108 protein-coding genes, 3 tRNA genes, 1 pseudogene and 1 riboswitch (2 of these 113 running past the window's edge) are annotated in these 112,590 nt (G+C 60.8%); of the genes and pseudogenes, 61 read left to right on the top strand and 51 right to left on the bottom strand.

What is annotated here, in order from left to right; all coding sequences use genetic code 11:
* Window positions 1–505, bottom strand: partial view of a lytic murein transglycosylase gene (locus tag IHQ71_RS21260; protein WP_258158422.1) — the 5' end (the start) only. The gene continues 716 nt to the left of window position 1, outside the view; only the first 505 of its 1,221 coding nucleotides appear in the window; the start codon lies at window positions 503–505; its stop codon lies off the left edge, out of view.
* A gap of 163 nt (window positions 506–668) precedes the next feature.
* Here IHQ71_RS21260 and galU point away from each other — a divergent pair, with 163 nt between their 5' ends.
* The gene (galU, locus tag IHQ71_RS21255) at window positions 669–1,556 is read left to right on the top strand and encodes a UTP--glucose-1-phosphate uridylyltransferase GalU (RefSeq protein WP_374990046.1); all 888 of its coding nucleotides are present in this window, start codon (window positions 669–671) and stop codon (window positions 1,554–1,556) included.
* Here the strand turns inward: galU and IHQ71_RS21250 are convergent, their stop codons facing one another.
* Window positions 1,557–3,062 carry an outer membrane beta-barrel protein gene (locus IHQ71_RS21250; protein ID WP_258158420.1) on the bottom strand — a complete coding sequence of 502 codons (1,506 nt, stop codon included), beginning with the start codon at window positions 3,060–3,062 and terminating at the stop codon, window positions 1,557–1,559. It abuts the gene before it with no gap.
* 160 nt (window positions 3,063–3,222) lie between these two features.
* On the opposite strand from IHQ71_RS21250, the gene IHQ71_RS21245 reads away from it, so the two are divergent.
* Both IHQ71_RS21245 and IHQ71_RS21240 read left to right on the top strand, forming a co-directional pair.
* The gene (locus IHQ71_RS21245) at window positions 3,223–3,957 is read left to right on the top strand and encodes a DUF2459 domain-containing protein (RefSeq protein WP_258158419.1); all 735 of its coding nucleotides are present in this window, start codon (window positions 3,223–3,225) and stop codon (window positions 3,955–3,957) included.
* 91 nt (window positions 3,958–4,048) lie between these two features.
* A complete protein-coding gene (locus IHQ71_RS21240) occupies window positions 4,049–5,044 on the top strand; it encodes an SIS domain-containing protein (RefSeq protein WP_258158418.1) in 996 nt (331 codons plus the stop codon).
* A 3-nt stretch (window positions 5,045–5,047) separates the two neighbouring features.
* On the opposite strand, the gene IHQ71_RS21235 is transcribed toward IHQ71_RS21240, so the two are convergent.
* The 12 genes from IHQ71_RS21235 to IHQ71_RS21180 all read right to left on the bottom strand — a co-directional run bounded on the left by IHQ71_RS21235 (window position 5,048) and on the right by IHQ71_RS21180 (window position 18,238).
* Entirely contained in the window at window positions 5,048–5,764 is a 717-nt protein-coding gene (locus IHQ71_RS21235) for a carboxypeptidase-like regulatory domain-containing protein (RefSeq protein ID WP_258158417.1), read from the bottom strand.
* 32 nt (window positions 5,765–5,796) lie between these two features.
* A complete protein-coding gene (locus IHQ71_RS21230) occupies window positions 5,797–6,255 on the bottom strand; it encodes an NfeD family protein (RefSeq protein ID WP_258158416.1) in 459 nt (152 codons plus the stop codon).
* On the bottom strand, window positions 6,252–7,292 hold the full coding sequence (locus tag IHQ71_RS21225) for an SPFH domain-containing protein (RefSeq protein ID WP_258158415.1): 1,041 nt from the start codon (window positions 7,290–7,292) through the stop codon (window positions 6,252–6,254). Before IHQ71_RS21225 ends, IHQ71_RS21230 begins: the two co-directional genes overlap by 4 nt.
* 1,186 nt (window positions 7,293–8,478) lie before the next feature.
* Window positions 8,479–9,504, bottom strand: a complete 1,026-nt coding sequence (gene hemH, locus IHQ71_RS21220; RefSeq protein ID WP_258158414.1) for a ferrochelatase — start codon at window positions 9,502–9,504, stop codon at window positions 8,479–8,481.
* A gap of 326 nt (window positions 9,505–9,830) precedes the next feature.
* Complete coding sequence (locus IHQ71_RS21215) at window positions 9,831–11,792, bottom strand: 5'-nucleotidase C-terminal domain-containing protein (protein WP_258158413.1); 1,962 nt, start codon at window positions 11,790–11,792, stop codon at window positions 9,831–9,833.
* Between the two features lie 135 nt (window positions 11,793–11,927).
* Window positions 11,928–12,308 carry a hypothetical protein gene (locus IHQ71_RS21210; protein WP_258158412.1) on the bottom strand — a complete coding sequence of 127 codons (381 nt, stop codon included), beginning with the start codon at window positions 12,306–12,308 and terminating at the stop codon, window positions 11,928–11,930.
* A gap of 190 nt (window positions 12,309–12,498) precedes the next feature.
* Window positions 12,499–13,944 (bottom strand): homospermidine synthase, encoded by a 1,446-nt coding sequence (locus IHQ71_RS21205; protein WP_258158411.1) that lies wholly within the window; start codon window positions 13,942–13,944, stop codon window positions 12,499–12,501.
* A 145-nt stretch (window positions 13,945–14,089) separates the two neighbouring features.
* A complete protein-coding gene (locus IHQ71_RS21200; RefSeq protein WP_258158410.1) occupies window positions 14,090–14,374 on the bottom strand; it encodes a YciI family protein in 285 nt (94 codons plus the stop codon).
* Between the two features lies 1 nt (window position 14,375).
* The gene (locus IHQ71_RS21195) at window positions 14,376–14,576 is read right to left on the bottom strand and encodes a type II toxin-antitoxin system HicB family antitoxin (RefSeq protein ID WP_258158409.1); all 201 of its coding nucleotides are present in this window, start codon (window positions 14,574–14,576) and stop codon (window positions 14,376–14,378) included.
* A gap of 1 nt (window position 14,577) precedes the next feature.
* On the bottom strand, window positions 14,578–15,207 hold the full coding sequence (locus tag IHQ71_RS21190; protein WP_258158408.1) for an aminotransferase class IV family protein: 630 nt from the start codon (window positions 15,205–15,207) through the stop codon (window positions 14,578–14,580).
* The gene (locus IHQ71_RS21185; RefSeq protein WP_258158407.1) at window positions 15,204–16,361 is read right to left on the bottom strand and encodes an aminodeoxychorismate synthase component I; all 1,158 of its coding nucleotides are present in this window, start codon (window positions 16,359–16,361) and stop codon (window positions 15,204–15,206) included. Before IHQ71_RS21185 ends, IHQ71_RS21190 begins: the two co-directional genes overlap by 4 nt.
* Window positions 16,362–16,390: 29 nt before the next feature.
* On the bottom strand, window positions 16,391–18,238 hold the full coding sequence (locus IHQ71_RS21180; protein ID WP_258158406.1) for a M3 family oligoendopeptidase: 1,848 nt from the start codon (window positions 18,236–18,238) through the stop codon (window positions 16,391–16,393).
* A gap of 202 nt (window positions 18,239–18,440) precedes the next feature.
* On the opposite strand from IHQ71_RS21180, the gene IHQ71_RS21175 reads away from it, so the two are divergent.
* The 5 genes from IHQ71_RS21175 to IHQ71_RS21155 all read left to right on the top strand — a co-directional run bounded on the left by IHQ71_RS21175 (window position 18,441) and on the right by IHQ71_RS21155 (window position 24,510).
* Window positions 18,441–20,012 (top strand): sigma-54 dependent transcriptional regulator, encoded by a 1,572-nt coding sequence (locus IHQ71_RS21175; RefSeq protein WP_258158405.1) that lies wholly within the window; start codon window positions 18,441–18,443, stop codon window positions 20,010–20,012.
* Between the two features lie 483 nt (window positions 20,013–20,495).
* A complete protein-coding gene (locus IHQ71_RS21170) occupies window positions 20,496–22,322 on the top strand; it encodes a DUF882 domain-containing protein (RefSeq protein WP_258158404.1) in 1,827 nt (608 codons plus the stop codon).
* A gap of 92 nt (window positions 22,323–22,414) precedes the next feature.
* Complete coding sequence (locus IHQ71_RS21165) at window positions 22,415–23,461, top strand: dipeptidase (protein ID WP_258158403.1); 1,047 nt, start codon at window positions 22,415–22,417, stop codon at window positions 23,459–23,461.
* A 129-nt stretch (window positions 23,462–23,590) separates the two neighbouring features.
* Entirely contained in the window at window positions 23,591–24,049 is a 459-nt protein-coding gene (locus tag IHQ71_RS21160; protein ID WP_258158402.1) for a MarR family winged helix-turn-helix transcriptional regulator, read from the top strand.
* Window positions 24,046–24,510 (top strand): hypothetical protein, encoded by a 465-nt coding sequence (locus tag IHQ71_RS21155; protein ID WP_258158401.1) that lies wholly within the window; start codon window positions 24,046–24,048, stop codon window positions 24,508–24,510. The genes IHQ71_RS21160 and IHQ71_RS21155 overlap by 4 nt, the downstream gene beginning before the upstream one ends.
* 80 nt (window positions 24,511–24,590) lie before the next feature.
* Here IHQ71_RS21155 and IHQ71_RS21150 read toward each other — a convergent pair whose 3' ends face one another.
* From IHQ71_RS21150 to IHQ71_RS21140, 3 genes are all read right to left on the bottom strand, one after another.
* Entirely contained in the window at window positions 24,591–24,857 is a 267-nt protein-coding gene (locus tag IHQ71_RS21150) for a DUF2312 domain-containing protein (protein WP_258158400.1), read from the bottom strand.
* 95 nt (window positions 24,858–24,952) lie between these two features.
* Window positions 24,953–25,258 (bottom strand): DUF1244 domain-containing protein, encoded by a 306-nt coding sequence (locus IHQ71_RS21145; RefSeq protein ID WP_258158399.1) that lies wholly within the window; start codon window positions 25,256–25,258, stop codon window positions 24,953–24,955.
* A gap of 4 nt (window positions 25,259–25,262) precedes the next feature.
* Window positions 25,263–26,057, bottom strand: a complete 795-nt coding sequence (locus IHQ71_RS21140) for an N-formylglutamate amidohydrolase (protein WP_258158398.1) — start codon at window positions 26,055–26,057, stop codon at window positions 25,263–25,265.
* 403 nt (window positions 26,058–26,460) lie between these two features.
* Between IHQ71_RS21140 and IHQ71_RS21135 the strand changes: the two genes are divergently transcribed.
* Window positions 26,461–26,868, top strand: a complete 408-nt coding sequence (locus IHQ71_RS21135) for a DUF1036 domain-containing protein (protein WP_258162902.1) — start codon at window positions 26,461–26,463, stop codon at window positions 26,866–26,868.
* On the top strand, window positions 26,868–28,307 hold the full coding sequence (gene pyk, locus IHQ71_RS21130; protein ID WP_258158397.1) for a pyruvate kinase: 1,440 nt from the start codon (window positions 26,868–26,870) through the stop codon (window positions 28,305–28,307). Before IHQ71_RS21135 ends, pyk begins: the two co-directional genes overlap by 1 nt.
* Before the next feature lie 134 nt (window positions 28,308–28,441).
* Here pyk and IHQ71_RS21125 read toward each other — a convergent pair whose 3' ends face one another.
* From IHQ71_RS21125 to IHQ71_RS21110, 4 genes are all read right to left on the bottom strand, one after another.
* Window positions 28,442–29,458: an alpha/beta fold hydrolase gene (locus tag IHQ71_RS21125; RefSeq protein WP_374989894.1), complete on the bottom strand. Its 1,017-nt coding sequence runs from the start codon at window positions 29,456–29,458 to the stop codon at window positions 28,442–28,444.
* 57 nt (window positions 29,459–29,515) lie between these two features.
* On the bottom strand, window positions 29,516–30,139 hold the full coding sequence (locus IHQ71_RS21120; protein ID WP_258158396.1) for a hypothetical protein: 624 nt from the start codon (window positions 30,137–30,139) through the stop codon (window positions 29,516–29,518).
* Window positions 30,140–30,196: 57 nt separating this feature from the next.
* Window positions 30,197–30,322: a type B 50S ribosomal protein L36 gene (ykgO, locus tag IHQ71_RS21115; RefSeq protein WP_258158395.1), complete on the bottom strand. Its 126-nt coding sequence runs from the start codon at window positions 30,320–30,322 to the stop codon at window positions 30,197–30,199.
* Window positions 30,323–30,538: 216 nt separating this feature from the next.
* A complete protein-coding gene (locus tag IHQ71_RS21110; protein WP_258158394.1) occupies window positions 30,539–31,057 on the bottom strand; it encodes a DUF1465 family protein in 519 nt (172 codons plus the stop codon).
* Between the two features lie 533 nt (window positions 31,058–31,590).
* Between IHQ71_RS21110 and IHQ71_RS21105 the strand changes: the two genes are divergently transcribed.
* Both IHQ71_RS21105 and IHQ71_RS21100 read left to right on the top strand, forming a co-directional pair.
* Window positions 31,591–32,622, top strand: a complete 1,032-nt coding sequence (locus IHQ71_RS21105; protein ID WP_258158393.1) for a flagellar motor protein MotA — start codon at window positions 31,591–31,593, stop codon at window positions 32,620–32,622.
* A 1-nt stretch (window position 32,623) separates the two neighbouring features.
* On the top strand, window positions 32,624–33,655 hold the full coding sequence (locus tag IHQ71_RS21100) for a peptidoglycan -binding protein (protein WP_258158392.1): 1,032 nt from the start codon (window positions 32,624–32,626) through the stop codon (window positions 33,653–33,655).
* A 3-nt stretch (window positions 33,656–33,658) separates the two neighbouring features.
* Here the strand turns inward: IHQ71_RS21100 and IHQ71_RS21095 are convergent, their stop codons facing one another.
* Complete coding sequence (locus IHQ71_RS21095; RefSeq protein ID WP_258158391.1) at window positions 33,659–33,814, bottom strand: hypothetical protein; 156 nt, start codon at window positions 33,812–33,814, stop codon at window positions 33,659–33,661.
* A gap of 203 nt (window positions 33,815–34,017) precedes the next feature.
* On the opposite strand from IHQ71_RS21095, the gene IHQ71_RS21090 reads away from it, so the two are divergent.
* The 7 genes from IHQ71_RS21090 to IHQ71_RS21060 all read left to right on the top strand — a co-directional run bounded on the left by IHQ71_RS21090 (window position 34,018) and on the right by IHQ71_RS21060 (window position 39,506).
* On the top strand, window positions 34,018–35,313 hold the full coding sequence (locus tag IHQ71_RS21090) for an MFS transporter (RefSeq protein ID WP_258158390.1): 1,296 nt from the start codon (window positions 34,018–34,020) through the stop codon (window positions 35,311–35,313).
* Window positions 35,310–35,501, top strand: coding sequence for a DUF1192 domain-containing protein (locus IHQ71_RS21085; RefSeq protein ID WP_258158389.1), 192 nt, complete (start codon window positions 35,310–35,312; stop codon window positions 35,499–35,501). Before IHQ71_RS21090 ends, IHQ71_RS21085 begins: the two co-directional genes overlap by 4 nt.
* A 10-nt stretch (window positions 35,502–35,511) precedes the next feature.
* Window positions 35,512–36,204, top strand: coding sequence for a DUF1345 domain-containing protein (locus IHQ71_RS21080; protein ID WP_258158388.1), 693 nt, complete (start codon window positions 35,512–35,514; stop codon window positions 36,202–36,204).
* Window positions 36,205–36,292: 88 nt separating this feature from the next.
* Window positions 36,293–36,880, top strand: coding sequence for a 5-formyltetrahydrofolate cyclo-ligase (locus IHQ71_RS21075; RefSeq protein WP_258158387.1), 588 nt, complete (start codon window positions 36,293–36,295; stop codon window positions 36,878–36,880).
* The gene (locus tag IHQ71_RS21070) at window positions 36,877–37,701 is read left to right on the top strand and encodes a TIGR00282 family metallophosphoesterase (RefSeq protein WP_258158386.1); all 825 of its coding nucleotides are present in this window, start codon (window positions 36,877–36,879) and stop codon (window positions 37,699–37,701) included. The genes IHQ71_RS21075 and IHQ71_RS21070 overlap by 4 nt, the downstream gene beginning before the upstream one ends.
* Window positions 37,702–37,822: 121 nt before the next feature.
* On the top strand, window positions 37,823–38,659 hold the full coding sequence (locus IHQ71_RS21065) for an MBL fold metallo-hydrolase (RefSeq protein WP_258158385.1): 837 nt from the start codon (window positions 37,823–37,825) through the stop codon (window positions 38,657–38,659).
* 100 nt (window positions 38,660–38,759) lie between these two features.
* Window positions 38,760–39,506: a YebC/PmpR family DNA-binding transcriptional regulator gene (locus IHQ71_RS21060; protein WP_258158384.1), complete on the top strand. Its 747-nt coding sequence runs from the start codon at window positions 38,760–38,762 to the stop codon at window positions 39,504–39,506.
* Window positions 39,507–39,560: 54 nt separating this feature from the next.
* Here IHQ71_RS21060 and IHQ71_RS21055 read toward each other — a convergent pair whose 3' ends face one another.
* From IHQ71_RS21055 to IHQ71_RS21045, 3 genes are all read right to left on the bottom strand, one after another.
* The gene (locus IHQ71_RS21055; protein ID WP_258158383.1) at window positions 39,561–40,562 is read right to left on the bottom strand and encodes an LLM class flavin-dependent oxidoreductase; all 1,002 of its coding nucleotides are present in this window, start codon (window positions 40,560–40,562) and stop codon (window positions 39,561–39,563) included.
* Between the two features lie 77 nt (window positions 40,563–40,639).
* Entirely contained in the window at window positions 40,640–41,098 is a 459-nt protein-coding gene (locus tag IHQ71_RS21050) for a hypothetical protein (protein WP_258158382.1), read from the bottom strand.
* A 156-nt stretch (window positions 41,099–41,254) separates the two neighbouring features.
* Window positions 41,255–43,552 carry a methyl-accepting chemotaxis protein gene (locus IHQ71_RS21045; RefSeq protein ID WP_258158381.1) on the bottom strand — a complete coding sequence of 766 codons (2,298 nt, stop codon included), beginning with the start codon at window positions 43,550–43,552 and terminating at the stop codon, window positions 41,255–41,257.
* A 256-nt stretch (window positions 43,553–43,808) separates the two neighbouring features.
* Between IHQ71_RS21045 and ruvC the strand changes: the two genes are divergently transcribed.
* The 8 genes from ruvC to IHQ71_RS21005 all read left to right on the top strand — a co-directional run bounded on the left by ruvC (window position 43,809) and on the right by IHQ71_RS21005 (window position 48,344).
* Window positions 43,809–44,321 (top strand): crossover junction endodeoxyribonuclease RuvC, encoded by a 513-nt coding sequence (gene ruvC, locus IHQ71_RS21040; RefSeq protein ID WP_258158380.1) that lies wholly within the window; start codon window positions 43,809–43,811, stop codon window positions 44,319–44,321.
* A gap of 55 nt (window positions 44,322–44,376) precedes the next feature.
* Window positions 44,377–44,643, top strand: a complete 267-nt coding sequence (locus IHQ71_RS21035) for an AbrB/MazE/SpoVT family DNA-binding domain-containing protein (protein ID WP_258158379.1) — start codon at window positions 44,377–44,379, stop codon at window positions 44,641–44,643.
* A complete protein-coding gene (locus tag IHQ71_RS21030) occupies window positions 44,624–45,040 on the top strand; it encodes a type II toxin-antitoxin system VapC family toxin (RefSeq protein WP_258158378.1) in 417 nt (138 codons plus the stop codon). Before IHQ71_RS21035 ends, IHQ71_RS21030 begins: the two co-directional genes overlap by 20 nt.
* A gap of 10 nt (window positions 45,041–45,050) precedes the next feature.
* Window positions 45,051–45,665: a Holliday junction branch migration protein RuvA gene (gene ruvA, locus IHQ71_RS21025; RefSeq protein WP_258158377.1), complete on the top strand. Its 615-nt coding sequence runs from the start codon at window positions 45,051–45,053 to the stop codon at window positions 45,663–45,665.
* A 62-nt stretch (window positions 45,666–45,727) separates the two neighbouring features.
* Window positions 45,728–46,012 carry an AbrB/MazE/SpoVT family DNA-binding domain-containing protein gene (locus IHQ71_RS21020; protein ID WP_258158376.1) on the top strand — a complete coding sequence of 95 codons (285 nt, stop codon included), beginning with the start codon at window positions 45,728–45,730 and terminating at the stop codon, window positions 46,010–46,012.
* On the top strand, window positions 46,009–46,407 hold the full coding sequence (locus IHQ71_RS21015; RefSeq protein ID WP_258158375.1) for a PIN domain-containing protein: 399 nt from the start codon (window positions 46,009–46,011) through the stop codon (window positions 46,405–46,407). Before IHQ71_RS21020 ends, IHQ71_RS21015 begins: the two co-directional genes overlap by 4 nt.
* Complete coding sequence (gene ruvB / locus IHQ71_RS21010; RefSeq protein WP_258158374.1) at window positions 46,404–47,444, top strand: Holliday junction branch migration DNA helicase RuvB; 1,041 nt, start codon at window positions 46,404–46,406, stop codon at window positions 47,442–47,444. The genes IHQ71_RS21015 and ruvB overlap by 4 nt, the downstream gene beginning before the upstream one ends.
* Window positions 47,445–48,344, top strand: coding sequence for a metallophosphoesterase (locus IHQ71_RS21005; RefSeq protein WP_258158373.1), 900 nt, complete (start codon window positions 47,445–47,447; stop codon window positions 48,342–48,344).
* Here IHQ71_RS21005 and IHQ71_RS21000 read toward each other — a convergent pair.
* Window positions 48,341–48,844: a hypothetical protein gene (locus IHQ71_RS21000; protein WP_258158372.1), complete on the bottom strand. Its 504-nt coding sequence runs from the start codon at window positions 48,842–48,844 to the stop codon at window positions 48,341–48,343. The two genes, IHQ71_RS21005 and IHQ71_RS21000, sit on opposite strands and share 4 nt — an antisense overlap.
* An 82-nt stretch (window positions 48,845–48,926) precedes the next feature.
* Between IHQ71_RS21000 and ybgC the strand changes: the two genes are divergently transcribed.
* Together ybgC and IHQ71_RS20990 are read left to right on the top strand one after the other, a co-directional pair.
* Window positions 48,927–49,361, top strand: a complete 435-nt coding sequence (gene ybgC / locus IHQ71_RS20995) for a tol-pal system-associated acyl-CoA thioesterase (protein ID WP_308737865.1) — start codon at window positions 48,927–48,929, stop codon at window positions 49,359–49,361.
* A gap of 157 nt (window positions 49,362–49,518) precedes the next feature.
* Window positions 49,519–49,731: a hypothetical protein gene (locus IHQ71_RS20990; RefSeq protein WP_258158371.1), complete on the top strand. Its 213-nt coding sequence runs from the start codon at window positions 49,519–49,521 to the stop codon at window positions 49,729–49,731.
* Window positions 49,732–49,833: 102 nt separating this feature from the next.
* On the opposite strand, the gene IHQ71_RS20985 is transcribed toward IHQ71_RS20990, so the two are convergent.
* Complete coding sequence (locus IHQ71_RS20985; protein ID WP_258158370.1) at window positions 49,834–50,589, bottom strand: hypothetical protein; 756 nt, start codon at window positions 50,587–50,589, stop codon at window positions 49,834–49,836.
* Between the two features lie 153 nt (window positions 50,590–50,742).
* On the opposite strand from IHQ71_RS20985, the gene IHQ71_RS20980 reads away from it, so the two are divergent.
* A complete protein-coding gene (locus IHQ71_RS20980) occupies window positions 50,743–51,231 on the top strand; it encodes a DUF2938 domain-containing protein (RefSeq protein ID WP_258158369.1) in 489 nt (162 codons plus the stop codon).
* Window positions 51,232–51,467: 236 nt separating this feature from the next.
* On the opposite strand, the gene IHQ71_RS20975 is transcribed toward IHQ71_RS20980, so the two are convergent.
* The gene (locus tag IHQ71_RS20975; protein WP_258158368.1) at window positions 51,468–51,839 is read right to left on the bottom strand and encodes a cell division protein ZapA; all 372 of its coding nucleotides are present in this window, start codon (window positions 51,837–51,839) and stop codon (window positions 51,468–51,470) included.
* 18 nt (window positions 51,840–51,857) lie between these two features.
* Window positions 51,858–52,130: a DUF4164 domain-containing protein gene (locus IHQ71_RS20970; protein WP_258158367.1), complete on the bottom strand. Its 273-nt coding sequence runs from the start codon at window positions 52,128–52,130 to the stop codon at window positions 51,858–51,860.
* Between the two features lie 325 nt (window positions 52,131–52,455).
* Here IHQ71_RS20970 and tkt point away from each other — a divergent pair, with 325 nt between their 5' ends.
* The 7 genes from tkt (at window position 52,456) to IHQ71_RS20935 (ending at window position 60,164) form a co-directional block, all read left to right on the top strand.
* Window positions 52,456–54,432 carry a transketolase gene (gene tkt / locus IHQ71_RS20965; protein ID WP_258158366.1) on the top strand — a complete coding sequence of 659 codons (1,977 nt, stop codon included), beginning with the start codon at window positions 52,456–52,458 and terminating at the stop codon, window positions 54,430–54,432.
* 69 nt (window positions 54,433–54,501) lie between these two features.
* Window positions 54,502–55,509 carry a type I glyceraldehyde-3-phosphate dehydrogenase gene (gene gap / locus IHQ71_RS20960; protein ID WP_258158365.1) on the top strand — a complete coding sequence of 336 codons (1,008 nt, stop codon included), beginning with the start codon at window positions 54,502–54,504 and terminating at the stop codon, window positions 55,507–55,509.
* Between the two features lie 255 nt (window positions 55,510–55,764).
* On the top strand, window positions 55,765–57,561 hold the full coding sequence (locus IHQ71_RS20955) for a potassium/proton antiporter (RefSeq protein WP_258158364.1): 1,797 nt from the start codon (window positions 55,765–55,767) through the stop codon (window positions 57,559–57,561).
* Window positions 57,562–57,637: 76 nt separating this feature from the next.
* Complete coding sequence (locus IHQ71_RS20950; protein ID WP_258158363.1) at window positions 57,638–58,840, top strand: phosphoglycerate kinase; 1,203 nt, start codon at window positions 57,638–57,640, stop codon at window positions 58,838–58,840.
* Window positions 58,841–58,896: 56 nt separating this feature from the next.
* A complete protein-coding gene (locus IHQ71_RS20945; RefSeq protein ID WP_258158362.1) occupies window positions 58,897–59,334 on the top strand; it encodes a hypothetical protein in 438 nt (145 codons plus the stop codon).
* Window positions 59,335–59,374: 40 nt separating this feature from the next.
* A complete protein-coding gene (locus IHQ71_RS20940; protein ID WP_258158361.1) occupies window positions 59,375–59,665 on the top strand; it encodes a DUF1778 domain-containing protein in 291 nt (96 codons plus the stop codon).
* A complete protein-coding gene (locus tag IHQ71_RS20935) occupies window positions 59,658–60,164 on the top strand; it encodes a GNAT family N-acetyltransferase (protein ID WP_258158360.1) in 507 nt (168 codons plus the stop codon). Before IHQ71_RS20940 ends, IHQ71_RS20935 begins: the two co-directional genes overlap by 8 nt.
* Here the strand turns inward: IHQ71_RS20935 and IHQ71_RS20930 are convergent.
* Window positions 60,161–60,598, bottom strand: a complete 438-nt coding sequence (locus IHQ71_RS20930) for an Lrp/AsnC family transcriptional regulator (RefSeq protein WP_258162899.1) — start codon at window positions 60,596–60,598, stop codon at window positions 60,161–60,163. The genes IHQ71_RS20935 and IHQ71_RS20930 overlap by 4 nt on opposite strands.
* A gap of 118 nt (window positions 60,599–60,716) precedes the next feature.
* On the opposite strand from IHQ71_RS20930, the gene rocF reads away from it, so the two are divergent.
* The 5 genes from rocF to IHQ71_RS20905 all read left to right on the top strand — a co-directional run bounded on the left by rocF (window position 60,717) and on the right by IHQ71_RS20905 (window position 68,509).
* Complete coding sequence (gene rocF / locus IHQ71_RS20925) at window positions 60,717–61,640, top strand: arginase (RefSeq protein WP_258158359.1); 924 nt, start codon at window positions 60,717–60,719, stop codon at window positions 61,638–61,640.
* Window positions 61,637–62,695, top strand: coding sequence for an ornithine cyclodeaminase (locus IHQ71_RS20920; protein WP_258158358.1), 1,059 nt, complete (start codon window positions 61,637–61,639; stop codon window positions 62,693–62,695). The genes rocF and IHQ71_RS20920 overlap by 4 nt, the downstream gene beginning before the upstream one ends.
* A gap of 393 nt (window positions 62,696–63,088) precedes the next feature.
* Window positions 63,089–64,300: an efflux RND transporter periplasmic adaptor subunit gene (locus IHQ71_RS20915; RefSeq protein ID WP_258158357.1), complete on the top strand. Its 1,212-nt coding sequence runs from the start codon at window positions 63,089–63,091 to the stop codon at window positions 64,298–64,300.
* 13 nt (window positions 64,301–64,313) lie between these two features.
* Window positions 64,314–67,667: an efflux RND transporter permease subunit gene (locus tag IHQ71_RS20910; RefSeq protein ID WP_258158356.1), complete on the top strand. Its 3,354-nt coding sequence runs from the start codon at window positions 64,314–64,316 to the stop codon at window positions 67,665–67,667.
* 248 nt (window positions 67,668–67,915) lie between these two features.
* A complete protein-coding gene (locus IHQ71_RS20905) occupies window positions 67,916–68,509 on the top strand; it encodes a Crp/Fnr family transcriptional regulator (RefSeq protein WP_258158355.1) in 594 nt (197 codons plus the stop codon).
* Window positions 68,510–68,521: 12 nt separating this feature from the next.
* On the opposite strand, the gene IHQ71_RS20900 is transcribed toward IHQ71_RS20905, so the two are convergent.
* A tRNA-Gly gene (locus IHQ71_RS20900) sits at window positions 68,522–68,595 on the bottom strand.
* Between the two features lie 109 nt (window positions 68,596–68,704).
* On the opposite strand from IHQ71_RS20900, the gene IHQ71_RS20895 reads away from it, so the two are divergent.
* Window positions 68,705–70,057, top strand: coding sequence for an HD-GYP domain-containing protein (locus IHQ71_RS20895; protein ID WP_258158354.1), 1,353 nt, complete (start codon window positions 68,705–68,707; stop codon window positions 70,055–70,057).
* A 79-nt stretch (window positions 70,058–70,136) separates the two neighbouring features.
* A complete protein-coding gene (locus tag IHQ71_RS20890; RefSeq protein ID WP_258158353.1) occupies window positions 70,137–70,925 on the top strand; it encodes an ion transporter in 789 nt (262 codons plus the stop codon).
* A gap of 3 nt (window positions 70,926–70,928) precedes the next feature.
* On the opposite strand, the gene IHQ71_RS20885 is transcribed toward IHQ71_RS20890, so the two are convergent.
* Entirely contained in the window at window positions 70,929–72,023 is a 1,095-nt protein-coding gene (locus IHQ71_RS20885; protein ID WP_258158352.1) for a 2'-deoxycytidine 5'-triphosphate deaminase, read from the bottom strand.
* Between the two features lie 75 nt (window positions 72,024–72,098).
* A riboswitch (SAM riboswitch) is annotated at window positions 72,099–72,177 on the top strand.
* Window positions 72,178–72,224: 47 nt separating this feature from the next.
* Here IHQ71_RS20885 and IHQ71_RS20880 point away from each other — a divergent pair.
* Both IHQ71_RS20880 and IHQ71_RS20875 read left to right on the top strand, forming a co-directional pair.
* A complete protein-coding gene (locus IHQ71_RS20880) occupies window positions 72,225–73,409 on the top strand; it encodes an O-succinylhomoserine sulfhydrylase (RefSeq protein WP_258158351.1) in 1,185 nt (394 codons plus the stop codon).
* Window positions 73,410–73,605: 196 nt separating this feature from the next.
* Window positions 73,606–75,387: an IlvD/Edd family dehydratase gene (locus IHQ71_RS20875; protein ID WP_258158350.1), complete on the top strand. Its 1,782-nt coding sequence runs from the start codon at window positions 73,606–73,608 to the stop codon at window positions 75,385–75,387.
* Between the two features lie 155 nt (window positions 75,388–75,542).
* Here the strand turns inward: IHQ71_RS20875 and IHQ71_RS20870 are convergent, their stop codons facing one another.
* The 4 genes from IHQ71_RS20870 to IHQ71_RS20855 form a co-directional block, all read right to left on the bottom strand.
* On the bottom strand, window positions 75,543–75,794 hold the full coding sequence (locus IHQ71_RS20870) for a helix-turn-helix domain-containing protein (protein WP_258158349.1): 252 nt from the start codon (window positions 75,792–75,794) through the stop codon (window positions 75,543–75,545).
* A 219-nt stretch (window positions 75,795–76,013) separates the two neighbouring features.
* Window positions 76,014–76,310 carry an antibiotic biosynthesis monooxygenase gene (locus IHQ71_RS20865; protein WP_258158348.1) on the bottom strand — a complete coding sequence of 99 codons (297 nt, stop codon included), beginning with the start codon at window positions 76,308–76,310 and terminating at the stop codon, window positions 76,014–76,016.
* Window positions 76,311–76,533: 223 nt separating this feature from the next.
* Window positions 76,534–76,610 (bottom strand) — tRNA-His (locus IHQ71_RS20860).
* Between the two features lie 203 nt (window positions 76,611–76,813).
* Window positions 76,814–77,275 (bottom strand): phasin family protein, encoded by a 462-nt coding sequence (locus tag IHQ71_RS20855; RefSeq protein WP_258158347.1) that lies wholly within the window; start codon window positions 77,273–77,275, stop codon window positions 76,814–76,816.
* Between the two features lie 223 nt (window positions 77,276–77,498).
* Here IHQ71_RS20855 and IHQ71_RS20850 point away from each other — a divergent pair, with 223 nt between their 5' ends.
* Both IHQ71_RS20850 and IHQ71_RS20845 read left to right on the top strand, forming a co-directional pair.
* Window positions 77,499–81,251, top strand: coding sequence for a PAS domain S-box protein (locus tag IHQ71_RS20850; protein ID WP_258158346.1), 3,753 nt, complete (start codon window positions 77,499–77,501; stop codon window positions 81,249–81,251).
* A 50-nt stretch (window positions 81,252–81,301) separates the two neighbouring features.
* On the top strand, window positions 81,302–82,975 hold the full coding sequence (locus IHQ71_RS20845; protein WP_374989893.1) for an ABC transporter permease: 1,674 nt from the start codon (window positions 81,302–81,304) through the stop codon (window positions 82,973–82,975).
* Between the two features lie 4 nt (window positions 82,976–82,979).
* Here IHQ71_RS20845 and IHQ71_RS20840 read toward each other — a convergent pair whose 3' ends face one another.
* Window positions 82,980–83,648, bottom strand: coding sequence for a TetR/AcrR family transcriptional regulator (locus tag IHQ71_RS20840; RefSeq protein WP_258158345.1), 669 nt, complete (start codon window positions 83,646–83,648; stop codon window positions 82,980–82,982).
* Window positions 83,649–83,809: 161 nt separating this feature from the next.
* Here IHQ71_RS20840 and IHQ71_RS20835 point away from each other — a divergent pair, with 161 nt between their 5' ends.
* Window positions 83,810–84,241 carry a hypothetical protein gene (locus IHQ71_RS20835; protein WP_258158344.1) on the top strand — a complete coding sequence of 144 codons (432 nt, stop codon included), beginning with the start codon at window positions 83,810–83,812 and terminating at the stop codon, window positions 84,239–84,241.
* Between the two features lie 385 nt (window positions 84,242–84,626).
* On the opposite strand, the gene IHQ71_RS20830 is transcribed toward IHQ71_RS20835, so the two are convergent.
* Window positions 84,627–84,700 (bottom strand) — tRNA-Gln (locus IHQ71_RS20830).
* 252 nt (window positions 84,701–84,952) lie between these two features.
* On the opposite strand from IHQ71_RS20830, the gene IHQ71_RS20825 reads away from it, so the two are divergent.
* Genes IHQ71_RS20825 through IHQ71_RS20815 form a run of 3 tightly spaced genes read left to right on the top strand, consistent with a single transcriptional unit; the run spans window position 84,953 to window position 87,659 of the window.
* Window positions 84,953–86,521, top strand: a complete 1,569-nt coding sequence (locus tag IHQ71_RS20825) for an exopolyphosphatase (protein ID WP_258158343.1) — start codon at window positions 84,953–84,955, stop codon at window positions 86,519–86,521.
* Window positions 86,521–87,240 (top strand): RlmE family RNA methyltransferase, encoded by a 720-nt coding sequence (locus IHQ71_RS20820; RefSeq protein WP_258158342.1) that lies wholly within the window; start codon window positions 86,521–86,523, stop codon window positions 87,238–87,240. Before IHQ71_RS20825 ends, IHQ71_RS20820 begins: the two co-directional genes overlap by 1 nt.
* 2 nt (window positions 87,241–87,242) lie before the next feature.
* Complete coding sequence (locus IHQ71_RS20815) at window positions 87,243–87,659, top strand: VOC family protein (protein WP_258158341.1); 417 nt, start codon at window positions 87,243–87,245, stop codon at window positions 87,657–87,659.
* Here the strand turns inward: IHQ71_RS20815 and IHQ71_RS20810 are convergent.
* The 4 genes from IHQ71_RS20810 to IHQ71_RS20795 form a co-directional block, all read right to left on the bottom strand.
* Entirely contained in the window at window positions 87,652–88,032 is a 381-nt protein-coding gene (locus IHQ71_RS20810; protein ID WP_258158340.1) for a response regulator, read from the bottom strand. The two genes, IHQ71_RS20815 and IHQ71_RS20810, sit on opposite strands and share 8 nt — an antisense overlap.
* Window positions 88,029–89,834, bottom strand: a complete 1,806-nt coding sequence (locus IHQ71_RS20805; protein WP_258158339.1) for a PAS domain S-box protein — start codon at window positions 89,832–89,834, stop codon at window positions 88,029–88,031. The genes IHQ71_RS20810 and IHQ71_RS20805 overlap by 4 nt, the downstream gene beginning before the upstream one ends.
* A 236-nt stretch (window positions 89,835–90,070) precedes the next feature.
* Window positions 90,071–90,334 carry a TfoX/Sxy family protein gene (locus tag IHQ71_RS20800; RefSeq protein ID WP_258158338.1) on the bottom strand — a complete coding sequence of 88 codons (264 nt, stop codon included), beginning with the start codon at window positions 90,332–90,334 and terminating at the stop codon, window positions 90,071–90,073.
* A 4-nt stretch (window positions 90,335–90,338) separates the two neighbouring features.
* A complete protein-coding gene (locus IHQ71_RS20795; RefSeq protein ID WP_258158337.1) occupies window positions 90,339–90,755 on the bottom strand; it encodes a tellurite resistance TerB family protein in 417 nt (138 codons plus the stop codon).
* Between the two features lie 222 nt (window positions 90,756–90,977).
* On the opposite strand from IHQ71_RS20795, the gene IHQ71_RS20790 reads away from it, so the two are divergent.
* Window positions 90,978–91,886, top strand: a complete 909-nt coding sequence (locus tag IHQ71_RS20790; RefSeq protein ID WP_258158336.1) for a DMT family transporter — start codon at window positions 90,978–90,980, stop codon at window positions 91,884–91,886.
* A 15-nt stretch (window positions 91,887–91,901) separates the two neighbouring features.
* Here IHQ71_RS20790 and IHQ71_RS20785 read toward each other — a convergent pair whose 3' ends face one another.
* From IHQ71_RS20785 to IHQ71_RS20775, 3 genes are all read right to left on the bottom strand, one after another.
* Window positions 91,902–92,561: a helix-turn-helix transcriptional regulator gene (locus IHQ71_RS20785; RefSeq protein WP_258158335.1), complete on the bottom strand. Its 660-nt coding sequence runs from the start codon at window positions 92,559–92,561 to the stop codon at window positions 91,902–91,904.
* A gap of 122 nt (window positions 92,562–92,683) precedes the next feature.
* Window positions 92,684–93,337: a response regulator transcription factor gene (locus IHQ71_RS20780; protein ID WP_258158334.1), complete on the bottom strand. Its 654-nt coding sequence runs from the start codon at window positions 93,335–93,337 to the stop codon at window positions 92,684–92,686.
* 114 nt (window positions 93,338–93,451) lie between these two features.
* A complete protein-coding gene (locus tag IHQ71_RS20775; RefSeq protein ID WP_258158333.1) occupies window positions 93,452–93,847 on the bottom strand; it encodes a hypothetical protein in 396 nt (131 codons plus the stop codon).
* Window positions 93,848–93,931: 84 nt separating this feature from the next.
* Between IHQ71_RS20775 and IHQ71_RS20770 the strand changes: the two genes are divergently transcribed.
* Together IHQ71_RS20770 and IHQ71_RS20765 are read left to right on the top strand one after the other, a co-directional pair.
* Entirely contained in the window at window positions 93,932–94,279 is a 348-nt protein-coding gene (locus IHQ71_RS20770; RefSeq protein ID WP_258158332.1) for a DUF952 domain-containing protein, read from the top strand.
* Window positions 94,276–95,370, top strand: a complete 1,095-nt coding sequence (locus tag IHQ71_RS20765) for a quinone-dependent dihydroorotate dehydrogenase (protein WP_258158331.1) — start codon at window positions 94,276–94,278, stop codon at window positions 95,368–95,370. Before IHQ71_RS20770 ends, IHQ71_RS20765 begins: the two co-directional genes overlap by 4 nt.
* Before the next feature lie 15 nt (window positions 95,371–95,385).
* Here the strand turns inward: IHQ71_RS20765 and IHQ71_RS20760 are convergent, their stop codons facing one another.
* Window positions 95,386–96,315, bottom strand: coding sequence for a LysR family transcriptional regulator (locus tag IHQ71_RS20760; protein ID WP_258158330.1), 930 nt, complete (start codon window positions 96,313–96,315; stop codon window positions 95,386–95,388).
* 85 nt (window positions 96,316–96,400) lie between these two features.
* Between IHQ71_RS20760 and IHQ71_RS20755 the strand changes: the two genes are divergently transcribed.
* Window positions 96,401–97,306: a DMT family transporter gene (locus IHQ71_RS20755; protein ID WP_258158329.1), complete on the top strand. Its 906-nt coding sequence runs from the start codon at window positions 96,401–96,403 to the stop codon at window positions 97,304–97,306.
* A 78-nt stretch (window positions 97,307–97,384) separates the two neighbouring features.
* Here the strand turns inward: IHQ71_RS20755 and IHQ71_RS20750 are convergent, their stop codons facing one another.
* The 3 genes from IHQ71_RS20750 to IHQ71_RS20740 form a co-directional block, all read right to left on the bottom strand.
* Window positions 97,385–100,540, bottom strand: coding sequence for an efflux RND transporter permease subunit (locus IHQ71_RS20750; protein ID WP_258158328.1), 3,156 nt, complete (start codon window positions 100,538–100,540; stop codon window positions 97,385–97,387).
* An 8-nt stretch (window positions 100,541–100,548) separates the two neighbouring features.
* Window positions 100,549–101,724 carry an efflux RND transporter periplasmic adaptor subunit gene (locus tag IHQ71_RS20745; RefSeq protein WP_258158327.1) on the bottom strand — a complete coding sequence of 392 codons (1,176 nt, stop codon included), beginning with the start codon at window positions 101,722–101,724 and terminating at the stop codon, window positions 100,549–100,551.
* 71 nt (window positions 101,725–101,795) lie between these two features.
* Window positions 101,796–102,359: a TetR/AcrR family transcriptional regulator gene (locus IHQ71_RS20740; RefSeq protein ID WP_258158326.1), complete on the bottom strand. Its 564-nt coding sequence runs from the start codon at window positions 102,357–102,359 to the stop codon at window positions 101,796–101,798.
* A gap of 317 nt (window positions 102,360–102,676) precedes the next feature.
* Here IHQ71_RS20740 and IHQ71_RS20735 point away from each other — a divergent pair, with 317 nt between their 5' ends.
* From IHQ71_RS20735 to IHQ71_RS20720, 4 genes are all read left to right on the top strand, one after another.
* Window positions 102,677–105,157 (top strand): DNA translocase FtsK, encoded by a 2,481-nt coding sequence (locus IHQ71_RS20735; RefSeq protein ID WP_258158325.1) that lies wholly within the window; start codon window positions 102,677–102,679, stop codon window positions 105,155–105,157.
* 209 nt (window positions 105,158–105,366) lie between these two features.
* Window positions 105,367–106,314 carry a substrate-binding domain-containing protein gene (locus IHQ71_RS20730; RefSeq protein ID WP_258158324.1) on the top strand — a complete coding sequence of 316 codons (948 nt, stop codon included), beginning with the start codon at window positions 105,367–105,369 and terminating at the stop codon, window positions 106,312–106,314.
* A gap of 248 nt (window positions 106,315–106,562) precedes the next feature.
* Window positions 106,563–108,152: a sugar ABC transporter ATP-binding protein gene (locus tag IHQ71_RS20725; protein WP_258158323.1), complete on the top strand. Its 1,590-nt coding sequence runs from the start codon at window positions 106,563–106,565 to the stop codon at window positions 108,150–108,152.
* Window positions 108,152–109,168 (top strand): ABC transporter permease, encoded by a 1,017-nt coding sequence (locus IHQ71_RS20720; RefSeq protein WP_258158322.1) that lies wholly within the window; start codon window positions 108,152–108,154, stop codon window positions 109,166–109,168. The genes IHQ71_RS20725 and IHQ71_RS20720 overlap by 1 nt, the downstream gene beginning before the upstream one ends.
* A 12-nt stretch (window positions 109,169–109,180) precedes the next feature.
* Here IHQ71_RS20720 and IHQ71_RS20715 read toward each other — a convergent pair whose 3' ends face one another.
* Window positions 109,181–110,566 (bottom strand): DUF1254 domain-containing protein, encoded by a 1,386-nt coding sequence (locus IHQ71_RS20715; protein ID WP_258158321.1) that lies wholly within the window; start codon window positions 110,564–110,566, stop codon window positions 109,181–109,183.
* A 198-nt stretch (window positions 110,567–110,764) separates the two neighbouring features.
* Between IHQ71_RS20715 and IHQ71_RS20710 the strand changes: the two genes are divergently transcribed.
* Entirely contained in the window at window positions 110,765–112,117 is a 1,353-nt protein-coding gene (locus tag IHQ71_RS20710; RefSeq protein WP_258158320.1) for a DUF1254 domain-containing protein, read from the top strand.
* Window positions 112,118–112,128: 11 nt separating this feature from the next.
* Here IHQ71_RS20710 and IHQ71_RS20705 read toward each other — a convergent pair.
* Window positions 112,129–112,590, bottom strand: a pseudogene (locus tag IHQ71_RS20705) (MATE family efflux transporter) (it continues 872 nt past the right edge of the window).

The following is a 112,590-nucleotide window of genomic DNA, read 5'->3' as shown; positions in this document are numbered from 1 at the left end:
GCTGCGTGCGGGCGAATTTGCCTCGCTTCGGGTCGGCATAGGCAAGCGTCGCAAGGGCACGGGGAACATTGTGCAGCCGGTCGGGTTTGTCGAACACCGCGCCGTAATTGCTCTCCATTGACCAGATCGCCAGAAGAACATGCTTGTCGACACCGAAATGCCGTTCGATAGCCGCCAGCGTCTTGCCATGCTCGCGCAGCATGTCCCGACCGACGCCGGCCGTGTAAGGGTTCACGCGGCCGTCGAGATAATCCCAGATCTTGTGCTTGAATTCGGGCTGATAATCGGCCTTGCGGAGCACTTCCGGGTCCGGTTCCGTCACATCCTTGAAGGCTGCGACATAAGTCGATTTGCTGATGCCCGCCTTGGCGGCCGTCGCGTAGAAACTGTTGATCCACTTCACAAAACCCTTGTCGGCATGCGCCGGAGAGGCGATGAAAAGGCTCGCTGCCGCGAAAATCGACAGAAGGCTTGTTTTCAGGATCGTCTTGCGGTTTTTCAGCATTGGCTTCATTCCGGTTGTGGATGGTCGAAGACAGAATTTACCCAAACGAAGTCAACAAATTCTTTACCATGGCGAACCACTTGCGTCACCTTTTTAAAAAGTAATAGGAATTCGTGTATTACTGCGCGAATCCACGACAATGTCGGTTCCGATCCGGGAGAATATAATGACGGCTGGTAAGGTAAAAAAGGCGGTGTTTCCTGTCGCGGGCCTGGGAACCCGGTTTCTTCCAGCCACCAAGGCGGTGCCGAAGGAAATGATGACGGTCGTCGACAAGCCCGTCATCCAATATGTGGTCGAAGAGGCGATCGAGGCCGGAATCGAGCATTTCGTCTTCGTGACGGGCCGCAACAAGGCCGTCATCGAGGATTATTTCGACATCCAGTATGAGCTCGAATCGACGCTGAAGGCTCGCAACAAGAATGCGGAACTCGACCTTCTCTCCTCGATCCTGCCCAAGGCGGGCTCGACGAGCTTCACCCGCCAGCAGGAGCCGCTCGGGCTGGGGCACGCCGTGTGGTGCGCGCGCGACATCGTCGGCCATGAACCGTTCGCGGTCCTGCTGCCCGATATGATCATGAAATCCGAAATCGCCTGCCTCAGGGGCATGGTGGATCTGCATGCCGTGAGCGGCGGCAATGTGATCGCAGTTGAAGAATGCGCGCCGGAACTCGCCCATCGCTACGGCATCGTGGCAAGGGGCGACACGGTCGGCGACGGCTTCCGGATCACCGGCATGGTCGAGAAGCCGGCGAAAGGCACGCAGCCTTCGAACTTCTTCATCAACGGCCGCTATATCCTGCAGCCGGAAATTTTCGATATCCTCGAGACGCAGGAACGCGGTGCCGGAAACGAGATCCAGATCACCGACGCCATGCTGAAACTGCTCAAGCAACAGGATTTCACGGCCTATCATTACAAGGGCGTGACCTATGACACTGGCGCCAAGGACGGCTTCATCATGGCCAATATCGCCTATGCGCTGGATCGCCCGGATATCCGGGGACTGGTGGAAGCGGACCTCAAGGCGCTGGTCGCGGCGCTGAAATAATCAGCGTTTCAACGTGAGGCCGATGCCGGCGCGGAAGACATCCATGTCCGCCACGTTATCCTGCCTTGTGCTCTCCCACGAGACGTCGGTCACGAGGTCGAGCGAGCGGGAGATACCCCAGGTCAGACCGGTACCGAGCGTGACGACGCTTTGCCTGGCGGTGTCCTGATCCTCATAGTCACGGAGCGTGAGGCCGCTCGATATCTGGCCCGTCAGGTTCTGCAGGATGATCTGGCTGAGGATTGCGGTTCCCGAATAGGCGACATCGCCCGAAGCGCCCGGTGTGGACGAGGGCTCGATTTCAGTTTTCAGGTTGAGCGCGAGATCGGTGCCGCGATGGGGCGACCATATAGCGGTGCCGTCGATCGTCGCGGCGGAAATGGACTTGAGCGCCGAATCGTTGAAGTCGGCGACCGTATAGCCGCCCGCAAGCTCGCCCTTGAACTTCTCGCCGAGATCAAGCTCCACACCGGTTTTCAGCGCATAGACCGACGCATCGCGTACGAAGCCGAGCGAATCCTTGTGCTGGTCATAGATCGTCTGGCCGTAGGCGGCTTCGACGAACGGAATAAGCGCCGGCGAAAGCTCGTAACCGAGGCGGCCACGGAGAATGCCGGTATTCCGGTCCCGATCAGCCTGGGAAAGCAGGTCGCCGTTGTTGAGCACTGCCGGACCATAGACATAGCGGGTGAACTCCAGCCCCGCCGTGGTGCGCAAGACGCCGAGGTCGCGTGTTATCGCGGCACTTGCGGTATAAGTCTCGACATCGGACTGCGTGGTGGCGTTGGCAATGGCGTTGGGATCGCTGATATCCTCGCGCTCCAGCGAATAGCCTGCCTTCAGGGTGCCCGTCATCTCATCGGTGAGGTCGAGCCGTAGTTCCGCTTCGATTTTTCCTTCCGGATCGTCGTCCGGCGGGCCGGAGAAGGTCTTGTCCCACGTGCCTTCCGCATCGATCTTCAACTGATGCAGCGACCAGTTCGAGGTCGCCGATGCCTGGAGTCCCGAGCGCAGGTAATAGCGGGTCGTGCTGTCCTTGCCTGTTATCGTGCGTTCGGCGCCGAGCGACTCGGTGAGCGACGGGCGAAGCACGAAGGAGCCGACCTTGATGCCCTGTGCGTCGTTGCGCGTCGCGTCGGCCGTTGCTTTCAAGCCGTCCACCGCATTCTCCCGCAGGTTCTGGCGGCGAAGCTCCTGCAAGGCCTCCTGGTCGAGAAGTTCGGTGGGATCGGTAATCGGCGAGTCGATGCCCGACGTGTCGATCCGATCCTTAACCGGTGCATCAGCAAGTTCCGCCTCATCCGAAGTATCGGCCGCATTCGGGTCGTAGGATGTCGTCGAAGGCTCGTTGGCCGGTTGGGTGCGGAACTGGTCCTCGACCACTTTCTGCTCGTCGGCGGATTGCGCGAAAGCAACGCCCGCCAGGCCGAGCGCCAGATGCGCCGCGACCAGCCCTGCGGCGAGCGGGCGGCGGATACGGACTGGCGAGGGGTGTTGACGCGTCATAGGGTACCGGCCGATGCGGCAATTTTCGGATATCGTTACCCATTGGTAAAGGAGCAAGGTTAATCAATGGTTTCCCGAGGCATTGCGCCACGAACATAAATCCGTCGTGATTTCGCGGGATTGCGAGATCAAGGGATTCGATTTTAGCCGTCGGGGGCGAATGCGGCGCTTTCTCAAATGGCTGGTGATGATCGTGGTCGCGCTGCCCCTGGCGGTGGTGCTGATCTATGCCTTCACGATGCGCTTCGGCGACGCGGCGCTCTATCCACCAGCCAAGGGCGTCGAGACCTTTCCGGTCGTGATCGCCGACCATGGCTATCATGCCGGGCTGATCATCCGGCGCGCCGATCTCGACCGCTATTCGCTCGCCTTGAACGATCCGGTGCTCTCCGCGCTCTTCGTGCGCTACCAGGCATATGAATGGCTGGAGATCGGCTGGGGCGACGAGCAATTCTATCGGTTCGCGCCGGCGATCTCGGATGTGACCGTGAAGATGGCCTTCAATGCGCTGTCGGGGATGAACGACGCCACGGTGCTGCATGTGGTCGGCCTGAGCAAGGCGCCTGAAGAGGTGTTCAAGCATTCCGACCTGCAACGCATCCATCTCTCCCAAGCCGGAATGCGGGAGGTGATGACAGGCGTGTCGCAGGCCTTCGCCAGGGACGAGTTGTTGCAGCCGGTTGAGCTTGGCAAGGGCATATATGGCCCGAGCCTGTTCTACAGGGCCAACGGCCACTACAGCGTGATCAACACCTGCAACATGTGGATCGGAGGGTTGCTGGCTAACGCCGGGCTGAAGGTTTCGCCCGTTCCATCGGTGGCCAGTGTCGGGCTGCTGGCAGAAGTCAGATGGCGCAACGACGTGGACGATGCGGTCACAGCCAACGCATTCTAGGGGTCGGGCCGCGATCACTTCGCGGTTCAAAACGATGTGGGGCGGAGAAATCCGCTCTGGACAGGCTGAAAAGAAAGAGTAAATCACTGCTATGGCAGAAAATGTACTGAAACTTCCCGAAAGCGACGCCGCCCGTTCGGCGCTGCGTACGATCAAAGCTGAAAAATCGGGTCTCGCCGATCTCGAGCGCGCGCTCGGCAATGGGCTTTCGGCACCATTCACCGAGGCGGTCAGGAAGATCCATTCCACGCCCGGCCGCGTTGTGGTGACGGGCATCGGCAAGAGCGGCCATGTCGGCGCCAAGATCGCCGCGACGCTCGCCTCGACCGGCACACCCTCGTTCTTCGTCCATCCCGTGGAAGCCAATCATGGCGATCTCGGCATGATCACAGCCCGCGACGCGATCGTGGCACTCTCCTGGAGTGGCGAGACTTCGGAACTGCAGGGCATCGTCGCCTATTCGAGGCGTTTCTCGATTCCGCTGATCGCGATCACATCCGGTGAGAATTCGACGCTGGCACGCGAGGCCGATATCGTGCTCTGCCTGCCGAAATCGCAGGAAGCCTGTCCGCACGGATTGGCGCCGACCACGTCCGCGCTGATGCAGCTTGCCATCGGTGATGCGCTCGCCGTGGCGCTGCTTGAAACGCGAGGCTTCTCGGCGATCGACTTCAAGACCTTTCATCCAGGCGGCAAATTGGGTGCGACGCTCAGCCATGTCGGCGATGTCATGCACCGGGATGACGAGATCCCGCTCGTGCCGATGGGCACATCGATGCGCGATGCGGTGATGATGCTGTCGATCAAGCGCTTCGGCTGCGTCGGCATCATCGGCGACGACGGCTGCCTCGTCGGCATCATCACGGATGGCGATATTGCGCGGCATCTCGACAAGAACCTCGTCGAGATGAAGGTCGACGAGATCATGACCCGTAACCCCAAGACCGTGCGGCCGACAACGCTCGCCACCAGCGCCATGGGCCTGCTCAACCTCCACAATATCTCGGCTTTGATCGTCACCGACGACGACAAGCGACCGCTCGGGATCGTTCATTTCCACGACCTGCTGAAAATCGGCGTCGCTTGATGCTCACGGCTTGACGGCAACCACGAACTGGTTGCCGAGCCAGCCCATGGTGAAGTCATGGGTAACGCTCTCAGAGAACTCGTCCGGCGCATCCGGTCCCCAGAGCTTGAGTTGCAGCGGCCGCCCGTTGAGTTTCACCAAGGCGTAGTACTCGCCGAACGGGATGCCGGTAACGACCAGGCCTTCGCCCGTCGGACGCACGGTCCGGACATAGCTTATGCCGGTCGCGGAATTGATCAGCGTGACCTCGGCGCCAGCGAGATCCGTGAAGTCGCCGACGGCGTTGTTGACGACGAAGACGCCGCCATTGCCGTAGGGATTCTCCTCGGAGCTTTCGTAATAGCCACCCGTGAAATTCCTGATCGTGTCGGCATTTCCGGCGAAGGTGCCGGTATCCTCCGCCCGGAAGTCGATGTTGATCTCGCGGCCACCATTGTTGACGACCTGATAGGCGTTGGCGGAATATTCGCCCGGCGGAAGATTGTCGGTCGAGATGGTATAGCGGCCGTCGCCGTTGGTCAGCGCAGATACCTTGATGCTCGCGCCGGCGTTGCCGAGATCGTCCGAATTGTAAGTCTGATACACGACCTCGACAGTGACACCGAACACCGGCGTGCCGCTGGTGTCCGTCACCCGGCCGCTGACCGTGCCGGCATTTACAGGGGCTGCGAAAACGCACAGCAATGCCATCCCGACTGCGAGACTTGCGATAAATTTCATTTTCGTCTCCGAAAAATAGTCCTTGTCGCGGTTCAGATGGCCTCGACCTTCAAGTCGCTGCCGTCACTGCCGATCACCTTGACCTTGGCTCCGGCGGGCAGGTCCGGTCCGGCGACGATCCATACCGTGTCGCCGATCTTGGCGCGGCCCCGGCCATTGTGGATCGGGTCGATCAGATCGGCGGTGCGGCCGATCAGGCTGGCGCCGCGCATGTTGAGCGTCGGCTCCTCGGAATGGCCGCCACTGCGGCGCAGCCAGGTGCGGCCGATGAACAGGCTCGCCACGGACAGCACGGCGAAGACCAGCCACTGCACTTCCCATACCCACCAGCTCGTGTCCCAGAAGATGTTGGACAGCAGGCCGGTAAGGAGGCCGGCAACGCCGACCCAGATCAGCACATTGCCCGGCAGAACAAGCTCGGCGATCAGCAAGGCGATGCCGAAGATCCACCACGCCCACGGGCCGGCGTCCTTGATCAGCGTCAGGATCATGTCTGGCTACCTTCCGGACGGATCACGAAGGGATTGGACTGGGCGGTGGTCGTATTCACGCTCGGCGTCGAGCGGGCCGGGGTCGGACGCGGTGTCGTGGGCGAACCGCCATTGTCGCCGAACACTTCCTTGGCGATGGCGCCGATGCCGCCGAGCGAACCGATCAGCGATGAGGCTTCAAGCGGCATCAGCACGATCTTGGAATTATTCGCGGTGCCGATCGAAATCAGCGCCTCGGTATATTTCTGCGCCACGAAGTAGTTGAGCGCCTGGACGTTGCCGGCGCCGATTGCTTCCGACACCATGGTCGTCGCCTTGGCTTCGGCTTCGGCCAGACGTTCGCGTGCCTCGGCCTCGCGATAGGCCGCTTCGCGCTTGCCTTCCGCCTGGAGAATGGCGGACTGCTTGAGGCCCTCCGCCTTGAGAATCTGGGCGGCACGCGTGCCTTCGGCTTCCAGCACCAGCGCACGCTTCTCGCGTTCCGCCTTCATCTGGCGGGCCATGGAATCGAGGAGATTCTGCGGTGGCGAAATATCCTTGATCTCGACGCGGGTGATCTTGATGCCCCAGGGATTGGCGGCCTCATCGACCGTGCGCAGCAGTTTTTCGTTGATGAGATCACGGTTGGAGAGCAGCTCATCAAGATCCATAGAACCCATGACCGAGCGGATATTGGTCATCGTCAGGTTGAGCAGTGCCTGGTTGAGGTTAGAGATCTGGTAGGCGGCCTGGGCGGCGTTGAGGATCTGGTAGAAGGCGACCGCATCGGCTTTGACGCTGGCATTGTCCCTGGTGATGACCTCCTGGGTCGGAACGTCGAGGACCTGCTCCATCACGTTGAGCTTGGCGCCGATTGTGTCGATATAGGGGACGATGAGGTTCAGGCCGGGATGCAGTGTCCTAGTATATTTCTTGAACCGCTCGACTGTGTAGTTGTAACCTTGAGGCACGGTCTTGATGCCCGCAATCAGCGTCCATATCACCACGATGACGATGGCGATGACGGCGTAATCCATGCCTGAAAGATTGAGATCCATTTGTCCCTCCGGTTAAGCGGCGTTCTCTCGCGCCTTGCGCACACTAGCATTAGCATAAACGTCGGTATGCGGACTTTTATTTGCAAGCTGTCATGGCTGACTGTGGTGAAATGATTTGTAATTCTCCAACCCACAACTGTCCCTTCACGCGAGCCGTTCCGCCCCGTGGCTTGACCATGCACGTCCCCGATCTTTCCGCGCTTCGCACGGATGATCGGCCGGGGCACGTTTGCGTGCCACAGTTAGATGACCGGTCCTCGGAACCGGTCGTTAAGACACGTATCCGTGCCCCGTATTCGGTGGTTTTTCCCGTGCAACTCCGGTTCCTCTGCGTCACCGAACGGCCTGGGTTTGGCCGGAGATTGTCAGTCTCCGATCGCCTCCGATGTATATCCCGCCATCCATCGCTGGCATGGCGTTTGCGGGACCATCACCCCCGCACTCCGTTCGGGCCTCCAATGCCTCACAGGCACGCCCGGGCCTTTTTCAGCCCGGAGGAGAACCATTCTCTGCGCAGGCCCCGGCATGGAGCTTTGCGTCGCCTCTCCATACCAAGCACCGGCTCCACCCCGCCCGCATCGCCATGCGGGGTGGCCGAAGGTGGAACGGCAGGGATTGTGCCATGGAGTTGGGGAAATGGGAAGAGATATGAGGATTATTTTCCTATAATGAGACGTAAGAGATTGATTTCGCTTGGAAGAAAATAGACAGCGTCGGTGCTTGGTTCAAGAAAGACCCCGCCCCGAACCCCTCCCCACAAGGGGGAGGGGCCAACTCGTCGCTTCCGTTCGCCTCCAAATGACAACCGAATCTGTTGCAAGGCAGAGAGTTGCTGGACCTTTGAATGGGGCAGGTCGGCAAAGCGGGGTTGGGCCCCTCCCCCTTGTGGGGAGGGGTTTGGGGCGGGGTCTTGCTAGACCCTCTTGCATTGAATTTGACCCGGTTCTGTTGGCTGAGGCGGAGTCGGATATTCGTTCGGCCGGCGCGCGTCGTAGCCCAGCTCTACGGCCAAGCCGGCCGAACGAATAGGTGGCCCGCTTCAGCCAACCCGGTGGGCCGGGCATCTTTCCGCCTTGATCAGAGGCGATCGGCTCGGACGTATATCTGGATATGCCCTTCGCCAATCGCCTCTGCCCAGACGAAAACCTGCTCCGGCAGAACCGGGTCAAATTCAATGCAAGAGGGTCTAAACCCAGCCCTGTAGCTCACGCCGAACCTGGGCCTCCAGCACATCCATGCCGTCATCGCTATCGTTGAGGCAGGGAATGTGGGTGAATTTCTCGCCGCCGTTGCGATGGAATATCTCGCCGGCCGCGACCGCGATTTCCTCGAGCGTTTCGAGGCAATCCGAGACGAAGCCGGGATTGATGACGGCGATGCGCTTGACACCGTCCTTTGCCATTTGCTCCACCGTCTTGTCGGTGTAGGGCTTGAGCCATTCCTCGGGGCCGAAGCGCGACTGGAAGGTCAGGACCAGCCTGTCCTCGGGCCAGCCGAGTTTTTCCAGCAGGAGCCGGCGGGTCTTGTGACACTGGCAGTAATAGGGATCGCCCTTGTCGAAATAGCTCTGCGGGATGCCGTGGAAAGAGGCCAGCACCTTTTCCGGCTCCCAGTCGAGTGTTGCCAGGTGCGTATTGATCGAATTGGCGAGCGCGCCGATATAGGCGTCATCGCCGGGATAGGGCGGCACGGTGCGCAGCGCAGGCTGCCAGCGCATGGCTTTCAGTGCATCGAAGGCCTTGTCGTTTACCGTCGCGGTCGTCGCAGCCGCATATTGCGGATAGAGGGGGAAGAGGAGGATTTTCTCGCAGCCCTGGGCCTGCAACGACCCGAGCTTTTCGGCGATCGACGGCTTGCCGTAGCGCATGCCCCAATCGACGATCACATCCGGGTATTCCGAGAGCCGCGCGGACATCTTCTCCGCCTGCGAGCGTGTAAAGGTGCGCAGATAGCTCTCGTCGAGATCCTTGTTCCAGATCGTCTCGTAAGCCTTGCCGACCTTCTGCGGCCGGCGATTGAGCACTATGCCGTAGAGGATGGGATACCAGTAGAGCCGCGACCACTCGATCACCCGCTTGTCGCTCAGGAACTCCGCGAGATAGCGCCGCATGGATTTGTAATCGGTGCCATCGGGTGTGCCGAGATTGACGAGCAGCACGCCAACCTTTCCGGATTTGACGGGCGGGTGATTGGCGGGACGGGCTGCTGTCATTGTCGGTCCTTTGTTCTTGCTTACGTCTACGCATCCGGACGGAATGCGGATTAGCGCGAATTGTCGCGGCCATAAAGCAAAAACGGCCCGGTTGCCCGGACCGTCTGTCGCATGGGGGATGCAGGGCTCCTAAGGCTGCCGCCGCTTCTCCCCTTGGGGAGAAGGTGGCGCGAAGCGCCGGATGAGGGGTTCCCAGAACCGCCGAATATGCCGCTGAGAACCCCTCATCTGCCCTTCGGGCATCTTCTCCCCAAGGGGAGAAGCGGGAGCGAACCGCTTGCCCCGCAGCAACTCATGCATTTGCTCTCCATATCACGGAAAGACAATTACTTCGCGGGAACGGTGATTTCCTGGCCGACCGGCAGATAACGCGGGCGCAGGCCGGGATTGGCCTCGGAAATCTTCTTCCAGACCGCGCCATCGCCGTAGTATTTCTCGGCGAGATCCCAGAAATTGTCGCCCCTGGTGAGCGTGTATTTCTGCTCGGTCGTCGCCTGAGTGCTGGCGCTTTCGGCGCCTTCCGAGGTGGTCGTCTGCTTCGACGTCGCCGCGTCCTGGGTGACGACCGGCGGCTGATTGGCGATGTCGGTCGATGCAGCGGGCAGGTCCGGCGTCTTCACGTCGCCGCCAGTCTGGGACTGCGCGTCGGCGGCGGCCTGCGTGTCCGCTGCCGGGACAGCGGAATCGACGATCGTGATGCGGCCATCGGTGAATGGCTTGTAGGGCGAATTCTTGGTGAGATAAGCCGCGGTCGTATCCTCGAGGCTTGGTCCGAAATCGTAGGCGTTCTTGGCCTTTTCGGCAAAGATCTTGTAGCCGTCGCCGCCGCCACGAACATAGTTGTTGGTCACCACGCTATAGGTCTTGGCCGGGTCGAGCGCGACCATCTTGCCGCCCTCCATGACCTCGACCGAGATCACGCGGCTGCCGACCGGCTTCTTCGGATCGAAGGAGTATTTCATCCCGGCGACCTGCGCGAAACGGCCGGCGCCCTCTTCCAATTGCGACAGGCCATTTTCAAGAGCGGTCGTGAGATCGGCGCCCGTGATCTGGAAGGTCGCGACCGAATTCTGGAACGGAAGCACGGTCAGCACTTCGCCCATGGTGACCGGACCGGCATCGATCGAAGCGCGCACGCCGCCGCCGTTCTGGATGGCGATCGTCACGCCCTGGTCCTTGACGCGGTCGAGCATGGCTTCGGCCACGAGGTTGCCCATCGCGCATTCCTTGGCACGGCAATTCTTGCGGTCGCCGTCGATCGCCTCGGCGCTTTCGCCGATGACCTTGCCTTTCAGTTCCTCGATCGGCTTGGCAAGCTCGGCGATGCGGGTCACGGTCGCCGCGTCGGGCTTGAACTTGGCGTCGATCAGGATCGGGTCGCCCTTGGCCGATTTCGGCACGCCGGCGTCATCAAAGACCACGTTGAGGTCACCAAGATACTTGCTGTACTGGCCGGCCTGCACGACCGGTACCTTGTAGCCACCGGGGTTGTCGACCATCGTCGGGTAGGGGCCCGCCGCATCCTTGTCGGTGTTCGACAGCAGCGTGTGGGTATGGCCACCGACGACGACATCGACATCCGGAATCTTGGCGATCACGGCGAGATCGCGGGGATAGCCCACATGGGTCAGCGCGATGATCTTGTTGACGCCTGCCGCCTTGAGCTTGGCCACTTCGTCCTTGATCGCCTGCTCGTCCACACCGATCATGATGTTCGGGCCGGGCGTCGCAATATCCGGCGTATCGTTGGTGACGGCGCCGACGATGCCGATCTTCTGGCCGCCGACATCAAGCACGATCGACGGCTTGATCTTGTCCTTGATCTTGGAGCTGAAGCCCGCCACCACATTGGCGGTGACGACCGGGAACTGGACCTTGTCGAGGAAGGGTGCCAACGCATCCTCGCTGTCGTCGAATTCATGGTTGCCGACGGTCATCGCGTCGAACTTCATAGCGTTCAGCATCTCGGCTTCGACCGTGCCCTTGTACATGGTGTAGAACAGCGAGCCCTGGAAATTGTCGCCGGCATTGAGAAGCAGGACATTCTTGCCGGCGAGAGCGGCGCGCGTTTCGTTGATCGCGGTCAGCAGGCGCGCGGCGCCGCCGAAGCATTCGCTCTTGCCCTCGTCCTCGGCCGAGCACGTGGAATCGAACTTGTTGATCGATTCGATGCGGGAATGGAAATCGTTGATGTGGAGAATGTTGAGTTCATAGTCGGCGAATGCGGCACCTGCCGAAACGGCCAGCGCGGATGCGCTCAGCATGGCAAGCCTGATAAAGCGGTTCATGGTCTCTCTCCTTCTCGATCCGAAGCGTCGTCGTGTCCGGTTGACCCGGATTGTGGACATCTATTCGTCTTGTGATCCATGACCGCAGGCGAAGAAGAGAGCGGCCAGGAATTCTGTTGGCCGGAAGAGCCCGGCCTATTGTACCGATGCGACAGTGGTCGATTTGCGGGCAAGCGTGAACTGGGCGCCGGAATCGGCCGTGCAATTCAACTGGTTGGGATTGACCAGTGCGCAATTGACCTTGGACTGCTTGTTCTGCACCAGCGAGGTGAGGCTGATCTCGTAGAGATTACCCGAGGAATTGATGTAATTGCCCGTCGCGAGAAGCTGGTTTGTATCCGTCGTCCGGGTGCTGAAATTGCCTGTCTGGAATGTCGAGATCAGTCCGTTGGGATCGGACCAGGTTCCCTCGATCGTGGTCGGTGCCGGGGCGACGGGCAGTGGACGCTGCCGTTCGGTCGTGCACGAAGCGAGTGCGGCGGTGACGACGAGCGCCGGGATGGCGAATTTTTTCATGCATGTCTCCCTGCGGGGGCTCGGCGGATGCCTTTGGCTGCCGCTCTCTACCCTTCGCATGGCAGTTTGCCGCCTTTCGAAAACGAAAGCAAGCGTTTGCCGTGCTGCAGGTTCCGCTTTCACAGGTGCTGACACGGAAAACCCCGCGAGATGAATTCGCGGGGTTTTACAATGGCTTCGATAGACCCGCTTAACGAACGAGAATGTTGCGGAACTGCCACGGATCGGAGTGATCGAGGTCTTCCGGGAACAGGCCCGGGCGGCCATCGAGAGGTGTCCAATTGGTGTAATGACCCTCGACAGGTCCGAGATAGGGCATCTGCACTTCCAGGCAGCGCTTGTAATCCATCTCGTCGGCCTCGACGATGCCTGATCTGGGATTTTCAAACGCCCAGACCATGCCGGCGAGCACTGCGGAAGTCACCTGCAGGCCCGTGGCGTTCTGGTATGGTGCCAGTTTGCGTGTCTCTTCGAGCGAGAGCCGCGAGCCATACCAGTAGGCGTTCTTCTCGTGGCCATAGAGCAGCACGCCGAGTTCATCGACGCCATCCTCCAGCTCGTCCTCGTTGAGAACGTGCAGAACAGGCTGGGCATTGCCGCCATTGCCGAACATTTCGTGCAGCGAGATCACGGCATCGTTCGACGGGTGGTAGGCATAGTGGCAGGTCGGGCGATAGTTCACGTCGCCGTCCTTGTCATGGACGGTGAAATATTCGGCGATCGAGATTGCTTCGTTGTGCGTCACCAGGAAGCCGTATTGCGGGCCGGGCGTCGGGCACCAGCTGCGGACGCGGGTGTTGGCGCCGGCCTGTTCGAGATAGATGGCCGACTTGTGGCCCTTCTTGAACTTCTTGGCGGTCTTCGGCATCCACTTTTCATTGGTGCCCCAGCCGAGTTCAGCCGGTTGCAGGCCCTCGGAAATGAAGCCTTCCACCGACCAGGTATTCCAGAAGACGTTGAGCGGCTTCGGATGCTTGGTGCGCTGGGTATCGCGCTCGGCAATGTGGACGCCCTTGACGCCGAGCTTCTTCATGAGCTTGGCCCAGCCCTCGCGATCGTCCTGCGACGGCTCGTCGTATTTCACGCCGATCTCGTTGGCGAGGTTGATGAGCGCCTGCTTGACGAACCACGAAACCATGCCGGGATTGGCGCCGCAGGTGGAAACCGCCGTCGCCCCACCGGGGCTCTTGAACTTCTCCTTGCGCATGGTTTCGCGCAGCGCGTAGTTGGTGCGCGCGGCGTTGTCCTTGTCCTTGTCGAAATAGAAGCCGTGCCATGGCTCGACGACCGTATCGATATAGAGCACGTCATGCTTGCGGCAGAGCTTCATCAGGTCGACGGAAGATATATCAACGGAAAGGTTGACGCAGAAGCCCTGGCCTTCGCCTTCGGTCAGCAGCGGCTTGAGCAATTCCTTGTAATTGTCCTTGGTGACGTGGGCCTGAATGTGCCGCACGCCATGGCGCGCAAGCAGCTCGGCCTCGTCGTTTCGCGGTTCGATGACCACCATCCGGCTCTTGTCGAATTTGAAGTGACGCTCGATGAGGGGTAAAGTACCACGTCCGATCGAGCCAAAGCCGATCATCACGATCGGGCCTGTAATTTCGCCATAGATTGGATAGTTTTGTTCAGCCATTTCCCGCTTTACTCCTTCTGTTGACAGCGATGGCTGGCTACAAATCATAGATTCCCGTCATAAAAAAGCGAATTCGGTTGAAGTTTCGGCGCCTGGAAAGACGGGACGTGCATTTTGCGCCGGGAATTGGCGTCGGCATCAAGGATCACGTCTTCAGAATCTCGATGCCATGCGCGACGGTGGTAAACGCGACCTCGATGATCTCGTATTCGGCGATCTTGTGGATGACGAAGGGATCGGCCGCGCACATGTCCTCGATCATCTCCCTCTGTCCGCGCGCCAGAATCACGCCGCCGGTGCGCGGGATCTTGCGGCCCGAGGCGAGGAAGAAATTGCCGTCATAGCCCTCGCGAACCCAGGCCATATGCGCATCCATATGCTTGTCGGCATCTTCGAGCGGCGCGATGTAGGTGAGGGAGAGGATGAACATCTTAGGATCCTGGATTGAGTTCCTTCAGAGTGCGCCTGTACGATAGCAGCGCATCCCGGCCTTCGATTTTTGCCTCCTCCGGAGTTTCACCATCTGCCATGCAACCCGGAAAGTCTGGAAATTCGATCAGATAGCCTTCCCCCTCGCTTTCCAGCAGAGGCCGAATTACGTGGCCCGGCAGATCCTCTTCATCCGTTTGCATGTCACTCACTCAGCTCGGCGCGGACAAGGCCGCGCAAGGAATTGCCGACATAAAACGGATTGCGCCGTAGATCGTCAATCGTCAACCGCCCGTTTCTCGCCTTCTTCTGGCAGATCAGCGAGGTGCGCAGGATGCCGGCGAGGCAGCCGGAGGAGAGGGGTGGCGTGAGCAGGGTGCCCGAACCTTCGTCAACGAAGACGTTGGTGATCGTGCCTTCGCAGATCTCGCCCTTCTCGTTGAGCAGGATGGCTTCGTCGGCATCGTCCCTGCTGTATTCCGCGCGGGCGGCTTCATAGACGGCGCGCTTTGACGTCTTGTGGCGGAGGATGGGATCGGTCGAGCTAAGCCTCGCCTCGTGGGCGACGCGAATGCGCCATATGGTATCGTCCGCCAGTGGCAAGTAGGGAGCCGAGGTGATCTCGTATCTTCCGTCGTGAAAAAGCTCCAGACGTAGGCGCAATACTTCGATTTTCTCTCTTATATATATGAGCAATGCTTGAGATGCACTTTCAGCGCCCGCGAACCCCAGAACCTTGGCGGAATTTCGTAAGCGCGCCATGTGGAGATTGAATCTCGGGATGCCGGTTTCGGGCTCGAAGCGCATGGTTTCGATGAGCGAGAAACCGCTCATGCGGCGATCACTTCACTGCCCACGGCAAAGCGGGCCTTGAGGAGACATTCGGCATATTCGTCCTCGGCGCGGGAATCGAAGACGATGCCGCCGCCGGCGTTGAATACGGCCTCGCCGCTGTCGAACAGCGAGATAGTGCGGATCGCCACATTGAAGCGCATGCGGCCGTCCGGCGCAATAAAACCGATCGAGCCGCAATAGGCGTCGCGTGGGCCTACCTCCAGTTCGTGCAGGATTCTCATGGCCCACATTTTCGGCGCGCCGGTCACCGAGCCGCAGGGGAAGAGGGCGGCGAAGACGTCGCGGATCGTCAGGCCGGGCAGAAGCTTTGCCCGGACGTGACTGACCATCTGGTGGACGGTCGGATAAGTCTCGATGTCGAAGAGTTTCGGCACATCGAGCGTGCCAACCTCGGTGATGCGCGAGATGTCGTTGCGCAGCAGGTCGACGATCATCCGGTTTTCGGCCTGGGTCTTCTCGTCGGCCTTCATCGCCTCGATGATCTCCAGGTCCTCTTCGGGGGAGAACCCGCGCGCGGCCGTGCCTTTCATCGGATGGGTCTCGATCCAGCCTTCATTATCGACATTGAAGAAGAGTTCCGGCGAGCGCGACAGCAGGACGGGACCGCCGAGATTGACCAGCGCGCCGTAATGCACCGGCTGCCGTTCGATCAGCGACCAGAAGGCCGCGACCGGATCGCCCGACCAGCGGCCACGGATCGGCATGGTGAGATTGGCCTGATAGCAATCCCCTTGACGAAGGTGCCAATGCAGCCGGTCGAAGCGCTCCTTGTAGGCCGGGAAATTCCATTCGGCGCGCGGGCTGGACAGGAACGGCTCGTTTTCGGTTCTCTGCTTCGGTGTCGCCAGAGGATGATCCGTCTGCGGCGCATCGAAGATGCCGAAGGCCATCAGCGGCGTTTCGCGGCCGGGTGTCACGAGCGGTGTGAGCTTTTCCTCGAAAAGATAACCGGCCTCATAGGCCATGAAGCCAGCGATCCATTTGCCGGCCGCGCGCGCCGCTTCGAGCGTTTCCAGCCCGGCAAAGAACGTCGCCTTGTCGCGCGCCAGCACGAGACGCTCCGGTTCGGCGAAAACCAGGGTCTCGTCCGCGAGGTCGTCGCGCAGCAGCACAAAGGGGTTTTGCGGTTTCATTCTCTTGCTCAGGCCAGGGTCAAAACCTATCAGCCTTTATCAAGCGCTTCCAACTCGTCGATCAGCCCTTCGATCATCGACAGGCCCTTGTCCCAGAACGACGGATCGGTGGCATCGAGGCCGAATGGTTTGAGCAGTTCGGCATAGTGCTTGGTGCCGCCGGCCTTGAGCAGCGCGAAATACTTCTCCTGGAAGCCTTCCGCGGCATTCTGGTACACGGCGTAGAGGGAATTCACCAGGCAATCGCCGAAGGCATAGGCGTAGACGTAGAAGGGCGAGTGGATGAAGTGGGGGATATAGGACCACCATCCTTCATAGCCCTCGGAAATCTTGATGGCAGGCCCAAGGCTCTCGGCTTGAACGGAAAGCCAGAGTTCGCCGATCTGCTCGGAGGTCAATTCGCCATCCTTGCGCGCGGTGTGCAGCTTGCGCTCGAATTCGTAGAAGGCGATCTGGCGCACGACCGTGTTGATCATGTCCTCGACCTTCTGGGCGAGCATCGCCTTGCGCTCGGCCTTGTCCTTGGTCTTGGCGAGCAATGCGCGGAAGGTCAGCATCTCGCCGAACACGGACGCGGTCTCGGCCAATGTCAGTGGCGTCGAGCACATCAGCGCGCCTTGTGCGCCGGCCAAAACCTGGTGGACGCCGTGGCCGAGTTCGTGGGCGAGCGTCATCACATCGCGCGGTTTGCCGAGATAGTTCACCAGCACGTAAGGGTGCGCTGACGGTACCGTCGGATGGGCGAATGCGCCCGGCGCCTTGCCCGGCTTGGCGGGCGCGTCGATCCAGTTCTTGTCGAAGAAATCGCGGGTGATGTCGGCCATTTCGGGTGCGAATTCATTGTAGGCCGACAGCACGGTCTCCTTCGCCTGGTCCCACGGCACGAGTTGGGAAGGCGTTTCGGGCAGGGGTGCGTTGCGGTCCCAGTAGTTGAGCTGGTCCATGCCGAGCCATTTCGCCTTCATCGCATAATAGCGGTGTGACAGGCGGGGATAGGCTGCCTTGACCGCGGCGGCCAACGCATCGACCACTTCGCCTTCGACGCGGTTGGATAGATGGCGGCTGTCGGCGATATCCTTGAAGCCACGCCAACGATCGGAAATGTCCTTGTCCTTGGCCAGCGTGTTGGTGATCAGCGTGAAGATCCGGATATTCTCCTTGAAGACCTTGCTGATCGCTTCGGCTGCCTTGGCGCGGGTGGCCGGATCGGGCTCCTGAAGCTTGTTGAGGGCCGACTCGAGCGCCAGCGACTCGCCATCGATCTCGAAACGGAGTGCGGCAAGCGTCTCGTTGAACAGGCGGTTCCACGCCGCGGCGCCGGTCTGGGACTTTTCGAGGAACAGTTGCTCGCTCTTGTCATCAAGCTGGTAGGGCTTTTCCTTGCGCAGATCCTCGATCCACGGGCGATAATGGTTGGCGACCGCATCGTTCGAGAGTGCTTGCTCGAGGGTTGCGTCATCCACACGGTTCAGTTCGAGGCTGAAGAACAGCAGGCTGCCGGCCATATCTGTGATTGCGGCGCTGGTGTCGGCGAAGAATTTGCCGCTAGCGGGGTCCATCATGTCGGAATAATAGACGAGGCCGGCATAGGAGCCGATGCGACCAATCAGGTCTTCAAGTGCTTCGAACTCGCGGATCGCCTGACCGAGGCCTTCGGCTCCGAATTTGCCGCAGGCGGCATCGAGCCTGCCTTTCCACTTTTCCTGGAAGGCTGCTGAAACGGTCTTGGCCTTTTCGAGGTCACCAAGAAACGCCGAACCGTCGCGCGAGGGATAGAGATCGCCGAGATTCCATTCAGGCAGATTGCCGAGCGCTGCATCTGCATGTGCGGCCTCGGTGGCTGCATGGTGCGGGTGACGGGAGACGAATGGGTGCATGGATCTGCCTCTGGAAAAAAGTCCCGCCCTCTTTAGAACATCACTTTCGCAAAGTGAACATTCCAGCCACGCCGTTTTGGCCTTGGTACAGCGGCGTCACGAAATCATGCATATCGCTAAAATGCGAGCATTTCTCAAAACGGGATGTCAAAGCATCCGGATCATTGTGCGGTCATAACGAAAAAACTCAGGGGGAGATCCTATGAGCACGCACATCCTGTTGATTGACGACGATCCGGTCCAGCGGCGGCTTCTGCGGCACGCCGTGGAACGCATCGGCCATACCGCGCATATGGCCGAAAACGGCAAGCAGGGGCTGGAGGCGCTCGCGCGCCTCGGCGACAAGGTTTCCGTCATCATCCTCGACCTGATGATGCCCGAAATGAACGGCATCGCCTTCCTTAACGCCATGCATGACCAGGGGGTGGACATTCCGGTGATTGTGCAGACTGGCCAGGGCGGTATCGAGACCGTGGTCATGGCCATGCGCGCCGGTGCCTTCGACTTTGTGGTCAAGCCGGTTTCACCTGAACGCATCGGCACTGCCATCAACAATGCACTCAAGGTTGATCGTACCGCCGCGACCCGCGCGCCGTCCCGGTCAAGAAGCGGTGCGATCCGCTTCGACGACATCGTCGCCGTCAGCCCGGCCATGTCGCGGGTGATGGAACTCGCCCGCCGCGCCGCCCAATCCGACATCCCGGTGGTGCTGGAAGGCGAATCCGGCGTCGGCAAGGAAATGGTGGCCCGCGCCATCCAGGCCGGCAGCGACCGCGCCCACAAGCCGTTCGTGACGGTCAATTGCGGCGCCATCCCGAATAACCTCGTCGAGAGCATCCTGTTCGGTCACGAGAAAGGTGCCTTCACCGGCGCGACCGAAAAGCATGCCGGCAAATTCGCCGAGGCCGATGGCGGTACGCTGTTCCTAGACGAGATCGGCGACCTTCCGCTCGAAGTCCAGGTCAAGCTGCTCCGCGCCATCCAGCACGGCGAGATCGAGACGGTCGGCGCCCGCCGCACGCAGAAGGTCGATGTGCGGCTGATCTCCGCCACCAACAAGGACCTGATCGCGGCGGTCAAGAACGGCGAGTTCCGCGAGGACCTCTATTATCGCCTCAACGTCTTCCCGATCACCATTCCCGCACTTCGCCGCCGCAAGGAAGATATTCCGGTGCTTGCCCGCACCTTCGCCGAGCGTTTCGCCGGCGGCCAGAAGCTCGAGCGTGTGCCCGATATCACGCCTGCCGCCATGGCATTGCTGACGGCTTTCGACTGGCCGGGCAATATCCGCCAGCTGGAGAACTCCATCTTCCGCGCCGTCGTGCTCGCCGAGGAGCCGCATCTCGACATCGGCGACTTCCCGCAGATCGCGGCCCAGATCCCCGGCTACATTACCGAGGACGGAGAGAGCATCTTCACGGGCAACCGGGATGTGCTGCAGGTGCCGAGCATGGCGGTGAACCACATGCCGCCGGTCTATCCGGATTTCGCCGGCACCGGCATCGGGGAAGAGCGCCAGCATTTCCGCCAGTCGCCAACCGCCAATACGCAGAGCGAGGGCACGATTTCCGGACTCGGCCATGACGGCGAGGTACGAACCATCGCCGGCGTCGAGGAAGAACTCATCCGATTCGCGCTGCGCTTCTATCGCGGCCAGATGAGCGAAGTGGCGCGGCGGCTCGGCATTGGACGGTCGACGCTCTATCGCAAGCTCAAGGACTACGGCATCGATCCGGACGATCCGTTGAAGACGCGGGAACTCGAACGGGTTTGATTCTCTCCGAATCGCATGCACATCGATCGGCGGCCAGGGCTTGTCTCTGGCCGCTTTATTTATGGATTCCTAAAATTGAATCCGCTTTTTGGCTTACGGCGATACGATTTTTCTGTGGCTTACGTGCATCACGTGAATTTTTTTTGAGTCGCAGTAAACCCCACAGAATCAGGCACGGACAAGGCACACCGTATAAAAATCGGCAACCTGATTTGACCGAATCTTAAAAAACCGCTGGAAAACCGCGAGAAAATCGGCTTAAAGCGAGACCTTGGTTAAAATCCTGGTTGGCGTTTATCCCTTGTTAGTGCTTCATTGACTATAAATCGGGATCTGACGTGACTATACGCATTTGCCATCGTCTTACCGTATTTGGCTTTCAATAGGGCAACGGGCGGTGACCAGTGGACGGGGATCGAGTTGATTTATAACGAAGAGTCCAAGAACCGGGTTTCAAAAGAGGCGGGCGGTATTTCTGCTTTTATGCGGAAGACGGCGGCTACCCTGAAGACCCTCGTTCCGGCTGTACTGCTCGTCATCGGGCTGCTGGCGGCCAACTCCGAGGCCTCGGCGCAGACACGCGCCTTGAAGCTGTATAACGTCCATACAAATGAGAAGCAGACGATCGTCTTCAAACGCGGTGGCCGCTACGATTCCTCGGGTCTCAAGAAGATCAATCACATTCTCCGCGACTGGCGCAAGAATCAGCCGACCAAGATGGACCCCCGTCTGCTTGACCTGATCTGGGAAGTCTACCAGAAGTCGGGTTCGCGCGATTACATCCACGTCATCTGCGGTTACCGTTCGCCCGGCACCAATGCCATGCTGAAGGGCCGCTCGCGCCGCTCGGGCGTAGCCGAGAAGAGCCAGCATATGCTTGGCAAGGCCCTGGATTTCTACATTCCCGACGTCCGACTGAGCAAGCTGCGCGAAATCGGCGTGAAGTTCCAGGTCGGCGGCGTCGGCTTCTATCCGAAGTCGGGTTCGCCCTTCGTGCACATGGATATCGGCGGCGTTCGCGCCTGGCCGCGCATGCCGCGCCGCGAACTTTCCCGCCTCTTCCCCGACGGCAAGACGATCCACCGGCCTGCCGAAGGCGGACAGATGCCTGGTTACAGTGCCGCCCTGAAGGATTACAAGCGCCGTGTTGGTTCGAACTCCATCATGATTGCGGGCGATCCGTCCAAGAATTCCGATTCGGAGACGAAGCAGGGCAAGAGCCTGCTCGCAGCGCTCTTCTCGCGTGCCGATGAGGACGAGGGTGATATGAACGATGCGCCGGAGACGGCTGTCGAGAAGCCTTCGAAGAAGGTCAAGGAAGAGCCGAAGGAAGAAATCCTGACGGCCTCGGCCGAGGACGAAAAGATCGCCGCACCGGTTCCGCGTGTCCGCCCGGCCTTTGCCGAGGAAGAGACCGAAACGCTGCAGACGGCGCTTCTCTCGACCAAGAAGAATGCTGCCGAAGATGCGATGAAGGCGGCGCTGACACCGCAGATCGAAGCGCTGGAAACCGCAAGCAAGGAAGGCGAGAGCGAGGAAGACGAGACGTCCGAATTCTCCAATCTCGCCGAATACAAGATTCCGGTTCCCGAGCTTCTTGGCGAGCGCAAGCGTCCGGGCGACGGTGAAGAGGTGCTGACCGCATCGGCCGAGACTCTCGACGGCGCGACCATGGCTGCACTCGGTGGCGTTCCAGTCCCGGCTTTCCGTCCGGAAGATGGACAGAAGCTGGTCACCGCGGCTGCCGACGACCTCAACGCTCCGGCGCCTGACCTGAAGGCCGAGGAAGTTGCAGCACTCGCTCGTGAAACCGGCGAGAAGCTCAACGCCGATGCTCGGACCGACGAGGACGAAGTCGCAGGCATGATCGATAGCCTGGATGGCGCCGACAAGACCAATGCGGATGCCAACCTCGCCGAGATGGCGTCGCTCGACATGCCGAAGACCACTGTAACGCGTGGTTTCGCGATCCCGGCAAGCCTTCCCGAAGACGAGGTTGCCGTGACTCCGAAGGCTGCGACCAAGGGTCACCGCCTGACCCGCGAAGAAGCGAAGGCGGATGCCAATGACAGCACCCGCATCGAGCCGAAGCTGACGCAGAACCTGATCGCCCAGTGGGCGCTGACCAAGGGCCGCGCGGAAGTGCTTGCAAAGCCGGTCAAGGCACCGCGCTTCGTGAGCCGCACGATGCGCAAGCAGCCGACCGCGGTCTATGCCGACGGCTTCAGTCTCAGCTCGGCGGACGTTAATCCGGACCGGTTCTCCGGCACCGCGGTCAACTTCATGCCGGTCAAGAAGTTCGAAAACTAAGACAGACGATTTCGTCTCGATAATCAAACCGCCGGGTCATCGATCCGGCGGTTTTGCTTTGTGATTGTGCCCCGCCAAAGAGGATAGTTAAAATGACTTTGCCGACCACGCCGTGGGTATTCGACGGGCACAACGATCTTCTGCTGCGGCTGCTGCTCGGCCATACGACCGTGGAACAGGTTCGCAATGGCGGAGGAAAGCACCACATAGATCTTCCTCGTGCCATCGAAGGCGGCTTCGGTGGCGGAATGTTCGCCATCTTCAATCCTGATCCACCGGGCGCTTCCAGCAGCCTCGACAATATGACGGACGACATGGCGCTATCAGGCTTGCTGGACCCCGATCTGGCGCTACGCTCGACGGTGGGGCAGGCAGCACTTCTTCAAGAGCTTGAGCAGGATGGCTCAGTCATCATTTGCCGCTCGGCGGACGAGATCGAAGCCGCGCTCGAAAAGCCGCCGATGGCCGCGGTCCTGCATCTGGAAGGGGCGGACTGCATCGATGCGGAATTCAGGGCGCTCAATGTGCTCTACGCGCTTGGCCTCAGAAGCCTGGGGCCGGTCTGGAGCCGCAAGACGCGCTGGGCGGAGGGTGTACCGTTCCGTTTTCCCTCGACGGGTGCCACGGGGCCGGGGCTGACCGAGGACGGCAAGCGGCTGATCCGGGAATGCAACAGGCTCGGCATCGCAATCGACCTGTCACATCTCAATGAGAAGGGCATGGATGACATTGCTGATATCACCGATGTGCCGTTGATCGCGTCCCATAGCAATGCCCATGCGATCTGTGCGCATGCGCGCAATCTCACTGATCGCCAACTCGACATGATTGCCGAATCCAAGGGCATGGTCGGCGTCAATTTTGCTGCCGCCTTCCTGCGCCCGGACGGACGGATGAAAAGCGACTTCGGGCTGGATGTGATGCTGCGCCATTTCGATTACCTCATCGGCAAGCTCGGCGAGAATGGCGTCGGCTTCGGCTCCGATTTCGACGGGGCGATGGTCTCGCGTGAGATCAAGGATGTGGCAGGCCTGCCCAAACTGCGCCAGGCGATGCTGGATGCCGGCTATGGCGCGGAGCTGATGACCAAGCTCTGCCATGGCAACTGGATCGACGTGCTGCGCCGGACCTGGAATTAACCGACAAAACCGCCGTTCATCGACCCGGTGGCTTTCGTTTGCACCGAGATCAGTGCGGGATCATCCCAATATTGACAATCAGTTGTCGTAATGGTAACTGGTTGTCGTATATTGATATGCGAGATGCACATGGACACAAGCGAAGCAATCACCGGCGTTCTGCTCGCCATCTTCCGGCTCAATGGCCTGATCCTGAACCGTGGCGACCAATTGACCGAAGAATTCGGGCTCACGAGCGCACGCTGGCAAGTGCTCGGCGCGATCGCGCTCAGCGGTGGGCCGCAGGGCGTTCCCGATATCGCCGACCGCATGGGCGTGACGCGGCAGGGCGCGCAGAAGCAGGTCAACATGCTTGAACAGGACGGAATGCTGGCCAAGCGCCCCAATCCCCGTCATCAGCGCTCGCCTCTCTACGCCCTCACGGCGAGAGGCAGGGATGCCTATAACGAGATTATGGTCAAATACGCTGAGTGGACCGACGAACTCGCCGACGGCGCCACGCCCGGCATCTATGAGCAAACGCTCGAGGGCCTGCGCTATCTCGAAACGCGCCTGGCGGTGAATTCGCACGAAGGAGATGTGACATGAAGAAGGTTGCTCACGCCGTGGCGGGTTCGGTCGCATTGCTGCTTGTCCTGTCGTTCCTGACGATCACCATCCTCTCCGAATTGAGCATGGATGCGGAAAATGTGATCCTCGCCAAGCGAATGGTCCTCTATGGCATCGCTCTGCTCATTCCCATGATGGCGGTGACGGGAGGCAGCGGGTTCTCGCTTGCGGCCGGCAGAGTTGGGCCGTTGGTTGAACTCAAGAAGAAGCGTATGCGCCTGATCGCGGCGAACGGCATGCTCGTCATGCTGCCTTCGGCGATATGGCTTTACTACAGCGCGGCAAAGGGCGAGTTCGGAACGGCTTTCATGGTCGTGCAGGCTATCGAACTTGTGGGCGGGTTCACGCAGCTTTATCTGCTGGGTAGGAATTTCCGCGATGGATTGCGTCTCTCGGGCAGGCTTCGTCGCCGGCCGGCGATTTCCAGAGCCGGTTCTTGAGCACGCATTTCGGAGCCCCGTGAGAATCAAAAGGCCGCCGGATGGAAATCCGGCGGCCTTTATCACATTCGAATTATTTCTTACGCTTCGTCCGGTGGGCCTTCGATCATGCCGAGCGCTGCGAGATAGGTCTCGAGGATGGCTTCCTGTTCCATCCGCTCGTCCTTATCCTGCTTGCGGATGGCGATCACCTTCTTGAGGATCTTCGAGTCGAAGCCGGTCGACTTGGCCTCGCCATAGACGTCCTTGATGTCGTCGGCGATGGTTTTCTTTTCTTCTTCCAGCCGCTCGATCCGTTCGATGAAAGACCGCAACTGATCGCGTGCGACGCCATGTGCATCTGCCATTGATGCCCGCTCCTTTGATGATTCCGTGACAATATTTCGAGCGCTCACGTGCCGCGAAAGGCGGCCAAGGTCAAGCGGATTCGGCCGGGTTGGCCCTACTCTTTGGGACGATTGATCTCGAATGCGGCCTTCTGTGCATCGCTTGCCACATCCTGATGCCTGGCTTTCCATTCGTCATAGGGCATGCCGTAGACGATCTCGCGCGATTGGTCCTTGGTGAGGCCGGTGCCAGCCTCGGTCGCCGCGTCGAGATACCAGTTCGACAGGCAGTTGCGGCAAAAGCCCGCGAGGTTCATCAACTCGATGTTCTGCACATCGTCCCGCTCGCGGAGATGCGCGACCAGTCGGCGGAACGCGGCGGCCTCGAATTCGATCTGTTGTTCTCTTGTGAGCTCGGTCATCGTTTCAATCTTCGTATGGGCCGGTTCGGGACGGATACACCTCATATCTATGCAGCGCCGGGTCGGCATTCAACCGCTCGAAGATCGGCGCCAGGTGCTCGGCCCATTCGGCGACGCCCGGCTCGTCCGCGATGAGATCCTGGCGCACTTCGAGCAACGCATGCGGAATGCCCTTTTTCATGCAGTGGCGATACATCGTGTCGCCGCGCAGCGCGCCGTCATAGGGTTCGTTGTCGCCGGTCACGATGCCGGGCAGGGCGGCGAGCGCATGGATCAGCGCCTGTGCGGCACGTGGATCATTGTCCCACAGCACGCCGGCATGCCAGGGCCTGACATAGGTCTTCCAGAATGGCGTGAAGGAATGCAGCGACATGATCAACGGCGCGCGGCCGGTGGCGTTCTCGACTGCAGCGATCATGCCCGTGACCGCGCCATGGTAGGGCCGGTGATAGTGGTGCAGCCGCGCGTCCCATTCCTCTGGCGAAATCGGATAATTGCCGGGGACGATCGCGCCGTCGGAAATCTTCATGATCAGGGTCGGATCATCCTCGCCCCGGTTGGGATCGATGAGAAGCCGCGAGAAGCAACTCATGACGGCCGGGGCGCCAAGCCGGGCCGCGAGCGCGCGGGTCAGCGGTTCGATGCCGATATCGTAAGCGATGTGGCGGGTGAAAGCCTCGGGCGCGAGGCCCAGCGTTCCATACTTTGCGGGAAGATGGTTGGTCGCATGGTCACCCAGCAGGATGAAGCCGAGATCGAGATTGCCTTCGATCACTTCGAAGGCCCGGGAATCTTGCATGGATGGCCTTCTGGGCACACTTTTTGACATTTTTTTAAAGTCTTTGCATGCGAAGCGACGTCTTTCAAGGCGGGCGTTATTGAGACTTGGCAAAAGGCGCAATATGAATGGATTCGACGTGCTGCCGGACACTTGGAAACGCGGCACGACATTGAATTGCGATTGTTGGCCAAACCCGTGTCGAATAACGGAAAAAGCTGAATATAATCGATTAAATTTGCGTTGACTTTCGGTTTTTGGCAGCGCAAATAGCACTCACGTCATGGGAGCCTCCTGGACCATCATGCCCACAGTTGCAGCATCGCGGATCGCGGCACGCAGGATCTGGGGACAAGCCCTTGCCGGTGTCCTCGGGAAAATAGACAGCATCTTTTCGATCAGGAGGATATTGCTCGCTTTGGCAATGGCATCCGGAGGCATGGCGCTGAGCGCCGGCACGGCATCGGCCGAATTCCGGGTGTGCAATGCCACGCAGAACGCCGTGGGTGTGGCGATCGGTTATCGCGCCAAGGAGGGCTGGATCTCCGAGGGCTGGTGGCAGATACCGGCGACGACCTGCTACACGCTGATCGAGGGGCAGCTGCAGTCCCGGTATTACTACCTTTATGCCGAAGACGCGGCGCGCGGCGGACGCTGGACCGGCAACGTTAATATGTGTGTCGCAGAAAACGAGTTTAAGATAACCGGAGTGCAAGATTGCTATGCCCGCGGGTACCAGCAATTCGGCTTCAAGGAATATGATACGGGGCGCCAGGGAAGCTGGATGGTTCAGCTGACGGATACGCCGACTACAAACGAAAGCCAGAATTGATGAAGCGGAACAGAAAAGTCAAAATCCTCGCCACGCTCGGCCCGGCCTCGAATACCGAGGAGATGATCGAGAAGCTGCACAATGCGGGCGCGGATCTTTTCCGGATCAACATGAGCCATTCGAGCCACGACATGATGCGCGAGCTGATCGGCAAGATCCGCGCGGTCGAGGCACGTTCCGGCCGGCCGATCGGCATTCTGGCCGACCTCCAGGGCCCGAAGCTTCGCGTCGGCAAGTTCGCCAACACATCCGTCGAACTGAAAGCGGGCCAGACCTTCACGCTCGACAACCGCAACGAGCCCGGTGACGAGAACCGCGTCTTCCTTCCGCATCCCGAGATTCTCGAAGCCGTCAAGCCGGGCGATCGCCTGTTGATCGATGACGGCAAGCTGCATCTCAAGGCCGTTGAATGCAACGGCACCAGCATCGTCACGACAGTCGTTGCCGGCAACAAGATCTCCGACAAGAAGGGTGTGTCGCTGCCCGATACGATCCTCGCCATCGGCGCACTGACGGAGAAGGACCGCGTCGATCTCGACGCCGTGCTGGCGACCGGCAGTGTCGATTGGGTCGCGCTGTCGTTCGTGCAGCGTCCCGAGGATCTGGCTGAGGTGCGCAAGATTTCGCGCGGCCGGGTCGGGATCATGTCGAAGATCGAAAAGCCGCAGGCGCTGGAGCGGATCGACGAGATCATCGAAATGTCGGATGCGCTGATGGTGGCGCGCGGCGACCTCGGGGTCGAGATGCCGCTCGAAGCGGTGCCCGGCATCCAGAAGCAGTTGACGCGTGCCTGCCGCCGCGTCGGCAAGCCGGTGGTTGTCGCCACGCAGATGCTGGAATCGATGATCTCCGCCGCCGTGCCGACCCGCGCCGAAGTCTCCGACGTGGCGACCGCCGTCTTCGAAGGCGCCGATGCGATCATGCTGTCGGCCGAATCGGCGTCCGGCCAGTATCCGGTCGAGGCGGTGACCACGATGGCTTCGATCGCCAGCACGGTCGAGCAGGATCCCTATTATTCCAATATCATTCACGCCCAGCGCCCGAAACCCGAACCGACTGGCGCCGACGCCATTTCGCTCGCCTCGCGCGAGATTGCCGAGACGCTGAAGCTCGCGGCGATCGTCTGTTATACCGGCTCGGGCAATACCGGCCTGCGTGCCGCGCGCGAGCGGCCGGAAGTCCCGGTTCTGGCGCTGTCGCCGATCATCGAGACCGCGCGCCGGCTTTCGGTCGTATGGGGCCTGCATTGCGTCGTGACGGAAGACGCAAGCGACCTGGACGACATGGTCAATCGCGCCTGCCGTATCGTGCACCACGAAGGTTTTGGTACGCCGGGTGATCGCGTCATCATCACGGCAGGTGTGCCGCTCGGCACGCCCGGTGCCACCAACATGCTGCGCATCGCGTACATCGCCTCGGACGGCCAGAGCGGCGTCTAATCTATTCAGTCGCTGCCGGTCTGCAAATGGCGGCTTTCCGCGCTTCCGGTGCTCACGTACTTTAGTACGCTCCGCTCCGGTTCTCGAAAGCCACCATTTTCGACTCAGCATCAACTGAATATCGACCGTCGCGTTTACTTTAGCGTGATGCGCCGTTCGACGTCGCGGGCAATCTTCTGGAGGTCGCGGGGTAATCCTGCGACCTTTTCAATTGCGGCGATCACCAGATCGGTGGCGACGTAGTCCGGCTTATGGCCGAGGCCTTTGACCCAGACCAGTTCGGAACCTGATATGTCCCGGTTCAGTCCCAATGAATGCAGTTCCTCATAGACGATCTCGTCGCTGTCGCCTGATATGATCACCGTGGGCGCGGTGATCTCCTTGTAGCGGGGCTGCGTCTGGCGAACATAAACCAGCAGGTTGGCGACGTCGCGCGCATTGCTGCAGAAATTCTGGGGCCGCAGCACGAGGGGAATCGCCGCGCGCTCGGAATAGCCCTCGGGCACCGGATTGGGCTGGAAGACGTGCTCCACGCCGGTATCAAGCTGCATCAGGCCGGCGGGCAGGCTCAGCGTGTTGCAGAAGATCGGGCCGAGATAGGGAATGTTCGCGAGGTCATAATACCAATCGATGCCGCCCGGCCAGGGATGCGTTGCGGGTGACAGGAAGACGAGGCCCTGGACCATGTTCTTGTGGCGGAGCGCGAGGCTCGCCGTGGTCGCGCCGCCGAAGGAATGGCCGATAATGATCGCCCGGCTTATGCCGCGCTTTTCGATCAGTCTGGCGATCGCGTCGGCCTGCCCGTCGGGCGTCAGGTTCTGGTCGCCACCGCGTTCGGAATAGCCGTGTCCGGGCCGGTCGACGAACAGCATCTCGGCGCGCCCCTTGAGCGGTTCGAGGAATGCCATCATCGGATCGCGCAGGTTGCCGCTGGCGCCGTGGATGAAGACGAGCGGCGGCAGGTCCGCGCCTTCGGGTCGCGGTACGTGAACGCTGTTGAGCCTGAGCCCGCCGACATCGATCAGTTCGCCTGTGTTGGGATAGCGCTGGCTGATCTGCCGCGCCTGCCACTGGGTGAACAGGAACGCCAGGAAGAGCATGCCGAGGAGAATGGCAAAAAGGATGAAGACAAGCTTGAATGCAAAATACATGAATAGGAGCAGGCCGGTTGAGAATCAGAACTGATACGAAGCCGGTCGCATTCCGGTTCAGGTTTTCTGGCCGGCCAGCTTATTCGTCAGTTCGATAAGCTGCTGCTGCGCCTCGCGATCGGCGGGATAATAGGCGAGGTAGGCCTCCCATGCCTCGAGCGCCTGCCGGTCATGGCCGGTTTCCTGCAGGATGCCCGCAATGCCGGCAAGGGCGCCGATGTGGCGAGGCTCCAGTGCCAGAACACGGGCGCTGTCCGACATCGCCTTGGGATAATTGCCGAGCAGATAGTGGATGGTGGCGCGCCTATTCCAGCCCTCGGCGTAATCCGGGGCGAGCAGGGTGACCTGATCGAGGAAATCGAGTGCGGCGCCATAGCGCTTCTCGTTAACCGCGCGCGACGCGTTCTGCATCAGGAGATCGACCGTGGCGCTGCCCGAAAATGTGAAGACTTCACGGATCTCGTTGGCGATACCGAGCGCCAGTTCGGTGCTGCGTTCTTTCTTCAGCCGGTCGAAAAGGCTGTCGAGGCGCTCAGCTTCCGTGGCGAGCGGGCCGGGAAGCTGTTGCTTGACGGTATCGGGCTTGGTGCCCTTGGCACTGTCCTGAGCGTGTGCAGGTCCGAGTGCGGCCGCGAGGAGGAGAATCGAAATCGTGGACGTAATAAAGCGCATGGCGGGCATGCTAGCCCGCCATCGTGAATATTCAAAGGCAAAATGTCGTGAGCAGCCGGCGGCCGTTCAGCCCTGGCGGGCCTTGTAGCGCGGGTTCAGCTTGTTGATGATGTAAACCCGGCCCTTGCGGCGGACCAACTGGTTTTCACGATGACGTGCCTTGAGCGCTTTCAGCGAGTTCTTGATCTTCATTGTTCTGATCCGCGAGGTTAACAGGTTGATCCTGCTTCATTGACAATCAAAGGCGCGCCACTTCTTTAAGGTGCGCGCCCGAATTTGGTGAGGCATGTACCGTTTGAAGGAGGCGATGTCAACCTTCAAAGCCTCGAATTTGTAGGCCATCCGGCCTGATTTACACACGAAAAAGCCGGCAGGCGCCGGCTCGTCGTTTGCGTCGATCCGAATTGCTCAGTGGCCGCCGAAGGCAGTCTTTAGAAGTGAAAGCTGAGCCTGAACCGAATTCTGGTTGTTGGCAGCCGGCACGACCTGTTCGCCGGGGCGATAGATTTCCCGATCGAGGACCGCGACGCGGTTCTGAAGGCGTATGGACTTTTCGACGAGGTCGCGGAAGTCGCCCGGCAGGTCGTTCCAGCCCGGAGCTGTACGATCGACGTTGAACGTATCGAGGCGAACCTTCTTCTTCTCGTTGACGACCTGGTCGCGGGTCATCTCGCCATTGTTGATGGCGCGCTGCAGCAGCAGCCAGGACGCAACCTGCATCAGGCGGGTCGTCAGACGCATGGATTCCGCGGCGTAGAGTACCGATGCCATGCGCGGCAGGGCCTTGGAAGCAAGCCGGCCGGGTCCGTCGAGATAGCTGGCGGTCTCTTCGACCAGCGTCATCCCTTCGGAATAGAGTGCCTTGAACTGTGCGGACGACGCCGCGTGTCCGGCAAAACTGATGGTGTTGGCCCCGGTCTCAGACATTCATTTCATTCCCAAATACGCATCACAGTGGAAAGCGGCGAGACGCCCCGATAGAACGAGGCCGAGAATGCTACCACTTTGACGTTTGCGCAAGCCGATTCTTAAGGAACGGTTAATCTCCACAACTAAAGTCAAATGCCATGAAATTGTTCCACTTTCCCGCCACCAAAAAAAGAGCCGCGGAAAGCGGCTCTCAAGGTAAAACAGGGAGAAAAATCAGACGCTACCCGATGAAGGAAATTGTCTGAGACCAGAAGCTCTGGATGTGATCAGTAATAACATGGAAAGGTTAACGAATGGTTAACGGCTGGCTTGCGCCCGAAGAATAAGTCGTGGCCACAGCCTTTGAAAGGCTGGATATCCTTCGTTTCCTCGGCATCGTTCTTACGTCAGCGTGTCACTGTCATGTGGTTTACATTGAGTGCGCCGTTCGGATTGTCGCGCAGGACGGTCTCCGTCAGTCGCGACACCTCTTCAATTCGGCGCAATCTTCCTCTAGTCTCCCGTCATGATTTGGCGGATGGAAAGAGCGTATGGCAGGGGCAGGGTTTTTCGATCGGGATGAAGAGGGCAGCGAACCGACGTCCTATGGACGAAGACTTTCGAGCCCGATGTCCTACTTCTGGACCATGGTTATCTTCCTCATACTTGTCGGTTTCGCCGCCGCTATCCTGTTCAGGCAGGGCCGCGAGGCCTTCGTCGCCAATCCCGGCCTCAATGGTCTGATTCTGGGCGTGTTGGTCATAGGCATCCTGCTTGCCTTCAATCATGTGTTGGCGCTTCGGCCCGAAGTGCGCTGGTTCAATTCGTTTCGTGCGGCGGGCAGCGCCGAGAAGGCAGGCCGCGAACCTGTCATGCTCGGGCCGATGCGGGCGCTGATGTCGACGAGCCAGACGGGCGCGCTGTCGCCGGCGGCGCTGCGGTCGATCCTCGATTCGATCGCCAGCCGGCTGGATGAAACCCGCGACACGACGCGCTACCTCACAGGGCTTCTGATCTTCCTCGGTCTGCTTGGCACTTTCTGGGGCCTGCTCGGCACGATCGGGTCGATCAATACCGTCATCCAGGGACTCGATCCCGGCTCCGGCCAGACGGCCGATATTCTCAATACGCTCAAGGAAAGCCTGTCGGCGCCGCTGACCGGCATGGGCACGGCGTTCTCCTCGTCGCTCTTCGGTCTTTCGGGCTCCCTGGTGCTGGGCTTCCTCGACCTTCAGGCAGGACGCGCGCAAAATCGCTTCTATAACGAACTGGAAAACTGGCTGTCATCGGTGACCGATGTCAGCCACGATTTCGCGCCGGTGCTGGTCGAAGGCGCGGGCACCGGTTCGACCGAAGAACTCAAGTCGCTCTCCGAACAGCTGGTGAAGATCAGCCAGGAAGGCGGCAGCACGCAGCGTTCGACCGCTGCCATGGCCTCGCTCGCCGAAGGCATCCAGGGACTGGTGCGCAACATGCGTACCGAGCAGCAGATGCTGCGCGACTGGATAGAGGCGCAGCAGGAGGAATCCAAGGCGCTGAGGCGCACGCTCGACCAACTGACCGACAAGATCGGGGGCAAGTAGCATGGCCTTGCGTCGCAAGGGCGGCCGTGAGCGCACCGTCGACTACTGGCCGGGTTTCGTCGATGCGCTATCGACGATTCTGCTCGCCATCATGTTCCTGTTGACCGTGTTCGTGCTTGGGCAATTCATCCTGAGCCGGGAAATCTCCGGCCGCGACGAGGTGCTGGAGCGGCTCAACAACCAGATCAACGAACTGACCGAACTCCTGGCACTGGAGAAGGGCGGCAAGCAGGATCTCGAGGATTCCTTCTCAAATCTTCAGTCCCAGCTCATGTCGGCGGAGACCGAGCGTTCGCGTCTCCAGAAGATACTCGAGCAGGGAAGCGGCGATTCGAATGCCGCCAATGCCCGCATCGGCACGCTGAACGAGGAACTGTCCCAGCAGAGGGACGTCAGCCAGCAGGCCTTGAGCCAGGTCGAACTGCTCAACCAGCAGATCGCGGCGCTCAGGGCGCAGATCGCCGCCGTCGAACAGGCGCTACAGGCGTCCGAGTCCAGGGACAAATCGTCCCAGACCAAGATCGCCGATCTCGGCCGGCGGCTCAATGTGGCGCTCGCCCAGCGCGTCCAGGAGCTCAACCGCTACAGGTCCGACTTCTTCGGGCGGTTGCGCGAGATCCTGTCCGATCGCGAGAACATCCGCATCGTCGGCGACCGCTTCGTCTTCCAGTCCGAGGTGCTGTTCCCGTCGGGCGGCAACGAGCTCAATGATCCCGGCAAGGCGGAGATGTCCAAGCTCGCCCAGGCGCTGCTCGATCTTGCCAAGGAAATCCCGGCCGAGATCAATTGGGTGCTGCGCGTCGATGGCCATACCGACAGTGTGCCGCTGTCCGGCACCGGGAAATATGCCGACAACTGGGAGCTCTCATCGGCGCGTGCGACCTCGGTGGTGAAATTCCTGATTTCGCAGGGCGTGCCGGCTGACCGGCTGGTGGCGGCGGGTTTCGGCCAATATCAGCCAATCGCGGAAGGCGACAGCGACGAGGCGCGCAACCAGAACCGCCGCATCGAGCTGAAACTGACCGAGAAGTAACTTCTACTCGCGCAGCAATGCGGTGAAGACGATCGCGACGCCCATGACGACGGCGATTTTCCAGAAGTCTCGACGTTTGCGCAGGCCCGGTACATTAAAGGGCCAGACAAGGTGGAGAAGCATCAGGAAAATACCGAGGAGCGGAACGATTTTTGTCAATTTTCTCCGTTCCTTAGTCGGTACGTGCCATATTATCGGCGCCTTTGGTGGCGAAGCCGTCGGTCCTTCCCTCTATTTGGAGGAGGCGGCCATGTCACGTAGATTTAGATCGCACGAATCGGGTCGCTCCGCCAATGCCTAATACTTGACGGCCCCATCCGGGATCAGTTCAAGACAACCAGAAACATGAAGAGCTTTGCCGCATGAGACAGAATCTGTTTTCCGTTTTGGCGCTCCTGATCGGAACCCTATTCCTGTTTCTCGGCAACGGCCTGCACAGCCTGCTGATGCCGATGCGTGGGGCCAATGAGGGCTATTCGGAAACCGTACTCGGGTTCTTCGGCACATCCTGGGCGGCGGGCTTCGTGCTCGGCTGCATCTTTGCGCGGCGGCTGGTCAAGCGGGTCGGTCATGTCCGTGCGTTCTCGGGCTTCATCTCGATCATCGCGATCACGGCGCTGGCCACCGGCATCGTGGTCGATGAAAACGTCTGGATATTTTCGCGTGCCGTAACCGGCTTTTCCTCGGCGGCGACCGTGATGATCATCGAGAGCTGGCTCAACGAACGGGCGACGAACGAGAGCCGGGGCATGATCTTCTCGTTTTATATCTCGATCACGCTGATCGGCGTCGTGGGTGGCCAGATGGCCGTTGCGGGCGCGGATATCAATGGCCAGACGCTGTTTCTGCTGGCGGGCATATTCTATTGTTTCGCGATGCTGCCGACGCTCGTTTCCAACGCGCAGACGCCGAAGCCGCTCAACGAACTGAAGCTCGATCTGGTCGCGCTTTACCGGAACTCGCCGGTGTCGTTTGTCGGTATCCTGCTCGTCGGTATTGCCAATGGCGCCTGGGGTACGCTCGGTGCGGTGTTCGGGGCAAAGGCCGGTCTCTCCCCCGGCGACATCGCTATCATGATGACCATCACGATCTTCGCTGGTGCGGCGATGCAGATTCCCGCAGGCCGGATGTCGGACCGGATGGACCGGCGTTACGTGCTGGCGATCCTGTCCGGCGTCTCGTTTCTCGCGGGCTTCCAGCTTTTCGTGGTGCGCCCCGAAAACGTGACGACACTGCTTATCCTGATCGGCGTCTATGGCGCCACGGCCTATGCGCTTTATCCAATCGCCGTGGCGCACGCCAACGACTTCGCCAAGTCATCCGATTTCGTGGCGATATCGGGTGGTCTGCTGCTGCTCTACGGTATCGGCACGGTGATCGGCCCGTCGGTCGGCGGCCCGGTCATGCAGTATATGGGACCCTACGCGCTCTTCGCCGTCACGGCGGTTTCCCATTTCCTGATCGTCGTCTACGCACTGCTGCGCTCGCGGATGCGGGCACCGGTTCCGGTCGGCGAGCGCGACAGCTACCAGTCGGTTTCCTCGGGGACGACGGTGACGCCCGAAAGCCTTTCGCTCAGCCCGCGCGCGCAACGCTTGCCGGAGAGCGAGGATGAAGCTAACCTCAGGCCCAAGGAAACGGGAGCGGAACCGGCATGAGCCTGTTCGACGAAGACAAGCCGATCAAGAAGCCGAGCCACGAGATCGGCTCCGATATCTCATTGCTGTCCGTTGACGAACTCAAGTCGCGGATAGCGATCCTGCAGGCCGAGATCGCGCGGCTGGATGCCGAGATCGCTGCCAAATCCTCCAGCCGCAATGTCGCGGAGAGTCTGTTCAAGAAGTAGCAGGCTCGACATGAAGGCCAAGCGCGCGTTGGGACCATTTCGACATTTCATGGCCCGTCCCAAGCTGATGGTCGCCGTGGTTTTTGGGGTCGTGGTCTATTGGCTGTTCCCCGCCCGCGGTCTCGACATTGCGACGCGCGCGCTTATTGCCTGGAATGCGGCAATCGTGCTTTTGCTGGTGCTTGCGGGAATTGCCATGCGCCGGGCCACGGGCGAATCCATGCGTAAGCATGCACAGGAACTGGATGAGGGGCACTATACCGTCCTCATCATGGCCTTTGTTGCCGCGACCGCGAGCCTGGCCGCGATTGTCTTCGAGCTGATAAATCTTCGCGACCGTTCCGGCGGTGATGCCGGCCTCTATATCGGCTTGTCGGGGCTGACGATCCTGACGGCGTGGAGCTTCATCCACGTCATCTTCACGGAGCATTATGCTCACGAATTCTACGTCGACCGGGATCTAAAGACGGCCGATATCCAGGAGAGCCAGGGGTTGAAATTTCCGGGCACCAGGGAGCCCGACTATCTCGATTTTCTCTACTTCACCTTCACGATAGGCGTGGCCAACCAGACGGCCGATATCGCGATCGAATCCCGCGCCATGCGGGTGCTGGTTCTGATCCATTCGATCATATCCTATTTCTTCAACACCATTATTCTGGCGCTGACGATCAACATCGCGGCAAGCCTGCTTCAGAAATGAGCGAGAGACATGCGCAGCATGCTCCGGATTGCCCACGGCGGGAATTCGGCCTAATAGGGTTGCCCATAAAGACTGAGAAAGAAGACGAATGATTTCCAAGGCGCTGAAGGCGCAGTTGCGCGCGGAAAGACTTGCTGCACGCGATGCCATTCCCACCGAAAACCGCATAGAAAAAAGCATGCTGATCGCCGATGCCGGCGGAGAGGGCATTGTCTTCGAGCCGGGCCAGGAAATATCCGGCTTCTTCCCGATCCGTTCGGAGGTGGATGTGCGGCCCTTGATGCAACGGCTGAAGGATCGTGGCGGGCGCCTCTCCATGCCCGTGGTCGTCAACAGGCATACGATCATATTCCGCGAACTCATCGCCGGGGCGCCGCTCGTCAAGACGGGGTTCGGCACATCGGGGCCGGGCCCGGAGGCGAGGGTGGTCGATCCCGACGTGATGCTCGTGCCGCTTTCGGCCTATGATCGCCTGGGTCACCGCATCGGCTATGGTGCCGGATTCTACGACCGCGTTATTTCTGATCTTCATGCCAGGGGGAAGCGCCCGCAATTGATCGGTGTGGCCTTCGATTGCCAGGAGATCGAGGTGATCCCGGCCGAGGACCATGACGTCGCGCTCGATGCGATCCTGACCGAAAGCGGCCTCAAGGTCTTCGGGAAGGAACTGGCATGAGGCTGCTGTTTCTCGGAGACATGGTGGGGCGGACGGGGCGGCAAGCGGTGTTCGACCGGCTGCCCGGCCTGATATCGGACTTCAGGCTCGATTTCGTCATCGTCAATGGCGAGAATGCCGCCGGTGGTTTCGGGATCACCGAGGATATCCTCAATTCCACGATCGGCGCGGGCGCCGATGTGATGACCACGGGCAACCATGTCTGGGACCAGCGCGAGGCGCTGATCTTCGCCGATCGCCACGACCAGTTCCTGCGTCCGGCCAACTATCCCGCCGGCACGCCGGGCAAGGGATCGGGCGTCTATATGGCGCGGAACGGTGCGCGCGTCCTCGTTGCCAATATCATGGGGCGGGTGTTCATGAGCCCCGATCTCGACGATCCCTTCAAGGCGGCCGAGGGCATTCTTGCGGCTTGTCCGCTGGGCGAGCAGGCCGATGCGATTATCTTCGATTTTCACGCCGAGGCGACCAGCGAAAAGCAGTGCTTCGGGCATTTCGTCGATGGCCGTGCGAGCTTCGTCGTCGGCACCCACACCCATGTGCCGACCGCCGACCACCAGATCCTGAACGGCGGCACGGCCTATCTCTCGGATGCGGGCATGTGCGGCGACTATGATTCCTCGCTCGGCATGGAGAAGGAGGAGCCGCTCAACCGGTTCCTCTCCAAGGTGCCGCGCGGCCGCTTCGAGGCGGCATCGGGTCCCGCCACGATCTGTGGTGTCGGTGTCGATATTTCTGACCGAACGGGCTTGGCGGAAAATATTGCGCCGCTCCGGCTTGGCCCGCGCCTCAAGGAGACCGTGCCCGAGTTCTGGGCATAGCACATCCGTCCAATCCGAACGATAACGGCATTGTGAGCGCGCCCAGGCTTTTCAGGCTGGACGATCGTATGATGCTGCCGCATCCTTCGCAGCGCAACAAGGCTGAATGGAGGTATGCGCAATGCTCCGATGGCTTTTATCGGTAATGGTTGCCGTTGGGTTCGTGGCCGCCGCGGCACATGCGCAGGAAGAAAAACCCCGCCACTTCAGCCAGTGTCAGGCGATTGCCGGCAGCCTGCCGGGCGCGACTTTTGCCCGTTTCGAGCCCGATGCCGATTCTGCCAAGCTGCAACTGGCCGCCGTGACCGACGAGCCGGTGACGATCACTTATCTCGGCCATTCGACATTCTACATCCAGACGCCCGGCGGCGTTACAATCGCCACGGATTACAACGGTTGGTACAAGCCGCCTGTCCCGCCCATGGTGGCGACCATGAACCACGCGCACACCACCCACTATACACTGACGCCCGACCCCGGAATCCAGCATGTCCTGCATGGCTGGAGCGAGACGCCGGGCGAGGCGATCAAGCATGAGCTGATGGTGGGCGATACGTTCATCCGCAACGTGACGACCGACATCCGGCGGTGGGGCACGTTCGAGGAAAACGGCAATTCGATCTTCATCTTCGAAGTCGCCGGCCTGTGCATCGGCCATCTCGGCCACCTGCATCACGAACTCGCTGAAGGGCATTACGCCGAAATCGGCAGGCTCGATGTGCTGATGGTGCCCGTCGATGGCGGGCTGACCATGGGCAAGCAATCGATGAGCAAGGTGGTGCAGCGGCTGCGCTCCTCGGTGATATTGCCCATGCACCGCCGTGGCCCGGTGATCGACGATTTCCTCGGCATGTTCGGCTCCGAATATGACGTGTTCAGATCGCCGGAGGATACGATGCAGGTGTCCATCCGCACGCTACCGAAGAAGCCGACCATCTATGTCCTGAAGGGCGTCTGACCGACATTGCGAACCTGAAACGCGTGGGAGCCCTCTTGAATACGGCCTTTTCCGGCAATATAAGGCCGCCTCTAGGGATAACAGGACGCATAGGGGTGCCATGGCCGGCCATTCACAGTTCAAGAACATCATGCACCGCAAGGGCAAGCAGGACGGCATCCGTTCGAAGATGTTCTCCAAGCTCGCGCGCGAAATCACGGTTGCCGCCAAGGCGGGCCTGCCCGACCCGACGATGAACGCCGCACTTCGCCTGGCAATCCAGAACGCCAAGGCGCAATCGATGCCGAAGGACAATATCGACCGCGCGATCAAGAAGGCCTCTGGTGCCGATGCCGAGACTTACGATCAGGTCCGCTACGAGGGCTATGGTCCCGGCGGTATCGCCGTCATCGTCGAGGCGCTGACCGACAACCGCAACCGCACGGCCTCCAATGTCCGTTCGATCTTCACCAAGGGCGGCGGTGCACTCGGCGAAACCGGCTCGGTGTCCTTTTCCTTCGATCATGTCGGCGAGATTGTCTATCCGCTCTCGGCTGGCGATGCCGACAAGATGATGGAAGCGGCGATCGAAGCCGGCGCCGACGACGTCGAAACAGACGAGGAAGGGCACTACATCTACTGCGCCTTCGAATCGATGAATGAAGTGTCCAAGGCGCTCGAAGCCCAGCTCGGCGAAGCCTCGACGGTCAAGGCGATCTGGAAGCCGCAGAATTCAGTGCCGGTCGATGAAGAGCGCGCGCAATCGCTGATGAAGATGACCGACTCGCTCGAAGACGACGACGACGTGCAGAATGTCTATACCAATATGGACATTCCCGAAGAGGTCATGGCCAAGCTGTCGGCCTGAGCCGGGCGTCTCTCAGAAAAATAAGCCCGGAGCGACGGTTCGCTCCGGGCTTTTTCATGCGGCCTTGCGGACGATCGTGTCGAGGCCGGCGAAAAGCTCGATCGACCTCAGCCGCGCATCGACATCTGATATCGGCATGGAGATGATCAGCTCATCGATCCCGGTGACCCGGATGAAATCGGCGAGATCACGCTCGGCGGTCTTCGGCGAGCCGACGATCGCATATTGCAGCGTGTGCTCGACATTGTATCTCTCGCTCTCGGTCCAGTGCTCGTCCATGCTTTCGACCGGCTTGGGGAAATAGCCGCGTGTATTGCGTCTCAGATTGATGAATTGAAGCTGGGCCGAGGTGAAATGATATTTGGCCTCGGCGTCCGTATCAGCCACCACGCCCATGATGCCCGCCATGACATAGGGCTTCTCCAATTGCGCCGAGGGTTGGAAGCGCTCGCGATAGATGGCGATCGCATCCATCAGCGCATCCGGCGCGAAATGCGAGGCGAAGGCATAGGGCAGGCCGAGGGCGGCCGCCAGATGGGCGGAGTATAGGCTGGAGCCGAGAAGCCAAATCGGCACGTTGGAATTGACGCCCGGCATGGCGAGGATCTGCTGGCCATCTTCCACGGGGCCGAACAGGCGCTGGAGTTCCAGGATATCGTTGGGGAATGTGTGGGCGCCTGCTTCAAGATCACGGCGCAATGCCCGGGCGGTCCGCATATCGGTGCCCGGCGCGCGGCCGAGGCCAAGATCGACGCGGCCCGGAAACAGCGCGGCCAGCGTGCCGAACTGCTCGGCGATCACCAGCGGTGCGTGGTTGGGCAGCATGATGCCGCCCGAGCCGATGCGGATCTTCGACGTCGCGTGGCCGACATGGCCGATCAGCACGGATGTTGCCGAACTCGCGACCGCCGGCATGCCATGGTGTTCGGCAAGCCAGTAGCGCAGATAGCCGGCGTCTTCGGCGGCTTTCGCCATGCGGGCGGTGTTTCTGAAGCTTTTTTCGACGGTGCCGCCTTCGACGACCTGCGAGAGGTCGAGAATGGAAAAAGGTATCATGCTCAAATCCTTGGGAGGAGAATTCGATCTGACTTGGGTATGCGGGTCGGCGGAATCAAGGATGGGGCGCGGTTGGGTTACTTCACGATCTTGTCCCATGGCTGCGCATAGGGCGTGAATTCCTCGACCTGACCCATGTTCTGTTGGGCGTAGGAATAAAGTTCGGGATCAAAATAGATGGCGAAGCGATAGTCTTCGTGCTCGCCATCTTTGAATTTCATCTGGAATTCGAAGAACCTGGCATCGACTCGTCTGCCGTGCAGAACTGTCGCCAGCAAATGGATGAGGACATCCAGGGTTTCTTCGTCGAAAGCTGCGACCGCAGTTTCGGCACTCTCTTTGGAAAATCGATTGTCGCCCATGCGAAGTTTGAGAATCTGCGGTTTTGCTTGGTAATCGATCCGGGAATTCGGCCGTTCTCGGAGCAAAGTGAAGTCTTCCCACACCTGCGCATGGTTTTTGTACGTGATATGGATGCTGGCACTTGCCTCTCCGACATCGATCCTCTGGCTTTTTCTTATCTTCTCAATGGGCATGTCTGGCGTTCCCCGGCTGCAGGCCCAGACTTCCAAAAGCACGGATGTTTGGCAAGCGACTCGAGCCGCCAGAGCATTCGGAAAATCCGAACGGCATGTTTTGAAACGAAGAAGGCCGCGGATGTGCCGCGGCCCCCTGCATTATGATGCTTTGACTCAGCCGGCCTTGCGCCACTGGTTTTCGGCTTCCTCGGCCAACTGGAACTGACCGATGCGGCCGTCCATTTCGCCGGCTTCCTGGGCCAGTTGATGGATCGACGCGGTGGTTTCCTCGACCATGGCGGCGTTCTGCTGCGTCATGTTTTCGATCTGGGTCACCGTCGTATTGATCTCGCGCAACGTCTCGGCTTCTTCGCGGGTCGATTCCATCATCGCGGCAATCTGCAGATTGATCGCCTCGACATGGCCGCCGATGCCCTTGAGTGCCTTGCCGGCCTTTTCGACCATCGACACGCCCGCCTCGACCTCGGCCGTCGATTTCGATAGCAGGTCGGTGATTTCCTTGGCGGCCTTGGCGGAGCGTTGTGCGAGTTCGCGCACTTCCTGGGCAACGACCGCGAAACCCTTGCCGGAATCGCCGGCGCGGGCTGCCTCGACGCCGGCATTGAGCGCCAGCAGGTTGGTCTGGAAGGCGATCTCGTCGATTACCGAGATGATCGTGTTGATCTGCTGCGAGGATCCCTGGATGGCTTCCATCGCCTTGATGGTCTTTTCCATAATATCGGCCGAAGCCTGGGTGCCGGCATTGGCGTCACGGGCGATCTTGCTCGCATCCTCGGCACGCGCCATCTGTTGCTTGACCGCCTTGGTGATCTGGTCGATGGCCGTTGCCGCTTCGCTGACCGACGCAGACTGGCGTTCCGTGCGCTCGGCGAGCTGGTCGGCGGAGGAGCGCATTTCCTCTGTGCCGGCGCGCATGGCGTTGGAATTGCGGCTGATTGCGGTGAGCGCCTCGGCGAGCTGATCGACGGAAGCGTTGAAATTGTGCCGCAGACCCTCGAGCGCCGGCGGGAATGGCTGGTCGATCTGGTAGGCGAGATCGCCGCTTGCCATCCGGGTGAGGCCTTCGCCGAGCGCGGAGACGACCGACTGCAGTGTCTGCGCTTCGCGCTGCTGTTCCTCGATGCGGCTGCGGCGACCTTCTTCCTCGGCGACCTGCGCCGCTCTGGCCTGGGATTCCAGCACGCGCTGGGCCAAGAGTGAATCCCGGAAGCTCGAAAGCGCCCGCGACATTGTGCCGAGCTCGTCCTTTCGAGATGCGCCCTTGACGGTAATGTTGAGATCGCCGCTGGCGACAGCTTCGGTCGCCGTTGCGAGCTTGCCGAGCGGACCGAACATATGGCGCAGCACGAACCAGGCAATGGCCGAGGTGACGGCAAGAACGAGCGTTCCGACCAGCGTCAGAAGACCCGCGATCTGAAGGGATCCGGCCTGAAGTTCGCTATCGAGCACGCTTTCCGAGATCAGGTATTTCGCATTGTCTTCGACGAGCGGCATGCTGAAGCTGGTGGCCGAACCATCGGCACGGGCGAAGGCGGCAACCGTCATGGCGGTATCGGCGAGCGCCGCATCCTTATAGGCGTAGGGGGCGGCATCGACCGTCACAAGCTGGCCGGCGTCGTTGAGGCCGATCACGGTTCCATCGGCGGTAATGATGTTGGTCTTTTCGGAACTGCCCGCGGGAATGCCCATCGACAGGATATTGCCGATCACATCGTCGCGCACCTGGAAGATGAAGATGCCGCGCAACTGGCCCAGATTGACCAGCGGAACTGCGGCATAAATATCGGACTTGCCGGTCTCCTTGTTCATCATCAGGCCGGAAAACGCGCCGGGCACTTCATCGGTCTCGGCCTTTTTCACATTGGCCATGGTTTCTGCGAAGACCTTGCCGAGACCGCTTTCGACGAAGCGGGCATCGGTGGCATTCTCGGCGAAAGTATCGGCCTTCTTGTAGGAATAGATGATGTTGCCCTTGGCATCGAGCATCAGCATGTCCTTGAAGGGCGTGGCGGCGAGGACCTTGGCGAGTTGCGGCTGCAGTTCCTCGTGGGCGGAATAATAGTAGCCGCCGGGGCCTTCGGGCTTGATCAGCTTTTCGCGTTCTTCGGCCGGGTTCGGATTGCCGCTGACGAAATATTTCTGCAACTCCTTCTTGGCGTCGCCGGGGGTCTTGTCGAGCGTTTTCCAGCCACTCTTCAGGTTGACCATCGATTTGCCGAGCGACTCGATCTTCGCGAGCGAGGAGGCCTGGTCGCTGATCTGGTGCAATTGGCTCGAAAGGTTCGACGACCGGAAGGTCAGGATGCTCTGCATCGAGGTCTTGGTCTGGTCGAGGAAGATCGTGTTGGAGCTGTAATAGCTGAGCAGCGCGAGCGCCGTCTCCGAGATGACGATCAACACAAGGAAGACCGCGATAACTTTTCCCTGGAGGGAATGTAGAAGTCTGGGCATTTACGGCTCCATCACGTGGCGGCGCGGCGGAACGACGTGGACCTTCCGGGAAGGGGCATCTGGTGGCCGGTGGTCATGCGTTCCCCGAGGCAGTTTTCTGCCTTCTTCGAAGATCGATTCTTCGCGGAAAACCGTTTAATTCGTGGTTAATTTTCAGGCGCTTGATCTCTATTATTTCAAATTTTATTGAATTTTTTAGTTACGGCGTGCTGTTGGGCAAATGGCGGTCCGGTCAAGGGCGTCGTATAAGGTCTCCATGAACAGCTTGATTCGAATAATCGGCATCGATCCCGGCCTTCGCCGGACGGGCTGGGGCGTCATCGAAACGCTCGGTAATTCCCTCAGATTCGTGGCATCCGGCACGGTCACATCCGACGACAAGGCCGACCTTGCGTCTCGGCTTTGCCAGCTCCATGACGGTTTGTCCGAGGTGCTGCATATACACAAGCCGGACGAAGCGGCTGTCGAGCAGACCTTCGTCAACAAGGATGCGGTCGCGACATTGAAGCTCGGCCAGGCGCGCGGCATCGCCATGCTGGTGCCGGCGCGGGCCGGCCTGCCGGTGGCGGAATATGCGCCGAATGCAGTCAAGAAGGCGGTGATCGGGGTCGGTCACGGCGAAAAGCAGCAGATCCATATGATGCTGAAAGTGCTGATGCCGAAGGCGCAGTTTATTGGCAATGACGCGGCCGATGCACTGGCCATTGCCATCTGCCACGCCCACCATATGGGTGGTGCCCGCGCGCGGCTGAAGATTGCCAGCCTTTGATTTGTTCTTGACTTGTTCTTTTTGGCGTGAGAAGTAATACCGCAGAGGTATTACCATGCGTGTGACGGAAAAAGGCCAGGTTACAATTCCCAAGGACATCCGGGACCATTTTGGCATCAAGCCGGGTTCGGAGGTCGAGTTCATTGCGTCCGAGAGGGGCGCGCTCCTCGTCAAATCCGATGCGACGACATCATCCGAACGCCGCCAGCGAATTGAGGACTGGGCAAAACAGGTCGAAGGGACGTTCGATCTGGATGGAATGACGACCGATGAGTACATGATATGGCTGCGAGGCGAGCGCGATGACCTCGACCCTCGTTGACACGAACGTGCTGATCGACATGCTCGGCCCGGCTAGCGGACACAGGGCGTGGTCACTGGGGGCGTTGGAGCATTGCCTTGAAGATGGCGTTCTCGTCGTCAATCCCGTCATCTGGGCCGAACTCGCGTCTTCACCTTTGTCGGAAGCCGAACTCTCATCAGTATTTGGCATGCTGGCGCTGAAGCGAGAGGCTCTCCCTTTCGAGGCGGCGTTCGCCGCGGGCAAGGCTCACCGGCGATACCGACTTGCAGGCGGACTTCGTGAACGGACGCTGCCGGATTTCTTTATCGGTGCGCATGCCGAGCTCAGTGGCCATCGCTTGCTGACGCGGGACGGACCAAGGTATTCAAGCTATTTCCCGACCATCGAACTGATCACACCCGAAACGCATCCTTGAAAGTGCTGGCATGATTGGAAAACTGAAAGGCACGATCGAGGAAATCGGTGAGGACTATGTGCTCGTCGATGTGCATGGCGTCTGCTATGTCGCCTTCTGCTCGTCGCGCACGCTCGGCCGCATCGGCTCCGTGGGTGAAGCAGCGGCGCTGTTCATCGAGACCTATGTGCGCGAGGACCAGCTCAAGCTTTTCGGCTTCATGACGGCGCTCGAGCGCGAGTGGTTCCGCCTGTTGCAGATCGTGCAGGGCGTCGGCTCGAAGGTGGCGCTCGCCGTGCTGTCGACGCTGACGCCCTCGGAACTTGCCAACGCCATCGCGCTCCAGGACAAGACGGCGATTTCGCGGGCGCCGGGCGTCGGGCCCAAGGTCGCGATCCGTATCCTGACCGAACTCAAGACCAAGGCGCCGGCATTCGCCGGCGAATCCATCAATATCGGCTTGAAGCAGGAGATCGGCGAAGGCGTCGCCGCCGCTCCCGTATCGGATGCGGTTTCGGCGCTCACCAATCTCGGTTATTCCCGCGACCAGGCGGCGAATGCGATTGCCGCGGCGCTGAAGAATGGCGGCGAGGGTGCGGATAGCGCAAAGCTGATCAGGTTGGGATTGAAGGAACTGGCGCGGTGATTGTTTAATGGCCTTTTTCTTACTATGATCTGTTTGGTAGGAATAAGAAGGAATTGTAAGAAATGGGCGCGTTTACCACGATGACCTCGAAAGGCCAGTTAACCATTCCTAAAGACGTTCGCGATGGTCTCAATCTATCGCCAGGAACCCGTTTCTACGTCACCATTCGCAAGGGACAGGTCGTTGCGGTGCCAAAGAACAAGAGTCTTGCGGATTTGGCAGGCATCCTTGGCCCGCCACCCAATGGAGTGTCGTTGACAGTTGAGGAAATGAATGAAGCTGTCATGGATGCGGTCGCCGCCGACGACCAGCGCATTGTGAAAGAATGGGCTAAGCGGAACAAATGATTGGCATCGATACCAACGTACTGGTCCGTTTCCTAGTCGATGACGATAAACGCCAGAACGAAAAGGCTCGCGCGTTTCTCTCCGCCCGGACAATCGAGAACCCCGCGTTCTTGAGCGCGGTGGCACTCGCGGAGACAGTGTGGGTTCTTCATCGGCGGTTGGAATATCCAATGTCCGATATCGTTGCGATGCTAAGGGCGCTGCTCGCGGCTGATAGTCTTTTCGTCGAACATACAGAGGAACTCGACGCGTTGATCAACGGCGACGATGAACCGGCAGGCGACCTTGCCGACCACCTCATCGCGTGGTCAGGTGCCAAAGCCGGGTGTTCGATGACCGTAACCTTTGATCGCGGGGCTGCCAAAACCGTCTCCGGTATGGAACTCCTGCAATGACCGGCCCCAATGCCCTGCTGACGCCCGAGCGGCGTGGCGACGATATCGATACGGCGCTCCGGCCGCAGTCGCTCGACGAGTTCACGGGCCAGGCGGAGGCCCGCGCCAATCTCAAGATATTCATCGAGGCGGCCAAGAATCGCGGCGAGGCGCTGGACCATGTGCTGTTCGTCGGCCCGCCCGGCCTCGGCAAGACGACGCTCGCCCAGATCATGGCGAAGGAACTCGGCGTCAATTTCCGTTCGACCTCGGGGCCTGTCATCGCCAAGGCGGGTGATCTCGCGGCACTGCTGACCAATCTCGAAGAGCGCGATGTGCTCTTCATCGATGAAATCCACCGGCTCAATCCGGCGGTCGAGGAAATCCTCTACCCCGCGATGGAGGATTACCAGCTCGACCTCATCATCGGCGAGGGCCCTGCAGCCCGGTCGGTGAAGATCGACCTTTCGAAATTCACGCTTGTCGCCGCGACGACCCGGCTCGGGCTGCTCACCAATCCGCTGCGCGACCGGTTCGGTATTCCGGTGCGGCTCAATTTCTATACCGTCGAGGAACTGGAACTCATCGTGCGCCGGGGTGCGCGTATCATGGGCCTGCCGATCACCGAGGAAGGTGCCAGGGAAATCGCGCGGCGCGCGCGGGGCACGCCGCGCATCGCCGGCCGGCTTCTGCGCCGGGTACGGGATTTCGCCGAGGTCGCACGGGCCGAGACGGTCGACCGGAAGGTTGCCGACGAGGCGCTGACCCGGCTCGATGTCGACCATATGGGTTTCGACCAGCTCGACCGGCGTTACCTCAACATGATTGCGATGAATTTCGGCGGCGGGCCGGTGGGGATCGAGACCATTTCGGCGGGCCTCTCCGAGCCGCGCGACGCGATCGAGGATATTATCGAGCCCTATCTCATCCAGCAGGGCTTCATCCAGCGTACACCGCGCGGCCGTGTTTTGACCGCAAATGCGTGGAAACATCTGGGCCTCAACCCGCCGCCAAACCTTGCAGCGACGCAGTTCGCGCTCTTCCAGGATGAGGATTGATTGCTCACACGTCGCGGGTTCCTGAAGTTCGTCCTGCGCGGTGCGATTCTTGCCGCGGCAATGGTTGGCTATCCGCTTTCCGAGGTCATGGCCCGTCCACGAATCCAGGAATACAAGCTCACGCCACCGAACTGGACGCCGGGGCTCAAGCTGAAAATCGCCGTCATCTCCGATATCCACGCTTGCGAGCCGTGGATGAGCGCGGAACGCATCAAAGGCATATGCGACCGGGCGAATGAACTCGATGCGGACCTGATCTTGCTGCTCGGCGATTATGTCAGCGGCATGAACTTCGTGACGGACTATGTCCATTCCCAGGACTGGTCGAAGGCCATGGCGGACCTCAAGGCACCGCTCGGCGTGCATGCGATCCTCGGCAATCACGATTATTGGGAGGACCTGACCTTCCAGCGTGACCCCTCGGTGACGACGTTCTCGGAGGCGGCACTGCGCAAGGTTGGCATTCCAGTTTACGTCAACGAGGCCGTCCGGCTCGAAAAGGACGGCCATCCGTTCTGGCTCGCGGGGTTGGGCGATCAGGCCGCCATGCGCCCAGGCCGGCGGTTCAACCGGACGAGATGGATGGGCATGGACAAGCTGCAGGCGACGCTCGCGCAGGTGACCGATATGGCGCCCCTGATCCTGCTCGCGCATGAGCCGGATATCTTCCCCCAAGTTCCACCGCGCGTCTGCCTCACGCTTTCCGGCCATACTCATGGGGGACAGATCAATGTCTTCGGCTGGAAGCCGGTCGTGCCGTCACGCTACGGCCCGCGTTATGCCGGCGGCCATGTCGTGGAAGACGGCATGCACATCATCGTCTCGCGCGGGCTCGGCTGCTCGATAGCGCCCGTGCGCTTTATGGCGCCGCCCGAGATCGTGCTGCTGGAACTCGGCTAGTCTGCCTTCGCGCCAGCGCGCCTCAGGTTGCCGAGCCACTGGCGCAGGCCTGGGCCGCCGAGCAGGAGATAGATACCGATCACCCAGCCCAGAAGGTTTTGCGGCACCTTCTCAATCGGATAGATCGATGCCGCCCCAGGAGTCAGGCTCACATAGTGCCACGCGGCCAAAAGGCCGACCGCTTCCGTCAGGGTGAGATGGAGAATGAACGCGCCCAGCGCACTGAACGCGATTGCCTGCAAGCCTGATTCCGTCACCGGCGTTTCGGGCACTGTTTCGACCGGTCCGGGAGCAAGGAAATCCACGATCTCGGCCGAGCCCCAGAAGATCAGCAGGAATGGGATCAGCAGGAAGGACGCGATGGCGATCTGCGGTAGCCATGAGGCTATCTCCACACCCGGCATCGTTGCTGCGACCGCCAGCATGTAGCCCGCGATCTGAAGCAGGAGCAGGATCGCGAAGAGCCGGAGTACGACGATCAGTCCGGAACGAATAGGCATTGTCATATCCTCTCGCTTGCCACTATAGCTGCCACGACTGCGGGTTTCCGCGCAGAGTCACTAATATCTCTACGGCTTGCCCATGATGAATATTCCCCTATCCGGCGCCCTGACACCAGAGGGTCACGTGCTGACCCAGCGGGTCTATTACGAGGACACGGATTTCTCGGGCGTGGTTTATCATGCTCGTTACCTGCATTTCATGGAACGCGGCCGCACGGATTATCTCCGCTGCCTCGGCGTCGACCAGGTGAAGATGCATGCCGCGGAGGGCGAGGGGCTCGCCTTCGTCGTCCATCGCATGGAAATCGAGTTCAAGGCATCGGCACGGATGGACGATATCCTGACTGTTGTCACGAAAACCGAAAGGGCACTGGCGGCAAAGCTCGTTCTCGGTCAGGAAATCCGCCTTGGTGACAAGGTGCTGATTGCCGCCCGCGTCACCATTGCCGTCATCAATCGTGGCGGCCGTCCCAGACGCCTGCCGGCCGCGATTGTAACAAGTTTCGGCCCATAGTGGATCCAAAACGTCATCACCACGTTACGAGTCTTGAATAGGTGTTCCCTTCGTAACAGCCATCGGCCGCTCTCCGTGCGAAAACAGATGCAACGGATGGGTTTGGCCCACTGGAAACGGGACAGCAAGAAGGTTCGAAACGATGCGCAAGATTCTGATGACAGCATTGGTAATCGGCATCGGCGCATTGGGTTTCGCGGCCGTTTCGCAGGCCGGCATGACGGTTCGCCTCGATACTGCCCAGAAGACCAGCCGCATCGAAGCCACGGTGGTTACCAAATATGTCCTGCCCGGCTGCCGCATCGAGAAAACGCTCAAATACGATTTCCATGGCAATCCTTATCTGAAGAAAGTCCGCATCTGCGCCTAACCCCGTTCGCCAAGGCGCAGATTGCCCTGAAGCCCGGTCCGCCGCCCTGCCGGACCGGGCTTCCTCCATTGTGAGAGGATGTCCGCAGTGGGGCCAATACAGCTATGATTTCCACTCGGATATGCGACGTTTGCCGCCCGGTGATACCACCGCGTCTAAGAAATCACTGCATTTCTCGTGATCTATTTCTCTACGTGACGCCTTTAGGACGTGTTGCGCAATTTCCGATGAGGAAGAATTGACGAGTATCAAGCCCACGCCATGTCGGACGCATTCGTCTTTTACGCGCCTCTCTTGTGCGGGATTTGACTTACGCCATGCTTCAGCGTCGACAGGGAAAACGACATAAGCTCGGGTAGCGGCGGCGACATGCGAGAGTGCTTCAAACACCGCGAGTACATTGGCGCTATCAGGTCGTTTTATTTCAAAAGTGACCACGTCAAATTCTGTACCCATTGTCCACGGGAATTTCTTGTGAGACACGAGGGTTAAATCGGGACGCGTCCACGGGCCTTCAATTTTTGAATTCCTTCGAGAGGTATTTTCTATATAAAAATGGTTCCTCTCATATCCTTCGCTTAGCCACAAAGCTTCTATGCTAGTCATAACCGTGTCGTAGTATGCCTCCTCTGGGACTACGTAATCCTTGAGGCCGCTGTACTTGTTATGGGCGTTCCACTTGATTATTTTTTGGGAGCATCCATAGTCCGCAGCCAACTGGAAAAGTTGATCTGACAGGCCCAACGTTCGCTTCAATTTTGTAGCGGTTACCGCTTCGTTTGCAGCCCCAATATGATGGACTATACGCTTAAGCGCTTCCAAAGCTGCCAAACTTGGCAGTGTATCATTGGCTCCCATGGTCTCCCCCCGACTCAATTGAGATAACATTGATACGTTGGCGACGTTTCTATGAAAAGTTGAAATTCTCGTCGATTGCCTTTACTGAGGCTCAATGTTTGCCGTAGCGGCATCTAGATTGGTTTGATCTTCCCACCTTCTTGCGGACTTCACATGCTCGACATCATCTTGCGCGGTATTCTGATCGGCATCGGCGGCACGGTCGCCATGGACATTTGGGCCGTCATTCTCTGGAAGGTATTTAAGGAAAACGCGCCGAACTGGGCGCCGGTCGGCCGATGGACATGGCATCTCAAAAACGGCGTGGTTTTTCACACGAACATCGCCAAGGCAGAGCCCTACGCACATGAACAGGCTCTCGGCTGGATCTTCCATTATGCCGTCGGCATCGTCTACGGCGTCGTGCTCGCCGTTTTCATGGGACGGTCATGGCTGGCATACCCCACCTTCATGCCGGCCTTCGTCTGGGGAATTGTCACGGTGTCCGCCGGATGGTTCCTGCTGCAGCCGGGCCTCGGCCTCGGACGGGCGGCATCGAAGACGCCCGATCCCATCAAGGCGCGGGCGATGAACCTGTTCGGGCACACCATATTCGCTGTTGGCATGTGGATCACGGCATTGCTGCTGAGCCAGGTGCGCTGAATTCAGAAAAAAGGGAAAAGTGCGATCCACAACATCCGATGGATGGTTCGATCCCTGGTGCCTACAAAGTAGGTGGGAACCGTGTGCCCCAGCCCACGGGCCGGAACAGGGACAGCTCCCTTAAGATCGAGTATGGCCCAAGGAAACATTTATCCTGTCAAGAGGCGCAGACCGCACACGCTATATAGTTGTTTTTTCGAGGAAACGAAAGGGGCAGACCGAGGCTTATTTCGCATTCACGCAGTCTCGCCGGTGCCATCCAGCTTGGCGGCGATCGACCGGACCTGGCTGGTCAATTCGCTCAGCATGCCGGCGAGTGCCTGGTCGCTTTTTTCGGCGACGGAGGCTGAACCCTCGCGATGCTTCTTCATGCCTTCGAGTTCCTGCTCGATCTGGCCTATGCGGCGGTTCGCCTCGGAGAGCTCGTCCATGACCATGATCGACGCCATGACCGTGAGCCTCAGATCGCCGATCTCGCCGAACTGGGTCTTGAGGTGGCCGACGTAACGGTCGAAATTCTGCGCCAGTCCCTCGAGATGGGCTTCCTGGCCTTCCTCGCACGCCATGCGATAGGCCTTGCCGTCGATCGTCACAATTACCTGGGCCATATCTGCTTTCCAATGAATTCAACGATCGAGAACCGCGCGGATTGTTTCCATCGCCGTTACCAGACGGCGGGAGACCTCGCGGTTGACTTCTTCAAGCCGGTTGGCCCGGAATTCGGACTGGTCGAGATCCTGCGCAAGGCGAGACCGGTCCGCATGGACGCGGCGAATCTCCTGCTCCATTTCGGAGGAATCCCTCTCGCGCTCGAAGCGCTGGTCGATTGAGCGATCAAGTGCGCCCAACGCGTCGCGAAGCTCTTCGATCGCCGTCTTGACCGCCGTCCCTGCGGGCATCGTTATCAAACCCATCGCACCTTTACGAATCGACCGGCTGCGGGCCGAACCTTCTTACGCGATAGTATTGGAAGGTTTCGGCCCGCGTCAATCAATCAAAGCGACGTAGAATCAGGCAATTCTGTGGAAGACTTGCAGTGCTTCCTCGCGGTGGTTAATGGCGCGGGGCAAATCATGGCTGCGCGGCAGGCGCAATTTTTGCCGGGAGCTCCGCCAAAGCTGGGCCGAATTGATTGACAGCCTGCGTCCAACTGCTATGTCTCCCGTCGGTTTAAGGCAGCCTGCGGGTTGCCCTTCACGAACACCGGAGCCGGCGACAAAGATCATGACATCACGCGAACAACACGACCGGATGGCGAATGCGATCCGTTTCCTTTCCATGGATGCCGTCGAGAAGGCGAATTCCGGTCACCCGGGCCTGCCCATGGGGGCGGCCGACGTGGCCACGGTGCTGTTCACGAAATATTTGAAATTCGATCCGAAGGCGCCGCACTGGCCCGATCGCGACCGCTTCATCCTGTCGGCCGGCCACGGTTCGATGCTGCTCTATTCGGTTCTCTACCTCACCGGTTACGCGGATATGGGCATTGAGGACCTCAAGCAGTTCCGCCAGCTCCATTCCAAGACCGCCGGCCATCCGGAATACGGCCACGCGACCGGTATCGAGACGACCACCGGCCCGCTCGGCCAGGGTCTTGCCAATTCGGTGGGTTTTGCCATTGCCGAGCGCAAGCTGGAGGAGGAGTTCGGCTCCGACCTCCAGAGCCACTACACCTATGTGCTGGCCGGCGACGGCTGCCTGATGGAGGGCATCAGCCATGAGGCGATCGCGCTGGCCGGTCACCTGAAGCTCAACAAGCTGATCCTCTTCTGGGACAACAATTCGATCACCATCGACGGTGCGGTGTCGCTGTCGGATTCGACCGACCAGATCGCCCGCTTCAAGTCGGTGCATTGGAACACGATCGAAATCGACGGCCACGATCCGGAGGCGATCGCCTCGGCCATCGAGCAGGCCCACAAATCCGACAAGCCGACCTTCATCGCCTGCAAGACGACGATCGGTTTCGGCGCCCCGAACAAGGCCGGCACCCACAAGGTCCATGGCTCGCCGCTCGGCGCCGAGGAAATCGCCGCGACCCGCGTGGCGCTCGACTGGCCGTGGGAAGCCTTCGTCATTCCAGACGAGATCCTGAAGCCCTGGCGTGAAGCCGGCGGCCGTGGCGCGTCCGCGCGGAAGGAATGGGAAGGCCGTCTTGCTGCTTCGTCGCACAAAGCCGAATTCGAGCGCCGTTTTGCCGGCGACCTGCCGAAGGGCTTCGATGCCGCGATCAACGATCACAAGCGCAAGCTTGCCGAATCCAAGGCTGGTGTCGCGACCCGCAAGGCGTCCGAGGATGTGCTGGAAGTCGTCAACGGCTTCCTGCCCGAAACGCTGGGCGGCTCGGCCGACCTGACGCCATCCAACAACACCAAGACCAGCCAGATGAAGTCGATCACGCCGACCGATTTCAGCGGCCGCTACATGCATTGGGGCATCCGCGAGCACGGCATGGCCGCGGCGATGAATGGCGTTGCACTGCATGGCGGTCTCATTCCCTATGGTGGTGGCTTCCTGATCTTCTCGGATTATTGCCGCCCCCCGATCCGGCTTGCCTCGCTGATGGGCATTCGCGTCATCCATGTGCTGACGCATGACTCGATCGGCCTCGGCGAAGACGGTCCGACCCACCAGCCCGTGGAGCAGATGGCTGCCCTGCGCGCCATTCCGGGGCTCGTCATGTTCCGCCCGGCGGACGCGACCGAAACGGCAGAATGCTGGCAGCTGGCGCTTGAAGCCAAGAAGCATCCTTCGGGCCTGGCGCTGACCCGCCAGAACCTGATCGCGGCACGCACGTCCTTTACGGAAGAAAATCTGTCGGCCAAGGGCGCCTATGTGCTCTCCGATGCCACTGACGCTCCGGTAACGATCTTCGCCGCTGGTTCGGAAGTCGAAATCGCCCTCAAGGCGAAGGAATTGCTCGGCGCCAAGGGCATCGCTGCCCGCGTCGTCTCGGTGCCCGCTTTTGAGCTGTTCGACAAGCAGTCGGCGGAATATCAGGCATCGGTTATCGGCACATCCAAGGTGAAGATCGCGGTCGAAGCCGGCGTGCGACAGGGCTGGGATCAGTTCATCGGCAACGATGGCGGCTTTGTCGGGATGAAGAGTTTCGGCGCTTCGGCCCCCTACAAGGACCTCTACAATTATTTCGGCATTACGCCGGAAGCGGTTGTCGCGCTTGCCGAAAAGAAGCTCGCATAAATCGATTGAAATGCATCAAAAGGGGCGCTAAACAAGCGCCTCGATAAGGTTGACCAGGAGAAACACACCATGGCAGTCAAGGTAGCTATCAACGGATTCGGCCGCATCGGCCGCAACGTGCTGCGCGCGATTTACGAATCCGGCCGCAAGGACATCGACGTCGTTGCCGTCAACGATCTCGGCCCGGTCGAGACCAATGCGCACCTGATGCGATTTGACTCGGTGCATGGCCGCTTCCCGCATGAAGTGAAGGTCGACGGCGACGTGATCTCGGTCGGTTCCGAGAGCTTCAAGGTCTATGCCGAGCGTGATCCGGGCAAGCTGCCTTGGGGCGACCTCGGCATCGATATCGTGATGGAATGCACGGGCATCTTCACGGCGAAGGACAAGGCGGCGATCCATCTTTCGGCAGGCGCCAAGCGCGTTCTCGTCTCCGCGCCGTCCGAAGGCGCCGACAAGACGATCGTCTACGGCGTCAACCACGACACGCTGACGAGGGAAGATCTCGTCGTCTCCAACGCGTCCTGCACCACCAACTGCCTGGCGCCTGTCGTCGATGTCCTGCATTCGGCATTCGGCATCGAGCGCGGCATGATGACGACGATCCATTCCTATACCGGCGACCAGCCGACGCTGGACACGATGCACAAGGATCTCTATCGCGGCCGCGCCGCGGCGCTCAGCCAGATCCCGACGTCGACCGGTGCCGCAAAGGCGATCGGCCTCGTCATTCCGGCGCTGAAGGGCAAGCTCGACGGTATTTCCGTGCGCGTGCCCACCCCGAACGTGTCGCTCGTCGATTTCAAGTTCGTCGCTTCGAAGTCGGTGACCGTGAAGGACATCAACGACGCGCTGATCGCCGCCGCCGATGGCCGCCTCAAGAACGTGCTGGCCTATACCAACCATCCGAACGTCTCGATCGACTTCAACCACGATCCGCATTCCTCGACCGTGGCGCTCGACCAGACCAAGGTCATGGACGGTTCGCTGGTTTCGGTTCTGGCGTGGTACGACAACGAGTGGGGCTTCTCCAACCGCATGTCCGACACCGCTATAGCGATGGCCAAGCTGATCTGAACTTTCTAAAATTCAGAAGATGATTCCAGAGGCGGGCAATTTTTGCCCGCCTTTTTTCTTTTTCCGTTTGTCTTCGCCGCATTCTTGTCCATATATATAGTTTCAATAATGCGTAGCCGGGATTCGCTCCGGTCTCATCCTTCTCCATGTCCGAAATATGATTGCATCGGGCGATGGTAATTTAAAATTCTATATTGTCTATGGCGAAGTTTTTTGAGTTTCGTCGGTACTGATGCGTGGCGAAAGGGGGCAAGTTTGGACGCATTTTATACAGTTGTTTTGGTCTGCTCGGCGCTGGTTTTGCTGGCTGCTTTTTCTTCTATACTTGCGTTTAGATTTGGCGCGCCTCTTCTTTTACTTTTTCTGGGCGTCGGCCTGATTGCCGGTGTTGATGGTCTGGGTATTGATTTCAGCAATAACGGGCTTTCACTCATGTTCGGCTATGTCGCGCTTGCTGTGATCCTGTTCGATTCAGGCTTCGGAACACCGATCGAGGCGTTCAAGACTGCCGCCGCGCCCGCCATGCTGCTGGCCTCGGTGGGCGTGCTGATCACAACCGGCCTCGTTGCGATCGTCACCATCTACCTCACGAATTTCTCGTTCCTCGAAGGCCTGCTGCTTGGCTCGATCGTCGCTTCGACGGATGCCGCGGCCGTGTTCTTCCTGCTGCGGATCAGTGGCATCAACATCCGCGACCAGATCACTTCTACGCTGGAAGTCGAATCCGGCACCAACGATCCGATGGCGATCTTCCTGACGATCATGCTGGTCAACTTGATCACGTCGGGCCAAGGGTTCGCCGGCTTCAATCTCGCGCTTCTGATGTCTTTCGTCCAGGAAATGGGTATCGGCCTGGTTGCCGGTCTTGCCGGTGGCTGGCTCATCGTTGCCGCCGCGAACCGTTTCGACGAGGATCGCGGGCTGGCGCCGATCCTGGTGCTGGCACTGGCGCTGCTGGTGTTTTCGATCACCGGTGCGCTGCACGGCAGCGGCTTTCTCGCGGTCTATGTCGCGGGGCTTTATGCCGGCAACAAGAAGCTGCAGTCGCGGCTGGCGATCAAGCGTTTTCAGGATGGCATGACGTGGCTGGCGCAGATCATCATGTTCGTGATGCTCGGGCTGCTCGCGACACCGTCGCAGTTCAATGTGATCATCGTTCCGGCAATCGTGCTCGGCCTCTTCCTCATCTTCGTCGCGCGTCCGCTGGCGGTGTGGCTCTGCCTGCTGCCGTTCGACTTCAACCAGAAGGAAATTACCTTCCTGGCCTGGGTGGGTCTGCGCGGCGCGGTGTCGATCCTGCTCTCCATCGTCCCCATTCTGTCGGGGCTCGAAAACGGCCAACAATTCTTCAACATCACCTTCATCATCGTGCTCGTCTCGCTGGTGCTGCAGGGCTGGACGATCAAGCCGGTGGCGCGCAGGCTGGGCCTGATCATTCCCAAGCAGACCGGCGAGGTCGACCGCCTGGAGGTCGACCTGCCGCGCTCGTCGAGCCATGAACTGGTGGCCTATCGCGTGATCAAGGACAGTCCGGTGCTGACCGGCGAACGTATTCCACGCTGGGCGACACCGTCGCTGGTGATCCGCGACGGTCGGTCGATGCGCTATCAATATGCCGGCCGGCTGCGCGAGAACGATCTTGCCTATCTCTTCGTGACGCCGACCTTCATTCCGCTGCTCGACAGGCTGTTCGCCAGCCGTGCCCAGGTCGATGTCGATGACGAAGAATTCTTCGGCACCTTCGCGATTTCCCCGCACCGTCCGGCGCGCGAACTCGATGCGGCCTATGGGCCCGGCCTGCTGCTGGAATCTGAGAAGAGCATGACGGTCGGCGAGATGATGCTGTCGCGGCTCGGCGGCAAGGCCGATTATGCCGACCGCGTTCGTCTCGGGCCGATTATTCTCATCGTGCGCGACATCGACGAAACCAACCATGTCTCCTCGATCGGCATCTCCATGGAAGCCGTCGAGCCGCGGCACACGCTGCCGGTTTTCCTCAATCTTCACGAGATTGCCGAGCGCGTGCGCAACAAGTTCAAACCCTCGGCTTAGAGGCAAATCGCGGCTTGCGTCTGATGCCTGCCGTAGTATGTTCGCGCCGGTTTCAACATCAGCGCGGAATGCTCATATGCCGTCTTTCAAGACCCTCGACGATCTCAACGACATCATCGGCAAGCGTGTCCTCGTGCGCGTCGATCTCAACGTGCCGGTGTCGGATGGCAAGGTGACCGACGCGACGCGCATCGAACGCGTGGCGCCGACCATTCTCGAGCTCTCCGATAAGGGCGCCAAGGTGATCCTGCTGGCGCATTTCGGTCGTCCGAAGGGTGGGGCGGATCCGGAATATTCGCTCAAGATCATCCAGTCCGCCGTCGAGGCCGTGCTCGATCATCGCGTTCAGTTCGCCAGCGACTGCATCGGCGCGCCGGCAGCGGAGGCCGTCGCCGCGATGGAGAATGGTGGCATCCTGTTGCTCGAAAATACCCGCTTCCACAAGGGCGAGGAAAAGAACGACCCGGATTTCGTCAAGGCGCTTGCCGCCAATGGCGATATTTTCGTCAACGACGCCTTCTCGGCCGCGCATCGCGCTCACGCCTCGACCGAAGGACTGGCGCATATTCTTCCCGCCTATGCTGGCCGTACCATGCAGGCCGAACTGGAAGCGCTGGAAAAGGGACTCGGCAATCCGACGCGTCCGGTCGTCGCGATCGTCGGCGGTGCCAAGGTCTCGACCAAGATCGACCTGCTCAAGAACCTGGTGAAGAAGGTCGATGCGCTGGTCATCGGCGGCGGCATGGCAAATACTTTTCTGGCCGCTCAAGGCATCAATGTCGGCAAGTCGCTCTGCGAGCACGATCTCGCCGAGACGGCGCGTGAGATCATGGCCGAAGCCAAGAAGTCGGGCTGCGATATCGTGTTGCCGGTTGATGGCGTGGTGGCCCGCGAATTCAAGGCCGGTGCCGCCAACGAGACTGTTTCGGTGAAATCCATTCCCGCCGACGCGATGATGCTGGATGTAGGTCCGGAATCTGTTGCCTCGGTCAATGCCTGGATCGGCAAGGCCAACACGCTGGTCTGGAACGGTCCGCTCGGTGCCTTCGAGATCGAGCCTTTCGACACGGCGACCGTCTCTGCCGCGAGGCATGCCGCCGAGGAAACCAAGGCCGGCAAGCTCGTCTCGGTAGCAGGCGGCGGTGATACGGTCTCGGCGCTCAATCATGCCGGCGTTGCCGATGATTTCACCTATGTATCGACCGCCGGCGGCGCCTTCCTGGAATGGATGGAAGGCAAGCCGCTCCCGGGCGTCGACGTGCTGAACAAAGCAAAATAACGAGTGGACAAATGGCGGGATTTCCCGCCATTCTTCTGCCAAAGGGGAAGGACAGCATGAGCAACGGCACGGGAACCTGGCTTGTCCTGCTATTCGTGCTGATCGCCTTTCCCATTTTCTTTTCGGCGCTCTGGGTCAGCATTACCCTGCTCATGTCGTTCATCGGCGGTTGGGGAAAGGTGGCGAAACAATATGCGGCCAGTGAGCGTCCGGCGTCCGGAGCTGTGCTCCAGTATGTTACCGGCATGTTCGGCGTGGCGAGCTACAAGCGCGTGCTGACGGTGATCACGACTGACGTTGGTCTCTACATAGAGAATCGTAAGGTCTTCCGCCCGGGGCATCACCCTCTCTTCATCCCCTTTTCCGCCATCCACAATGCGCGCAAGCAAACGCTGTTCTTCTGGGAATATGTCGCTTTCGACGTAGATGATCTCGCCAGCGTTCGACTGCCGTCGAAGGTGTTCGCCGGCACGCCGATCGAGATTGCGAGGTAAATGTGTTGACAATGTCACCACATAGGCGCACTTATGGCTGATGGCTGGACAACCCGAAACATCCGAAGTCAATATTCATCTCCGCGCCCGGTCGGGCGATCGGGATTTGATCGATCGCGCCGCAAATATTTCGGGGACCAACCGGTCGCAGTTCATGCTGTCATCTGCACTCAAGGAAGCCACAAACGTCCTTCTTGACCAGACGATGATTCGTCTTGATGCCGAAGCGTTCCAAAAAGTGCTGACTTGGATGGACGCGGTTCCTTCGGAGGCTGAATCCAAGGGCATCGACCGCCTTAAATCTGTCAAATCAGATTGGGCCAATGGCTGACCAAGCGCGGTTCGACCATCCGGTTGTTATCGATCCTGATCACGATCTGTTGTCATTTCAATGCGGCGAACCCATCCTCGATGATTGGCTCAAAACACGCGCGCTCAAGAACCTTGCGCTGGGTGCAAGCAGGACATTTGTGACCTGTCACGCGGGTTCGAACAGAGTGGTGGGCTATTACGCACTTTCGATGGGTAGCCTGTTTGCGATCGACACGCCTGGTAGCATTCGCAGGAATATGCCGGAGATCATTCCATCGGTTGTTCTCGGTCGACTTGCAATCGACGAAACCGCCCAGGGTCACGGCCTCGGCGCGGCCTTGTTGCACGACGCTGTCAATCGTAGCCTCGTGGCTTCCCAGAATGTCAGTGCCCGCCTAGTCGTGGTGCATGCCATCTCGCAGAGAGCGGAACAGTTCTACCTCCGCTTTGGATTCGTCAGAATGCCGGTGGAAGACAGGACCCTGGCGCTCGATTTGGTCAAATACCAAAAACGTTAAGGTCGCGCCTTCGTGCTCCTGGGCGTGGTCAGCAGAAGCGTTGTTTCGCTGCTGGTGATGCCCTGGATGAGGCGGATGCGACGCAGTACCGCGTCGAAATCCGGCAGCGTGCCGGCGCCGAGTTCGGCGATCAGGTCCCAGCGGCCGTTGGTGGTGTGGATGGCGGATATCTCGGAGAAGCCGTTGAGCGCCCTGAGCACGCGGTCCGCGGAATGGCCTTCTACTTCGACCATCATGATGCCGCGCACCGGTAGCGCGGCGGCATCGGATTTCAGCATCACGGTATAGCCGATGATCTCGCCGGATTGCTCCAGCCGCTCCATGCGTGTTCGTATCGTCGCGCGCGCCATGCCGAGTTCGATGGCCAGATCGGAGACGCTGCGGCGCGCGTTATGTCTCAGCAAGGTGATGAGTTTTTGGTCGAGATCGTCCATCATGTTCCAATATGGCGGTCAAATTCATCAGAATGATAAGTTGAATCGCTAATTTTGCCAAATCATATTGTTCACATCGCCACCTCTATATGGTCCAATTCAGCCCAAGGAGAAATTCATGAAGATCACGCTTATCGGTGCGCCCGTTCAGGAAGGTGCAGGACGCCTTGGATGCGATATGGGACCGGCTGCGTTTCGGGCTGCTGGCCTTGCCGGCGCTCTGCGCGATCTCGGCCACGATGTCACCGATGCCGGCAATGTGTCGCCGCCGGTGCCGCACACATTCGATCATCCGAACAAGGCGCTCAAGAATCTCGGCGAGACCGTCGCCTGGACCGAGGCGCTTGCCTATGCCGCGTTTAACGAGAGCAAGGATGCCGTGCCTGTTTTCATGGGCGGCGACCACAGCCTCTCGGCAGGCACCGTAGCGGGCATGGCGAAGCGCGCCAAGGCGCTCGGCAAGCCATTCTATGTGCTCTGGCTCGATGCACACACCGATTTCCATTCGCTGGTCACCACGACGTCAGGCAACCTGCATGGGACGCCAGTCGCCTATTTCACCGGCCAGCCGGGCTTCGAAGGCTATTTCCCGACGCTCGAAGTGCCGGTGAAGCCAGAGAACATGTGCATGATGGGCATTCGCTCCGTCGATCCCGCGGAACGTCGTGCCATTCGCGAGGCCGGCATCCAGGTTGCCGATATGCGGATGATCGATGAAGAGGGGATCGTGGCGCCGCTAAGGCGGTTTCTCAAGGAGATCGCGGATGCGGGCGGCATGCTGCATGTCAGCTTCGACGTCGATTTCCTCGAGCCCTCGATCGCGCCTGCAGTCGGCACGACCGTGCCCGGCGGTGCGACCTTCCGCGAGGCGCATCTCGTCATGGAAATCCTCCACGACAGCGGGCTGGTCTCCAGCCTCGACCTCGTCGAACTCAACCCCTTCCTCGATGATCGCGGCCGTACCGCTTTCCTCATGACCGACCTCACCACCAGCCTTATGGGCAAGCAGGTGATGGACAGACCCACCAGGAGCTACGCATGATCCCGAACCTCAACATCGTCCCCTTCGTCAGCGTCGACAACATGATGAAGCTCGTGATGCGGACGGGGGTCGAGACCTTCCTCACCGATCTGGTCACCTATATCGAAGAGGATTTCCGCCGTTGGGAACTGTTCGACAAGACCCCGCGCGTCGGTGCACATTCGGAAGCCGGCGTCATTGAACTGATGCCGACCAGCGATGGCACGCTCTACGGCTTCAAATATGTCAATGGCCACCCTTATAATACCCGCACCGGCCGCCAGACGGTCACGGCCTTCGGCGTGCTGGCCGATACAGCGAGCGGCTATCCGACGCTGATCACGGAAATGACGATCCTGACCGCGCTGCGCACCGCCGCGACGTCAGCCATGGCCGCCAAGTATCTTGCGCCGAAGGGTGCCACCACGATGGCGATCTTCGGCAATGGCGCGCAGTCCGAGTTCCAGGCGATGGCGTTCAAGGCCGTGCTCGGCATCAACAAGCTGCGCCTCTACGACATCGACCCCAATGCCACCAGGAAATGCGCGCGCAATCTCGCCGGTCACGGCTTCGAGATCGTCGAGTGTGCTACGCCGGAAGAAGCGGTCAGTGGCGCCCACATCCTCACCACGGTGACGGCAGACAAGAAGAATGCGACGATCCTGACCGACAACATGGTTGGCCAAGGCGTGCATATCAACGCTGTCGGCGGCGATTGCCCCGGCAAGACCGAGTTGCACAGAGACATCGTGCTCAGGTCGGAAATCTTCGTGGAATATCCGCCGCAGACCTGGATCGAGGGCGAAATCCAGCAGTTGGACAAGTCCCATCCGATCAACGAACTCTGGAAGGTCGTCGCCGGCCAGGCCGAAGGCCGCACCGACAATCGCCAGATCACGCTGTTCGATTCCGTCGGCTTCGCGATCGAGGATTTCTCCGCGCTACGCTATCTGCGTGACCGACTCGCCGGAACGGGCCTTTACCAGGAACTCGATCTGCTGGCCGATCCCGATGAACCGCGCGATCTCTACGGCATGCTCTTGCGTTCGGTGAAGCAGGACGTTAAGGTCGCATAGATCAATTGATTGATCAAACGACCAAGGAAGTATTGCACGCAATACAAGTTGGTCGCTTCCGATCAAAACTGTCACCTTTTCGTAACAGTTTCAAAACTTGGTCTTTTCCCGCCTTCAAATTTTTACAATTTTGCTATTATAGAGCATTCCATACCTCTTGTGCGGCGCATCCGTGATGTCCACATAGCGGGTGTTGTCGGTCCCACGTTCGTTTTGCCCCGCCGGTCGAGGCAGCGTGTGATTGACGGACTGGATGACGACCGCGTTGCAGTGTGATTGGCGCGAAGTCCGCTAGCGGACTTGTTGCATTGCAGCAAAAAGGGTATGCTCCTGGCTTCGGCCGGGACCGGTTTATCATTTCAAACTTCGACCACCGGCCAGGGACGATGAAACATGTCTATAAGAAAGTTAGCGTTTGCTATTGCCGCCTCGGTTTTTGCGGCCTCTCCAGCCTTTTCCATTGCCGCGGATGACCCCGCGGCCGTCACCCAGACAGCGGCCAAGCCGGCCGATGACAAGGCAAACCTCCCAGCGATCCGGGTTATGGACGTTCGCGAGCGCAAGCTCGTCGATCGCGTCATTGTTTCGGGCACGATCCAGGCGGTCGAAGAGGTCTATGTCCAGCAGCAGGTCGAGGGCCTCAGGATCGAGGATCTCAAGGCCGATGTCGGCGATTCCGTCAAGGCGGGCGATGTGCTTGCCACGCTGTCGCGCGACGCGCTGATCCTTCAGAAGAGCCAGTTGCAGGCCAACCGGGCCAAGGCCGAGGCCGTTGGCGCCCAGTTCCAGGCACAGCTCGTCGAAGCGCAGGCGAACGAGGCGGAAGCCCTCCGCCAAGCCGAACGGGCGGAAAAGCTCGTGAAGAGCAAGGCGATCGCCGTGTCGCAGGCAGAGCAATTGCGGGCAACCGCAACGGCCTCCACCGCGCGCGTCAATTCCGCGAACCAGGCAATCCTCGCCAATGTCGCCGACATCAAGGTCGTCGATGCGCAGCTTGACGATATCGATCTCAAGCTGGCACGGACCGAGGTGAAGACCCCGGTCGGCGGGATCATTTCCGTGCGCAGTGCCAAGATCGGCGCGATCGCGCTCGGTGGCAGCAATCCGCTGTTCACCATCATTCGCGACAATGCTCTGGAATTGAAGGCCGATGTCGGCGAAGGCGATATATTGAAGCTCCATGCAGGCCAGGTCGTTCATCTGGCGGTTGCCGGCACGAGCACGAAGACGGAAGGCAAGGTGCGTACCATTGATCCCGTGATCGACCAGACGACCCGACTCGGCACGGTCAAGATAACGATCGACGATGCCTCCGCCGCTCGAATCGGCATGTATGCGACCGCCGAGATCATCATTTCGGACCGTAATGTGTTGACCCTGCCGCTGACCTCGGTGACGACCGAAGACGGTGCGCCGATCGTTCGCCTGGTCGATGGCAAAGGCGTCGTCAAGCTGACGACGGTGAAAACCGGCGTGCAGGACGGTGACTTCGTCGAGATCGAAAGCGGCCTGAAGGCTGGGGATATCGTGGTCGAGAAGGCGGGCGCCTATGTCCGCGACGGCGACCGCGTGAACCCGGTCTTCCCGCAGACCGCATCGAACTGACGGGGACGCGATCATGAACTTCTCCGCGTGGTCCATCCGCAATCCCGTCGCGCCGCTTCTGGCGTTCTTCCTGCTGACGGTGCTCGGCATCAAGTCGTTCTACGATTTGCCGATCACCCGTTTCCCCAATATCGACGTGCCGATCGTCTCGGTCAGCGTGTCGCAGGCGGGTGCTGCTCCGGCCGAACTCGAAATGCAGGTGACGCGCGAGGTCGAGGACGCCGTTGCCGGTATCGCCGGCGTCGATTTCATCCAGTCGACGGTCAATGACGGCGTATCGACGACCGCCATCATGTTCAAGATCGAAGTGCCCTCGGACAAGGCGCTGCAGGACGTCAAGGATGCGATCGACCGCATCCAGTCCGACCTGCCGGCCACGGCCGAGACGCCTGAAGTCACCAAGATCGACGTTGAAAGCAACGCGATCCAGACATTCGCGATCTCTTCGCCGAACATGACGCTCGAAGAGCTTTCATGGTTCGTCGACGATACCGTCAAGCGCGCGCTGCAGGGCAAGCCTGGTGTTGGCCGCATCGACCGGTTCGGTGGCGCCGATCGCGAAGTTCACATCGAGCTCGACCCAGCGAAGCTCAACTCCTATGGCATCACTGCCGCGGATGTGAACCGCCAGGTCAGGAACACCAATGCCGATATGGGTTCCGGCCGTAGCCAGCTTGCCGGCGCCGAGCAGGCGATCCGTACGCTGGGCGACCAGCGTGACGTCAAGGCGCTCGCCAATACGACGATCTATGTTTCGGCCAACAGGTTCGTGAAGCTCGCCGATCTCGGCACGATCACGGATACTTATAAGGAGCCGACGTCGTTTTCACGCTTCAATGGCAATCCGGTCGTCTCCTTCGCCGTGTTCCGCTCAAAGGGCGCTTCTGAAGTCACGGTTGCGGAGACCGTCGCGGCCGGTCTAAAGACGATCCGCGAAAAGAATCCCGAAGTAAATATCCAGCTCGTCGATGACGCAGTCTACTTCACCTACGGCAACTACGAATCCGCGATCCATACGCTGATCGAGGGCGCCCTGCTTGCCGTTATCGTCGTGTTCCTGTTCCTAAGGAACTGGCGTGCGACGTTGATCTCGGCCGTTGCACTGCCACTCTCGGCGATCCCGACCTTCTGGATCATGGACATGATCGGGTTCTCGTTGAACCTCGTCTCGTTCCTCGCCATGACGCTTGCGACAGGTATCCTGGTCGATGACGCGATCGTCGAGATCGAGAACATCGCCCGCCATATCAAGATGGGCAAGTCGCCATATCGCGCGGCTATCGAGGCTGCCGACGAAATCGGGCTCGCCGTCATTGCCACCAGCTTCACCATCATCGCGGTCTTCGCACCGGTGTCGTTCATGGGCGGCATCCCCGGCCAGTACTTCATCCAGTTCGGCCTGACGGTGGCGATCTCTGTCTTTTTCTCGCTGGCGGTGGCGCGATTGATCACGCCATTGATGGCTGCCTATCTAATGCGGGCATCCGACGCCAATCTCGACCATGGCAGCCATGGCAAGGAAGGCTGGATCATGCGCGGCTACACCGCGCTGATCGGCGCTGTCACGCACCGCTGGTACGGTCGTTATGGCACGCTGGTCGTATCACTTGGGGTGCTTTTCGGCTCCTTCGTGCTCCTCGCAAGCGTCCCCGGCAGCTTCATGCCACCCGAGGATGCCGGCCGCGTTATCCTCTCGGTGGAATTGCCGCCGAGCGCCAAGCTCGAGGATACGGATGCGCTGACCAAGGTCGTCGGCGATCGCATCAAGGATATCGAGGGAGTCGACAGCATCTATATTCTCGGGGGCTCGTCGCCGAAGGGTGATCTCGAGCTGCGCCGCGCGTCGATCTATGTCAACCTCGACAAGATCGAGCATTCACTGCTCAAGAAGATCGTCAACGATGTCTTCGGGAAACTCCCTGTTGTGGGTGCCTACATCCCGAAGATGGAAATCCACGGGCGTACGGTTCCGCAATGGGATATCGAGACGGAAATCTTCAAGCGTGTCACCGATATTCCGGATGCCCGCATCCTGAAGCTCAACGACCGTGGCGAACGTGACGTCGCCTATAACCTGACCTCGTCCAATGCCAAGGATCTGGACGCTGCCGCAGCGCGCCTGGAGGCGGATCTGCGCAAGCAGAAGGAACTGCTCAACGTCGGCGTTGAAGGTGCTCTGCCTCGCTCGGAAATCCAGATCAGGCCCGACCCGGTTCGCATGGCGCGACTTGGTATCACCACCGCACAGGTGTCCGAGCTGGTCCGTGTCGCCACGATCGGCGACATCGATCAGGCGCTTTCGAAGGTCTCTCTCGATGATCGCATGATCCCGGTGCGGGTCCAGCTCAATCTCACGGTTCGTCGCAGCTTGGCCGAGATCAAGGCGCTCAAGATTCCGACGAATACGGGCGCGAGCGTGCCTCTGGCCTCGGTCGCCGATGTCAATTATTCCGAAGGCCCGAGCATGATCAAGCGTTACGACCGCAATCGCGTCGTGACGTTGGGTGCCAGCCTGCCGCCGGGTGTGGCGCTTGATCAGGCCATGGCAGCGTTCAACAAGTCCGTCAAGGATGTGAAGCTTCCGCCGACGGTGCAGCAGCTCGAAAGCGGCGACACAAAGATCCAGGGCGAGATGATCCAGGGCTTCGTGACCGCTATGATCCTCGGGATCATGCTGGTCTTCGCAGTACTTATCCTTCTATTCAAGGACGTGCTACAGCCGATCACCATCATCTTCTCGCTGTTCCTGGCGACCGGCGGCGTCGCAATCGCGTTGATCATCACCAACAATGCGATGTCCATGCCCGTCATGATCGGCATGCTGATGCTGATGGGTATCGTGGCAAAGAATGCGATCCTGCTCGTCGACTTCGCGGTCGAGATGATGCATCGCGGCATGAAGCGGTCCGAAGCCATGGTGGAGGCGGGCCGCAAGCGTGCCCGTCCTATCATCATGACGTCAATCGCCATGTCGGCCGGTATGCTTCCCTCGGCGCTCGGTGTAGGCGAAGGCGGTGCCTTCCGCGCGCCGATGGCCATCGCGGTCATGGGTGGCATCCTGGTGTCGACAGTGCTGTCGCTGGTTGTTGTGCCTGCCTTCTTCCTGATCATGGACGATCTATCCCGTCTGCTTGGCTGGATCTTCGGCCGCTTCTTCGGCAAGAAGGACGAGGAGATGGAGGTTCTCGAAAACGAGGATCTGACCCGGCTGCTCAACGAGAACAGCCGCACGATCTCCTCGCTCGAGGAACGCCTCCAGCGGATCGAAAGCGACAGGCCCGACACCGAGACGACGCCGGCCGCAGCGAAAAGCCGCCGGGATTTTGCTGCCAATGACAGGGAGAGCAAGCCGCTCGCCGCGGAGTAAAGCTCTCCATTCCATGACAAAAGACACAAACCCGGCCACGTGCCGGGTTTTTGCTTTTTCCGGGAATATTTGCCCGGAATTGATCCAGATCAATTCGGTTGCCCACGCTTCCTGTACTGTGGAGCATGCCGGACCTGTCATCGGGAGACCATGGATTGCACAAGAGCCTGAAATTGAATGCGCGCGACCGGGACGTTCTGTCCAGATCGCGTTTGCTTGCCTCTCTCGATCCGCGGCTGCAGAGAAGGATGCTGGACAGCGCCGTGGTGACTGCCCATCCGAACCGGGAGATCCTGATCGAGATGGACTCGCGGCCGCAGGAGTTCTTCGTGGTGTTGAGTGGGCATGTCCGTCTCTACCGGCTCGAAAAGGACCGCCGCGAGGCGGATATCGCGGTCTACGGCGCCGGCGATGTCTTTGCCGAATGCGCCATGTTTCTCGATGAATGCTATCCGTTCCAGGTGCAGGCTGCGGAGGCGACGACACTCGCCCGCTTCGATGGAGAGAAAATCCGGCCAATGCTCGTCGAGGAGCCCGCGCTCGCGCTGTCGCTGATGCGGATCATGGCGTTCCATGCGATGGATGCCCGTCTCAGCGTCGCCAACGACCGGCTGCACACCGCGCCTCAGCGCGTTGCCAAGTACCTGCTCGAGCTTTGGCACGCCCATGGCGGCCCCGGCAATGCCTTCAAGCTGCCATTCCAGAAGAGCTTGCTCGCGGGCAAGCTGGGCCTCGCGCCGGAAGCGCTGTCACGTGCCTTCTCCATGCTCCGGAAAACCGGCGTTTCCATTCGCGGCCGCATGGTGCAGATCACCGATGCCGAGGCGCTGAAGAATTTCTGACGGGAAAGGTGCTGGAGCGGGTGAGGGGAATCGAACCCCCGTATTCAGCTTGGGAAGCTGCTGCTCTACCATTGAGCTACACCCGCACGGCCTTTCAAATCCGATACATTCGGCCTGCTGTCAAGGGCCGTTAAGACTCTCTCAGCGCGGCCATGTTAGCGTCACCCTTCGTCAAACAGCGGGGGTCGGCACATCATGTCAGGGCAATCGATCCGTCTCGCGGAGATCATGGGCGCGCTCAGCCACGCGCTCGATATGACCGAGGGCCAACCGGCGGGTCACTGCATCCGCTGCTGCTGGATCGGCATGCAGATCGGTCGGCAACTCGGCTTCTCGACGGAAGAACTTGGCGATCTCTATTACACCTTGCTCCTGAAGGATCTCGGCTGTTCGTCCAATGCGGCACGCATCTGCGAACTTTACCTGGCCGACGACCTGACGTTCAAGAAGGATTTCAAGCTCGTCGACTCCAGCTTGAGTCAGGTGCTGGGCTTCGTGCTGAGCCACACAGGATTGCAAGCAGGGCTCGCCGAGCGTTTTCGCGGCGTGCTCAACATATTGCAGAATGGCGGCACGATCTCGCGGGAACTGATCGAGACGCGCTGCCAACGCGGCGCCGAAATTGCGCGGCAGATGCATTTTTCCGAGCCCGTGGCTCATGGAATCCTCGATCTCGATGAACACTTCGACGGCGGCGGCAAGCCGCAAGGTCTGGCCGGCGCTGTCATCTCGCCATTCGCGCGGATTGCCCTGATGTGCCAGGTGATCGACGTCTTCTATGTCAGCGGCGGCAGGGATGCCGCATGCCGGGAAGTCAGGCGCCGCAGCGGTTCCTGGTTCGACCCGGCCTTCGCGGATGTGTTCCTCAGGCTTGCCTCTGATGAGGCTTTCTGGAGCACGCTCGCCTCGCTTGAACTCAGCGAGATCGTGCTCTCGTTGGAACCCGGCCAGTCGGCGCGCATGGCTGACGAGGACTATCTCGACGACATCGCCGCAGCCTTCGCGCGTGTCATCGATGCCAAGAGCCCGTTCACCTCTGGCCATAGCGATCGCGTGGCGCTGTTCACCGACATGATCGCCGAAGAGATGGCTTATGATCTGCCGAAGCGGCGCTGGATCAAGCGCGCCGCTCTTCTGCACGATATCGGCAAGCTCGGCGTCAGCAATTCGATCCTCGACAAGAATGGCAAGCTCGATGGACAGGAATGGGAGGCAATGAAGGACCACGCCGCTCATTCCGAGGCGATTTTGCAGAAAATCACCGTCTTCTCCGATCTCGCGCGCGTCGCCGGCGCCCATCACGAGCGCCTCGATGGCAAGGGCTATCCGCGCGGGATTTCGGGCGATGCAATCTGCCTCGATACAAGGATTATTTCCACCGCTGACGTATTCGATGCGCTGACGGCGGACCGGCCTTATCGCGCTGCCATGCCGATCGCCAAAGCGTTCGCAATCCTTCATGAAGGTGCCGGCGCGTCGCATGATCCCGTCTGTATCGCAGCGCTCGAACGTGCGATCGCGCGTATCGAATTGCTTGAAGCTGCGTGAATAGCTCAAGATAAGCCTTCCTTCCCCGAGGTCCGCCTTGCTAAGAGCGAGCGGTGAAAATCAAAAGGGAAGGCGAGACATGGAGCGCTTGCAGGGCCTGATCGAGTCGCGCGTATTCGATCTCACCATAACATGGCTGATCGTGCTCAATGCCGTCACGCTCGGGCTGGAGACCTCGCCTTCTATCATGGCGAAGTACGGCGACCTGTTGCATCTGATCGATCATGCGCTGCTCGGCGTTTTCGTCGTCGAGCTGATGGCCAAGATCGTGATCTACAGGACTGCCTTCTTTCGCGATCCCTGGCGTGTCTTCGATTTCCTGGTCGTAGGTATTTCGTTACTGCCGGCAAGCGGACCGCTTTCGATCCTGCGTGCGCTTCGCGTGCTGCGTGTCCTGCGGCTCGTCTCGATCATCCCTTCCATGCGGCGCGTGGTGGGCGGCCTGTTCCTAGCGCTGCCCTCGATGGGGTCGATCTTCCTGCTGCTGATGCTCGTCTTCTACGTTTTCTCAGTCATGGCGACCAAACTCTACGGGGCGGATTTTCCGGTCTATTTCGGCAATATCGCCGCCTCCGCCTTCACGCTGTTCCAGGTCATGACGCTCGAAGGCTGGGCGGCCGAGATCGTCCGGCCGGTGATGGACAAGCATCCTCAGGCGTGGATGTTCTTCCTGCCGTTCATCCTGGCCACGTCGTTCACCGTGCTCAACCTGTTCATCGGTATCATCGTCTCGGCCATGCAGACCGAGCACGAGGCGGAGGTGAAGGAGGCGCAAGCCGAGATGGAGGTGGAGCAGGCGGAAATCCTGCGCGAGCTTCGCGAGATCCGGCACGAACTCGTCGAACTGCGCCGCGCGAAACACGGATGAGATTTACTCCGCCGCACCCCTGAAATGCTTGGAAAGCTTCAAGCCCTGTGCCTGGTAGTTCGAGCCGAGGCCGGAGCCGTAGAGCGCCTCGGGCATTTCATGCATGTGCTCGTAGACCAGCCGGCCGATGATCTGACCATGGTCGAGGATGAACGGCACGTCGTGGCTGCGCACTTCGAGCACCGCCCGCGCGCCCGCACCGCCTGCCTGGGCATGGCCGAATCCGGGATCGAAGAAGCCGGCATAGTGGACGCGGAACTCGCCGACCAGCGGATCGAAGGGCACCATTTCAGCCGCGTAGAGCGGCGGCACGTGCACGGCCTCGCGGGAGACGAGGATGTAGAACTCGTCCGGATCGAGGATCAGTTCGTTGCGGCCGCGACTGTAGATCGGCTCCCAGAAATCGAAAATGTCATGGGCCGCCTTCACGTCGACATCGATGACCGCCGAATGCCGCTTGCCGCGATAGCCGATCAGCCCCTCCGGGCCGGTTCCCTTGAGGTCGATCGACAGCGCGATCGAGGAACCTGCAATCACAGGCTTTTCGCTGGCGACCAGCGTGTCCGAGAGGTGCAGCGCCAGCATCTCGTCTTCCCTGAGCAGCGACTGGCCGTTGCGGAAGCGGATCTGCGACAGGCGCGAGCCGCGGCGGACTACGATCGGGAAGGTCTTCGGCGAGATTTCGAGGTAGAGCGGCCCCTTGTAGCCCAAGGGAATCTGGTCGAATTCCTGGGAATAGTCGGTGATCACGCGGGTGAAGATATCGAGCCGGCCCGTCGAACTCTTGGGGTTGGTGGAGGCCGAGAGCGAGGCCGGCAGGTCGAGGCTCTCGATCAGCGGCACGATATAGACGCAGCCGGTTTCCAGCACCGCGCCTTCCGAGAGATCGATCACATGCAGCTTGAGCCTGTCGAGCTTATCGGCGACGCGCTTTGATGGCCCCGGCAGGAAGGACGCGCGCACGCGGAACGCGTTGGCGCCCAGCCGGAGATCGAGGCTGGCCGGCTGGATCTGGTCGGCGTCGAGCGGCTTTTCGGATATAAGCCGGCCTTCGTCGAACAATGTCCGGATCGCGCGGTCTGCAAGTATGCCTGCCATTTCATCTCCTAAGGGTCAGGACGGGACAATAGAAATCCATTCCCGTTGACGCAAGAAGGCAGATGCGTTAAGCCCGATTTGTCCCGTGGTGATTTGGCCGGCCGGCTTGCAGCCACGTTAAACAAGTAGCTAAAAAGGCCGGGTTCGTTGGAAACCGGCCTGCTTTTTGCGGCCGGTTTTTTGATGTCTGAAGGTGATGATATGAGCAAGAACTGGCGGCCGGCAACCAAACTCGTCCACGGCGGCACATTGCGTTCCCAATATGGTGAGACTTCCGAAGCGATCTTCCTGACGCAGGGCTTTGTCTATGAGAACTCGGCCGCGGCCGAAGCCCGTTTCAAGGGCGAGACGGACGGCTTCATCTATGCGCGTTACGGCAGCCCCACCAATGACATGTTCGAAAAGCGCATGTGCCTGCTGGAGAACGCGGAAGACGCCCGCGCCACAGCCTCCGGCATGGCGGCCGTCACCGCCGCGATCCTTTGCCAGTTGAAGGCGGGCGACCATATCGTCGCCGCGCGCGCACTGTTCGGTTCCTGCCGCTGGGTGGTCGAGACGCTGGCGCCGAAATACGGCATCGAATGTACGCTGATCGACGGCAAGGATCTCGCCAACTGGGAAAAGGCAATCCGCCCGACGACCAAGGTGTTCTTCCTGGAAAGCCCGACCAATCCGACGCTTGAAGTGGTCGATCTCGAAGGCGTCGCGAAGCTCGCCAACCAGGTCGGCGCGAAGGTCGTGGTCGACAACGTGTTCGCCACGCCGCTGTTCCAGAAGCCGCTCGAACTCGGCGCCCATATCGTCGTCTATTCCGCCACCAAGCATATCGATGGTCAGGGCCGCTGCCTCGGCGGCGTGGTGCTGTCGGACAAGGAATGGATCGACGCCAACCTGCACGATTATTTCCGCCATTCCGGCCCGGCCATGTCGCCGTTCAACGCCTGGGTTCTGCTCAAGGGCCTGGAGACCATGGCACTGCGCGTAAAGCAGCAGACGGAGAACGCGACCAAGGTGGCGGATTTCCTCGCGGGTCACAGCGCGGTCGCCAAGGTGATCTATCCCGGCCGCAAGGATCATCCGCAGGCCGACATTATCGCGCGCCAGATGACCGGCGGCTCGACACTGGTCGCGTTCGAGCTGAAGGGCGGCAAGAATGCTGCCTTCTCGGTGCAAGACGGGCTCGACGTTGTCATGATTTCCAACAATCTTGGTGACGCCAAGAGCCTGATCACCCATCCGGCGACGACGACGCACAAGAACCTGACCGAAGATGCACGCGTCGAACTGGGCATCTCGCCGGGGCTGCTGCGGCTCTCGGCTGGGATCGAGGATGCGGATGACCTGATCGAGGATTTCGACCGGGCGTTGTCGAAGATCGGGAAGTAATTTTAAGACCCCGCCCCAACCCCTCCCCACAAGGGGGAGGGGCTTAACGTGTATCACCGCTCTTTTCTCATCTCACGATCGCCACTTGTGGAGACGTTGCTTTTTGGGCGGGAGGGGTGCCGCCGGTTAGCCCCTCCCCCTTGTGGGGAGGGGTTGGGGCGGGGTACTAATTTGTGACTCCACGGGAATGATCGATATGTCCGAACCAAATCCAAAGCGCCGCCTGCGTTCCCAGGACTGGTTCGACAACCCTGATTACATCGATATGACGGCGCTTTATCTCGAGCGCTTCATGAACCAGGGGATCACGCCCGAGGAATTGCGCTCCGGCAAGCCGATCATCGGCATCGCGCAATCGGGCAGCGATATCAATCCATGCAATCGCCATCATATCGAACTGGCCAAACGGGTCCGCGACGGCATACGCGACGCGGGCGGCATCGCCATCGAATTCCCCACCCATCCACTGTTCGAGAACTGCAAGCGGCCGACGGCGGCGCTCGACCGCAATCTCGCCTATCTCGGCCTGGTGGAAGTGCTTTACGGCTATCCGATCGACGGCGTGGTGCTGACGACCGGATGCGACAAGACCACGCCCTCGGCGCTGATGGCGGCCTCGACGGTCGACATACCGGCGATCGTGCTCTCGGGCGGTCCGATGCTCGATGGTTGGCACGACGGCAAGCTCGCGGGTTCCGGCATGGCCATGTGGCAATCGCGTCGGCGCTATGCGGCAGGCGAGATCGACAAGGAAGAGTTCATGGAGGCGGTGCTCGATTCGGCACCTTCCATCGGTCATTGCAACACGATGGGCACGGCCTCGACCATGAATGCGCTGGCCGAGGCGCTCGGCATGTCGCTGACCGGCTGCGGCAACATACCGGCCGCCTATCGCGAGCGCGGTCAGATGGCGTATCGCACCGGGCGTCGCGCCGTCGAGATCGTGCTCGAGGATCTCAAGCCCTCCGACATCCTGACGCGCGAGTCCTTCCTCAACGCCATCCGCACCAATTCGGCGATCGGCGGCTCGACCAATGCCCAGCCTCATCTGGCCGCGATGGCGAAGCACGCCGGCGTCGAGCTTTATCCCGAGGACTGGCAGGTCCACGGCTTCGATATTCCGCTGCTCGCCAATGTCCAGCCGGCCGGTGCCTATCTCGGCGAGCGCTATCATCGCGCCGGCGGCACGCCTGCCGTGATGTGGGAACTGCTTGAGAACGGCAAGCTGAACGGCGACTGTCGCACCGTCACGGGCAGGACGATGGCCGAGAATCTCGAGGGTCGTGAAGCGAAAGACCGCGAGGTGATCTATCCCTACGCCGCGCCGATGATGGAGCGCGCGGGCTTCCTCGTGCTCAAGGGCAATCTTTTCGATTACGCGATCATGAAGATGAGCGTGGTCTCGGATGATTTCCGTCGCCGCTACCTGCAGGAACCGGGTCATGAAGGCGTGTTCGAGGGCAAATGCGTGGTGTTCGACGGTTCGGAGGATTATCACAAGCGGATCAACGATCCCGCGCTCGGCATCGACGAGAAGACGATCCTGGTCATTCGCGGCGCCGGTCCCATAGGCTGGCCAGGTTCGGCCGAGGTCGTCAACATGCAGCCGCCGGATCATCTCCTGAAGCGCGGCATCAAGAGCCTGCCCACCATCGGGGATGGCCGCCAGTCCGGCACGTCGGACAGTCCGTCGATCCTCAATGCCTCGCCGGAAAGTGCGGCGGGCGGCGGGCTCGCATGGCTCAGGACCGACGATGTCATCCGTATCGATTTCAACCACGGCCGCTGCGACATGCTGGTGGATGATACCGAGATCGAGCGGCGCAAGGGTGACGGTATTCCCGCCGTACCGCCGGACGCCACGCCTTGGCAGCGCATCTATCGCAAGACGGTCAATTCGCTCGCCGAGGGCGCCACGCTCGAAGGTGCGACGGAGTTCCGGCAGATCGCCAGGAACCCACCGAGGCATAATCACTGAACGTGTAAATGCGAGCCGTCACAGGCGGAAGCGAGACAGGATTTTATAAGGGATTTGCGGGCGCTTGGCCGGCTTCTTGGATAGAGCCTCCATTTAACAATGAGCGGCTCTGGAATGCAGGCGGCCGGCCCAACAGGGTCGGCCGCGAATAGTTGTCAAGCCTGGGCTTCGAGAAGACTGGTCACAGACAGTTGCAGCGCCGGGGCAATGCGCTTCAGGTGCTGCATATCGATCTCGATGCCGTCTTCGATGCGGACAATTTCCGCGCTCGTAAGGCCGCATGTCACGGCCAGGTCTTCGATGCTGTATCCAGCGGCCTGGCGGCTCGTTCTGACACGGTTTGCCACAAGCGACACGTCGATAATGGCGTTTTCGGATTGATCCAGATGATTGAGTGAAATGTTCATATAAGGTCCTTCGTATTCTATCTGTCGAAACCGGCAGATCCCCAATGCTCAATTCTGCCCTCTTTTGGACACACATCTATTATGCTGCGTGTGCGAAGAGAGCAAGAGCGGATAGGTAGTGTTTTGTTAAGAACTGCCGCAGTTGCGAACGGTGCGCAAACCCCGGCATATTGATCGCGGGAGGCGGATCGCGATCGCGATCGCCGATCTTCTCCTGCACTATTTTGCCGACAGGACGACCGGACCTGCGACCGCGTCGGTGACGCCCAACCCGCTGCCGAGGTCCTCGAGGGTCTCGCGAAAACTGTCGAGCGTGGCAATCATCTGGGGCCGGCTGCCTGCCAGTGCCTCCATGCTATCCCACTCCGCGACAATGCAGTAGCGACCTTCGCCTGTCTTGATGATGTTGGCGTGACGCAAACCCGACCAGCTATCGGCGATCTTGCCGTGCGCATCGAGAAAGGCGGCCTCCATGCCAGGCTTGACTTTGAAACGCACGATATTGAACGCGATCATCAATGCCTCCGTGTGCAACGTCGAAATGCGTATTTTGGGGCAGGCTGGCCGGGCAAGTTTCGTTGAACATCGCCTTCCCCCTGCGTTCAAACTAGCACGCCGAAAGGAGGTGGGATAGCTGGAACAGGCCGTTGGAAACGATGAAATGGTGCGGTTCGCAATGACAATGCATCGGCAGTGCCGGCAAAACCACGCCCGATCAAAACTATGGAGAAGTGGGGAATGGTACGGTTGGGGGGTCTCGAACCTCCGACCTCAGGAGCCACAATCCTGCGCTCTAACCAACTGAGCTACAACCGCATATCCACTGGAACGCTCTTAGCATTCTTGGGCGTGACATACGAGGGGTAAGATTTTTTTTCAAGCCCCTCGGCCGCTTTTTTCAACTTGAGGCAATTTATAGCGCGACCATGGCCACCAGTCTGTGCCGCAGGGAACAGAAAGGCCGGGCATTGCCCGGCCTCATACGCTTCACTAGGGACGCGTTACTGATATGCGATAGCTCAGGCGGTCATCTTGAAGGACGACATGGCCTTCTCGGCGGCATCCTTGCCCGGCTTGGAGACGTTCTCCGCAACCTTCTTGGAGGTCTCGGAGAGTGCCTTGACCTGCTCGACAGCGGCTTCGGCCTGCTTGCGGAAGAAGGAGGTCTGCAGTTCGAAGAATTCGGAGACCGACTTCACGCCGAGCAGCGATTCGAGATGGGCGAGCGAGGTCTCGGTGTTGGTGCGGATCATGCCGATGGCGGACATGCCGAGTTCGACGGTACCGGCCTGGGCGCTCTGCAGCGTGGCTTCAACGGTCTTGCTGGCTTCCTCGGTGACTTCCTTCACCTTGGCAAGGCTTTCCTTGGTCTTGGAAGAGCTCTTCTCGGCGAAATCGCGGAAGGTGTCGGAGAACTTCGACGGGTCGAAGGCGGAGAGGGAGAATACGTCGTCGGAAGCGGTTTTCTTCGCGAATGCCATGTGGAATGCTCCTTGGAATGGGTTGACCGGTTTTTCCGGGTGGTCTCTATTCGATGATCGTCATATAGCATCGATTATTGTGCATTGCAACATAATTCCGCAATGCAGCAAAGTTAACCCTTTCATGCAATTCCCGCATGGCACTGTGGACCCTTCGCCGCAGAGGAGATATTAATGAAGAGTTAACATCGCGTTTACCAAGTTTTGCGTTCCAAGGTCCGCCATGCCGCAGGTTCAATACCCATTCATAGATGTCGCCGTGCACCCGGCGGTGCGCGCCCGCTTTGCCGCGGGTGAGGCGATCGCGCTGTTCTCGCGGGACATGAAGGACGTGCTGTGGGCCAACGGCGAGGGCGCCCGCCTGTTCGGCCATCGCGCCATTTACGATCTTATCGACAGCGGACCGGACCGTGGCGGCGTAGCCTATCGCCAGTTGACGGCGACTGCCGCCCAACTGGTCACCGTCGGCGACAAGCGTGGTTTCGTGATGCGTATCGCGAGCGGCTTCAGCACATCGGCGATGCAGGCGGAAGTCAATCTGGTTGCAATCGGCGGCGAGCCGCTGGTGATGTTCTCATCGCCGGTATCGGGCGGCACGGCACAGCATCTCAAGGGCATGCTGCAGGGCTTCGACGATCCCGACACCCACATGGCCGTGCTCGATCGCGACGGCGAGGTTCTCCAGGCATCGCCGGGGTTCAGTTCGATCGGCATCATGCAGGATACGGCGCGGGCGCTGATCGTGGCCGCCAGCCGCAGTGCCGATGGCCTGATCAAGCGGCCGGTGCCCTCTGGCTCGGGTTATCTTCCGGCGGCGATCGGCAAGCTGTCCGACAATCTCTATCTGCTGTTCTGTGTCGAGACGTCTCTTGGCCGGATGGATGCACCGGATGACGAGGTCGAGGACGACTCAGCATTGCCGGACGCCTCGGAACTGCGTAACGAAACGCCGGCGTTCGTCGCCGCTGCCGCGCAACTGGACGACGGCGTGCCGGCGCAAGCCGAGACCGATGTCACCCTGTCCGAAGTTGTGGATAGCGGGGATACCGACATCGGCGAGAACGATCTGCCATCGGTTGCCGCCGAGGATGTCATCGAGCCGGTAGCCGATGAGGTTCATGCCGCTGCTCTGCTCGACGCCGAACAGGCGCTCGATATCCCCTCGGAGAATACCGCAAATGAAGTCGATGAGGGCGAGGCTCCGGAGGACATCGCCGATCTTGCCGCCATCGATGGCGCCGATGAAGACCAGATCGAAGCGGCGTCCGTGATGGAGACCGTGACCGATCCGCGAATTCTTGAGCATGCCGCCGATACCGAGCAGGCGTTTAGCGAGACGGTGGATGCCGGGACGATCGAGGACGCCGTTGCCGATGCCGAAATTGACGTGGCCGCTGACACGTCCGCAGAAGTGTTTGCCGAAGAAAACGAAGATACCGACAAGGAAATCGTCTCTCCGGAATTCGCCGAAGCCTCCGACGAGGCCACTGAGGCGCCGGAAGATTTTGTCGAGACGCACACTTCAGAAAGTGAAGCTGTCGAGGAAGCACCCGTCGCGGAAACCCTGGTGGAAGGTTCTTCAGAACCGCTTCCGACGAATGCCGCTTTCGCGTTCGATCCCGGCAGTCGGCCGGTACGCTTCGTCTGGAAGCTCGATGCGCATGGCAGTTTCGCCGAGGTCTCGGACGAGTTCGCGCGCACCGTCGGTCCCCGCTCCGGTGATATCAACGGCCAGTCGTTCCGCGATCTCGCGGCACTCTTCGACCTCGATTCCGACAACGAGATTGCCGGCCTGCTCGATCGCCGCGACACCTGGTCGGGCCGGACGATCAAATGGCCTGTCGAAGGCACGGATCTCGTCGTGCCGGTGGATCTCGCTGCACTTCCCACCTATTCGCGCAATCGGGAGTTCGACGGTTTCCGCGGCTTCGGGATCATTCGCGTCAGTGACGCCGAACAGGATCCGCATGCTTTCGGCCTGACTTTCGCTACCGATGACTCCGAGGAGGACGACGTTCCGCTGACGGTCGATGGCACGTTCGAACAGTCCGCTGGCGACCAGCCGACGGCTGACGAGCCTTTGCCTCCGTCACAGGACGAGTTCCAGGGCGAAGTGCCGGCCCTCAACATCGTTTCCAACCCGCTGGGCAATTTCTCGGACAAGGTCATTCAACTCGAGGAGCGCCGCGCCAAGAGCATACGTGACGGGTTGAGCGCCAGCGAACAGGCGGCGCTCAAGGAAATCGCTCGCCAGCTCGAGCCTTTCGGCAAGCGGCCGAATGACGACGTGGTGAAGTCGACCAGCGGCCTGCTGCAGGGCGGAGATGACGACCGGACGGATCGCGACGATCGCGCGCCGGCCGATGATGTCGTCGATGCCGAAGGCGCAGGTGCGCAGGATATTGGTGCCGACGGCCGCGAGCATGATGAGCAGGCCGAGGACCCCTTGATGGACGAAGAGCGCGTCCAGACCATGTTCGAGGATCTCGGCACCGGGCCGGGCCTGACGGCGTACGCCATCGACCTCGTGCCGATGGCGATCCTCATCCATGCCGGCGACCGGCTGATCGAGGCGAATTCGGAATTCAGGCGCCTGACGGGTTACGACAGCGTGGCGGCGCTCGAAGGCGCCGGTGGTCTCGATGCGCTGATCACGCGGCGCGAAGGCCCGGATGCCGGCGTCTATCTCGTCCGCGCCGATGGCACGCAGATACTGGTGTCAGCGCGGCTGCAATCTGTTCGCTATGACAGTTCCAGCGCCCTGATGCTGGCGGTCACGCCGGCTGCCGGCATGCTGGCCGTCGTCGCCGAGCCGGAAATCATCGGCGAGAGCGAGGCGGCGCGCAAGCTCGCGGGCCTCAAGGTCGAGGTCGAGGAAATGCGCTCGATCCTGGAGACCGCCACTGACGGCGTCGTCGTCCTCGATACCGAGGGACGCATCCGTTCGATGAACCGTTCGGCCTCGGCGCTGTTTAATTTCGACGACGCCGAGACCCGCGGCAAGCCATTTGCCATGCTCTTTGCCCATGAGAGCCAGAAGTCGGTGCAGGATTACCTCGCTGGTCTATCGGGTCACGGCGTTGCCAGCGTACTCAACGATGGCCGCGAGGTTATCGGCCGCGAATCCTCGGGCGGCTTCATCCCGCTCTTCATGACCATGGGGCGCATGCCGGGGTCGAACAGCTATTGCGCCGTGATGCGCGATATCACCCAGTGGAAGCGCTCCGAGGAAGAACTCAAGGCCGCCAAGCGCGCCGCCGAGACAGCCAACCAGCACAAGAGCGATTTCCTTGCCCGCGTCAGCCACGAAATCCGCACCCCGCTCAATGCGATCATCGGCTTCTCCGACATGATCGCCAGCGAGCATTTCGGCCCGGCCGGACATGCGCGCTATGTGGAATATGCAAGCGACATCGGCCGTTCCGGCCGCCACGTGCTCGATATCGTCAACGACCTGCTCGACATTTCCAAGATCGAGGCGGGCGAGATGGATCTCGAATTCGCCGCTGTCGGCATCAACGACTGCGTCTCGGAAGCCGTATCACTGGTGCAGCCGCAGGCCAATGCCCAGCGGGTGATCATCCGCACGTCGCTCTCGCAATCGGTGCCCGACATCGTGGCCGATCTGCGCTCGATCAAGCAGATTTCGCTCAATATCCTGGCCAACGCCATCCGCTACACGCCATCAGGCGGCCAGATCGTCGTGTCGACGGCTTACGAGCCTTCAGGTTCGGTGACGCTTCGCATCCGCGATACCGGCGTCGGCATGTCGAAGGGCGAGCTCGACCAGGCGATGAAGCCGTTCGGCCAGGTCTCGTCCGGCACCCGCCAGCGCGGCGACGGTACGGGCCTCGGCCTGCCGTTGACCAAGGCAATGACCGAAGCCAACCGGGCGATGTTCTCGATCCACTCCGCCCCGAACGAGGGGACATTGGTGGAAATCACCTTTCCGCCCCAGCGCGTGCTTGCGGACTGAGCGCGCCGGGCATAGAAGGCCAGGCTGAAACCTGACCTGGGGACGCCAGTTTGGACCTGCCGGCCGATCATGCACGCACGCCGCTTCTCAAGCGACAGCAGCACCCCTTGCTACAGGGGGCAGCGGTTCTCTTTTCATTGATCATCATCGTTCCACTGGCGGCGATCGTCTGGATCGCGCTGACCGGCGGCACGGCGGACCTCGTGCATGTCGCGACCAACATCCTGCCGCGCGCACTGGCGCGGACAGCGGCGCTGCTGGTCCTGATCAGCATCGCCACGGCCGTCACAGGCATCGTTGCCGCATGGCTGACGGTGTCGTTCGAATTTCCGCTGCGGCGGCTGCTCACCGTGGCGCTGGTGCTGCCGCTCGCCATGCCGACCTACCTCGCGGCCTATGCGGCGGGCGAGTTCTTCGATTTCACCGGCCCGCTGCAGACTGCTGTCAGGGCGATTTTCGGCTTTTCGCGGCCGAGCGAATACTGGTTTCCGGATATCCGATCGCTCGGCGGCGCGGTTCTGGTCATGGGCTCCGTGCTCTACCCTTACGTCTATCTTGCCTGCCGGTCGATGTTTCTGTTGCAGGGCCGTTCGGCGGCGGATGTCGCTCGCACGTTGGGTGCGTCGCCCGTCCGGGTGTTTTTCCGGGTGCAGCTTCCCATGGCGCGGCCGGCGATCGCGGCCGGTTTGATGCTTGTCATGATGGAGACGCTCAACGACATCGGCGCGGTCGAGTATCTCGGTGTCAACACGTTGACCTTCGCGATCTATGACACCTGGCTCAACCGGGGGAGCCTGTCGGGCGCGGCGCAGATCGCGGCGGTGATGCTGGTCTTCGTTGTCCTGTTGATTCTCGCGGAACGGCACGCGCGGCGCAGCCAGCGCTTCGCGGGCGGCAAGACGACGACCACGGTCCATGATGCCGCGCGGGTCCAGCTGAGAGGCGCGCGCAAATGGCTTGCTACGCTTTTCTGCGTCCTCCCCGTTGCCGCAGGTTTCCTGATTCCCGCCTTCGTGCTGGGCGGCTATGCCGTCAAACGGCTCGACGTCCTGTTCACGAGCCGGGTTCTCTCGGCACTCTGGAATACCGTGCTGGTGGGATGCGCGACGGCCGCAATCGCGGTGACACTTGCTTTTGTCCTGGCTTATTCAGCCCGTGTAGGGCGCAACGGGTTCACGACGCTGGCCGCGCGCTCGGCGGCATTCGGCTATGCGATTCCCGGAACGGTGCTGGCGATCGGGATGCTCATCCCGCTCGCATCGCTCGACAACACGATCAGTGCGCTTGTAAAGCAGGCTTTCGGCTTCCAGCCGGGCCTTATCATGTCGGGCACGATGTTCGCCATCGTCTATGCGCTGACGGCGCGGTTCCTGACGATGGCTGAGGGCACGGTGGAGGCGGGCTTCCACAAGCTGCCCGTCAGCCTCGATCATGCATCGCGTACGCTCGGCCGCACGGGCGGCCAGACGCTGCGCGCCATCCTGATCCCCGCGATGCGGCCGGCTGTGCTGACCGCGGCCCTTCTCGTCTTCATCGAGACGATCAAGGAATTGTCGGCGACGATCCTGCTTCGGCCGTTCAATTTCAACACGCTGGCGACACTGGTCTATGAGGACGCCTCGCGCTCCCAGGTGCCGGACGCTGCCGTGCCGGCGCTGATCATCATCGTTGCCGGCCTGGTTCCCGTCGTGATGGTTTCCCGCTCGCTCGACCGCGTGCGATAGCGCGTCAGCTTTCGAGGCCCAACATGCCTGCCGCGACGAATTTCAGCGCCATCGCATAGGAACGCTCAAGTTCGCTCCCCGAGTAGCGTCCGCCCGAAAGCGCATCGACCCGCTGGTTCTGCGATACGACTTGCAGGCCGAGCTGAAGCGTGAATGAAAAGCCGCGATAGAGGGCCTCGTCGGACAGGCCCGGCCTCAGTTCTCGCAGTCGCGCGACGAACAGGTTGGCGGTTTCGTCGAAATTGGCGCGGACGAGCTCATGCCAACGGTCGGTCATTGCCACCTTTGAGATCAGGCTGACATAGGCCTTCCAGCCGTCGCCGCCATTCAGCGTCTGGGTGAAGAGCGGCCGCATGAAGGCATCGAGCAGAGCCTCGACGCTCGTGCTCTCCTCGCGCTGGAGTTCCTCCAGCCGTTCCAAGCGAATCCTGTTGAGAATATCGGCCCTGCGGGCGACCACGGCGCCGAACAGGTTGTCCTTGGTGCCGAAATGATAGCTGGCAAGCGCCAGCGTCACGTCGGCGCGATTGGTAATGTCGCGCAGCGAGACCGTATCGAAGGTCTGGGCGCCGAACAGTTCTTCGGCGGCGTCAAGTATCTTTTCCTTGGTCTGGTCGCCATTGGCGCGCGTGACCGGCACGGCGCCCGATTTGGCACCTTTTGTCTTTTGCATTCGTGCGACCCCCACAATCGTCACTGGTTTATTATGGCCGGTTCTGGGACCGGCTTCAATCAAAGCCTATTACGGCAGAACGATCACAAAGAACAGCTTGCCGAGCACTTCAAATCCCTGCTTTATATGCATCAATGCCAAAATCAAAAAGGGGAATGGCAATGCAGGCTGGGAGTATCGATCTCAAGGCAAAATCCAAGGTGAAGGAGTTCGGCCGCATCCGTAGGCTGGACAAGAGCTCACGCATTTTCCTGGTCGCCAATGGCGAGGGCGAGATGCTGGAAATGCTCGGTTCCTTCGTCGGCGAAGAGATCGAGGGATCGCATTTCACGTCGCTCGCCGATGCGCTCGAGGTCGAGCATGTCGATGATCTCCTGGCGCTTGTCGAGCAGGTGCCGAAGTATCTCGGTTCCATCCGGCTGTTCGGCGTGTTGATCGATGCCGATCCCGCAACGAGCATGGTGCACAAGGCGATCATCGTCGCCGAGGAGGGCGAGCGCCGGCGGGTAATCGTCAAGAAAGACATCAGCGGGATCTTCGAGGACAGCGTCAACGCGCTCGAGATTGCCAGCTGGGTCGAGGCGAAGTTCTAATTGTGGCCATTAGGCCGTCACTGTGGTTGCCTTGAAATCGCGGCCGTCTCGCTTCGGCGATGACGGCTGCTTCGCGTGATCAATAGTTAACCCGGCCGCCAGTCGAGCACTTCCTCGATAATTGACTGCTGTCCGTGCATGCAGTGATTGACGGTGCCGGCGCCACGTCGGCCGCGATCGAGGGTCGCGATGACCTGCTCGGCACCGCGCCATTTGGGCCTCTGGCCCGGCGAAGTGAAATAATCCCACGTAGCATGGATTTGCCGTTGTCTCGCGGAAAGCGGTTGAAGCCAAGGGAAGTAGATTGCAACGTGACGCGACATGAAGATAGGTGCCCGGCCGAGTGAGGGCGCCGACAATGCGTTGACTTTGCTACGCAAACAGTTGGCTGGGGAACCTGGATTCGAACCAGGACTAACGGAGTCAGAGTCCGTGGGTCTACCGTTAACCTATTCCCCAATGGCTGAGTGATCAGCGTCCTGGTCCGGATCGTGGTGCGCGTTCATAGCGCTTGTTTGCCTCGGCCAGGCAAACCCGTAGCCGGTTTCGAGCGCCTTCTAACATATTCGCCGGTCCGATCAAGTGGTAATTCGAAAGGATTTCCACAAGGCGGGATGAGTATCGTTCGCTATCGGGTGCGTTTGCGCCGGCCAAAAAGAATTTGGCGATTTCGTGACATGCTGATATGGTCGCGCCAACGTCAAAACAAGCATGCGCCTGCTGCGACTTCCAAGTCTTGCGCGGCGCGAATGGACAGTAAAAGTGCACGACCCCGATTCCGGCGCGAAGCCGTATGAAGCGGGTGTGTCGGATGCGGGGCAAATGCCGGGATCACAGAGATCCAGGCGCGGCAAGCGGAAGCGCAAGAGAGGCAGCGCGAACGCCCAGCCCCCCGTAACGGTCGCGGCGCCCCAGGCGCCGGCCGGTTCGGAACACCCACAGAGCAATCCTCCAGCGGGCAGCGGCCCGAAGAAGAAGCGCAGGCGGCGTTCGCGTGGCGCCAATGCTTCTGCGCGTCCGGCCGATGCTGGCCGGCAGCAGGCTTCGAATAGCGGGCAGGATGGCACGCGTCCCGGCGGCCAGAGGCAGAGCAAGCATGGTCACGACGGCGGCCATCGCCGCTTGCAGGCCCGCCCGCTGCCGCAGAACACGCCGCCGAAGGAACAGCCGCGCCAGGTTGCGCCGCCTGTCGCGCAGCAGCCGGTTCAGCGCGACCAGCGTCCGGAGCAGGCACAGCGGCATCACCGCAATTTCCATCCGGAGCAGGATGGGCTCTATGCGGCGCTCGATCTCGGCACCAACAATTGCCGGCTTCTGGTGGCGCAGCCGACGCGCCCCGGTCAGTTCCGCGTCGTCGATGCCTTCTCCCGCATCGTCCGGTTGGGCGAGGGCCTGGGCGCCAGCGGCATGCTGTCCGAAGGCGCCATGGACCGTTCGGTCGAGGCGCTGAGGATATGCGCGGCCAAGCTCGCCTCGAAGAACATCCGCCGCATGCGCCTGATCGCGACCGAAGCCTGCCGCGCGGCGGGCAATGGCGAAGTCTTCCTGGAACGCGTGACGGCCGAGACCGGGCTTTCGCTTGAAATCATCAATCGCGAGACCGAGGCGCGCCTTGCCGTGTCCGGCTGCGCTTCGCTGATCGGCCGCGAGGCGCGATCGGCCGTGCTCTTCGATATCGGCGGCGGCTCGTCGGAGATCGCGGTGCTGCAGATAGAAGGCCAGCGCCAGCCCCGTCTCGCCAATCACATCACGCACTGGACATCGCTCCCCGTTGGCGTCGTGACGCTGTCGGAGCGGCATGGCGGCCAGCATGTGACGCCGGAGATCTTCGAGGACATGGTGCGCGAAGTATCGGGGATGCTGGATGCCTTCGAGGCGCCACATGCCTCGGCGCTCAACGGCGCCGACTCGGGCTTCCACATGATCGGGACGTCGGGCACGGTCACCACGCTTGCCGGCGTCTATCTCAACCTGCCGCGCTATGATCGCCGCCAGGTGGACGGATTGTGGATGAGTGCCGACGAGGTGACGTCGATGCAGGACAAGCTGGTGTCGCTGGATTTCGAGGCGCGGGCCGCCAATCCCTGCATCGGCCCGGATCGTGCGGATCTGGTGCTGGCTGGCTGCGCGATCCTGGAAGCGATCCGCCGCCGCTTCCCCACGGATCGCATGCGCGTTGCAGATCGGGGCTTGCGCGAGGGCCTGCTCACCGAGATGATGGCCGATGACGGCGTCTGGCGCCGTTCCAGGGCGCGACCGCCCTATCAAAGAGGGAACTGATGGCAAAGCCTCCGGAATCAAGCCGCGGCGCCGGCCGCAAGATGCTCACCCAGCGCATCAAGAAGACCAAGCTCAAGGAGAGTTCCCGCCGCTGGCTGGAGCGTCACATCAACGATCCCTACGTGCAGCGTTCAATCGCCGATGGTTATCGCTCGCGCGCGGCCTACAAGCTGCTCGAGATCGACGAAAAGCATCATATCCTGAAGGGCGCCAAGCGCATCATCGACCTGGGTGCGGCGCCGGGCGGATGGTCGCAGATCGCCGCGCGCGTGACCAATTCGACCAACGACAATATCCGGGTCGTGGCGATCGATTTCCTTGAGATGGACAATATCGGCGGCGTCCACTTCCTGCAGATGGATTTCCTCGACGACGCGGCGCCCGGCTTGCTGATGAAGGCCCTCGGCGGCGAGCCAGATCTCGTGGTGTCCGACATGGCGGCGCCGACGACGGGTCATCAGCGCACGGACCATATCCGCACCATGCATCTCTGTGAGGTGGCGGCGCATTTTGCTATTGAAGTTCTTGCGGAAGGCGGGCATTTTCTTGCCAAGACTTTCCAGGGCGGCACGGAACGCGACCTTCTCAACTTGCTGAAGCGGAATTTCAAGCAGGTTGTACATGTGAAGCCCGGTGCTTCACGTGCGGAATCGGTCGAGATGTTCCTGCTCGCCAAGGGTTTCAAAGGACGGCATGCCGAGGCAGCCGATCAGGAGTGAGCATGCTTCTCTACGTGACGGTCGGCACGAACAACCTGGATCGGGCGATCGAATTCTACGATCCGGTGCTCAGGACGCTGGGTTACGAGAGGCTGTTCACCAATCACGACGAGGCGGGTTATGCATCCCAGCGCGATATCCGCTGCCGGTTCTGGGTCGTCTATCCCTTCGACAAGCAAGAGGCGAGCGTCGGCAATGGATCGATGACGGCGCTTCTCGCGCCGGACCGGCCAGCCGTACGGGCCTTCCATGCCGCTGCCCTTCTCTATGGCGGCACGGATGAAGGGCCACCGGGTATTCGGCCGTTCCATGAGAATTTCTACGGCTCCTATGTCCGCGATCCCGATGGCAACAAGCTGTCGGCTGTTTGCGAGGCCCCCGATAGCGCCGACGACAGCCGTTCGGCGAAGGTCACCTGAGCAGCGTAGCGGCGGCATGGAGCGCGTTGCGGAGTTCCTCCGGCGCGTAGGGTTTGGAGATGATCGGATAGGCGCGCAGATCGGGGCGGACACCTTCGTCCCCGTATCCCGTCGCGAAGGCGAAGCCGATGCCGCGCGTGGCGAGCGCGTCGGCGACTGGGAAGACGGTTTCTCCCCGCAAGTTGACGTCGAGCAGCGCAACGTCGAAATTGCCGCTCTCCTCGATCCAGCTCAATGCCTCGCTGACTGAAGCCACGCTCGCGCCGACTTCGAACCCGAAATTGTGCAATATGTCCTCGGCTTCCATCGCCAGAAAACCTTCGTCCTCGACGATCAGGACGCGCAGTGGGGCACCTGTCGTTGCGTCACTCATGTCAGGGGAAATTCCATTTGGCAATCGAGGCCCCCTGGGGCGAAATCGAAGGTAACCTTGCCGCGGAGATCCCTGGTTATGCTGCTCTCGATGATCCGGGTACCGAACCCCGGCACGCGCGGAGTGGCAACCGGAGGCCCCCCGACTTCCCGCCACCGAAGGCGGAGCCGCGGCGTCTTACCGTCGGAAACGCTCCAGCCGAGTTGCACTTTGCCAGGGAGGACGCTGAGCGCCCCATATTTTGCCGCGTTTGTGGCAAGCTCGTGTAGCACCATTCCCAGCACAGGCGCTATTCTTGGTTCCAGAACGACGCTCTCGCCTGAAATCTCAAACCGACCCGAATCCAGATCGCCATAGGGCTGCAACTCCGCGGCGAGAAGATCATCGATCGCCAGGCCAACCCAACGGGATTGGGTGAGAAGATCGTGTGCGCTGCTGAGCGCTTGTATCCGGCCCTGGAGCTTTTCGGCAAATGCCGCCGGGTCGCTCGTTGTCCTGAGTGTCTGGGCGGCGATCGCCTGCACCGTGGCCAGGGTGTTCTTTACGCGGTGGTTGAGTTCGTGGATGAGCGTGCGCTGTTCCTCCTCGGCGCGTTTGCGCTCACTGATGTCGACCAGCATGTTCACGGCGCCGGTAACCGCGCCTGACGAATCGCGCAAAGGCGTCGGGAATGGAATGAACGGCACGCGTGTACCGTCCGGGCGCTCCGCGATCGCTTCCGCACCGCGCACCGGTCTGCCTTCCTTCAGCGAGACCGCCATGGGGCATTCGTCATGCGGCAGCGGTGTGCCGTCGGGTTCGTAAAGCTGCCAGGTGACGCACCAGGAATCGTTGCCGAGTTCCGGGCGCCGGCCTGAAAACTCGACAGCGGCTTCGTTGAAATAGGTGATCCTGCCTTCGGAATCGGTCGTGTAGAGCGCGGCGGGCAGTGCATCGAGAATCTCGCGGGCGTGGTGGCTGCGCTCAAGCAATGTTGCCTGTGCCTCCAGCTCTTTTGTCACGTCCACAGTGAAACACCGCGTATTGAGGAATTCGCCCTCGCCGAAATGGACGTTGGATGTGATCTGCACATGCTTGATCGATCCGTCGCTGGCGCGCAGCCGCGCGGGATAGCGATCAAGCCGTTCGCCGGCCGAGAGCCGGCGAAGAATGTCCTCGATGACCGGTTCGTCGATATGAAATTCCATGATCTTGCGCCCGACATAGTCTTCGGCGGCGTAGCCGAGCAGGTCGAGTTCAGCTCTGTTGGCACGCAATATGGTGCCGTCGCTCGAAACCAGATGCAAGCCGACCGCGCCGTTGTCGAAGAAATCCTCCAGATCCTGCTGGCTGCGGAGAAGATCGTCTTCCGCGTGCTTGCGGGCGGTTATGTCACGAAAGCAATTGACTGCGCCCGTGATATTGCCGTGGGCATCCCGCAAAGCCTCGATGTCGGCAAGGACGGTTCGGCGTGTGCCGTCAGGACGCTCTATGACGATCTCCTGCCCGTGCATGGGCACGCCGCTGTGCAATATGGCAGCCACTGGCGTTTCGTCATGGGGAAGGCGGCGGCCATCGACGTGATGGTGCCTGAAGGCGCCGCTGAAGCGGTCGTTGATGTCACCCGGTGTCGGAACGCGGCCCCAGAGTTCGGCGGCATGACGGTTGTAGCGCAGAATGGTCCCGTCGCCGGCGCAGACATAGACCGCAGCCGGAATGGCATCGAGAATCGATTGGTCGGCAGAAGCGAGCGCCCCGATGCCCGATTGACGGCTCGCGAGAGTATGGACCACCTCTTCCGCGGGTTGCACACTTACTGACATCTTACAATTTCCTTAGGGAAGCCGCGCCAACAAGAGGGAACTCCGATGAAATACCAAAGTTCCGAAAGAATAGGCGAAAGGTAGTGGGAGCTTACATCTTGTCGAGTCAAGCGGGCGGTCGCTCTCGATCCTGTGCCCGAAACGGCTCTGCCCGAGCCCGGTTTCAGTCGAAAGATCGGGATAGCTGCGAGCGCATTGAGCACCGCCACGCAGACCAAGGCAATGTGGAAGCCGCACTAATTTTCCGTGACGTCGAAGTGCGCAAGCCGCTCGTTCGCCTGCTCTTCGAGTTCGGCTTTGCGTTGGACCGACAACTGGCGCCAGTCGATATCGGCCAGCGCCGCCGCCATCGCATGCAGCATGTTGCGGGTGATGATATCGCCGAAGCGGAATCGCAGCCGCGCATAGGCCTCGACAGCGCCGATCGCGCGAAGGTCGTCGAGCGTATGGATGTCGATCTCGGCCAGCCACGCTTCCGATTTGGGGCCGAGATTGCGCATGGCTTCAGCCGGCGCGGCGGAAGCGGGCGATGGCGCTGCGTTCGATCGCGGCAGCCGTCAGCTTGTCCAGTTCGAAACGCGCGCGCAGCATCTGCAGAAAGCGGATTTCGGTCGCGTCGAGATGCAGGTCGGCAGTGGCGATCTCCACCGCCAGCGAATAGGCGGTGTCATAAAGGCGGTGGGGCAGCGCGTCCTTGACGATCTCGAGCGCGATATCCATGCCCTCCGGGCCGGCAACGATCGCCTGGACGTCGCGCGCGATCGGGATAATGCGCTCCGGATCGAACCCCTCGAAAACCGGAAGGAAGCTCGCCAGCCGGCCGATGCGCTTCAGCTCGATCTCGGGCATCTTGCCGTCGGCAGCCGAAATCATCACCATCACGTAGATCAGTGCCTCGTGCACCGTGACTTCTTTTGCCATCACTTCCTGTCCCTGGACAATTCCTTGGCTCCAGTTAGAGCCCGGCGAGTGCGAAATCAAGGCATTCGCGGGCTTGTCCGAGCAAATCGCTCTCGCCGCGACCAAGCGCAGTGCGCGGCCCACGCGCCGTATCAATAATTCTGATGCAAGGGCCTGATTTTCTCATTTGATTTCGCGTGGCCAGCACAGGCAGAACGGGTCACCGAATCGATGGGGTGTGGTGTGCAGAAAAAATGGGCGACGAACGCCGAAGCTATTGTGTGGGTTCTGCTCTCGACCGGCATATTTTCCCTGATCTTCGCATCGGGCAAGTTCGCGGGTGATACCGCGTCCGTCGTGCAGATCAACTTCCTGCGCATGATCGGCGGTTTTATCGCGCTCATGGCCATCGTCATCTTCAGCGGCGCTCGCCTCGGGAGCTATCGCAGCAGCCGGTCGATCGCGCATTTCATGCGTGCCGTCCTCGGTGTCGGCGGCGCGGTGCTGGCCGTCCAGGCCCAGACGGATATGCCGACCGTGGATGCGACCGCCATGGGCCTGCTCTATGTGGTCTTCGTGCTGATCCTGGGCATGGCCGTCTTCCATGAGCGCATCGGACGCAAGCAGTGGAGCGGCATCCTGCTCTGCTGCGCCGGCGCCGTCGGCATCATGGTGTCGCGCGGGGCGTTCCAGCATTTCGACCCGGCTTATGTACTGCCGGCGAGCTTTGCCATCGGAGGCGCTGCCCTCTTTGCTGTCGAGGGCCTGCTGATAAAGCATCTCGCCGTGCACGACCGGCCGATGGTCCTGCTCGTTCACGTCAATGTCTTCGGCATGCTGATGCTCGCGATCCCGGCCTGGATATGGTGGGAGCCGTTGCCGCTCAAGGACTCGCTGCTCTACATGGCACTCGGGCCCGTCGGTGTCTTCGCGCAATATTGCACCATCCGCGGCTATGGCATGGCGGACATTTCGATCGTCGGGCCAGTCGATTACAGCTGGCTGATCTTCGCGGCCCTGATCGGCTGGTATTTTGGCGAGATTCCCACCTGGGGCGTGGCCGCCGGCGCGGCGCTCATCGCGGTCGGCGGTATCGTGCTCGCCACCGTGAAGCCGGCGCGCGAAAAGCAGCCGGTGCTGGAGCTTCAATAGGGATGGAGAACGGCCTTACTGGCTGGCCCAGATGATGCGGGCGATCCATTCGACATCCGTCATCTCGAGCGTCCGGCCGGGATGTTCGGGATTGAGCGACATCAGTTCGATCGTCTTGGGCGTCTGGCGGATCAGCACCTTTGCCATCACCTCGGCCTCGCGGGTCTTGACCACGACGCGGTCGCCGCGCCTGACCTGCGCGCCCGGTTCGACGATCAGCACGTCGCCATCGCGATAGAGCGGCATCATGCTCTCGCCCTGGACTTCCAGCGCGTAGCAGCCGGCCTTCTGCGCCGGGGAGACCGGGAAATCCACGACATCCCAGCCCTGTCCGGCCGGAAATCCGCCATCGTCGAAGAAGCCGCCGGCGCCGGCCTGGGCAAAGCCGAGCAGGGGGATGCTGGAGAGCTGCGGCGGAAAATTGCCATCGGGAATCGCGTTCCTGCGACCGCCCATGAAGCTCATGAAATCCTCGATCGAGGAGCCGGTCGCGCCCAGGATCTTGTGGATCGACTCGGTCGAAGGCCAGCGCATCCGGCCGTCCGCCGAATGACGCTTCGACTTGTTGAACGATGTCGGATCGAGTCCGGCCTTGCGCGCCAGTCCTGACGGCGTCAGGTCGTGATGCCTGGCAAGCTGGTCGATCGCGTCCCAGATTTTGTCATGTGAGAACATGGCGGGTCCGTCGTGAAATGCGGCAGGGGCGCCTCTCGTGGCACCCGGATGATCGGAATATTATCCCTTTCCCAGGCTTTCGTAAAGAGTTTAAGGAATAAAATCCTGAATAATTCTGTTGATTAGGGACCCGCCGGCGCGGCCCCGATCTTCGCCATCTGGATCACCGCCTGGGTGCGGCTGTCGACATTCAGTTTCAACAGGATCGCCGACACATGCGCCTTGATCGTGGCCTCGGAAACCCCGAGTTCATAGGCGATCTGCTTGTTGAGCAGGCCCTCGCCGATCATGCCGAGCACGCGCGTCTGCTGCGGCGTCAGCGTCTTCAGTCGCCCAATGAGCGTTTCGATCTCAGGATCGTGCTCGCGTTCGGCATCGAAACCGGGCGGCGTCCAGAAGCCGCCTTCGAGCACCGTGTCGATCGCCTGGCGGATCTCGTCGATGCCGCTCGATTTGGAAATGAAGGCTGATGCCCCGAGTTCAAGCGCGCGGCGGATCGTGGTCGTGTCGTCGCTTGCCGAGATCACCGCGACCGGAATGTTCTGGTGCTCGGCGCGCATCATCATCAGCCCGGTGAGCCCCGAGGCGCCGGGCATGGAAAGATCGAGCAGCATCAGGTCGGCGTCGGGATGTTCTGTCGCGGCGCGGCGCGCGCTGTCGAAATCCGCCGCCTCGACGATTTCAGGGCCGCCCTCGGCACTGCCGAGCGCCTGGCCCAACGCGCCGCGAAACAGCGGGTGGTCGTCAGCAATGATGATCGTGGCAGCAGAGCCCATCGTGTCCCCCGGCTCGCCTCCGGCTCCTCCCATCGGCGTCCTTTTGTTCTTTTGCCGGGCAGCGTTTACGAAAAGCTTTTATGTTGCAAGCGAAAAATCCGGATTTGCCGGTCTTTACAAGGCCGTTCCGTCCTTGCCGGGCGGGTCGTCGAGGAAGCGCCGCATCCATTTCTCCATCGTATCGAGCGTGCGATCGAGATCCTTCTGGTCCGGCAGGCGGATCTGGTCGCGTTCGAGGATCGCGACCTTGCGTTCCATCGTCGCGAGCCGGTTCCTGAGGTCGTCCATCTCGGCCTCGGTCGCGGCCTTCTCCGTGGTATCGACGCCGACCTCCTCGCAACGAAGCGTCGGATCGAAGTTCCGGCAATAGAGCATGGCGCCGGTCGCGGTGTCGAGCCTGACATAGCCGTCGATGGCCGGACTGATCTGGTAGCGGCCAACGGGCGCATCATCGGCAACCGCAGCGAGCGGCAACATGCAAAGGGCTACAACGAGAGGCATGGCGCGCATCGTATCTCTCCCTGAACTGGGCAATTTGCCCTTGTCGATCCCCCGCCAAACGCGTTAGGACACCCAGGCGGTGGGGATTTCTTCATGAATGGCATCATCTACAAGATCGTTCCAGCCGATTTGTGGCGGGAAGCCGAACTGGCCGGCGTCTTCGGAGGTGCGGCGATCGACCTGACCGACGGTTACATCCATCTCTCGACAGGCGTGCAGGCCAAGCGCACGGCCGAACTCTATTTTCGCGGCCAAGACGGGCTGCTGCTGGTCGCCGTCGATGGCGGCAAGCTGGGCGATGGGCTGAAATACGAAGCCTCGCGTGACGGCGATCTGTTTCCCCATCTCTACGGCCCCCTGCCGCTTTCGGCTGTCGTCTGGAAGAAGCCGCTCATTCTGCGGGCCGATGGCCTGCACGATTTTCCGGATGGTTTCGCATGAGCGATTTTCTCTGGCCATTGATCCGCGCAGGGCTGTTCCGCTTCGATCCGGAAACCGCCCACGGTCTTTCAATCACCGGCCTGAAATCGGGCTTCCTGCCGGTCCTCAAGCTCCCCCCTGATCCAAGGCTTTTCGTGGATATCGTCGGGTTGCGGTTCCCGAATCCGCTGGGCCTGGCCGCCGGTTACGACAAGAATGCCGAGGTGCCCGATGAAATTCTCAGGCTCGGCTTCGGCTTCGTGGAAATCGGCACCGTCACGCCACTCGCGCAGCCGGGCAATCCGAAGCCGCGGATCTTCCGGCTCATGCAGGATCAGGCGGTGATCAACCGCTTCGGTTTCAACAGCGAAGGCCATGCGGCAGCACTCGCGCGGCTCAACGCACGCCACGCGCGCGGCGGCCTCGTCGGGGTCAATATCGGCGCCAACAAGGATGCGGCCGACCGCATTGCCGATTATGTCGCGGGCATTCATGCCTTCGCGCCGGTCGCGAGTTATTTCACCGCCAACATTTCCTCGCCCAATACGCCGGGGCTGCGCGACCTTCAGGCGCGGGACAGTCTTCGCGCGCTGCTCTCAGCGGTCATGGTGGCCCGCGACGAGGTGGCGATCACGGTAGGGCGCAAGGTGCCTGTCTTCCTCAAGATCGCGCCGGATCTCACCGATGCGGGCCTCGATGACGTGACGGCTGAAATCCTCGCCTCCGATCTCGACGGGTTGATCGTCTCAAACACCACGCTGTCGCGCGCCGGCCTCAGAGACCAGGTTCAGGCGAACGAGACGGGCGGCATGTCCGGCAAGCCGCTGTTCGAGCGATCGACGATCGTGCTGGCCAAGATGCGCAAACGGCTGGGCGGCAATTTTCCCATCATCGGCGTCGGCGGCATCCATTCGGTCGAGAGTGCGGCCGAGAAAATCCGCGCCGGGGCCGATCTTATCCAACTCTATTCCTCGATCGTCTATGAGGGACCGGGCCTGCCGGGCCGTATCGTTCGCGGCCTGTCCGATCTCTGCACGCGGGGCAAACTCGGTTCGATCAGGGATATCCGCGACAGCCGTGCGGACTACTGGGCCAATGAGTCGTTGACCTGAGTTTCCGAAAGCAGATCAGCCCTTGCCGCGACCCAAGGAGATGAAGGTAGCGATCGTCTCCTCATCCCGGCCTGCCTCTTTAAGAAAGCGCCGTGCGAACTCGGCGGCGGGGCCGCGCAGGGCCTCGTTCGCGCGGATCAGGTGGAAGGCGACATGATGGTCGATCGTCCTGTCTGACACCGCCACAAGCCGTCCGGACTCGATATGGGCGTCCGCAAGCGGACGGCGAGCGAGCGCCAGGCCGGCGCCTTGGGCGCAGGCATCCAGCACAATATTGTAATCCTCGAACCGCCGGTCCTGCCCGCGTGGGATGTAGCCGATATTCTCCACCGCCAGCCAGCGCCGCCAGGTTTCGATGTTGGAATCGTGGATGAGCGGCAGTTCGAAAAGCGCCGCCGCATCCGACCGGCCACTCAACTTTTCGGCAAGGGCGGGGGAGGCGACGGGAAACAGCTTTTCCTGCCAGAGTTGAAGCCCGCGCACGCCGGCCCATGGCCCCTTGCCGCAACGGATGGCGAGATCCGTGCCTTCAGCGAAATCCGCGAGCCGGTGTTCGAGCGCGATCTCGACATGGATGTCGCGGCCCTCAAGCTTCGCGAGCCGCGAGAACAGCCAGAGCGACGCGACCGACGGCGTCACCGAGAGACGCACCACCGCCTTGGTAGGCTTCGGAGTCCAGCGCTCCCAGGTATTGCCGAGCAGCGCCAGCGCCTCTTCGGTGCGGGTGAGGAAGCGCATGCCTTCAGGCGTCAGCGTCACGCCGCGCGCCTCGCGAGCGAAGAGTTTCACGCCCATCCAGCGCTCGAGCCGCGAGACCTGGCGGGAGACCGCGCCATGGGTCACGCCGCTTTCCTCGGCGGCGGCGGTGAAGGAGCCGAGACGTGCCGCACGAGCAAAGGTCTCAAGCGTATCGAGGGGCGGAAGGGCGGCTGAGCTGTGAACCATACGCACATAAGATCATCGATTGCGGTGCTTTTCAAGCATAGATGTGCGGCGTAACCATTGCTCATCAAACGAATGGAGCATTCAAATGAGCGCCGTTACCAGTGAACCAGTCATGCCAGTAAAGTCAGGCAATTTCGATCTCGTGGCCTTCGGGGCCATCCTCGTGACGATCGTCTTCTGGTCGTCCGCCTTCGCCGTCATCCGCGTGCTGCTCGGGCCGCTGACGCCGGTGGAACTCGCCACCGCCCGTTATGTGCCGGCCGGCCTCATCGCACTCGCCTACCTCGTCGTCATGCGACCGCTGCCTTCGATGAAGGATTTCGCCCGGCTCTTTGTTGCTGGCATACTCTTCATCGCCACCTATGCGGTGCTGCTGAATATCGGCGAGACGACAGTGGCGGCTGGGCCGGCGAGCTTCATCATCAACACGATGCCGGTCTTCACGGCACTCATCGCGACAGTCACGCTCGGCGAGCGCTTCGGCCGCTGGGGCTGGATCGGCACGGCGATCTCCTTCGGTGGTGTCGGCCTCATCGCGGCGGCGAGCCCGGAAGGCTTCAAGCTTGATCCGAATGCGCTGATGATCGTCGGTGCCGCATTGTGCTCGGCCATCGCAAGCGTCCTCCAGAAGCCGGTCCTCGGCCGCATGCCCGCCCTTTCGGTCACCGCATGGATCATGTTCCTCGGCTCGATCCCGCTCTGGCCCACGGTTCCGGAAACATTCGATGTCCTGAAGTCCGCTTCGGCAGCGACCCTGTGGAACCTCGCCTACCTCGTCATCTTCTCGACCGTCGTCGCCTATGTGACCTGGGCCATTGCGCTGAAGCGCCTGCCTGCCGCCCGTGCCTCGAACTTTCTCTATGGCATACCACCGGCGGCAACCCTGATCGGCTTCGTCTGGCTCGGCGAAGTGCCCACACTGATTGGCGCCATCGGCGGTGCGCTGGCGATCTTCGGTGTGGTCGTGGTCAATGTGATGCGCAAGCGCTAAGGCCGCCACTTATCCTTGCTCATGAGAAAGGCGGGCAGTGTCACCACTGCCCGCCTTCACTTTTGTAGCCTTTGTCCGTTAAGCGTGCCCGATCGACTCATCCGCCGGCTTGTCGGCCAGCACATGATGCCCATGCTCGGGCCGTTTGGTTCTGAGCAGCCACAGCACGAAGACGAAGAAGGCGGGCACGAAGAAGATCGCGAGCACTGTCGCCGAGATCATGCCGCCCAGCACGCCGGTGCCGATCGCGTTCTGGCTCGCGGCACTCGGACCCGTCGCGATCGCCAGCGGCACGACGCCGAGCGCGAAGGCCAGCGAGGTCATGATGATCGGCCGGAAGCGGATACGCGCTGCATCCGTTGCCGCCTCCTGAAGCGAGCGGCCTTCGGCGAAATAGTCCTTGGCGAATTCGACGATCAGGATCGCGTTCTTCGCCGACAGACCGATGATCGCGATCAGCCCGACCTTGAAGTAGATGTCGTTCGAGCCGCCGACGAACATCACCGCCAGCACCGAGCCGATGACGCCGAGCGGCACGACCAGCATCACCGAGAAGGGGATCGACCAGCTCTCATAGAGACCCGCAAGCAGCAGGAAGATGAACAGGATCGACAGCCCGTAGAGGAGCGGCGCCTGGTTGCCGGAGGTGATTTCCTCCAGCGTCTGGCCGGTCCACTCATAGCCGAAGCCGTCCTGCAATTCCGCTGCCAGCCTTTCCATCTCGGCGATTCCCTCACCCGTCGAAATGCCGGGAGCCGTGCCGCCGGTGATACGGATCGAGGGATAACCATTGTAGCCGACGACCTGCGCCGCACCCTTGATCCACTTCACCGAAGCGAAGGAGGAGAAGGGCACCATGCTACCCGAGGCATTGCGCACATTGAGCTTCAGCAGGTCCTCGGCGTTGAGGCGGCTGCGGTCCTGCGCCTGCAGGATGACCCGCTGCATGCGCCCTGCATTCGGGAAGTCGTTGATGTATGACGAACCGAGATAGGCGGTGATCGACGCGTTGATATCGGCGAAGGTGACGCCGAAGGCATTGGCCTTTTCGCGGTCGATGGTCAGCGCCACCTGTGCGGAGTCTGGAAGGCCTTCGACGCGCAGACCTGCAAGAAGCTTGCTCTGCGCGGCCTTGGTCATCAACTCGTTGCCGGCGGCGGTCAAGGCATCCGGCCCCAGACCCGCGCGATCCTGCAGGCGGAATGTAAAGCCTTCCGACAGCCCGAAGCCTTCGATCGGCGGCGGCGAGACGGCGAAGGCAAATGCCACGTCCTTCAACCCGAAGAGCTGCATGTTCACGCGATTGGCGATGTCCTGCACACTGTTGCCCGGTCCGCGCTTGTCCCAATCCTTGAGGGTGACGAAGGAGATCGCGGCGTTCGGTCCCTGGCCCGAGAAGCCGAAGCCCAGCACGGCAACCATATGCTCGACCGCCGGTTCGGTCTTGAAGATCGCCTCGACCTTGTTGATCGCCTCACTCGTCCGCTTGGCCGAAGCTTCCGGGGTGCCCTGTACGCCGACGATCAGGAAGCCCTGGTCTTCGTTTGGCACGAAGCCGGAGGGCACCTGCAGGAAGAGATAGCCGAGCGCGCCGGCGATCAGGAGATAGATCAGCATGATGCGGCCGGCACGCTTGGTGATGCCGCCGATGGTCCAGGCATAGCCACTGGTGATCTTGCCGAAACCGCGGTTGAAGAGACCTGAAAGCCCCTTCTTCTCGTGATGACCCTGCGGAATGGGCTTGAGGAAGGTGGCGCAAAGCGCCGGCGTCAGCGAAAGCGCCAGGAACGCCGAGAACAGGATCGCCACGACCATGGTCAGCGAGAACTGGCGATAGATGACGCCCGTGCCGCCGGGGAAGAAGGCCATCGGGATGAAGACGCAGGCGAGAACCAGCGTGATGCCCATGATGGCGCCGGTGATCTGCCGCATCGCCTTGCGCGTCGCCTCCTTCGGCGGCAGGCCCTCCTCGGCCATGATGCGCTCGACATTCTCGACCACGACGATAGCGTCATCGACGAGGATGCCGATGGCGAGAACCATGGCGAACATGGTCAGCACATTGATCGAGAAGCCGGTGACCAGCATGACCGATACCGTACCGAGCAGTGCGACCGGCACGACGAGCAGCGGAATGATCGTATAGCGGAACGATTGCAGGAAGATGAGCATGACGATGAAGACGAGGACGATGGCCTCGACCAGCGTCTCGCCGACCTTCTGGATCGAGGCATTGACGAAAGGGCTGGTGTCATAGGGCGTGGAATATTCGATGCCCGCCGGGAAGAACTTGGCGAGATCCGCCATCTTGGCTTTCACCGCAGCTGATGTTGCCACCGCATTGCCGGTCGATGAAAGCTGCACGGCTGCGGCCGCACTCGGTTTGCCGTCGAGGCGGGTCGAGAAGTTATAGCTTTCCGAACCGACCTCGATGCGGGCCACATCCTTCAGCCGCACCAGCGAGCCATCGGCATTGGCGCGCAACACGATATTGCCGAACTCCGCCGGATCGACCAACTGGCCCTTGACCAGCACGGTCGCTGTCAGGTCCTGGCCGATCGGGTTCGGCTCGGCGCCGATCTGGCCGGCCGAGACCTGGGCGTTCTGCGCGGTGATTGCGGCATTGATGTCGCCCACGGTCATGCTCAGGCCCTGCATTTTGGCGGGATCGAGCCAGATGCGCATGGCGCGCTGAGCGGCGAAGAGCTGTACGCGGCCGACACCGTTGATGCGGCGCAGTTCGCCGAGGATGTTGCGGCTCAAATAGTCGCCGAGGCCGACGTCATCGAGCCTTCCGTCGGTCGAGGTCAGCGAAACGATCATCAGGAAGCCGGCGCCTGCCTGCTCCACATTGATGCCTTGCGATTTGACGCTCTGCGGCAGGCGCGGCTCGACACGAGCGATCGCGTCCTGCACGTCCACGGTTGCCTCGCTGAGATCGGTGCCTGTCTTGAACGTCACCGTGATCGAGACCGAGCCCGACGTGTCGGATGTCGACTCGAAATAGGATAGGTTCTCGACGCCGTTCAACTCCTCCTCGATCTGCCGGGTCACGCCCTGGTAGATTTCCTGCGGCGAAGCGCCGGGATAGGCTGTCGAGATCGTCAGCTGCGGCGGCGCCACCTTGGGATATTGCGCGACCGGCATGAAGGGCAATGAAATCAGGCCGGCGATCGAAATGAAGATCGCTATGACCCAGGCCAGGATCGGCCGGTTGATGAAAAACTGAGCCATGTCTTGTCTTACTTCGCCGGTTGGGTTGCGTTGGCGTCGGCGGTGCCCGCCGGCTTCCATTCCTCGGGTGCGACGACCATGCCCGGCTGCAGCTTCTGGCCGCCTTCGACGATGACTTTGTCGCCGGCGGCGAGGCCCTTCTCGACGATCCACTCCCCGCTGAGTGCGGGGCCGAGCGTCAACGGCTTGGCTTCGGCCTTGTTTTCGGCACCCACCACGTAGACCGTGGCCGCACCGGTCGCATCACGGAGCACGGCGCGCTGCGGAATGCTCAGCGCATTCTTCCGCACCGCCTGCTCGATCCTGACGCGGACATAGAGACCGGGAAGCAGCTCGCGGTTCGGGTTGGGGAACTCGGCGCGCAACGTCACCTGGCCGGTGGTCTCATCCACGGTCGTACTCGAGAAGAGGAGCTTGCCGGGCTTGTCGTGCACGGATCCGTCGTCGAAGATCAGCCGGATATTCGCCGCTTCGGGCGGGGCGGCCAGCCTGCCTGACGCAATATCGCGGCGGATGGCGAGCAGGTCGCCGGCTGCCTGGGTGAAGTCGGCATAGACGGGGTCGATCTGCTGGATCGCGGCGAGCGGCAGGACGCCATCGGCATTGACCAGCGCGCCTTCAGTCACCAGTGCGCCGCCGATGATACCGGTGATCGGCGCCGTGACTTCCGTATAGCCGAGATTGATTTCAGCTTCGTCCAGTGCTGCCTGCGCAAGTGCGACATCGGCCCTGGCCTGGGCCTGGGCAAACACCGCATTCTCGTATTCCACGTCGCTCGATGCGTTGCGCTTGCGCAGCACCTTCTGGCGCTCGAGTTGCTGGCTGGCATTGACTTCGGTCGCCTGCGCTTTCTGCAGCGACGCCCTGGCACTCGCAACCCGCACCTTGAACAGGTTGGGTTCGATGCGGAGGAGCACGTCGCCCGCCTTGACCAGGCTGCCCTGCTGGAACACGCGTTCCTTGACGATGCCGGTCACGCGCGAACGCACCTGGGCGATCCTGACCGGTGCGATGCGCCCCGGCAGGTCGTTCGTCAGGGGTATGTCGCGCGCCTTGAGTGTCACGAAGCTCACGCCGGTCGGCGGCATCTCGCCGGGCTGCTGGGCAAAGGTTGCGAGCGGTGCTGCGGCGATCAGCGTCGCGAGTGCGATAAAACGGAACGGTCTGGTCCACTTACGGGTCATATTATTGGCCTTCGGATTATAATCATCGGCACCGGGATAATATATCTCCCGGCGAAACTCTGTCATTGGTGTCACGTGGTTTGGCTCGAAGCGGCTTCGGAAAGCCGCCTGATTTCGGTCAGGATGGTGTCGCGCTCGGCTGGTTCCCAGCGATGGAAGTCCATGTATTCCAGCGACATCAGCCCATGCAGCGCAAGATAGGCGACGAGCGCAAGCGCCCGGTTGCTGGCGCTTACCTGAACCGCACCGATGTCGCGATCGACCCATTTGCGGACCATGTCCTGCAGCGGCTCCTCGCTCGACATGGCGGCGCAGATGGTGAGTGCGATAGCACGGTCGTCGTCCTTGGGCACCTCCGAGGCTGCCGCGATGCGTCCGCAGAGCTCGGGATTTACCGTCTCGCGATGCTCTTCTATCGCTGCCAGGATGCGATCGTCCTCGGTGCGCAGGCGCCGTTCGATCAGCGCCTGCAGCAAGCCGCTCTTGGACTTGTAGTCATAGACCACGCGCGACTTGCTGATGCCGGCTTCCTTCGCCACGGCATCGATGGACAAGCCGACGGCGCCATCGCGAATCGCGACGCGTTCGGCAGCATCGAGGACTGCATCGGTATCGATCGTGCGGTTACGGGCCATTGATGTCGCCGGATTAAAATTCGAACGTTCGTTCTTTAATTGGTTTTGTTGCACTGCGTCAAGACCCGATCGGCCCCGGAAATCTCCGTAAAATGCACGTATGCGCGGCGGAACCATTGGCCTCCTCGATGAGACAGCGCCGACACGGCCGATTCCTATAAGCTGCGCAGTAGCATATTCCTTAAGAGCATGAAAACTAATGAATTTTGCTGATGGCACCCATCAATCGGAGAGAATTTTCTTTGCGCCGGGAAGACATTCTTAACCTTCATTTCCTATCCCTGATGGGGCTCATCTTCTCCTTGCGTGCAGGTCTCATGCGAATTCCCAGAACAAATTTTCCGCCTGCCTCCTTCAACGACGGCAGCGAGTCCGGCGTGGATGGTGAGGAGCATCAGCCCCGCGAGGGGGCGGCGCTCCGGCGCATGCGGCAGATCGCCGAAGCCGCCGCGAAAGCCGAGCAGCCGATGTGGGAGAGGCATTTCTTCCTCGCGCCGAATGTGCGCTTCACCCGTACGCCGGATCGCGATCTGCATCCGGATGATGTGCAGCAGACGGTCGAACTCCGCTCGGAAATCGCCGAAAAGGCGCCGTCGGTCGCAGAACTCCAGGAAATGATTTCCACCATGATGATTTTGAACGGCGGCTCCGCCGCGCCGAACACGTTGATCGAGCAGGCACCAGAGCAGCCCGTCAATGATAATGCCGTGCCGGTTGTCGAGTCGGTGAAGGCAGCGGAAGTTTCCATCGCATCGAAGCCGCTTTCGCCGTTCGCCCAACTCTCGGATTTCGCCTTTTGGGAATCCTTCGATGTCGTGGTGGACGAAATGCCTGCGCCGATTGCCCAGCCTGCTCGCGTGCCCGTCGCCCCGCGGAGGGAGTCGACCCGGTCGAAGACGGTCGAAGCTTCGTCATCCGTGCTCGGGCTTTACAGGAGCATCGAGGTCAAGCAGGCCGCCGTGCCCGTTTCCGTCGCGAGCGCTGCATCCGATGCACCGTCTCTCATCCCTAACGCCGCGCCGATTCCATTGGCGCCGACGCCTACCATCAAGCCGGCGGCCTTCCCCTGGAGCCGTGGCGCAAGACCTCTCGAGACGGCGAAGCCTGCCGGGCGGGCCGCGGTGCCAACCGCCATCCAGCCCCAAGCTTCGTCGCCTCCTGCCATCGTCGAGCCGGTGCAAGTCGCATCAGCGGTTCAGGTTTCCAAGCCCTTCAAGATCGAGCCGATTGCGCATGTCACAGCCAATGCTGGCGGCTATGAATTTCCGCCGCGCGCGCTGCTGCAGGACCCGCCGGAGACCATCGGCTTCGTGATGAGCCAGGAGCAGCTGGAGCGCAATGCCGGCCTGCTTGAAAGCGTGCTTGAGGATTTCGGCATCCGTGGCGAGATCATCCATGTCCGCCCCGGCCCGGTCGTCACCCTCTATGAATTCGAGCCCGCACCGGGCGTGAAGTCCTCCCGGGTCATCGGCCTCGCCGATGATATCGCCCGCTCAATGTCGGCGCTTTCCGCCCGTGTCGCCGTCGTGCCCGGCCGCAATGTCATCGGCGTCGAACTGCCGAATGCGACGCGCGAAACCGTCTATTTCGGCGAACTCATCGACTCGCCGGATTTCTCGAAGACCGGCTACAAGCTGCCGCTCTGCCTCGGCAAGACCATCGGCGGCGAGCCCGTGATCGCCGAACTTGCCAAGATGCCGCATCTGCTCGTTGCCGGCACCACCGGCTCGGGCAAATCGGTCGCCATCAACACGATGATCCTGTCGCTACTCTACCGGCTGACGCCGGAGGAATGCCGGCTGATCATGGTCGATCCGAAGATGCTGGAACTCTCGGTCTATGACGGCATCCCGCATCTGCTGACGCCTGTCGTCACCGATCCCAAGAAGGCTGTGCTGGCGTTGAAATGGGCGGTGCGCGAGATGGAGGACCGCTACCGCAAGATGTCGCGGCTCGGCGTCCGCAATATCGACGGCTACAATGCCCGCGCCGCCGAGGCTCGCGCGCGGGGCGAGACGATCACCCATGTCGTCCAGACCGGGTTCGAGAAGGGCACCGGCGAGCCGATCCACGAGAACCAGCCGCTCGACCTCGCGCCGATGCCCTATATCGTCGTCATCGTCGATGAGATGGCCGACCTGATGATGGTCGCCGGCAAGGAGATCGAAGGCGCCATCCAGCGGCTTGCCCAGATGGCGCGTGCGGCGGGTATCCACCTGATCATGGCCACCCAACGGCCCTCTGTCGATGTCATCACCGGTACGATCAAGGCGAATTTCCCGACCCGCATCTCCTTCCAGGTGACGTCAAAGATCGACAGCCGCACCATTCTCGGGGAGCAGGGCGCCGAACAACTGCTCGGCCAGGGCGACATGCTGCACATGGCCGGCGGCGGCCGCATCGCCCGCGTCCATGGACCTTTTGTCTCCGATCTCGAAGTCGAGAAGGTCGTGGCGCACCTGAAACTCCAGGGCCGCCCGGAATATCTCGACACGGTCACCACCGATGACGAGGCGGAGGAAGACGAGGAACAGGACAGCGCGGTCTTCGACAAATCCGACATGGCCGCCGAGGATGGCAACGACCTCTACGACAAGGCCGTCAAGGTGATCCTCCGCGACAAGAAATGCTCGACCTCCTACATCCAGCGCCGCCTCGGCATCGGCTACAACAAGGCCGCCTCGCTGGTCGAGCGCATGGAGAAGGACGGCCTCGTCGGCCCCGCTAACCATGTCGGCAAGCGCGAGATCATCGGCAACAGCCACGGAAGCGATCATGGCTCGTCTTCCGGCACATAAGTCCAGTTCCGGTCATTGTCTTTTTCAAAAGTGAAAAAGACAATTCGATCAAACGCCTAGCTATATTTGCAGTGCGGTATAGATGCTTCGCACTGCGCAACACTATTGGTATTGCGCTTTACTAACTCCATTCATAAGGTTCCGGCGCGCTCGGCTGCAATGAGGAGTGGCAGTCATCCCGCGCAAGCTTTTTGAGGAGGATGAGCTTTATGAATAGACGCGAATTTTTATTGTCGTCCGTAGCTCTTGCTACCCTTGCCGCGGTGACCCCCGGCGCGCTCGCACAGGAGAAGCTGACCATTCTGGGCTCCGTGCCCAATCTCGGCTTCCCGTTCTTCGTCCACATGCTGAACCAGATCAAGGCCGAGGCTGAGGCGCAGGGCGTCAACATCATCGAAAGCGACGGCCAGAATTCCGCGCCGAAGCAGACCGCCGACATCGAGTCGGCGATCGTGCAGAAGGTCAACGCCATCGTCATCTCGCCGCTCGATGTCAACGCGCTTGCGCCTGCCATCGAACAGGCAATCGCGGCCGGCGTGCCGGTCGTCACCATCGACCGCCGCGTCGATGGCGTCGAAGGCATTCTCGCCCATGTCGGTGCCGACAATGTCAAGGGCGGCGAAGCCGAGGCGCAGGCCGTGGTCGATGCCTTCCCCAATGGTGCGAAGCTCTTCCACCTGCAGGGCCAGCCCGGCGCAGGTCCGGCGATCGATCGCAACAAGGGCGTCCACAACGTGCTCGACGGTATGAAGGACAAGTACCAGATCATCTTCGAGCAGACCGGCAACTTCGCCCGCGATCAGGGCTTGGCGGTCACCGAGGCCGGCCTTTCGGCAAACGGCAAGCCGGATGCCATCATCTGCGCCAATGACGACATGGCCCTCGGCGCGATGGAAGCCTGCGCGGCCCGCGGCTTCAGCGACGTGAAAATCTATGGCTTTGATGCGCTTCCGGAAGCAATCGTCGCGGTCCGCGACGGCAAGCTTGCCGGCACCGTCGAGCAGTTCCCGGGCGAACAGTCCCGTACCGCGGTCAAGATCGCCGTTGCCTATGCCAAGGACAAGACCGAGCCCAAGGAGAAACTCGTTCTCCTGACTCCGATCGTCATCGGCAAGGACAATATCGACAAGGCCGAGCGCATCGGCGAAGCCAAGTAAGAACGAACGGCTGCCGCCGGCCGGGGCATCTGGCCGGCGGCATCTTGCTCCCGCTTCTCCCCTTGGGGAGAAGGTGGCCCGAAGGGTCGGATGAGGGGTTGCGCGAAGCGCCCGACGATGTGGGAACCCCTCATCGCCTCGCTACGCTCGGCACTTCTCCCCAAGGGGAGAAGAGGGAGACAGCCGCACCCGCCATTTCCACAGATGTAGCCTTGGAAGGCGACATCCAAGTCGAACCGGAGAAACGAATGGTGGCAGTGGCCGAGGCGCAACAGCCGAACCAACCCTTGCTCGAAGTCCACGGCATATCCAAGCGGTTCTCCGGTGTCGCGGCGCTGCAGGATGTTTCGCTCGATGTCCGGCCCGGCGAAATTCTCGGCCTGCTCGGCGAGAATGGCGCGGGCAAATCCACGCTGCTCAAGATTCTCTCCGGAGCCCAGCCGCCGTCCAGCGGCAGCATTGTTTTTGATGGCATCGATTACAAACCACATAATCCCGCCGCCGCCAAGCACGCCGGTATCGTCACCATCTACCAGGAACTCAGCCTCATCCCAACGCTGTCGGTCGCCGAGAATATCTTCATCGGCCGCGCGCCGGTGGGCCGGCTGGGACTGATCGACTGGCGCCGCATGCGTCAGGAAACCCGCGCTCATATCGCCCGCGTCGGTCTTTCGATCGATCCCGATACGCCGGTTTCCGCGCTCTCCGTTGCCGAACAGCAGCTTGTCGAGATCGCCCGCGCGCTCTCCATCAAGGGCCGGCTGATTATCATGGACGAGCCGACGTCGGCGCTCACCGAATCCGAAGTGCAACGCCTGCTCGGCATCATGGACCGCCTCCGCAAGGAGGGTGTGGCGATCATGTTCGTCACCCATCGGCTGGAAGAGGCGAGCACGATTTGCGACCGCATGACGGTGTTGCGCGATGGCCGGCTTGCCGGACATCTGCTGCGCGAGGAGGGGCGGCCAGTGCCGATCCCGGCGATCATCGAGAAGATGGTCGGCCGCGCCGCGTCCGAGCTCTATGCCCGGCCGACGCAGCGGGAGACGGCCGGTGCCATCCGGCTCAGCGTGCGCGGCCTGCGCACAAGGCGCGATCCCGAGGCGCCGCATGCCATCGTGCTCGATGGTGTCGATATCGATCTCAAGGCTGGCGAAATTCTCGGCGTGGCGGGCCTTGTCGGTTCAGGCCGCACTGAGCTTGCCCGCGCCATCTTCGGCGCCGACCAGATCGCCGCCGGCACGATCACGCTCGACGGCAAGCCGATCAGCCCGAAATCGCCGGCCGACGCCATCGAACTTGGCATCGGCCTTGTGCCGGAGGATCGCAAGCATCAGGCGATCTTCGCCATGCTGGAAATCCAGCAGAATTTCTCCGTTGCGTCGCTCGATACCTATTCGAACGCCATCGGCATCATGGCCGAGGGCCGTGAGCGGCAGGCGCTCGGCGAATACAAGAAGGCATTGTCGATCCGCATGGCGTCGCCCGACCAGGCGATCGAGGGCCTCTCGGGCGGCAACCAGCAAAAGGTGATCATCGCCCGCTGGCTGACCCGCGATCCCAAGGTGTTGATCGTCGATGAACCGACGCGTGGTGTCGATGTCGGCGCCAAGGCCGAGGTGCATCAAATTCTCGTGCAACTTGCCGCGCGCGGCATCGCCGTCATGGTGATATCCTCCGAACTGCCTGAAGTGCTTGCCGTCAGCGACCGCATCGTTACCATGCGCAAGGGAAGGATCACCGGCGAAATGCCCGCAGTGGAAGCAACCGAGGAAACGCTCATGGCGCTGATGGCGCTTGGTTCCGATCAGCATGGGCAGCGGCAGGGAGACGCTTGATGACAGTCACGATCGATACGGACGAACGCAAGGGTCCGAATATCTTCCGAATCCTCAAGCAGTTCGGCCCGCTACTCTTCCTGATCATCCTGATGATCGTGTTTACGGTGCTGAAGCCGAGCTTCATCGATCCTATCAACGTCTTCAACATCATGCGCCAGATCTCGATCACGGGGCTGATCGCGCTCGGCATGACCTTCGTCATTCTCACCGCCGGCATCGATCTCAGCGTCGGTGCGCTGCTTGCGCTCTGCGGCATGGTCGCGGCCATCGTCGCCAAAGGCGGGGCTGCCAGCACGCTGTCGCTCTCGGCCTCCGAAGGTACTGGATATGGCTGGTTCGCGGCACTGCTCGCGGCCGTCATCGTCGGCTCGGCGGCAGGCGGGATACAGGGCCTGACCATCACCAAACTGAAGGTTCCGCCTTTTGTTGTCACCCTTGGTGGCTTGACGATCTTTCGCGGGCTGACGCTGATGCTCTCCAATGGCGGGCCGATCTCCGGCTTCACGCCCGATATGCGCTGGTTCGGCACGGGCCTGATCGGTCCGGTTCCGGTTCCGGTCATCATCTTCGCCATCGCGGCCGTGCTTTGCCATATCGTGCTGCGCTATACGCGCTACGGCCGCGCGGTCTATGCCGTAGGCGGCAATGCGGAGGCGGCGCGTCTCTCGGGCCTCAGAGTCGATCGCGTTCTGGTCTCGGTCTATGTCATCGTCGGCTTCTTCTCAGGCCTTGCGGCCTTCGTGTTGTCGGCACGGCTCAATTCCGCCGAAGCCGTCGCGGGTCTTGGCTATGAGCTGACCGTGATCTCCGCCGTGGTCATCGGCGGCACCTCGCTCTTCGGCGGCATTGGCAGCGTCGGCGGAACAGTGGTTGGCGCGGCACTGATCGGCGTGCTGCAGAACGGGCTGCAGTTCAACAACGTCTCGTCCTACACGCAGTCGGTGGTGATCGGCCTGATCCTGATCCTGGCCGTGGCCTTCGATCGCTGGCTCAAGTCACGGGCGCGGGTCTGAAATTTTCCACGGTCAAGGAATGCGATCCACTTGCGGCGACTTCCAGGCGCCGGAGAGCAGTTCCGGCTTGGGAAGGTAGTAGCGCATCGCCATCATGAACGGACCACTCGGCGCTGGCAACCAGTTGGCCTCCTTGTCGGCGCCGGGGCTTTCGTTCTGAATGTAGATGGTCAACCCTCCATCGGCGTCCTTCTTCAGGTTCGGCAGCATCGGCGAATTGATCAGGTAGCGATTTGCCGGATTGTCAACGAGAAGCTGGCTTGGCAGATTGTACATCGTCAGCGACCAGAACGCATTGACGGGCGGAAAACCGTCTTTCGCGAAACGCAGCGTATACTTGCCCTTCGACCCGTCGAGCATTCCGCCCGATGCGTCCTTTTCGTAGATCGGGTAGAGCGCTTCCTCCTTCGAGTTCGCCCCGATGCCGACCTGCGTGCCAACGGCGCGCGTCAAGAAATCGTTCTTCAGAAATTCGCGGGTGCCGAAGAGATCAGCACTGTTTCCGTGCAACGACACGCGGCGATCATCGATCGCCTTCTGGCCCTCCTTCATACCGTCGGCCAAAGCTGCCTTGATGTCGTCAGGAAGCGCGGAAACGTCGAACTTCTCGCCCGGCTTCAGCCCAAGCTTCTCAAATCTCGCCCGAAGCTCGGTTTCGGAGGGATGCGTTGGTGTGAATTGCAGAAGGAACGCCAGCACGTCGTAGAATTCCGTGCTCGTCTTCTGTTCAGCAGGCAATATCGGGCGAATCCAATCGGTCTCGGGTTCCGGAATGCGCGGCTTGCCTTCGAACTCGGAGAGCGACTGCAGCTTGTAGTCGGCCTGGATCTTCTTGACATTATCGAGGTCGCCGGGATTGAACATCTGCGTTCGCCCGACCACGTTGACGAACTGCGTCTCCGAGTGGATCACCTTGCTTATGCCCTTCGGGGTCTCTCCCGTCCAGGCCGGTCCGGCGATCAGGTATGTTCCGCCGTCATTGCCTGTCGTCCGCGTACCGATGTAAGCGAAGTTGAATGTGTACATGTCCATGAGCTGAAACACGAAGTAGCGCTCCGGCTCGATCTTCGGCACGGTGATGACCATGGGCTCAGCGCGAAGATCGAGCCCCATGAACGTGTAGGGCGTGTCCGAATTCGGGGTGACGAAACCAGTGTCCTTCGGCGTGAAAACTCGCGCGACATTGAGCGTCGAGTTGAATGGTCCCTTGTATTCCGGGTTCTTCTCATCGATCGAGAACGCGTACAGCGTCGCATATATGCTCACCATCGGGACGCCGTAGATGTAGGCTTCCTTGGCGATCTCGGTCGCTTCCTTGCGATCGAGTTCAGCAGCGCCGGCCGCTGTTGCAATGAGCATGAAGATAGAAAGTATGCACGTTCCCAAACGCGTCATCATGATGATCACTCCTTGTCTGAGCCGAACGTGCCAAAAAAACAAAGATCGCGGGAGTACGTTACGGTAAATGTCGTGGTCGCAAGCTCCTCCCGCGAACCGTCCGGGTCGGTTGTTGTCAGGCTGTAACCGTAACGTACTTGCGGCGGCTGCCGATTCCATCCTTGAGTGCGGCTTCGATGTCATGACTGGAGGACGAACATGTTCAGAACACTCAGAATGGCGGCAGCCGTGCTGGCGGGAATGGCGACGGCAGCGTTCGCCCAGACGGTCACGCCTGAAGAAGCACGTGCCGTTGCCAAGGAAGCATATGTCTACGCCTTTGCTCCGATCGCGAGTTACGGAACGTGGTCCAAGCAGGCGACGCTGCCGGATGCGCCCGAGTATATCGGGGGTTTTAACGTCTTCCGGCACTATTCGGACGCGTACACCCCAGAAAACCGGGATGTCGTGACACCGAACAACGACACGCCCTATTCCTGGGCGTGGCTCGATCTGCGGGCCGAGCCCATGGTGCTGAGCGTGCCCGCCGTTCCGCACGACCGGTATTACGTGATGCAGCTTATTGATCTCTTCACCTATAATTTCGGCTATGTCGGCGTGCGGGCGACAGGCTTCGATGCCGGTAGCTACATCATCGCCGGACCAGGCTGGAATGGTGAAAAGCCGGCGAACGTCAATCAGGTGATTAAGGCCGAAACCGACATCGTCGGCATTCTCGGGCGAACATCCCTGAACGGCAAGGAAGACATCCCCAACGTCAAGGCCATACAGGCTGGCTATAAGCTGGAGCCATTGAGCCAGTTCCTCAAGGTGCCGGCACCTGAGCCCGCATCGGCGATCGCGTTTCCGCCCTACAGTCATGTCAAGGCTTCTAGCCACGACTTCATCGGTTACCTGAATTTCCTTCTGCAGTTCGCGCAGCCAACTGTCCCGGAGGAACGGTCGCTCATGGCGAGGTTTGCCGGGATCGGTATCGCGCCGGGCAAACCATGGGATGCGGCCAAGGTCGATCCAGAGTTGCTGAAGGCCATTGATGCGGGTGTCGAGGATGCCAAAGCCGAAATGGCGCAGGTCGCAAAGACCACTCTCAGTTCGAACGGTCTCTTCGGTTCGCGAGATGTGCTGAAGGGCAACTACATGATCCGCGCGATGGGGGCAGAGAAGGGTCTCTATGGCAACTCGATCGAGGAGGCCTGGTATGGCGGCTTCGTCGGCGACGGCTCGCAGCAGACCATGCTGCATTTCACCGCAGACACGCTGCCGCCTGCAAAATTCTTCTGGTCGCTGACGCTCTATGCGCTGCCCGATCGCTTCCTGTACGCCAACCCGCTGGAGCGCTACTCCATCGGCGATAGAACGAAGGACCTCAAATACGGCGCCGACAAGTCGCTGACGATCTATCTGGGGCACAAGTCGCCGGGCAAGGACAAGGAGGCAAACTGGTTGCCGACGCCGGAGGGCAAATACAGTCTCGTCGCGCGGATTTACGGCCCCGACAAATCGGCGATGGAAGGAAGCTGGAAACTTCCGGCGCCGCAGCCTGCGGAGTAGCCGTAGGCGGATTACTGGGGCAAGCCAGCCTTCAAGCTTGGCAACCGCATCAGAAGCAGCACGCCGCGCAGCACAAGGAAGACGTTGAGCGAGATCCAGAGACCGTGATTGCCGAGCCACGGCACCAGCAGGGCCAGCGCCAGGCAGTATCCGGCGAAGGCCAGACCATGCGGTTGCGCATCGCGTGCGACCACGTCGCGCCGATATAGACACCATCCATGTGGAAGGCGAGGAAGCCCGAGAGAGCCGTCAGCGCCGCCCATGGCAGATGCTCGTAGGCGGCAAGACGAACCTGCGGCACCGTCGTCAGGAAGTCGATCAGGGGGTGGCCGATGGCGAGGAAGACCAGCGTTGTCAAGCCGGCGAGCACCGCCGACCATATGCCGGTCAGCCAGACGCCGCGCTCGAAAGCCGGCCTGTAGGCAGCGCCGATCGAGCGTCCGATGATGGTCTCGGCGGCATTGGCGAGCCCA

Origin of the sequence: Rhizobium sp. TH2 (assembly GCF_024707525.1) — a bacterium.
Taxonomy (GTDB): Bacteria; Pseudomonadota; Alphaproteobacteria; order Rhizobiales; family Rhizobiaceae; genus Rhizobium_E.
This window is presented reverse-complemented; position numbering and strand designations above follow the sequence as displayed.

Coding starts and splice junctions, on each gene's coding strand:
- IHQ71_RS21170 (WP_258158404.1), top strand. CDS start 20,496: ATGCGGAAGACGGCGGCTACCCTGAAGACCCTCGTTCCGGCTGTACTG.
- IHQ71_RS20735 (WP_258158325.1), top strand. CDS start 102,677: ATGCGAATTCCCAGAACAAATTTTCCGCCTGCCTCCTTCAACGACGGC.
- IHQ71_RS21190 (WP_258158408.1), bottom strand. CDS start 15,207: ATGAGCGGTTTCTCGCTCATCGAAACCATGCGCTTCGAGCCCGAAACC.
- IHQ71_RS21225 (WP_258158415.1), bottom strand. CDS start 7,292: ATGGATCTCAATCTTTCAGGCATGGATTACGCCGTCATCGCCATCGTC.
- IHQ71_RS21140 (WP_258158398.1), bottom strand. CDS start 26,057: ATGCAAGATTCCCGGGCCTTCGAAGTGATCGAAGGCAATCTCGATCTC.
- IHQ71_RS21245 (WP_258158419.1), top strand. CDS start 3,223: ATGCGGCGCTTTCTCAAATGGCTGGTGATGATCGTGGTCGCGCTGCCC.
- IHQ71_RS20795 (WP_258158337.1), bottom strand. CDS start 90,755: ATGGCAAAAGAAGTCACGGTGCACGAGGCACTGATCTACGTGATGGTG.
- IHQ71_RS20870 (WP_258158349.1), bottom strand. CDS start 75,794: ATGAACATTTCACTCAATCATCTGGATCAATCCGAAAACGCCATTATC.
- IHQ71_RS20970 (WP_258158367.1), bottom strand. CDS start 52,130: ATGCCCGCAGGGACGGCGGTCAAGACGGCGATCGAAGAGCTTCGCGAC.
- IHQ71_RS20920 (WP_258158358.1), top strand. CDS start 61,637: ATGATCCCGAACCTCAACATCGTCCCCTTCGTCAGCGTCGACAACATG.
- IHQ71_RS21210 (WP_258158412.1), bottom strand. CDS start 12,308: ATGAAAAAATTCGCCATCCCGGCGCTCGTCGTCACCGCCGCACTCGCT.
- IHQ71_RS21015 (WP_258158375.1), top strand. CDS start 46,009: ATGATTGGCATCGATACCAACGTACTGGTCCGTTTCCTAGTCGATGAC.
- IHQ71_RS21165 (WP_258158403.1), top strand. CDS start 22,415: ATGACTTTGCCGACCACGCCGTGGGTATTCGACGGGCACAACGATCTT.
- ruvC (WP_258158380.1), top strand. CDS start 43,809: ATGAACAGCTTGATTCGAATAATCGGCATCGATCCCGGCCTTCGCCGG.
- IHQ71_RS20810 (WP_258158340.1), bottom strand. CDS start 88,032: ATGAGTGACGCAACGACAGGTGCCCCACTGCGCGTCCTGATCGTCGAG.
- IHQ71_RS21035 (WP_258158379.1), top strand. CDS start 44,377: ATGCGTGTGACGGAAAAAGGCCAGGTTACAATTCCCAAGGACATCCGG.
- ybgC (WP_308737865.1), top strand. CDS start 48,927: ATGATGAATATTCCCCTATCCGGCGCCCTGACACCAGAGGGTCACGTG.
- IHQ71_RS21105 (WP_258158393.1), top strand. CDS start 31,591: ATGGCAGGGGCAGGGTTTTTCGATCGGGATGAAGAGGGCAGCGAACCG.
- IHQ71_RS21160 (WP_258158402.1), top strand. CDS start 23,591: ATGGACACAAGCGAAGCAATCACCGGCGTTCTGCTCGCCATCTTCCGG.
- IHQ71_RS21235 (WP_258158417.1), bottom strand. CDS start 5,764: ATGAAATTTATCGCAAGTCTCGCAGTCGGGATGGCATTGCTGTGCGTT.
- IHQ71_RS20715 (WP_258158321.1), bottom strand. CDS start 110,566: ATGATGACGCGTTTGGGAACGTGCATACTTTCTATCTTCATGCTCATT.
- IHQ71_RS20780 (WP_258158334.1), bottom strand. CDS start 93,337: ATGGGCTCTGCTGCCACGATCATCATTGCTGACGACCACCCGCTGTTT.
- IHQ71_RS20865 (WP_258158348.1), bottom strand. CDS start 76,310: ATGATCGCGTTCAATATCGTGCGTTTCAAAGTCAAGCCTGGCATGGAG.
- IHQ71_RS20945 (WP_258158362.1), top strand. CDS start 58,897: ATGAGCAACGGCACGGGAACCTGGCTTGTCCTGCTATTCGTGCTGATC.
- IHQ71_RS20785 (WP_258158335.1), bottom strand. CDS start 92,561: ATGTTCTCACATGACAAAATCTGGGACGCGATCGACCAGCTTGCCAGG.
- IHQ71_RS21020 (WP_258158376.1), top strand. CDS start 45,728: ATGGGCGCGTTTACCACGATGACCTCGAAAGGCCAGTTAACCATTCCT.
- IHQ71_RS21070 (WP_258158386.1), top strand. CDS start 36,877: ATGAGGCTGCTGTTTCTCGGAGACATGGTGGGGCGGACGGGGCGGCAA.
- IHQ71_RS21090 (WP_258158390.1), top strand. CDS start 34,018: ATGAGACAGAATCTGTTTTCCGTTTTGGCGCTCCTGATCGGAACCCTA.
- IHQ71_RS21085 (WP_258158389.1), top strand. CDS start 35,310: ATGAGCCTGTTCGACGAAGACAAGCCGATCAAGAAGCCGAGCCACGAG.
- IHQ71_RS20730 (WP_258158324.1), top strand. CDS start 105,367: ATGAATAGACGCGAATTTTTATTGTCGTCCGTAGCTCTTGCTACCCTT.
- IHQ71_RS21120 (WP_258158396.1), bottom strand. CDS start 30,139: ATGCCCGCCATGCGCTTTATTACGTCCACGATTTCGATTCTCCTCCTC.
- IHQ71_RS21065 (WP_258158385.1), top strand. CDS start 37,823: ATGCTCCGATGGCTTTTATCGGTAATGGTTGCCGTTGGGTTCGTGGCC.
- IHQ71_RS21250 (WP_258158420.1), bottom strand. CDS start 3,062: ATGACGCGTCAACACCCCTCGCCAGTCCGTATCCGCCGCCCGCTCGCC.
- IHQ71_RS21180 (WP_258158406.1), bottom strand. CDS start 18,238: ATGCACCCATTCGTCTCCCGTCACCCGCACCATGCAGCCACCGAGGCC.
- IHQ71_RS21175 (WP_258158405.1), top strand. CDS start 18,441: ATGAGCACGCACATCCTGTTGATTGACGACGATCCGGTCCAGCGGCGG.
- IHQ71_RS20935 (WP_258158360.1), top strand. CDS start 59,658: ATGGCTGACCAAGCGCGGTTCGACCATCCGGTTGTTATCGATCCTGAT.
- IHQ71_RS21195 (WP_258158409.1), bottom strand. CDS start 14,576: ATGCAAACGGATGAAGAGGATCTGCCGGGCCACGTAATTCGGCCTCTG.
- ykgO (WP_258158395.1), bottom strand. CDS start 30,322: ATGAAGATCAAGAACTCGCTGAAAGCGCTCAAGGCACGTCATCGTGAA.
- IHQ71_RS21215 (WP_258158413.1), bottom strand. CDS start 11,792: ATGAACCGCTTTATCAGGCTTGCCATGCTGAGCGCATCCGCGCTGGCC.
- hemH (WP_258158414.1), bottom strand. CDS start 9,504: ATGACAGCAGCCCGTCCCGCCAATCACCCGCCCGTCAAATCCGGAAAG.
- IHQ71_RS20800 (WP_258158338.1), bottom strand. CDS start 90,334: ATGCGCAATCTCGGCCCCAAATCGGAAGCGTGGCTGGCCGAGATCGAC.
- gap (WP_258158365.1), top strand. CDS start 54,502: ATGGCAGTCAAGGTAGCTATCAACGGATTCGGCCGCATCGGCCGCAAC.
- IHQ71_RS20930 (WP_258162899.1), bottom strand. CDS start 60,598: ATGGACGATCTCGACCAAAAACTCATCACCTTGCTGAGACATAACGCG.
- IHQ71_RS20990 (WP_258158371.1), top strand. CDS start 49,519: ATGACAGCATTGGTAATCGGCATCGGCGCATTGGGTTTCGCGGCCGTT.
- IHQ71_RS20940 (WP_258158361.1), top strand. CDS start 59,375: ATGGCTGGACAACCCGAAACATCCGAAGTCAATATTCATCTCCGCGCC.
- IHQ71_RS20740 (WP_258158326.1), bottom strand. CDS start 102,359: ATGGCCCGTAACCGCACGATCGATACCGATGCAGTCCTCGATGCTGCC.
- IHQ71_RS21185 (WP_258158407.1), bottom strand. CDS start 16,361: ATGAAACCGCAAAACCCCTTTGTGCTGCTGCGCGACGACCTCGCGGAC.
- IHQ71_RS21060 (WP_258158384.1), top strand. CDS start 38,760: ATGGCCGGCCATTCACAGTTCAAGAACATCATGCACCGCAAGGGCAAG.
- IHQ71_RS20985 (WP_258158370.1), bottom strand. CDS start 50,589: ATGGGAGCCAATGATACACTGCCAAGTTTGGCAGCTTTGGAAGCGCTT.
- IHQ71_RS20885 (WP_258158352.1), bottom strand. CDS start 72,023: ATGGCAGGCATACTTGCAGACCGCGCGATCCGGACATTGTTCGACGAA.
- IHQ71_RS21030 (WP_258158378.1), top strand. CDS start 44,624: ATGACCTCGACCCTCGTTGACACGAACGTGCTGATCGACATGCTCGGC.
- ruvB (WP_258158374.1), top strand. CDS start 46,404: ATGACCGGCCCCAATGCCCTGCTGACGCCCGAGCGGCGTGGCGACGAT.
- IHQ71_RS20770 (WP_258158332.1), top strand. CDS start 93,932: ATGAATGGCATCATCTACAAGATCGTTCCAGCCGATTTGTGGCGGGAA.
- IHQ71_RS20815 (WP_258158341.1), top strand. CDS start 87,243: ATGCTTCTCTACGTGACGGTCGGCACGAACAACCTGGATCGGGCGATC.
- IHQ71_RS20980 (WP_258158369.1), top strand. CDS start 50,743: ATGCTCGACATCATCTTGCGCGGTATTCTGATCGGCATCGGCGGCACG.
- IHQ71_RS20855 (WP_258158347.1), bottom strand. CDS start 77,275: ATGGCATTCGCGAAGAAAACCGCTTCCGACGACGTATTCTCCCTCTCC.
- tkt (WP_258158366.1), top strand. CDS start 52,456: ATGACATCACGCGAACAACACGACCGGATGGCGAATGCGATCCGTTTC.
- ruvA (WP_258158377.1), top strand. CDS start 45,051: ATGATTGGAAAACTGAAAGGCACGATCGAGGAAATCGGTGAGGACTAT.
- IHQ71_RS21100 (WP_258158392.1), top strand. CDS start 32,624: ATGGCCTTGCGTCGCAAGGGCGGCCGTGAGCGCACCGTCGACTACTGG.
- IHQ71_RS20915 (WP_258158357.1), top strand. CDS start 63,089: ATGTCTATAAGAAAGTTAGCGTTTGCTATTGCCGCCTCGGTTTTTGCG.
- IHQ71_RS21135 (WP_258162902.1), top strand. CDS start 26,461: ATGGCATCCGGAGGCATGGCGCTGAGCGCCGGCACGGCATCGGCCGAA.
- IHQ71_RS20880 (WP_258158351.1), top strand. CDS start 72,225: ATGAGCAAGAACTGGCGGCCGGCAACCAAACTCGTCCACGGCGGCACA.
- pyk (WP_258158397.1), top strand. CDS start 26,868: ATGAAGCGGAACAGAAAAGTCAAAATCCTCGCCACGCTCGGCCCGGCC.
- IHQ71_RS20710 (WP_258158320.1), top strand. CDS start 110,765: ATGTTCAGAACACTCAGAATGGCGGCAGCCGTGCTGGCGGGAATGGCG.
- IHQ71_RS20765 (WP_258158331.1), top strand. CDS start 94,276: ATGAGCGATTTTCTCTGGCCATTGATCCGCGCAGGGCTGTTCCGCTTC.
- IHQ71_RS20720 (WP_258158322.1), top strand. CDS start 108,152: ATGACAGTCACGATCGATACGGACGAACGCAAGGGTCCGAATATCTTC.
- IHQ71_RS20760 (WP_258158330.1), bottom strand. CDS start 96,315: ATGGTTCACAGCTCAGCCGCCCTTCCGCCCCTCGATACGCTTGAGACC.
- IHQ71_RS21050 (WP_258158382.1), bottom strand. CDS start 41,098: ATGCCCATTGAGAAGATAAGAAAAAGCCAGAGGATCGATGTCGGAGAG.
- IHQ71_RS21240 (WP_258158418.1), top strand. CDS start 4,049: ATGGCAGAAAATGTACTGAAACTTCCCGAAAGCGACGCCGCCCGTTCG.
- IHQ71_RS20890 (WP_258158353.1), top strand. CDS start 70,137: ATGGAGCGCTTGCAGGGCCTGATCGAGTCGCGCGTATTCGATCTCACC.
- IHQ71_RS20895 (WP_258158354.1), top strand. CDS start 68,705: ATGTCAGGGCAATCGATCCGTCTCGCGGAGATCATGGGCGCGCTCAGC.
- IHQ71_RS21125 (WP_374989894.1), bottom strand. CDS start 29,458: ATGTATTTTGCATTCAAGCTTGTCTTCATCCTTTTTGCCATTCTCCTC.
- IHQ71_RS20840 (WP_258158345.1), bottom strand. CDS start 83,648: ATGCAAAAGACAAAAGGTGCCAAATCGGGCGCCGTGCCGGTCACGCGC.
- IHQ71_RS20975 (WP_258158368.1), bottom strand. CDS start 51,839: ATGGCCCAGGTAATTGTGACGATCGACGGCAAGGCCTATCGCATGGCG.
- IHQ71_RS21080 (WP_258158388.1), top strand. CDS start 35,512: ATGAAGGCCAAGCGCGCGTTGGGACCATTTCGACATTTCATGGCCCGT.
- IHQ71_RS21150 (WP_258158400.1), bottom strand. CDS start 24,857: ATGGCAGATGCACATGGCGTCGCACGCGATCAGTTGCGGTCTTTCATC.
- IHQ71_RS21205 (WP_258158411.1), bottom strand. CDS start 13,944: ATGGCTGAACAAAACTATCCAATCTATGGCGAAATTACAGGCCCGATC.
- IHQ71_RS21230 (WP_258158416.1), bottom strand. CDS start 6,255: ATGATCCTGACGCTGATCAAGGACGCCGGCCCGTGGGCGTGGTGGATC.
- IHQ71_RS20825 (WP_258158343.1), top strand. CDS start 84,953: ATGCGCCTGCTGCGACTTCCAAGTCTTGCGCGGCGCGAATGGACAGTA.
- IHQ71_RS20950 (WP_258158363.1), top strand. CDS start 57,638: ATGCCGTCTTTCAAGACCCTCGACGATCTCAACGACATCATCGGCAAG.
- IHQ71_RS21000 (WP_258158372.1), bottom strand. CDS start 48,844: ATGCCTATTCGTTCCGGACTGATCGTCGTACTCCGGCTCTTCGCGATC.
- IHQ71_RS20820 (WP_258158342.1), top strand. CDS start 86,521: ATGGCAAAGCCTCCGGAATCAAGCCGCGGCGCCGGCCGCAAGATGCTC.
- IHQ71_RS20850 (WP_258158346.1), top strand. CDS start 77,499: ATGCCGCAGGTTCAATACCCATTCATAGATGTCGCCGTGCACCCGGCG.
- rocF (WP_258158359.1), top strand. CDS start 60,717: ATGAAGATCACGCTTATCGGTGCGCCCGTTCAGGAAGGTGCAGGACGC.
- IHQ71_RS21155 (WP_258158401.1), top strand. CDS start 24,046: ATGAAGAAGGTTGCTCACGCCGTGGCGGGTTCGGTCGCATTGCTGCTT.
- IHQ71_RS20750 (WP_258158328.1), bottom strand. CDS start 100,540: ATGGCTCAGTTTTTCATCAACCGGCCGATCCTGGCCTGGGTCATAGCG.
- IHQ71_RS21045 (WP_258158381.1), bottom strand. CDS start 43,552: ATGCCCAGACTTCTACATTCCCTCCAGGGAAAAGTTATCGCGGTCTTC.
- IHQ71_RS20745 (WP_258158327.1), bottom strand. CDS start 101,724: ATGACCCGTAAGTGGACCAGACCGTTCCGTTTTATCGCACTCGCGACG.
- IHQ71_RS20910 (WP_258158356.1), top strand. CDS start 64,314: ATGAACTTCTCCGCGTGGTCCATCCGCAATCCCGTCGCGCCGCTTCTG.
- IHQ71_RS20905 (WP_258158355.1), top strand. CDS start 67,916: ATGCTGGACAGCGCCGTGGTGACTGCCCATCCGAACCGGGAGATCCTG.
- IHQ71_RS20775 (WP_258158333.1), bottom strand. CDS start 93,847: ATGCGCGCCATGCCTCTCGTTGTAGCCCTTTGCATGTTGCCGCTCGCT.
- IHQ71_RS20875 (WP_258158350.1), top strand. CDS start 73,606: ATGTCCGAACCAAATCCAAAGCGCCGCCTGCGTTCCCAGGACTGGTTC.
- IHQ71_RS20835 (WP_258158344.1), top strand. CDS start 83,810: ATGCAGGCTGGGAGTATCGATCTCAAGGCAAAATCCAAGGTGAAGGAG.
- IHQ71_RS20725 (WP_258158323.1), top strand. CDS start 106,563: ATGGTGGCAGTGGCCGAGGCGCAACAGCCGAACCAACCCTTGCTCGAA.
- IHQ71_RS21145 (WP_258158399.1), bottom strand. CDS start 25,258: ATGACCGAGCTCACAAGAGAACAACAGATCGAATTCGAGGCCGCCGCG.
- IHQ71_RS20755 (WP_258158329.1), top strand. CDS start 96,401: ATGAGCGCCGTTACCAGTGAACCAGTCATGCCAGTAAAGTCAGGCAAT.
- IHQ71_RS21110 (WP_258158394.1), bottom strand. CDS start 31,057: ATGTCTGAGACCGGGGCCAACACCATCAGTTTTGCCGGACACGCGGCG.
- IHQ71_RS21075 (WP_258158387.1), top strand. CDS start 36,293: ATGATTTCCAAGGCGCTGAAGGCGCAGTTGCGCGCGGAAAGACTTGCT.
- IHQ71_RS21055 (WP_258158383.1), bottom strand. CDS start 40,562: ATGATACCTTTTTCCATTCTCGACCTCTCGCAGGTCGTCGAAGGCGGC.
- IHQ71_RS20805 (WP_258158339.1), bottom strand. CDS start 89,834: ATGTCAGTAAGTGTGCAACCCGCGGAAGAGGTGGTCCATACTCTCGCG.
- IHQ71_RS21200 (WP_258158410.1), bottom strand. CDS start 14,374: ATGTTCATCCTCTCCCTCACCTACATCGCGCCGCTCGAAGATGCCGAC.